Annotated in this window: 90 protein-coding genes, 7 pseudogenes and 1 riboswitch (1 of these 98 cut by a window edge); of the genes and pseudogenes, 26 read left to right on the forward strand and 71 right to left on the reverse strand. The window is 41.3% G+C overall.

Features of this window, described 5'->3' with window-relative positions; genetic code table 11:
* Positions 1-344, forward strand: partial view of an esterase-like activity of phytase family protein gene (locus tag JCM16418_RS06430; protein WP_036647041.1) — the final stretch only. 997 nt of this gene lie to the left of the window's left edge; the window shows 344 of its 1341 coding nt (coding positions 998-1341); the start codon falls outside the window, past its left edge; the stop codon is at positions 342-344.
* 176 nt (positions 345-520) lie between these two features.
* On the opposite strand, the gene JCM16418_RS06435 is transcribed toward JCM16418_RS06430, so the two are convergent.
* The 7 genes and pseudogenes from JCM16418_RS06435 to JCM16418_RS06465 all read right to left on the reverse strand — a co-directional run bounded on the left by JCM16418_RS06435 (position 521) and on the right by JCM16418_RS06465 (position 9683).
* Positions 521-2716 (reverse strand): DEAD/DEAH box helicase, encoded by a 2196-nt coding sequence (locus JCM16418_RS06435; protein ID WP_036647042.1) that lies wholly within the window; start codon positions 2714-2716, stop codon positions 521-523.
* Positions 2713-4032: an ATP-binding protein gene (locus JCM16418_RS06440; protein WP_036647043.1), complete on the reverse strand. Its 1320-nt coding sequence runs from the start codon at positions 4030-4032 to the stop codon at positions 2713-2715. The genes JCM16418_RS06435 and JCM16418_RS06440 overlap by 4 nt, the downstream gene beginning before the upstream one ends.
* Before the next feature lie 22 nt (positions 4033-4054).
* Positions 4055-5656 carry a TerB N-terminal domain-containing protein gene (locus JCM16418_RS06445; RefSeq protein ID WP_052020087.1) on the reverse strand — a complete coding sequence of 534 codons (1602 nt, stop codon included), beginning with the start codon at positions 5654-5656 and terminating at the stop codon, positions 4055-4057.
* 171 nt (positions 5657-5827) lie between these two features.
* Complete coding sequence (locus JCM16418_RS06450; protein ID WP_148298756.1) at positions 5828-6511, reverse strand: hypothetical protein; 684 nt, start codon at positions 6509-6511, stop codon at positions 5828-5830.
* Between the two features lie 121 nt (positions 6512-6632).
* On the reverse strand, positions 6633-6860 hold the full coding sequence (locus tag JCM16418_RS06455; RefSeq protein WP_036647045.1) for a hypothetical protein: 228 nt from the start codon (positions 6858-6860) through the stop codon (positions 6633-6635).
* Positions 6861-7267: 407 nt separating this feature from the next.
* Positions 7268-8739, reverse strand: a pseudogene (locus tag JCM16418_RS06460) (alpha-amylase).
* Between the two features lie 320 nt (positions 8740-9059).
* Complete coding sequence (locus JCM16418_RS06465) at positions 9060-9683, reverse strand: FMN-dependent NADH-azoreductase (RefSeq protein ID WP_036647046.1); 624 nt, start codon at positions 9681-9683, stop codon at positions 9060-9062.
* Positions 9684-10288: 605 nt separating this feature from the next.
* On the opposite strand from JCM16418_RS06465, the gene JCM16418_RS06470 reads away from it, so the two are divergent.
* Both JCM16418_RS06470 and JCM16418_RS06475 read left to right on the forward strand, forming a co-directional pair.
* On the forward strand, positions 10289-11665 hold the full coding sequence (locus JCM16418_RS06470; protein WP_036647047.1) for a lytic polysaccharide monooxygenase: 1377 nt from the start codon (positions 10289-10291) through the stop codon (positions 11663-11665).
* A gap of 72 nt (positions 11666-11737) precedes the next feature.
* On the forward strand, positions 11738-13114 hold the full coding sequence (locus JCM16418_RS06475; protein WP_052020088.1) for a lytic polysaccharide monooxygenase: 1377 nt from the start codon (positions 11738-11740) through the stop codon (positions 13112-13114).
* 79 nt (positions 13115-13193) lie between these two features.
* On the opposite strand, the gene JCM16418_RS06480 is transcribed toward JCM16418_RS06475, so the two are convergent.
* Together JCM16418_RS06480 and JCM16418_RS06485 are read right to left on the reverse strand one after the other, a co-directional pair.
* Positions 13194-13517 carry a 2Fe-2S iron-sulfur cluster-binding protein gene (locus JCM16418_RS06480; protein ID WP_036647048.1) on the reverse strand — a complete coding sequence of 108 codons (324 nt, stop codon included), beginning with the start codon at positions 13515-13517 and terminating at the stop codon, positions 13194-13196.
* A 126-nt stretch (positions 13518-13643) separates the two neighbouring features.
* Entirely contained in the window at positions 13644-15011 is a 1368-nt protein-coding gene (locus JCM16418_RS06485) for an MFS transporter (protein ID WP_036647049.1), read from the reverse strand.
* A 194-nt stretch (positions 15012-15205) separates the two neighbouring features.
* Between JCM16418_RS06485 and JCM16418_RS06490 the strand changes: the two genes are divergently transcribed.
* Positions 15206-16060, forward strand: coding sequence for an SDR family oxidoreductase (locus tag JCM16418_RS06490; RefSeq protein ID WP_036647050.1), 855 nt, complete (start codon positions 15206-15208; stop codon positions 16058-16060).
* A gap of 143 nt (positions 16061-16203) precedes the next feature.
* Here JCM16418_RS06490 and JCM16418_RS06495 read toward each other — a convergent pair whose 3' ends face one another.
* The 9 genes and pseudogenes from JCM16418_RS06495 to JCM16418_RS06525 all read right to left on the reverse strand — a co-directional run bounded on the left by JCM16418_RS06495 (position 16204) and on the right by JCM16418_RS06525 (position 26371).
* Positions 16204-16530 (reverse strand): SCP2 sterol-binding domain-containing protein, encoded by a 327-nt coding sequence (locus JCM16418_RS06495; protein ID WP_036647051.1) that lies wholly within the window; start codon positions 16528-16530, stop codon positions 16204-16206.
* Positions 16514-16987, reverse strand: coding sequence for a PaaI family thioesterase (locus tag JCM16418_RS06500; protein ID WP_052020089.1), 474 nt, complete (start codon positions 16985-16987; stop codon positions 16514-16516). The genes JCM16418_RS06495 and JCM16418_RS06500 overlap by 17 nt, the downstream gene beginning before the upstream one ends.
* Positions 16988-17027: 40 nt before the next feature.
* On the reverse strand, positions 17028-18722 hold the full coding sequence (locus JCM16418_RS06505; RefSeq protein ID WP_036647052.1) for an AMP-binding protein: 1695 nt from the start codon (positions 18720-18722) through the stop codon (positions 17028-17030).
* Between the two features lie 25 nt (positions 18723-18747).
* Positions 18748-19044, reverse strand: a complete 297-nt coding sequence (locus JCM16418_RS26305) for a hypothetical protein (protein WP_256203044.1) — start codon at positions 19042-19044, stop codon at positions 18748-18750.
* A 38-nt stretch (positions 19045-19082) separates the two neighbouring features.
* The gene (locus JCM16418_RS26310; RefSeq protein ID WP_506329601.1) at positions 19083-20156 is read right to left on the reverse strand and encodes an acyl-CoA dehydrogenase FadE; all 1074 of its coding nucleotides are present in this window, start codon (positions 20154-20156) and stop codon (positions 19083-19085) included.
* A complete protein-coding gene (locus JCM16418_RS26315; RefSeq protein WP_256203046.1) occupies positions 20044-20526 on the reverse strand; it encodes an acyl-CoA dehydrogenase family protein in 483 nt (160 codons plus the stop codon). Before JCM16418_RS26315 ends, JCM16418_RS26310 begins: the two co-directional genes overlap by 113 nt.
* Before the next feature lie 26 nt (positions 20527-20552).
* Positions 20553-21736 (reverse strand): annotated as a pseudogene (locus tag JCM16418_RS06515) (acetyl-CoA C-acetyltransferase).
* Between the two features lie 46 nt (positions 21737-21782).
* A complete protein-coding gene (locus JCM16418_RS06520; RefSeq protein WP_036647053.1) occupies positions 21783-24188 on the reverse strand; it encodes a 3-hydroxyacyl-CoA dehydrogenase/enoyl-CoA hydratase family protein in 2406 nt (801 codons plus the stop codon).
* On the reverse strand, positions 24185-26371 hold the full coding sequence (locus tag JCM16418_RS06525; RefSeq protein ID WP_036647054.1) for a (Fe-S)-binding protein: 2187 nt from the start codon (positions 26369-26371) through the stop codon (positions 24185-24187). The genes JCM16418_RS06520 and JCM16418_RS06525 overlap by 4 nt, the downstream gene beginning before the upstream one ends.
* 186 nt (positions 26372-26557) lie before the next feature.
* Between JCM16418_RS06525 and fadR the strand changes: the two genes are divergently transcribed.
* The 4 genes from fadR to JCM16418_RS06545 all read left to right on the forward strand — a co-directional run bounded on the left by fadR (position 26558) and on the right by JCM16418_RS06545 (position 29959).
* Positions 26558-27139 (forward strand): fatty acid metabolism transcriptional regulator FadR, encoded by a 582-nt coding sequence (fadR, locus tag JCM16418_RS06530; RefSeq protein WP_036647055.1) that lies wholly within the window; start codon positions 26558-26560, stop codon positions 27137-27139.
* A gap of 26 nt (positions 27140-27165) precedes the next feature.
* Positions 27166-27933 carry an electron transfer flavoprotein subunit beta/FixA family protein gene (locus JCM16418_RS06535; RefSeq protein ID WP_036647056.1) on the forward strand — a complete coding sequence of 256 codons (768 nt, stop codon included), beginning with the start codon at positions 27166-27168 and terminating at the stop codon, positions 27931-27933.
* Positions 27934-27964: 31 nt separating this feature from the next.
* Positions 27965-28939 carry an electron transfer flavoprotein subunit alpha/FixB family protein gene (locus JCM16418_RS06540; RefSeq protein ID WP_036647057.1) on the forward strand — a complete coding sequence of 325 codons (975 nt, stop codon included), beginning with the start codon at positions 27965-27967 and terminating at the stop codon, positions 28937-28939.
* Between the two features lie 165 nt (positions 28940-29104).
* The gene (locus tag JCM16418_RS06545) at positions 29105-29959 is read left to right on the forward strand and encodes a type 2 periplasmic-binding domain-containing protein (protein WP_036647058.1); all 855 of its coding nucleotides are present in this window, start codon (positions 29105-29107) and stop codon (positions 29957-29959) included.
* Positions 29960-30024: 65 nt separating this feature from the next.
* Here the strand turns inward: JCM16418_RS06545 and JCM16418_RS06550 are convergent, their stop codons facing one another.
* Both JCM16418_RS06550 and JCM16418_RS06555 read right to left on the reverse strand, forming a co-directional pair.
* Complete coding sequence (locus JCM16418_RS06550) at positions 30025-31032, reverse strand: aldose 1-epimerase (protein ID WP_036647059.1); 1008 nt, start codon at positions 31030-31032, stop codon at positions 30025-30027.
* 48 nt (positions 31033-31080) lie between these two features.
* On the reverse strand, positions 31081-33399 hold the full coding sequence (locus JCM16418_RS06555) for a histidine kinase (protein ID WP_036647060.1): 2319 nt from the start codon (positions 33397-33399) through the stop codon (positions 31081-31083).
* A gap of 316 nt (positions 33400-33715) precedes the next feature.
* On the opposite strand from JCM16418_RS06555, the gene JCM16418_RS06560 reads away from it, so the two are divergent.
* Both JCM16418_RS06560 and JCM16418_RS06565 read left to right on the forward strand, forming a co-directional pair.
* On the forward strand, positions 33716-34303 hold the full coding sequence (locus tag JCM16418_RS06560) for an RNA polymerase sigma factor (protein ID WP_036647061.1): 588 nt from the start codon (positions 33716-33718) through the stop codon (positions 34301-34303).
* Positions 34281-35090: a DUF4367 domain-containing protein gene (locus JCM16418_RS06565; protein WP_081765338.1), complete on the forward strand. Its 810-nt coding sequence runs from the start codon at positions 34281-34283 to the stop codon at positions 35088-35090. Before JCM16418_RS06560 ends, JCM16418_RS06565 begins: the two co-directional genes overlap by 23 nt.
* A 37-nt stretch (positions 35091-35127) precedes the next feature.
* Here JCM16418_RS06565 and JCM16418_RS06570 read toward each other — a convergent pair whose 3' ends face one another.
* From JCM16418_RS06570 to JCM16418_RS06585, 4 genes are all read right to left on the reverse strand, one after another.
* Positions 35128-35658: a hypothetical protein gene (locus tag JCM16418_RS06570; protein ID WP_036647063.1), complete on the reverse strand. Its 531-nt coding sequence runs from the start codon at positions 35656-35658 to the stop codon at positions 35128-35130.
* Positions 35659-35884: 226 nt separating this feature from the next.
* Positions 35885-37201 (reverse strand): hemolysin family protein, encoded by a 1317-nt coding sequence (locus JCM16418_RS06575; protein WP_036647064.1) that lies wholly within the window; start codon positions 37199-37201, stop codon positions 35885-35887.
* A gap of 319 nt (positions 37202-37520) precedes the next feature.
* A complete protein-coding gene (gene gerQ, locus JCM16418_RS06580) occupies positions 37521-37994 on the reverse strand; it encodes a spore coat protein GerQ (RefSeq protein WP_081765339.1) in 474 nt (157 codons plus the stop codon).
* A 50-nt stretch (positions 37995-38044) separates the two neighbouring features.
* Positions 38045-38467, reverse strand: coding sequence for a cell wall hydrolase (locus JCM16418_RS06585; RefSeq protein ID WP_036647065.1), 423 nt, complete (start codon positions 38465-38467; stop codon positions 38045-38047).
* Positions 38468-38700: 233 nt separating this feature from the next.
* Here JCM16418_RS06585 and JCM16418_RS06590 point away from each other — a divergent pair, with 233 nt between their 5' ends.
* The 3 genes and pseudogenes from JCM16418_RS06590 to JCM16418_RS06600 all read left to right on the forward strand — a co-directional run bounded on the left by JCM16418_RS06590 (position 38701) and on the right by JCM16418_RS06600 (position 41982).
* Positions 38701-39651 (forward strand): carbohydrate ABC transporter permease, encoded by a 951-nt coding sequence (locus JCM16418_RS06590; RefSeq protein WP_036647066.1) that lies wholly within the window; start codon positions 38701-38703, stop codon positions 39649-39651.
* A complete protein-coding gene (locus JCM16418_RS06595) occupies positions 39648-40472 on the forward strand; it encodes a carbohydrate ABC transporter permease (protein ID WP_036647067.1) in 825 nt (274 codons plus the stop codon). The genes JCM16418_RS06590 and JCM16418_RS06595 overlap by 4 nt, the downstream gene beginning before the upstream one ends.
* Before the next feature lie 128 nt (positions 40473-40600).
* Positions 40601-41982, forward strand: a pseudogene (locus JCM16418_RS06600) (ABC transporter substrate-binding protein).
* A gap of 203 nt (positions 41983-42185) precedes the next feature.
* Here JCM16418_RS06600 and JCM16418_RS06605 read toward each other — a convergent pair.
* The 13 genes and pseudogenes from JCM16418_RS06605 to JCM16418_RS06665 form a co-directional block, all read right to left on the reverse strand.
* A complete protein-coding gene (locus JCM16418_RS06605) occupies positions 42186-43292 on the reverse strand; it encodes a hypothetical protein (RefSeq protein ID WP_036647068.1) in 1107 nt (368 codons plus the stop codon).
* A gap of 105 nt (positions 43293-43397) precedes the next feature.
* Positions 43398-45227 carry a hypothetical protein gene (locus JCM16418_RS06610; RefSeq protein WP_036647069.1) on the reverse strand — a complete coding sequence of 610 codons (1830 nt, stop codon included), beginning with the start codon at positions 45225-45227 and terminating at the stop codon, positions 43398-43400.
* Positions 45228-45459: 232 nt separating this feature from the next.
* Positions 45460-46209 carry an SDR family NAD(P)-dependent oxidoreductase gene (locus JCM16418_RS06615; RefSeq protein WP_036647183.1) on the reverse strand — a complete coding sequence of 250 codons (750 nt, stop codon included), beginning with the start codon at positions 46207-46209 and terminating at the stop codon, positions 45460-45462.
* A gap of 114 nt (positions 46210-46323) precedes the next feature.
* Positions 46324-46746 carry a DUF2500 domain-containing protein gene (locus JCM16418_RS06620; RefSeq protein WP_036647070.1) on the reverse strand — a complete coding sequence of 141 codons (423 nt, stop codon included), beginning with the start codon at positions 46744-46746 and terminating at the stop codon, positions 46324-46326.
* Between the two features lie 211 nt (positions 46747-46957).
* Positions 46958-47143, reverse strand: a complete 186-nt coding sequence (locus JCM16418_RS06625) for a hypothetical protein (protein WP_036647071.1) — start codon at positions 47141-47143, stop codon at positions 46958-46960.
* Positions 47144-47277: 134 nt separating this feature from the next.
* On the reverse strand, positions 47278-48555 hold the full coding sequence (locus JCM16418_RS06630; protein WP_036647072.1) for a WD40/YVTN/BNR-like repeat-containing protein: 1278 nt from the start codon (positions 48553-48555) through the stop codon (positions 47278-47280).
* Positions 48556-48775: 220 nt separating this feature from the next.
* Complete coding sequence (gene bcaP / locus JCM16418_RS06635; protein ID WP_036647073.1) at positions 48776-50167, reverse strand: branched-chain amino acid transporter BcaP; 1392 nt, start codon at positions 50165-50167, stop codon at positions 48776-48778.
* Positions 50168-50347: 180 nt separating this feature from the next.
* Positions 50348-50953 (reverse strand): nitroreductase family protein, encoded by a 606-nt coding sequence (locus JCM16418_RS06640; protein WP_036647074.1) that lies wholly within the window; start codon positions 50951-50953, stop codon positions 50348-50350.
* A 30-nt stretch (positions 50954-50983) separates the two neighbouring features.
* On the reverse strand, positions 50984-51658 hold the full coding sequence (locus JCM16418_RS06645; RefSeq protein WP_036647075.1) for an SOS response-associated peptidase: 675 nt from the start codon (positions 51656-51658) through the stop codon (positions 50984-50986).
* A 72-nt stretch (positions 51659-51730) separates the two neighbouring features.
* Positions 51731-52818 (reverse strand): annotated as a pseudogene (locus JCM16418_RS06650) (DUF3900 domain-containing protein).
* Positions 52819-52920: 102 nt separating this feature from the next.
* On the reverse strand, positions 52921-53832 hold the full coding sequence (locus JCM16418_RS06655; RefSeq protein WP_052020090.1) for a tyrosine-type recombinase/integrase: 912 nt from the start codon (positions 53830-53832) through the stop codon (positions 52921-52923).
* Positions 53833-53975: 143 nt separating this feature from the next.
* Entirely contained in the window at positions 53976-55358 is a 1383-nt protein-coding gene (locus JCM16418_RS06660) for a DUF4179 domain-containing protein (protein WP_036647077.1), read from the reverse strand.
* Positions 55355-55891, reverse strand: a complete 537-nt coding sequence (locus JCM16418_RS06665) for an RNA polymerase sigma factor (protein ID WP_052020091.1) — start codon at positions 55889-55891, stop codon at positions 55355-55357. Before JCM16418_RS06665 ends, JCM16418_RS06660 begins: the two co-directional genes overlap by 4 nt.
* 229 nt (positions 55892-56120) lie before the next feature.
* Between JCM16418_RS06665 and JCM16418_RS06670 the strand changes: the two genes are divergently transcribed.
* Entirely contained in the window at positions 56121-57446 is a 1326-nt protein-coding gene (locus JCM16418_RS06670; protein ID WP_036647078.1) for an outer membrane protein assembly factor BamB, read from the forward strand.
* A gap of 380 nt (positions 57447-57826) precedes the next feature.
* Here JCM16418_RS06670 and metE read toward each other — a convergent pair whose 3' ends face one another.
* A complete protein-coding gene (gene metE / locus JCM16418_RS06675; RefSeq protein ID WP_036647079.1) occupies positions 57827-60115 on the reverse strand; it encodes a 5-methyltetrahydropteroyltriglutamate--homocysteine S-methyltransferase in 2289 nt (762 codons plus the stop codon).
* Between the two features lie 463 nt (positions 60116-60578).
* Entirely contained in the window at positions 60579-62222 is a 1644-nt protein-coding gene (locus JCM16418_RS06685) for an alkaline phosphatase (protein WP_052020092.1), read from the reverse strand.
* Between the two features lie 155 nt (positions 62223-62377).
* On the opposite strand from JCM16418_RS06685, the gene JCM16418_RS06690 reads away from it, so the two are divergent.
* On the forward strand, positions 62378-63229 hold the full coding sequence (locus JCM16418_RS06690) for an AraC family transcriptional regulator (RefSeq protein ID WP_036647081.1): 852 nt from the start codon (positions 62378-62380) through the stop codon (positions 63227-63229).
* A gap of 241 nt (positions 63230-63470) precedes the next feature.
* On the opposite strand, the gene JCM16418_RS06695 is transcribed toward JCM16418_RS06690, so the two are convergent.
* Together JCM16418_RS06695 and JCM16418_RS06700 are read right to left on the reverse strand one after the other, a co-directional pair.
* Entirely contained in the window at positions 63471-63929 is a 459-nt protein-coding gene (locus JCM16418_RS06695) for a hypothetical protein (RefSeq protein WP_036647082.1), read from the reverse strand.
* Positions 63930-64036: 107 nt separating this feature from the next.
* Positions 64037-64384, reverse strand: a complete 348-nt coding sequence (locus JCM16418_RS06700; protein ID WP_036647083.1) for a hypothetical protein — start codon at positions 64382-64384, stop codon at positions 64037-64039.
* Between the two features lie 603 nt (positions 64385-64987).
* On the opposite strand from JCM16418_RS06700, the gene JCM16418_RS06705 reads away from it, so the two are divergent.
* Positions 64988-69559: a S8 family serine peptidase gene (locus JCM16418_RS06705; RefSeq protein WP_052020093.1), complete on the forward strand. Its 4572-nt coding sequence runs from the start codon at positions 64988-64990 to the stop codon at positions 69557-69559.
* Positions 69560-69971: 412 nt separating this feature from the next.
* On the opposite strand, the gene JCM16418_RS06710 is transcribed toward JCM16418_RS06705, so the two are convergent.
* The 3 genes from JCM16418_RS06710 to JCM16418_RS06715 all read right to left on the reverse strand — a co-directional run bounded on the left by JCM16418_RS06710 (position 69972) and on the right by JCM16418_RS06715 (position 71787).
* Positions 69972-70760 carry a class I SAM-dependent methyltransferase gene (locus JCM16418_RS06710; protein ID WP_036647084.1) on the reverse strand — a complete coding sequence of 263 codons (789 nt, stop codon included), beginning with the start codon at positions 70758-70760 and terminating at the stop codon, positions 69972-69974.
* Positions 70761-70831: 71 nt separating this feature from the next.
* Positions 70832-71200, reverse strand: a complete 369-nt coding sequence (locus JCM16418_RS26595; protein WP_306304754.1) for an EamA family transporter — start codon at positions 71198-71200, stop codon at positions 70832-70834.
* The gene (locus JCM16418_RS06715; protein WP_306304755.1) at positions 71125-71787 is read right to left on the reverse strand and encodes a DMT family transporter; all 663 of its coding nucleotides are present in this window, start codon (positions 71785-71787) and stop codon (positions 71125-71127) included. The genes JCM16418_RS26595 and JCM16418_RS06715 overlap by 76 nt, the downstream gene beginning before the upstream one ends.
* 138 nt (positions 71788-71925) lie before the next feature.
* On the opposite strand from JCM16418_RS06715, the gene JCM16418_RS06720 reads away from it, so the two are divergent.
* The gene (locus tag JCM16418_RS06720; RefSeq protein ID WP_036647187.1) at positions 71926-73338 is read left to right on the forward strand and encodes an aminotransferase-like domain-containing protein; all 1413 of its coding nucleotides are present in this window, start codon (positions 71926-71928) and stop codon (positions 73336-73338) included.
* Here the strand turns inward: JCM16418_RS06720 and JCM16418_RS06725 are convergent.
* Positions 73335-74218, reverse strand: a pseudogene (locus JCM16418_RS06725) (LysR family transcriptional regulator). The gene JCM16418_RS06720 and the pseudogene JCM16418_RS06725 overlap by 4 nt on opposite strands.
* 122 nt (positions 74219-74340) lie before the next feature.
* Here JCM16418_RS06725 and JCM16418_RS06730 point away from each other — a divergent pair.
* Positions 74341-75081: an SDR family NAD(P)-dependent oxidoreductase gene (locus JCM16418_RS06730; protein ID WP_036647085.1), complete on the forward strand. Its 741-nt coding sequence runs from the start codon at positions 74341-74343 to the stop codon at positions 75079-75081.
* Positions 75082-75368: 287 nt separating this feature from the next.
* Here JCM16418_RS06730 and JCM16418_RS06735 read toward each other — a convergent pair whose 3' ends face one another.
* From JCM16418_RS06735 to JCM16418_RS06755, 5 genes are all read right to left on the reverse strand, one after another.
* The gene (locus JCM16418_RS06735; RefSeq protein WP_036647086.1) at positions 75369-75926 is read right to left on the reverse strand and encodes a DUF1697 domain-containing protein; all 558 of its coding nucleotides are present in this window, start codon (positions 75924-75926) and stop codon (positions 75369-75371) included.
* Between the two features lie 206 nt (positions 75927-76132).
* Positions 76133-77737: an amidohydrolase gene (locus JCM16418_RS06740; RefSeq protein WP_036647087.1), complete on the reverse strand. Its 1605-nt coding sequence runs from the start codon at positions 77735-77737 to the stop codon at positions 76133-76135.
* A 140-nt stretch (positions 77738-77877) separates the two neighbouring features.
* Positions 77878-78765: an aldo/keto reductase gene (locus JCM16418_RS06745; RefSeq protein WP_036647088.1), complete on the reverse strand. Its 888-nt coding sequence runs from the start codon at positions 78763-78765 to the stop codon at positions 77878-77880.
* 48 nt (positions 78766-78813) lie between these two features.
* Positions 78814-79587, reverse strand: a complete 774-nt coding sequence (locus JCM16418_RS06750) for an SDR family NAD(P)-dependent oxidoreductase (protein ID WP_036647089.1) — start codon at positions 79585-79587, stop codon at positions 78814-78816.
* Positions 79588-79641: 54 nt separating this feature from the next.
* Complete coding sequence (locus JCM16418_RS06755) at positions 79642-80136, reverse strand: GNAT family N-acetyltransferase (RefSeq protein WP_036647090.1); 495 nt, start codon at positions 80134-80136, stop codon at positions 79642-79644.
* 145 nt (positions 80137-80281) lie between these two features.
* Here JCM16418_RS06755 and xerS point away from each other — a divergent pair, with 145 nt between their 5' ends.
* Positions 80282-81364, forward strand: a complete 1083-nt coding sequence (gene xerS / locus JCM16418_RS06760; protein ID WP_036647091.1) for a tyrosine recombinase XerS — start codon at positions 80282-80284, stop codon at positions 81362-81364.
* A 58-nt stretch (positions 81365-81422) separates the two neighbouring features.
* Here the strand turns inward: xerS and mobB are convergent, their stop codons facing one another.
* The 7 genes and pseudogenes from mobB to JCM16418_RS06795 form a co-directional block, all read right to left on the reverse strand.
* Positions 81423-81998 carry a molybdopterin-guanine dinucleotide biosynthesis protein B gene (gene mobB, locus JCM16418_RS06765; RefSeq protein ID WP_052020094.1) on the reverse strand — a complete coding sequence of 192 codons (576 nt, stop codon included), beginning with the start codon at positions 81996-81998 and terminating at the stop codon, positions 81423-81425.
* Entirely contained in the window at positions 81998-83266 is a 1269-nt protein-coding gene (locus JCM16418_RS06770; protein WP_036647092.1) for a molybdopterin molybdotransferase MoeA, read from the reverse strand. The genes mobB and JCM16418_RS06770 overlap by 1 nt, the downstream gene beginning before the upstream one ends.
* 166 nt (positions 83267-83432) lie before the next feature.
* A pseudogene (locus JCM16418_RS06775) lies at positions 83433-84187 on the reverse strand (DUF4247 domain-containing protein).
* Positions 84188-84198: 11 nt separating this feature from the next.
* A complete protein-coding gene (locus JCM16418_RS06780; protein WP_036647093.1) occupies positions 84199-84705 on the reverse strand; it encodes a DUF4178 domain-containing protein in 507 nt (168 codons plus the stop codon).
* 54 nt (positions 84706-84759) lie between these two features.
* Positions 84760-85164: a DUF350 domain-containing protein gene (locus JCM16418_RS06785; RefSeq protein ID WP_036647094.1), complete on the reverse strand. Its 405-nt coding sequence runs from the start codon at positions 85162-85164 to the stop codon at positions 84760-84762.
* Between the two features lie 164 nt (positions 85165-85328).
* Positions 85329-85997 (reverse strand): PspA/IM30 family protein, encoded by a 669-nt coding sequence (locus tag JCM16418_RS06790; protein ID WP_036647095.1) that lies wholly within the window; start codon positions 85995-85997, stop codon positions 85329-85331.
* A 261-nt stretch (positions 85998-86258) separates the two neighbouring features.
* The gene (locus JCM16418_RS06795; protein ID WP_036647096.1) at positions 86259-87281 is read right to left on the reverse strand and encodes an NADH:flavin oxidoreductase/NADH oxidase; all 1023 of its coding nucleotides are present in this window, start codon (positions 87279-87281) and stop codon (positions 86259-86261) included.
* 178 nt (positions 87282-87459) lie between these two features.
* On the opposite strand from JCM16418_RS06795, the gene JCM16418_RS06800 reads away from it, so the two are divergent.
* A complete protein-coding gene (locus JCM16418_RS06800; RefSeq protein WP_052020095.1) occupies positions 87460-88311 on the forward strand; it encodes a polysaccharide deacetylase family protein in 852 nt (283 codons plus the stop codon).
* Between the two features lie 76 nt (positions 88312-88387).
* Here the strand turns inward: JCM16418_RS06800 and JCM16418_RS06805 are convergent, their stop codons facing one another.
* On the reverse strand, positions 88388-89044 hold the full coding sequence (locus JCM16418_RS06805) for a 3D domain-containing protein (protein WP_036647097.1): 657 nt from the start codon (positions 89042-89044) through the stop codon (positions 88388-88390).
* Positions 89045-89210: riboswitch (cyclic di-AMP (ydaO/yuaA leader) on the reverse strand. It abuts the gene before it with no gap.
* Positions 89211-89541: 331 nt separating this feature from the next.
* Here JCM16418_RS06805 and ppk1 point away from each other — a divergent pair.
* Positions 89542-91650, forward strand: a complete 2109-nt coding sequence (ppk1, locus tag JCM16418_RS06810) for a polyphosphate kinase 1 (RefSeq protein WP_052020096.1) — start codon at positions 89542-89544, stop codon at positions 91648-91650.
* On the opposite strand, the gene JCM16418_RS06815 is transcribed toward ppk1, so the two are convergent.
* The 4 genes from JCM16418_RS06815 to JCM16418_RS06830 all read right to left on the reverse strand — a co-directional run bounded on the left by JCM16418_RS06815 (position 91616) and on the right by JCM16418_RS06830 (position 95612).
* Positions 91616-93160 carry a Ppx/GppA phosphatase family protein gene (locus tag JCM16418_RS06815; protein ID WP_036647098.1) on the reverse strand — a complete coding sequence of 515 codons (1545 nt, stop codon included), beginning with the start codon at positions 93158-93160 and terminating at the stop codon, positions 91616-91618. The two genes, ppk1 and JCM16418_RS06815, sit on opposite strands and share 35 nt — an antisense overlap.
* 175 nt (positions 93161-93335) lie before the next feature.
* Complete coding sequence (locus JCM16418_RS06820; protein ID WP_036647099.1) at positions 93336-94058, reverse strand: amino acid ABC transporter ATP-binding protein; 723 nt, start codon at positions 94056-94058, stop codon at positions 93336-93338.
* The gene (locus JCM16418_RS06825; RefSeq protein WP_036647100.1) at positions 94045-94704 is read right to left on the reverse strand and encodes an amino acid ABC transporter permease; all 660 of its coding nucleotides are present in this window, start codon (positions 94702-94704) and stop codon (positions 94045-94047) included. Before JCM16418_RS06825 ends, JCM16418_RS06820 begins: the two co-directional genes overlap by 14 nt.
* Positions 94705-94823: 119 nt before the next feature.
* On the reverse strand, positions 94824-95612 hold the full coding sequence (locus tag JCM16418_RS06830; protein WP_036647101.1) for a transporter substrate-binding domain-containing protein: 789 nt from the start codon (positions 95610-95612) through the stop codon (positions 94824-94826).
* Between the two features lie 304 nt (positions 95613-95916).
* On the opposite strand from JCM16418_RS06830, the gene JCM16418_RS06835 reads away from it, so the two are divergent.
* A complete protein-coding gene (locus tag JCM16418_RS06835) occupies positions 95917-97668 on the forward strand; it encodes an alpha-glycosidase (RefSeq protein ID WP_036647102.1) in 1752 nt (583 codons plus the stop codon).
* A gap of 64 nt (positions 97669-97732) precedes the next feature.
* Here JCM16418_RS06835 and glgA read toward each other — a convergent pair whose 3' ends face one another.
* Complete coding sequence (gene glgA, locus JCM16418_RS06840; RefSeq protein ID WP_036647103.1) at positions 97733-99163, reverse strand: glycogen synthase GlgA; 1431 nt, start codon at positions 99161-99163, stop codon at positions 97733-97735.
* A gap of 2 nt (positions 99164-99165) precedes the next feature.
* Positions 99166-101075: pseudogene (gene glgB / locus JCM16418_RS06845) on the reverse strand (1,4-alpha-glucan branching protein GlgB).
* Positions 101076-101296: 221 nt separating this feature from the next.
* On the opposite strand from glgB, the gene JCM16418_RS06850 reads away from it, so the two are divergent.
* Complete coding sequence (locus JCM16418_RS06850; protein WP_036647104.1) at positions 101297-102514, forward strand: glucose-1-phosphate adenylyltransferase; 1218 nt, start codon at positions 101297-101299, stop codon at positions 102512-102514.
* A gap of 133 nt (positions 102515-102647) precedes the next feature.
* Here JCM16418_RS06850 and JCM16418_RS06855 read toward each other — a convergent pair whose 3' ends face one another.
* The 5 genes from JCM16418_RS06855 to JCM16418_RS06875 all read right to left on the reverse strand — a co-directional run bounded on the left by JCM16418_RS06855 (position 102648) and on the right by JCM16418_RS06875 (position 108089).
* Positions 102648-104066, reverse strand: a complete 1419-nt coding sequence (locus tag JCM16418_RS06855) for a sensor histidine kinase (RefSeq protein WP_036647105.1) — start codon at positions 104064-104066, stop codon at positions 102648-102650.
* Positions 104063-104761, reverse strand: coding sequence for a response regulator transcription factor (locus JCM16418_RS06860; RefSeq protein ID WP_036647106.1), 699 nt, complete (start codon positions 104759-104761; stop codon positions 104063-104065). Before JCM16418_RS06860 ends, JCM16418_RS06855 begins: the two co-directional genes overlap by 4 nt.
* The gene (locus JCM16418_RS06865) at positions 104754-106070 is read right to left on the reverse strand and encodes a hypothetical protein (RefSeq protein WP_052020097.1); all 1317 of its coding nucleotides are present in this window, start codon (positions 106068-106070) and stop codon (positions 104754-104756) included. The genes JCM16418_RS06860 and JCM16418_RS06865 overlap by 8 nt, the downstream gene beginning before the upstream one ends.
* 37 nt (positions 106071-106107) lie before the next feature.
* Positions 106108-106833 carry a phosphonate ABC transporter ATP-binding protein gene (locus tag JCM16418_RS06870; RefSeq protein WP_036647108.1) on the reverse strand — a complete coding sequence of 242 codons (726 nt, stop codon included), beginning with the start codon at positions 106831-106833 and terminating at the stop codon, positions 106108-106110.
* Between the two features lie 86 nt (positions 106834-106919).
* Positions 106920-108089, reverse strand: coding sequence for an MFS transporter (locus JCM16418_RS06875; RefSeq protein ID WP_242403736.1), 1170 nt, complete (start codon positions 108087-108089; stop codon positions 106920-106922).
* 120 nt (positions 108090-108209) lie between these two features.
* Here JCM16418_RS06875 and JCM16418_RS06880 point away from each other — a divergent pair, with 120 nt between their 5' ends.
* Both JCM16418_RS06880 and JCM16418_RS06885 read left to right on the forward strand, forming a co-directional pair.
* Positions 108210-109127, forward strand: coding sequence for an ArsR/SmtB family transcription factor (locus tag JCM16418_RS06880; protein WP_036647109.1), 918 nt, complete (start codon positions 108210-108212; stop codon positions 109125-109127).
* 13 nt (positions 109128-109140) lie between these two features.
* The gene (locus tag JCM16418_RS06885) at positions 109141-109905 is read left to right on the forward strand and encodes an HAD family hydrolase (RefSeq protein ID WP_036647110.1); all 765 of its coding nucleotides are present in this window, start codon (positions 109141-109143) and stop codon (positions 109903-109905) included.
* 26 nt (positions 109906-109931) lie between these two features.
* On the opposite strand, the gene JCM16418_RS06890 is transcribed toward JCM16418_RS06885, so the two are convergent.
* The gene (locus JCM16418_RS06890) at positions 109932-112184 is read right to left on the reverse strand and encodes a type IA DNA topoisomerase (RefSeq protein WP_036647111.1); all 2253 of its coding nucleotides are present in this window, start codon (positions 112182-112184) and stop codon (positions 109932-109934) included.
* Positions 112185-112720: 536 nt separating this feature from the next.
* Here JCM16418_RS06890 and JCM16418_RS06895 point away from each other — a divergent pair.
* Positions 112721-113539, forward strand: coding sequence for a PPK2 family polyphosphate kinase (locus JCM16418_RS06895; RefSeq protein WP_052020098.1), 819 nt, complete (start codon positions 112721-112723; stop codon positions 113537-113539).
* A gap of 108 nt (positions 113540-113647) precedes the next feature.
* On the opposite strand, the gene JCM16418_RS06900 is transcribed toward JCM16418_RS06895, so the two are convergent.
* A complete protein-coding gene (locus tag JCM16418_RS06900; RefSeq protein WP_036647112.1) occupies positions 113648-115135 on the reverse strand; it encodes a glutamate synthase subunit beta in 1488 nt (495 codons plus the stop codon).
* Positions 115136-115343: the final 208 nt, after the last annotated feature.

Here is a 115343-nt window from a genome sequence, read left to right on the forward strand (position 1 = left end):
ATAAATTCGCAGGTGATCAAGCGCAGTTAAAGCGCATTTACTCGATCGACCTATCCGATGCAACGAACATTCTTGGTAAGTACGATGATGCAACCGCTGCCGGTAAAACAATTGAGCAAATGTCAACTGCGGATCTGAAGAAAAATAACATCTTACCTCCAACTAAACGTACTGTACTTGATTCAGTAGAGTTTAAATATCCGTATGAGAAAATCGAAGGCGTATCGCTTATCAACGGTAATACGTTAGTTATCGTAAATGACAACGACTTCGGTATTGATAGCACATCTCCTGAGAACGGTACGGAGCTGTGGACCTTTAAATTGCCTTATTCAATTAAATAATAGCTATACGCAAAAGAAAAATTAACGCGTAAACTTTAATTTTTTCTAAAAATACACAAAGAGATCGCTCTATTTGGAAATGGAATTACTACTACCATTCCTAATGAAGCGATCTTTTTGATTTTTGCTCATACGTAGTGCGATCTCAGAGAAATAATTAATTGATTGTATCGTACTCACGGTTTCATCGTATTTATCAAACCCTTATACAACCCAGAAACATCTAAACCATCGATGGCAAAAGCATGTCTTACCAGCTCGGGCGCTACAAATTCATCGTATTTACCGATGTAAGGAGCTTCATCAGGATCAAGTAATGATCCCGAATCATGACAAGCAGCGATTTCGCGTAAAATTTGATTCATTAGCGTCTGATCGTCCGTCTTACCAGCGACAATGAAATAATACGGTTCCATCGGAACAACAGATCTAAGTGATAATCGATCCGTTAAATTATGCTTAAGCAATCGTTCCAGTGTTCTGAACTGCTTACTTCCCACCCAAGGAAGAATAAACAAGGAATCTCCACCCGCTGGTATCACAAACTGCTTCAACATTCCACTTTCCCGAGCGAGCCGTCTGGCTCTTTCCAGACGATTAACTGCTTGAGGAGATAAATAACTGTAAAGGCTACTCTCTTCAAGCACTTCGCGCATTTTGTGCAAAATAAGTGTATGAACATCCCCGCCTGCACCAAGCCAAAGTGTATCGACCTTCCCTAGCGCAGCTTTTACATAAACCGCCTTATGCTTTGTATCCACTTCGACGACCTTCCATAGCTTACCAGCTAGTGAAAAACAATAGCCTGGAGGTGGCACCGTTGTAATAGACCCAAGCTCCTCAGAACCGTTATATACTACATGTTCCTCATCATCTTTGAAAACGGCAAAGAAACGGAAATTATTCACGATTCTTTCTCCCATGAGACCAATCAATAGTGTCTTCTCATCCGTCCACTGGATATGATCCGTCTGAATTAGATAATTCAGAAATACCTTATACTTCTCTGCCCCAATCTTTCGGAATGAAGGCAGCGACAGAACCGCCTCGGCAAGTTCATGGGGCATGGCTTCCCCCATACTCTTCAGAATGCTCATCGTCTGGTGATACAGAAGACCAATTGGAAATTCTCTAATATCTAGAGGTTCTACCCATTTATGACGAACGTATAGCTCGATAACCGCGATTGCCCGCAGTAATGTCCAAGGCATACGAGCTGGAAGTGGCGCCTCCTCATCTTCTTCCTCCGGACATACGAATAGCATTTCAGATGCCATATCATCTCGTCTACCTGATCTACCGAGCCTTTGAACAAAACTGGATGCGCTATAAGGCGCGCCTAATTGCACGACACGCTCAAGCTCGCCGAGATCAATGCCCAGCTCCAGTGTCAGTGTAGCAGCAGCAACCGCTGGGCCCACACCACCCCGCAGGGCAGACTCCGCTTCTTCTCGGAGCATAGCGGAAATGCTCCCATGATGCACATAGAAAACATCAGGTTGATGCCGCTTAGCGGCTACCTTTCTCAGCTCTAAGGTGGTAAGTTCTGCATCCGAGCGACTATTGGTAAAGACCAATGCTTTCTTTAAATGTGTACTGTCATATATAAAATCGTAATATGCATTACGTGCATTCTGCAAATGCTCTGCTTGCTCTTCGTCTCTAGCATCTGGGAAGGAGAAATGCTCTACACGTAGCCGAAGCTTCCTTACGGCTGGAGATGATACAACCTCGACGGGATGCCTTGTTCCCGCCCCGAGCCAGTCTTGAGCAGCTTCATAATCACTTAACGTAGCAGATAGTCCAATTCGTCTAGGAGAGCATCCAGTCATTCGCTCGATTCTAGCCAGTTGACTTAGCACCTGAATACCACGATCTGCGCCCATAAAGGCATGAACTTCATCAATGATGATATATCGTAGATCCCTAAACAATGCTGGAATCGCATTGGGACGATTCATGAGCAGACCTTCAAGTGACTCAGGGGTGATCTGAAGAATACCAGAAGGCTTGCGCATGAGCTTACTTTTCTCCGTTTGCGAAACATCTCCATGCCAGTGCCATACAGGGATATGTGCTTCCTGAATGAGATCCTTCAGCCGCTCGAATTGATCATTGATCAATGCTTTGAGCGGACCAATATACAGTATGCCTACTGAACTTGAGGGCTTCTCATACAGCTCAGTAAGAGCTGGGAAAAATGCCGCTTCGGTTTTACCAGAAGCCGTAGCCGCTGCAATCAGCAAATGATTCGGTGTGTCGAAGCAGACTCGGCATGCCTCGACCTGTGTAGGCCGCAGGGAATCCCATTTTCTTTTGTACATAAATTCTTGGATAAATGGGGCTAGTCTATGAAAAGGACTATCGCTCATAGCTCAAACTCCGCCAGAAAGTCATCCATTTCATCTGAATCTGTATCCGCAGGTTTCACTTCTCTATCGCCAAGCACCTGATCGTATGAAGCTTCTGGATTCTGATGTAATGTGTGCATGACATCCATGAAATCTCGCACAACTTCTCTCGTGGTTAGCAGTTGATCTGCCCCTAAACGTCCAACCGCCGACTCCATAAAGCGAATCAGATCTGCATCGGTTAAAGTTGCTGTATATCCAAAATGAAGGGCATGAATATGCCGCAGCTTTTGTAAAAGAATTAAAATTTCTTCATGAGAGAGCATATTCAGCTTCAAAATCGGACCCGCATAGTTCTGGTATCCTTGCCCTGCATATCTACCCTCTACTAAACGTGAACGAAGCGCTTCATAACTGAATAAGCCACGGCGCTCGTCCTCCACAAACTGAGGCGTACCGCCAATGAATATACCAAGATGCTCCGCTTTGCCTTGCATTGTATCATTGAACATCGTAAGCAGCTTCTCATAATTACTTTGACGTGAGATGCTATTCGTTATTTTATATAAGTTAACACCTTCATCAATAAATAACAGTAAACCCTTATAACCGATTCGTGCCGTGAACTCCGACCACAGTTTAATATAGTCATACCAATTGTCGTCATCGATAATAACGCCAACGAGTAGATCCTTCTTCGCTTCTGTCTTTGTTGCATATTCTCCGCGTAACCAACGCAAAGCGGCCTGCTTCTGCTCTTCATCAGCAAGCTTGTACCCGCTCCAATAGGAGGCGAGCACACGCGCGAAATCGAAGCCATGCACTAAATTCTGCATCTCATTCGTAATGGTGTAAATCCGCTGCTCCACTTCCTCGTTAAGCGCTGGATCACTGGGGCGAAGCTGAAGCTCCTTCATGGCATCTTGCTGTATTGAAGAGATCCACTTCTGCAACATTGCCTCTAAAGCCCCTCCATCGGGTCTTGTCCGAGTCGACAAATGCATCATAAGCTCTCGGTATGTCGCAAGGCCCTGCCCTTTCGTACCGACAAGTCTCCGTTCAGGAGACAGATCTGCGTCAGCAACTACAAAATCTCGATCCATCGCGTAATTGCGTATCGTCTGGAGTAAGAAGCTTTTTCCACTACCATATCTGCCGGTAATCAGCTTAAGAGCGGCTCCCCCTTCCGAGATATTATCCATATCTCTAAGGATAGCCTCCACTTCCGCTTTGCGCCCAACAGCGATATGCTCAAGTCCTACCCGAGGAACAACACCCGCTGTAAGCGAGTTAACGAGCGCGGTTGTTAAACGCTTCGGAATTTTAACTTCTGTCAAGTGAGGTCACCTCTTTATCTGTTCACTTTAGATTTTTGAAATACGATATATATTCATCCATGATTTGTTCTCCATCGATAACGAGGTCACCAATCGTCTCCATCGATGCTTCGTTAATCTCATCAATGAGGAGCGCAGGCATCGTTCCATGAGCTTCGGCAACTTGAGATAGTCCATGATAAGGTCCTTTTTCCATTAAGGTTGCCAGAATGTCCAAATGGGATGTGCTTAGTAAACTTGCAAAAAGCTGCCACTCCTCATCCATTCCTTCTGTATTCCAAGAAATAATCTCATGTTCATTCCCTGAGTTAACTTGTAAGGGAGAAGATTCTAGCATATTTGGGACCTGAGTGTCTAGCTGCATGGGTTCATTATCTGTATACTCAATTTCCTTCGTGCTTAACTGTTCATTTTCTATTTCCGACTCGATGTCCATTTTAATTTCGATACCTGTTGGTTTCGCTGTTTCATTCTCATCTTCAATCGTTAGCATATTTCGCACCACCTCTGTATCCAGCTGTAAAGCGGTAAGCTTGGCTGAATCAATCGAAATACTTGGTGGAGTCTTTTTCGCTCGGGTGAATTCATTCGTTACATAACGTTTGATTAGTTTCTTGACTTCTGGTTCTAGTTCAATACCTCGCAGACGTCCCTTGAATCCGCGCAGCTCACGCAAAATATTTTCCGTATATTTGAATAGCTGTGTCACATAGACTCTTAATGGCAAATATTGCTGCAAGGGAACACAAGTCAACATAACCGTTCTGCCATACAAATTAGGGTCATACATAGCACTTCTAAATAAGTAGCGTTCAACCGTCTTTTCTTCACCGGGATGAAGCATATTAATGAGATTGACTTCATTCGTTTTGAGCATATATGAGTCTACCAGTGCAATAACCTTGGGGATATAGAGTTCAAGATCGAGCCGTCCGGTACTGTTATAGAATTTACTTCGAAACATATCATAATCCGATAAAGCTGATAACATCTCTAACGTTAAGCGAGAAGGTTCTTCTTTCAGCATCCTTAACAATTCAATATTGAGAAGCTCACCCTTCAGCGACGTCTGCGACTGGGCCAGAATATCAATTAATGGAATATCTAAACCATGGACAAGCACGAAATCAGACACCCAATCAGCAAGATATCCATTCAGTTGACGATAACGAGCACGATAAGATTCCCATATCTTGAGCAGTAGTGCATACCCTTCTTCAGGTTTGTCCCAACCAATGCCGTTGATCAGCTCATAAATGTACACAAAAACATAAGAGAGATCATTATCCAGGTATCTTTCCTTCCTTACCTCACTTCGCCAGTAAAAATACCATTTAAGCTGTGACTCCATCATCTCATCATAAGTGGGCCAATAGCTCATAAATGGAACAAAAGGCACTTCGTCCTCCACTCTTTCCGTCCATTCCGTTGCTTGCAATAAGAATTCATGCTCTTTTGTATAAAAAGGGAACTCCTCAACTGGCGATAAGTCCAACTCAATCTCTTCCTTAGGCGGAATGGATGAACTTCTTGGTGGAATAGGCGTACCCTGAGTCTCCACACTCTCTATCGTCTCCAAGATTTCAATCTCAGTAAATTCGATCATTCGATCATTCGATTTCATTTATTTATACATCACCATTCAATCAACTTATTTATAATTAATTATATTATATCAATATAAATAAAACATGCCGCCATCGAATTTAATCGACGCAGCATGTTGATACGTAGTCTGAATCTTATTTACCCACAAAAGGTAATATTTTAGACAAAAAAATAAAGCAGTAACCTGCTATTCGATCATTTTTCCGATATCACGTGAGAGAATACTCACATTCCAAGGATAAAAGTAAAAATTCATCCCGTCATCTTGAAGATTCTGTTTATATGCATAAGGTTTATCCGTATAAAAAATCATATCATAAAACGTTGGATCCCCTTTTGACATGTCCGGTTGATAATTTTGTGTAATCTTGCCTTCATCAAGCAGAGCGATAAACGATTTAACTTGTTTACCTTCAATTATTTTGGGCTCGCTATTCGGATTCTTGAAGGAATTCTTATAAATTTCAATCCTCGTTACTTGTTGCTTGGGAATATCTTTATAGTTGAGATTCAGCTTAACGGAGTCATCCTTAAACAGCTTGTATCCATGAAGACTTTGTTCGTCTTTTGCAGCAATCATAGAATGATCTGGAAACCCTTGGACTTCATATAACGGAGTACCGATTTCTAAAAAAGCTGCATCACCGTCTTTTGTTTGATAGTTTGAATTCGTCACCACATCATCTACTTTAAATTTAACCGTTCCTACTCGTTGTTGCGTCAATACAAAAGCAGGATCAGCTATCACAGCCTCGTGAACTCCTGTATAACTTTTGTTATTTAATTTCACAAAATCAACCCAATCAATGATTGTTGATGTAGTATTTAATGGATTCGTCACGCCAGTACATCCAACTAATGATAGTATCATGATTATGAACACCATAGTACCCATACACTTTTTTATAAGAATCCCTCCTCATGCTCCTAACGTTTCTCATACAACAATTGTTGCAATCGAATCGACTATAGAATCAGAGGTATCTAAAGCCTTAGTTATGTGGTGTTTGAGGCTCAATAGTGATATTAAATTCTGCCTCTTTCATTCTGCCGCATTCATTAAGCGCCTTAACTTTAATCGTAGTTTTTCCCGCTTGTACAGGTGTGATGACTAGATAATTCTCACAAATATTAACCATGGCAACATTCGTATTTGAAGAATTAGCTTCATACGTCAGTATACCTCCAACCTCATCCGTAAATATACTCTCTAAGTTCACGATTTTCCCCTTCCTCTTCCTATTAGGTTATATATCATTCTAGCAAGCGATTCTGAACAAATTCTAAACAAAAAGGTATACTTAATCGTTTGTATTTTAAAGGTAATAAATTAATAATATCCTATAAATTTCATATACTACTTGTTACCTTTATTGTAATGAATATACTCAATAAACAAAGGGGGATAATCTTATTTACGAGGGGTAATATATTCGGATATAAAAAACTCACAGACATTAAATACATGCTGTGAGTGAATTGGGAAAATCGATGCCATACTATTGTAGCGGTGCATCTTATTTTTGCATGATCAGAAGGTTTGCAAACGAATCTTAAATGTAAAAAAACAACGCTCATCCTATGAGCGTTGTCATCCTTATATCACTTGATATGCATTATCTAAAGCTTATTCCTCCGAGACATCTAATTCTGGTAAAGCCCATACCGACACACTACCTGCATTAACAGGAAAATCAGCACATCCGTCTTCCCCGATTGTCACATGTTCCTCACGTGTATTGGTTAAGTCTAACCAAACCTCACCAGCACGTTCTTCACCTACGCACATATGCTTGAATCCTTCTTCACCGTTGCATATGACTACAGCGCAGCCTGATCGATCAATTTCTGGAACGCCCATCCGAACCCAACCAATGGTATTAGGATGATCGAAATAATCTACTTGTTCTCCATATGCCTTATGATATCGAGCGTACAGAAGTGGATCAATGGCTATCTTTTTCCCTGGAATTGGGTTATCTCCACCTATCCCATAATAATCCCCATAGAACACTACCGGATATCCATCGATACGAAGAAGAATTAATGCATATGCACTCTGCTTAAACCAATCATCCACCCATGACTGAAGTGCTTCGCCTGGCTGGGTATCATGATTATCTACGATCGTTACTGCTTGAAGCGGACGCTCTTTCACAAGAGAACCGTCAAATATCGTCGTTAGATCGAATTCCTTTCCACCCTGCGCAGCCGCTTGAAGGCGGTAATGTAACGGTACATCAAAAATATCGATTGAGTTCTCTACTGCATCTAAATAGGCTAAACAATCCCCTAGATCTGCATTCCAGAATTCGCCGACAATATAAAATTTGTCACCTAGCTCCTCGTACATGGCCTGCGCAAATTCTTGTACAAAATTATGGTCAATATGTTTGATAGCATCTAAACGGAATCCATCACATGAAAGAGTGTTGACAAGCCACTTACCCCAACTTATCATTTCTTCTCGAACCAATGGATTATTATAGTCGATATTAGCAAACATCAAATAATCATAATTACCGAAACCGTCGTCGACATTTTCGTTCCAATGTTTATTCTCTCCGATAATACGATAGATTCCAGTGTCACCATCTTTAGCATTGTAATCAGTACCATTGAAATGAGTGAAGTTCCACTTAAATGAGGAATACTTGTCCCCTCGTCCGGCAAAGTTAAATTTTGTCCATCCTTCAATATCAAAAGGTTTCGAGATTTCTTCATTGCGATTATCTTCTTTTACCTCAATGACCTGAAACTTCTCTTTCTCATCGGCGCCAGCTTATGGTTCATTACCAAGTCAGCATATACTGAAATTCCTTGCTCTTTACATGCAGCGATGGCTGCTAAAAGTTGATCTTTCGTACCATATTTGGTGCGAACGGAGCCCTTTTGATCAAATTCGCCAAGATCGTATAAATCATAAATACTGTAGCCCGTGTCATCAGGGGAAGAACTTTTCGTTGCTGGAGGTATCCATACCGAATCAATTCCTATTGCCTTTAACTCCGAAGCGCTATCTTTTAGTCGATCCCAATGCTTACCATCTGGGTCTACATGCCATTCAAAAAACTGCATCATCGTATGGTTACGTTCCAAAACATTCACCCTCACTATTGGTATAATATATTATCATTACCCTTATCAGACTCCGAGCTAATCAGCTCATACCCATGAATTTATTATTATTGACGTGGTTCAAGAATTGATAAAAATCCTTGACCCCAAAATTTAATGAACAGTCGTCCATATATCAAAGAATGCATCCCAATACACGTTAGACACTTGGAAAAAAACTCCCCTGTTATGAGACTATTCATCGGCAAATTATGCCGTATGTATTCAGCAACTACTTATGCTTCAACGTAAAAAAAGAGCCCTTCCGTTTAAATCGGAAGGGCTCTCTATAAATAAAATGATTAGAACTTTGCAGCTGCAGCTGCTGTTTCTTGCAGACCATCTTCTATTAATGCAGATGAACGATCCGGGAAGGCGTTATGACTTTCAATAATAACTTCCTGCGGCGTTATTCCCCATAAATTCAAATTCGCTTTGATGAAACGAAGAGCTGATTCAAGAGAAGCCATTGGTTCAGACGAATACACTCCGCCACGCGCATTCAGTAACATTACCTTTTTATCTCCAACTAAACCAATTGGGCCCTCAGCCGTATATTTAAACATCACGCCAGCTTGAGCTAAATATGACAAATACGTCGTAAGTGGTGCTGGTGCAGTATAATTCCAAAGCGGGAACGCAAATACAATTTTGTCCGCAGCCAAGAACTGTGTAAGATAACCGTTGATTAAGTCAAAGATCGTTTTCTCTTCTGTTGTTATTTCAAGTCCTTGATTTTCCTTATATAAAGCGGTAATCGCTGTGTTACCGTAATATGGCAGGTTTTCCTTATATAAATCTAGTTCGGTAATGTGATCCTCTGGATGAAGCTCCGTGTAAGTTTTGACAAATGTTTCGTACATTTGAACACTGACTGCTTGTTCCACAGGACGATCGTTGACTTTGATGCATAGTATGTTAGACATGATGAACCCTCCGAATATGTTGTTTGTTATAGTTCTGATACTTGTTTATTTTACCGCGCATATTTATATTGTACAACCCGCTTGCAACTGGCATAAATTATACGTGTGCTCATCCTATAAGGTTTACCTTATCTTCATATCTTCTAGGTCGAATGTAGAAAATCGTATATTTTGATGTCATTCTAACCCTAATTATAATCCAGATGTCCCATAGACAGCTAAAATTCCGACTTAAGAATCTGTGAAATTACATAAAAAAAATGGAAATAGTTGTAATTTATCATTGAAGAATTCACCACATTACTATATCTTTAATATTATCAAGTACAAAATTTACATTTTATAGCAATAATTCTAAACATTATGTGAATATTTTTTTATTCCATATTGTAAGCGCTTTACAATATAGGTATGAACTCTTTTGAGTTTATATAGAGACATCATTAGACAAGGCCCGAGACGTTGTCGGCTTTAATTAAAGTACTGCATTCTATGAAATAAGGAGGTGTTACGTACAAACCATTGTAAATCTTATAATACAAAATTGTGAAATGATTTTGATTATTAGTGCATTTTTAAAAACCAAATATCTAGGAGGTAATTTTATGATAACTTATACTTTCTCGCGTCAATCCATGTTGTATAAATGGCTTATCGCTTCAGGCATGATTGTGGTGGTTATGCTTGGCATGATGCTCATCGCTGAACGTGCTTCCGCTCACGGATATGTTGATTCACCTGGAGGCCGTGCTTATCTCTGTAAAACTGGAGCCAATACCGATTGCGGTAATATCGTATATGAGCCACAAAGCTTAGAAGCACCTAAGGGCTTCCCTGCTGCTGGTCCCGCAGATGGTAAAATTGCTAGTGCTGGTGGAGCTTTCCCTAAATTGGACGAGCAATCCGCAACACGTTGGACCAAAGTGAGTATGACGCCAGGATCTCATACGTTTAACTGGACTTTAACGGCACGCCATGCAACAACAAGCTGGAAGTATTACATCACTAAACAAGGCTGGAATCCGAATGCACCTCTTTCTCGTGATTCCTTCGATCTGACTCCTTTCTGTAACGTAAACTACAATGGAGTACAACCAAACTCTCCTTATACAGACACTTGTAATGTACCAAGCAGAACAGGCTATCAAGTAATTCTCGCAGTTTGGGAAATCGCTGATACAGCGAATGCATTCTACAATGTCATTGATGTCGATTTCGGTGGTGGCGGTAGCACTCCTTCCGACACAGCAGCACCAACGGCTCCAGCAAATGCTGTCGTTTCCAACGTGGCTACAACCAGCGCATCACTTAGCTGGGGCGCTTCTACTGACAATGTCGGCGTTACAGCTTACAAAATTTACAATGGCTCCACATTAGTCGCTACAACATCTAATGGATCTACATTGAATTATAATGTTACAGGTCTAACAGCGAATACCGCTTACACCTTTACGGTTAAAGCAGTCGATGCAGCTGGTAATACATCGGCAGCGAGCAATGCGGTTACGTTCACTACAACTGCTGGAACAACAACAGACACTACAGCTCCTACTGCTCCATCCGGTTTGCAAGTGAATGGTACTCCCACTTCAACTTCTATTTCTCTAAAATGGAATGCTTCATCCGATAATGTAGGGGTGACAGGATACCGTGTATACCGCGGAACAACTCTGACTGGAACGGTTTCTGGAACAACGCTTACGTATTCAGCTACAGGTCTAACAGCGAATACAACTTACACATTCACAGTTCGCGCAATTGATGCCGCTGGTAATGAATCTGTAAACAGTAATGCTGTAAGTGCAACAACAGCAGCAGCAACGACAACGCCAGGCGGTGCATCAGCTTGGGCTCCAAACGTTGCCTATACAACAGGAACTTTGGTTACTTACAATGGTGTAACATATGAATGCCGTCAACCTCACACATCCATTGCAGGATGGGAACCATCTAATGTTCCTGCACTCTGGCTTCAAAAGTAAATGATGTTTGACTAGTTACTAATTGGTTATTATTGCTTGTTATCTATTTTAAAATAATGTGGAGGTTTACTTATGCTCATTGCACGACATTCCCATCATTCAATGATTAAATGGGTTGCCGCTACTGGCATGATGATCACGATGACTCTTTGTATGTTCTTAATTGCAGACAAAGTATCTGCACACGGATATATTGAGTCTCCAGGTAGCCGCGGGTACTTGTGCTCGACGGGTAAGAACAAAGACTGTGGAGCCATTATTTATGAGCCTCAAAGTCTTGAAGCTTACAAAGGATTCCCCGCTGCCGGACCGGCAGACGGAAAGATCGCTAGTGCTGGTGGAGCCTTCCCTAAGCTAGATGAGCAAACAGCTACTCGCTGGAGCAAGGTGAATATGTCTTCTGGGGTTAACACTTTCAAATGGACTATTGAAGCCAACCATGCTACAACGAGCTGGAAGTACTACATTACAAATCAAAATTGGAATCCGAATGCACCTTTAAGCCGGGCACAATTTGATTTGACTCCATTCTGTAACGTACCTTATAAAGGTAAACAACCTGGTTTTACTTATACGGATACATGTACTGTCCCGAGTAGAACAGGCTATCAAGTTATCTTAGCCGTTTGGGAAATCGCTGACACAGCCAATGCATTCTACAATGTCATTGATGCTGACTTCGGTGGTGGTGGCACTACGCCAACCCCAGACACTACTGCACCTACCGCTCCAACGAACTTAACTGCAACTAATGTTTCATCATCCGGCGCATCCTTAGCTTGGAATGCAGCAACGGATAATGTTGGTGTAACCGCTTATAAAGTGTATAACGGTTCGACGCTAGTAGCTACGACAGCTAACGGTTCTACCCTCAACTATAATGTTACAGGGTTATCTGCTAATACTTCCTATACTTTTACCGTTAAAGCAGTTGATGCTGCTGGCAATTCTTCCTCAGCTAGCAGTGCAGCAAACTTCACAACGGCAAATATCCCCGTACCATCTACAGACACAACCGCACCAACAGCTCCAACAGGGCTGCAGGTGTCTGGCGTACCCACTGCAAATTCCATTTCACTACTCTGGAATGCAGCAACGGATAACGTAGCAGTTACTACGTATAAAATTTTCCGTGGTACGATTCTAGCAGGAAGCGTCTCTGGAACAACATTAAACTATGTTGTCACTGGACTAACTGCAAACACACCTTACACATTCACCGTTCAAGCGGCGGATGCAGCGGGTAACCAATCCGTGGCGAGTAATGCAGTTAGTGCAACTACCGCAGCTGCAACGACTCCAACGGCATCCCCGTGGGCTGTTAACACAGCTTACACAACAGGAACGTTAGTGACTTATAATGGTGCGACATATGAGTGCCGTCAGCCTCATACGTCGATTGTTGGCTGGGAGCCTACCAATGTTCCCGCACTATGGGTACTAAAGTAAGATTGTAAAATAAAAGAGTCCGCTTCCGTTATTCGGAAGCGGACTCTTTGTATAATTTCTTAAAGTTGCAAACGTTATCTTATTCTTGAGGACGTTTGCCTGCATCCATTCCAGACTCGGTTACAGTCATAATAGGCTTAACGCTAAGATCCGAATTCACGCGAACTTGGCAAGACAGACGAATATTAGGTTCATTGAATCCTTTAGTTTCCAATATTGTAGCTTCAGCTTCTTCAATCGGACCTGCGTCCCCAGACAATACTTCAACTCGGCATGTCGTACATTTGGCATTTCCGCCACAGCGATGTAAAATATCTACGCCATTATCCTCAAGCACTAGTACTAACTTCTGACCTTCTTGAGCTTCAAATGAACCTCTTCCTTCAACCTGTACTGTTAGCAAATGAAATACCTTCTTTCTCAATTTTCTTTTAGAATTACCATCAATTTGTAAGATTTAAATAGCAACTCTTATTATGCGGCCAGCCTGCGTAAAGTTCAACTCTCTTGAACATCGATTCCAAAATCTTTATAGTTCCAAAGATTGCGGTTCTTGTTGAATAACTTGCTTAGGAAGCAACCTTTCAGATAATGCTACAGCAAGACATAAGATGCAGCAGATTCCAAAGAGTATCCGCATTGGGAAATCATAGGAAGCGACCGATGTAGCTACCATCCCCATATTGCCAACAAATAGCGTAGCCAACCCAATACCGATGATCTGTCCCAAATAACGTACTAATGCTAATAGACTTCCTGCCAAACTGCTCTTCGAGGCCGGGGCAGCGCTCATAACATCTGCATTATTCGTAGCAGCAAACAGGCCGATCCCAATACCAAATAATGCGAGCTGAATGGCCATGTACAACACATTAATCTCAGGTGCAAAAACAATAAACAACATCGAACATGCACACACATAGGCCCCAGCCTCTATCGGAAATTTACTTCCATAGCGGTCTCTGAATCCTCCGGCAAAAGGAGCAATTACACCCATGACTAGCGGCTGAATCATTAATAAAGCACCTGTGATACCCGCTGAATAGCCTAGTTCATTATGTAAATAAAAGGCTAATGGAATAAGCGTTGCGCTCTGAGCCAAATTGATAATTAAAGAACTCGTGTTGCCAAGCCATACTTTGCGATGTCTAAACAACTCACGATCTATGATCCCATATTGAATGCGACGTCCTTGTATCCACAAGATAACTAGAAGCAAGCAACCTAGTATCCCTTCAGACCATGTCCATGTAGAGATTGCTCCTTCCTTCTTCAGTGATTCTGCAGCTAGCATTAGTAAACATATACCCGATCCAAGTAGAGCAGTACCTACATAGTCAAAAGGTGTCCTAACACCGTTTCTTTGATTCGTTGGAAACCATTTAAATCCTAAACAGCAAGCAACAAATGCAATCGGAACGTTAATCCAAAATAGCCAAGTCCAGTCTGCTATTTCAAGTAAAAGGCCGCCTAGTGCCGGACCAGCTAAAGTACCGATTGATATAAAGATGGCGTTAATTCCAAGGGCTTTACCACGTTCATGGTCAGGGAAAATCTGTCTCACCATAGCTTGGCTATTTGCCATAATCATCGTTGCCCCGATGCCTTGTAAACAGCGAGAAATGAGAATCATAGCAAACCCATGAGATAGCGCGATACATAATGAACCGATCCCAAATACGAGAAATCCATAGCTGTATACCTTACGTCGTTCTAATCGATCTGAGAGCTTCCCCATCCATGGCAGTAAAATGACCATGGTGAGCAGATAAATTGTAACTACCCATTGAATATCGGCTAATGATACTGAAAATTGTTTAGCCATGATTGGCAAGGAAACGTTCACAATACCAACATCTAATGTAGAGATGAGCGTGCCCATATTTACAATTTGCATGATACCCCATCTATTTTTGTACGAAACAGACATGTATGAACGATCCTTTCTGATGCCCGAAGTTTAAAAAACTGTTCGTATAGGCTTATTATATTTAAGCTACATATACTATACTTTGAACCCTTTTTTATTCTATTATAAAGATAAGAAAATTTATATCTTTTTCCACAATAATCAACGAAAGAGGGTGAAATATGGGACCATTTTCGAATGAACTGCTGAAGGATAAAGTCGTTCTGATTACCGGTGGAGGCACAGGTCTTGGACGTTCGATGGGCGAACGATTTCTAGAACTTGGGGCGAGTCTAGCTATTACAGGTAGACGTGAAGAAGTGCTTAAGGAAACAGCAGACAAATGGATTGCAAGCGGTTACAATGTATTCTATAAAGCATGTGATGTACGTGATCCCGCGCAAATTCATGAACTAGTGGAAGCCGTTGAAGCTCATTTTGGACGTATCGACGTACTAGTCAATAATGCAGCAGGTAACTTCATAAGTCCAACTGAACGTTTGTCGCCTAGAGCCGTGGATGCCGTACTGAATATCGTTCTGCATGGCACGTTCTATATGACTCTTGAAGTTGGAAAAAGGTGGATCGAACAACAACACCAAGGTACGATGCTAAATATTGTGACAACGTATGCCTCAACAGGCTCAGGCTTTGTTACACCTTCAGCGGCGGCTAAGGCGGGAGTACTTGCATTAACAAGATCACTCGCTGTCGAGTGGGCACCCTATGGCATTCGGCAAGTTGCCATTGCCCCTGGACCTTTTCCAACCGAAGGAGCTTGGTCGCGCCTCGCTCCTACACCGGAGCTTGAGCAGCAAATGCTTGGTCGTGTTCCGCTGGGTAGAGTTGGGCAACCCGATGAACTCTCAAATTTAGCAGCCTACCTCATTTCTGATTATTCAGCTTATGTGAATGGCGAGGTTGTGACTATTGATGGCGGAGAATGGTTGCAAGGTGCTGGTCAATTTAATGACCTACGTGAGGTTACATCCGATCAATGGGACGTACTCGCTAAGATGACAAAACCGCAGAAATAGTCCTGTTAAGCGTGCAAGAAATCAACATAACACATGTGCTGATATTTTATATGATAAAAAAGATGACTGCTGGGTTCTCCAGCAGTCATCTTTACTTTCTTCCATGTACATTCATGCTCAACCACGTCCATAATTTCTTATAGCTATCTCGTATATTTTTTCAAAATTTCTTGTAACTTTAGAGCAAGCCCCATCTTGCCTTCCACTTTCAAAGAGCCTGTCATAAAAGCCATTGTCGCGTTTAACTCATCATTCAACAACTTCCTAAGATTGTTCTCATTCAAGATTAAGGTGCAGTCTGGTGGAACCACCACCCCTTCTGCCACTTCGACTACGCCCTCCTGAAATGAAACTTGATAGGCACAGTCATCCTTCACGTTAAACTGATATACCGCATTCAGTGTAGAGATAGGTTCTGGACTAGATTCCATGATGTTTGCAAGCTGCTGAAGCTCATCCTTTATGGCCATCGGGACTTCCTCCTTTTGAGAGATCATTTGATATTGATTTTTCTAGTACTCGGAACGTTCCAGTACCAAAGGCAAGCAAATCACCATTCTCTTTGCGGGCATAAGCCTGAGCCGTTATTAATTTACGAGTTGAATGAATGAGTTCAGCAGTGACAATCACTTTGCCTTCTCCCGTTGGAGCGACATAATTCATATTCAAATGAATGGTGACCACATTGACTTCAGGTCTAGCGAGCATGACTAAGAGTCCCATAGCGGAGTCTACGACTGAAGCATGGACCCCTCCGTGTAAGATACCAATTAAGTTGAGATGATGAGGCTTAATGTCAACTGAAATGGTAACCTGCTTGTCATTCAGCTCATCGATTTGACACCCCAGGTAGTCCCAAAAGGTATCTTTCGCAGCTTGTTCCAACCGATCCAAGCTTGGGAAACGATTTGTTTGTTCCGATTCCATATTTAGGCCCTCCCTTGTGATGATATACAATTGAGCTGCGCTATATGTCGACTTTGGCTTGATCTACCAACTTCTCTGCTTCCTCATCAATAAGCTTACGGCGTAGAACTTTACCAACAAGCGTTTTTGGAAGCGTTTCCCTAAATTCATATACTTTAGGTACCTTATAAACAGCAAGACGTTCCTTACAAAAGCTTTTCAAATCGGCCTCCGTCGTAGTGCAGCCCTTCTTAAGCACGATGTAAGCCTTTACGCTTTCACCACGATATGGATCTACAATACCAGCCACAACAGCCTCTTCAACGTTGGGATGCTCGAAAAGCACTTCTTCTACCTCACGAGGATAAATATTGTAGCCCCCGGCAATAATCAAATCCTTACGACGGTCGAGGATAAAGAAGAATCCATCCTCATCCATACGTGCTAAATCACCAGTAAAGAGCCATCCATCGCGCAAAGATGCTGCTGTATCTTCCGGACGATTCCAGTAGCCTTTCATGACCTGTGGACCCCTCACGACCAGCTCGCCGATCTCACCAAGCGGCAGTTCCTCCCCTGTTAAAGCATTAACTATTCTAGCTTCGGTGTCAGGAACAGGAATGCCAACGGAGCCACTCTTTCGCTTCTCCCAAATGTTGTTTACATGAGTGACTGGCGAGGCTTCAGTAAGACCATATCCTTCGATTAATTTCCCGCCTGAAATGCTCTCGAATTTCTCCTGCACTTCGATAGGCAGAGGCGCAGCTCCGCTCACACATATTTCAATCGAAGATAAATCATATTTTTGTACTTCAGCATGATTAATGATGGCAATATACATGGTAGGAGCACCTGGGAATATGGTTGGCTTCTGCTCGTCTATTGTCTTCAGTACCTGATTAATTTCAAATCTAGGCAATAAAATAAGTTTACCTGCAATATAGATGGCCTGATTTAAGAGTACCGTTAGCCCAAATACATGAAAGAAGGGTAACGCGGCTAGGTAACTTTCCTCACCAATCTTCGCTTTGTAGAACCAGAGCTGCGCCTGGATGGTGTTCGATATTAGATTCATGTGCGTAAGCATTACACCTTTGGCAAAACCTGTCGTGCCTCCAGTGTATTGGATAAGTGCGATATCCTCTAACGCATTAATCTTAACTTCACACGGTTCTTCAGATGATTGAGCAATCATCTTTTTGAAAGAGAGTACCTTATGGCTATATATGACTTTTGCACTCATACCATCTTTCTTGGCTTTGATCGGATAGAGTAAATTTTTGGGAAAAGGAAGATAATCTTGCATTCCAGTTACAATCGTATACTCAAGCGGGTGTTTCTCCATCGCTTTGTTGACCCGGTTAACCAGTGCATCCATTGTAATAATCATACGAACGCCTGCATCGGTCAATTGATGCTCAATTTCCCTAGGTACATACAGCGGATTCGTCATCACAACCACACCACCCGCGAGTAGCGTCCCATAATAAGCAATGATGCCCTGAGGACAATTAGGAAGCATGATGGCAACCCGCTCACCCTTGCGAATACCCAGCCGAAGCAGGGCATTCGCAAAACGGTAAACGGATTTTAACAACGAGCTGTACGATATTTCCTTACCCATAAAGTCTAGTACCGTATGATCTGGATAGGCTGCGGCTGAATCGACGAGGAACTTCGCCAGATTCTGATTCGGATAATCGTACGTATGTGGGACCTCATGAGGATAATCATTTAACCAAGGTTTGTTCGGCATCAAGACACCCCAATCTAACGAATAATTACAGTACGTATTTCTCCGCTTCGATGACCTTCAATGCAATGTTTCGTTTTAATGCCAGCGTATTGATTGTAGATCGCTTCGTTAATTTCTTGAGTATAGATAATTGAGTACGCAGTGTATCGCCAGCTTCCATCGCTGCGAGCACTTCTTTAGTCCAGTTCTCAATCTGAACGAATGCTTCTTGCACGAAGATCGTTGTCATTTCAATTGCCAATTGAGCTTTCGTTTCCCCTGACCGTTCAATCATCTTACGTGTACGTAGTAGTGCACTCTCCATCGCAAATATGTTAATCATAATATCCGCCAGATGGCTGAGAATTTCTTGTTCTTCATCTACTTCATCTGGTACTTCTGTACAGCTTGCGCGCCTGCCATAAGGAAAATTTTCTTCGACATTGCTAGCAAATGTGTCTCTTGATCCAATACACCTTCAAATGTTTGGCTTGGCATAGGCTCCATTAGCTCAGCTTGCAGTGCCATAGCTTTCTGCATAAGTGGAAGCTCACCCTTCATTGCTCGTTTAATAAGCGTACCCGGAATGAGTAACCGGTTAATTTCATTGGTACCTTCGAAAATACGGTTAATGCGAGAATCGCGGTAGTTCCGTTCCACCCGATATTCTTGAATAAATCCATATCCGCCATGGATTTGTACGCCCTCATCGACAACAAAATCCAACGTTTCTGATCCAAAAACTTTATTAATAGAGCATTCAAGCTGGTACTCTGCAATCGCTTTAGCCGATTGATAACCTACATTTTCACTGGAATGATCCACTTCCTCCAAACCTACATCGAACAGACCCGCTGTACGGTAAACCATGCTTTCAAGGACAAACGTTTTCGTGTTCATTTCCGCTAATTTCTTCCCGATCAATGGGAAGGAAGAAATGGTTTTGCCAAATTGAGTACGTTCATTACTGTATTCAGCGGCGAGAGCAATCGTATCTTTTGAAGCTCCTACACAACCTGCGGCTAATTTGAAACGTCCAATGTTTAGAATATTAAAAGCAATAAGATGTCCTTTGCCGACTTCCCATAGCAAGTTCTCAGCCGGAACCTTTACATCTTCCAGAATGAGTGGACAAGTCGATGATCCTTTGATTCCCATCTTCTTCTCTTCCGGTGCGATGCTGACTCCTTCCATCGTCCGTTCAACGATGAATGTACTGAAATCTTTCCCGTTCACTTTAGCATATACGATGAATATATCTGCAAAGCCCGCGTTCGTAATAAACTGCTTGCTACCATTAATCGTGTAATAAGTACCATCTTCACTAAGTGTCGCTGTGGTCTTAGCACCCAAAGCGTCTGAACCCGAGGAAGGCTCTGTTAAACAATAAGCAGCAATCTTTTCCCCTGTAACGAGATGGTAGATATTTCTGTTTCTGTGCTTCAGTCCCGAAATAAACGATCGGTAACGTACCAATACCTACATGTGCTCCGACAGACAGTGCGAATGCAGAAGCTTTGGTTAAACGCTCGTTTATGAGTGTTGAGCTGACTTTGTCGAGTCCGAGTCCACCATAAGCTTCAGGAACCTCTGCTCCCAAAAGCCCGAGTTCCCCAGCCTTGCGCATCAAATCAACCGTTAATTCATAATTTAGTTTCTCAATTTCTTCGTCATGCGGAGCAATTTCACCTGCCACGAAGTCTTCAGTCGTCTCGGCAATCATGCGGTGCTCTTCCGTAAAATCCTCTGGTGTTGCGATGCTATTGAAATCGACATCTTCGATCATAAAGCTTCCGCCAATGACTTTATTCATCGTAGTACTCATATTATTCGCTCCTTTGATCAATCATGTTATTGAGGATAAACTTCAAACACGCCTGCTGCGCCCATACCGCCACCGATACACATCGATACAACCCCGTATCCACCGCCGCGTCGTCCCAGTTCACTAATCAAAGTAGTCGTAAGCTTCGTACCTGTGCAGCCCAGAGGATGACCTAAAGCAATCGCTCCTCCATTTACATTTACTTTCTCTTCATCAATGCCTAATTCTCTGATGACCTGAATACACTGCGAGGCAAAAGCTTCATTAATTTCAAAAAGACTTACATCTTCAAGTGAAATATTAGCCATACTTAGTGCTTTCGGAATCGCTTTTATAGGGCCGACACCCATAATTTCGGGTTCCACACCACTTAATGCGAAAGAACGGAAGGATGCTAGTGGTTTGAGTCCTAACTGATCGGCTTTTTCCCGACTCATGATGGCCACCGCTGCAGCTCCGTCACTCATTTGTGAGGCATTACCTGCCGTTACAGAACCATTAATTTTAAAAGCGGGTCTCAGCTTACTGAGCCCTTCCGCTGTGGTATCCATTCTAACGCCCTCATCTGTATCAAACGTAAACCGTTTGCTGATCACTTTACCTTTAGCATCGACGCTTTTTAGCTCAGCTTCAAAAGGTACTATTTCATCTTTGAACTTACCTTCCGTGATCGCTCGTGCTGCTTTCTCATGAGACCGAGCTGCGAATGCATCTTGGTCTGCACGTGAAACATGAAAGCGTTCAGCCACCTGCTCAGCGGTATGTCCCATACCGATATATACTTCAGGCATTTCATCAACCAATTTTGGGTTCGGTGAAATTTTAAAGCCTGTCATCGGTACATGGCTCATACTCTCTACCCCACCAGCTATGATCACATCTGCATTACCGAGCATAATCCGCTCAGCCGCAAATGCTATGGACTGTAAACCGGATGAACAGAATCGATTAATTGTCAGTGCTGGGACTGTGTTTGGGTACCCAGCGTAGAGCGACATGATGCGTGCGAAGTTAAGACCTTGCTCGCCTTCAGGCATTGCGCATCCGATGATCACATCCTCAACATCTTCTTTATTCAGTCCAGGTGCCCGATCAATAACGGCTTCTAGCACGATTTTACCGAGATCATCAGCCTCGTCTGCACTAGACTACCTTTCTTTGCTTTACCAATGGCAGTTCGTGCCATCGATACAATTACAGCTTCCTTCATTACATTTCACACTCCTTGGGATGTTAGGGTAGAAGAATGTAAGCCGTTAGTTTCTAAGCGCTTTACCTTTCGTGAGCATATGCTGCATACGCTGCTGCGTCTTAGGCTCTCCGCATAAACTTAGGAAAGCTTCACGTTCCAAATCGAGCATATATTGTTCGCTAACCAGCGTACCTGCGGGGACATCACCGCCAGCAAGAACATGCGCAAGCTTCTTGGCTATGAAAAGATCATGATCGCTAATATAGCCACTTTGCTTCATACCCAGCGCCCCAAGCTGAAGTATTGCTTTGCCCTCAGATCCAACGACACGAATCTTCTCTTCTGGTATCGGCTCATAGCCACCTCTTGCTAGTCCAAGCACCGCTTGTTTAGCCTCATATATTGAATGGTCTTGATTGGCAACCACTCGGTCGAATGGACGAAGATAGCCGAGACGTTTAGCATCATGTCCACTTGTGGAGACAGTCGCCATGCCTACGGTTTCAAAGATTTGCGTAATATACGGCTGTAGATCCGCATCCGCGAGGCGAACATGTTGACTTGCCCGAAGCGTCAGCTCTTTACATCCTCCACCAGCAGGTATCAAACCCACACCAACTTCTACAAGTCCATAATAGGTTTCTGCGGATGCAATAACCTGATCGGCAGGCATACAAGCTTCTACCCCGCCTCCAAGACACATCCGATGTGGAGCGGCAATGACCGGCTTCTCGAAACGCTTCACTTTGTACATCGTGCTCTGGAACATATGAATAATGTCGTTAATTTCATCCCATTCTTCGTCCTGCGCTTCCATTAGGAGTAGCATAATATTAGCCCCTACACAGAAGTTTCTACCTTGGTTTGCGATGACCATGCCTTCGAAGTTACTACGAACTTCGTCCACACTCTGATGGATCATGGATAAAATATCTTCGCCAATCGCATTATTCGGAGAGTGAAACTCTAGGCATGCTACGCCATCTCCAAGGTCGATGAGGCTGGCACCCGAATTGCCTTTGACCACTTTGTTCTGTTCTTTGAGATTCCGTAGATTGATTACCTCAGGCGCTTGTTCCACCTGCTTAAATTGCTGGGAGCCAATATGAATGGAGTACAGGCTACCTTGATCATTTTTATAGAAAGAAGTGTTACCTGCGGCAATCCATTCTTTCACCCAATTCGGAACACTTAAGCCTTCGGCTTCCATACGCTCGACTGAACGTACTAAACCGATGGCATCCCATGTCTCAAACGGCCCCAAGTCCCATGAAAATCCCCATTTCATGGCTTCATCAATTTCTTGTATGGAATCGGAAATTTCACCGACTTTGTTCGCGGAATAGATTAGTACTTGCTTCAAAATATTCCAAGCGAGCTGAGAATACCGGTCCTTTCCTGAAATAATGGCTTTGGTTTTCTCCTTTGTTCCTTTAACCGCCTTCGCTGCTTCAAGAGAAGCGCCTTTGGGCTTCTGCTGAGGAAGATACTCCATCGTCGCTAAATTCAAGGAAAGGATTTCGCTACCCTTCTCACCCTTTTTCTTCAAATAAAAGCCCTGTCCGCTCTTCTCTCCGAGCCATTTGCGCTCCACCATTCCCTTAAGTACATCAGGAGTAGCAAATACAGCCTTCTCGTCTTCATCACTTACATGACCGAATACATTCTCAGCGACATGCACAAATGTATCGAGTCCAACCAAGTCTAGCGTACGGAAGGTAGCACTCTTCGGGCGTCCCATCGCGGGTCCAGTAACCGCATCTACTTCTTCCACGGTATACCCACCGTTCATCTGCATTTCTTGAAGGGTTACAAGCAGGCCATAAGTGCCAATACGGTTACCGATAAAGTTAGGTGTATCTTTGGCGATCACAACACCCTTACCCAGCACGTTTTCGCAGAATATTTTCATCGCTGGAATCAGCTCTGGGTCCGTATGCTTACCTGGAATGATCTCAAGCAGCTTCATATAGCGTGGCGGGTTGAAGAAATGGGTACCCAAGAAATGCTTTTGAAAATCGTTACTGCAACCTTCAGCCATCGCATTAATGGAAATTCCAGACGTATTGGACGTTACGATTGTTCCTGGCTTACGATAAGCTTCAATTTGCTTCAATAAGCGCTTCTTCACATCCAAATTCTCAACCACAACTTCGATAATCCAGTCCACACTTGCAACCTGAGCAAGATGGTCTTCTAAATTACCTGGCGTTATGCGGGACGCAAAGGACTCATCGTATAGTGGAGCAGGTTTAATTTTACTGAGCCTCGCTATCGCGGATGTGGCACATCGATTACGAACTGCTGGATGATCAAGTGTCAGTCCTTTGGCTGTTTCTTCCTGAGTTAATTCCTTCGGTACGATATCAAGTAATAAGGTTGCAATGCCAACATTGGCTAGTTGGGCAGCAATTTGCGACCCCATAATGCCTGAGCCGATGACTGCTGCCTTACGAATGGAACATTTCATGATTTGCTTGCCTCCATTTCAAGTTCATGATCTTTGTGTTTGAGATGATCTCCGAATACGGACATTTCCAAAACCTCCGCAATATCCTTTGTTTTGACTTCATCTTCAACTTCCTTCACTTTGGTACCATCTTCAAGCATCGTAAGGCAGTATGGACAGGCACTGCTGATGAGGGTTGGATGTACCTCTAGTGCTTGCTCGGTGCGGGCTAAGTTCACTCTTTTACCTGAGGATTCTTCCATCCACATCATGCCTCCGCCTGCACCGCAGCACATTCCGTTCTCACGAGAACGCGCCATTTCAGCAAGCTCCACGCCTGGTATAGCCTTCAGTACATTGCGTGGTTCATCATACACATTGTTGTACCTACCTAAATAACAGGAATCATGGTACGTAATACGCTCTTTCACTTCATAAGTGGGTGTAAGCTTACCCTGGTGAATAAGCTGATCAAGTAGCTGCGTATGATGAAATACTTCAACTCCCTCAAGCCCGAATTCTGGATATTCATTTTTGAGTGTATTAAACGTATGAGGGCACGCGGTGACGATTTTGCGGACCCCATATTTGTTAAAAATCTCAATGTTCTCCATACATAACTGTTGAAATAACATTTCATTGCCCATTCGGCGCGGCGTATCGCCTGAGTTCTTCTCCTCGTTACCAAGAATAGCGAAGCTCACACCAGATTCATTCAAGAGTCTGGCAAAGGCACGTGAAATTTTGCGGCTGCGCAGATCATACGATCCCATCGAGCCTACAAAGAATAAATATTCAAATTCGGGTTGATCTTTGACCGCTGGCACTTGAATGCCTTCCACTTCCCCGCTCCACTGTGCACGGTCATTACGGTTAAGGCCCCAAGGATTGCCTTGTCTTTCGATATTCTGCAATGCACGTTGACCTTCTTGCGGCATATTGCCTTCCATCAGAACAAGATGTCTGCGTAAATCGATGATTTTATCAACATGTTCATTCGCAACGGGGCATTGATCCTCACAATTTCGGCAGGTTGTGCATGCCCAGATTTCTTCTTCCGTCATGACATCACCAATAAGGTTCATTTCCTGCGGCGTTTTTTCATCAGGTCCCCACATGGCCTTCTGCCAAGCTATCGTTGGACGAATATTGGTAATACCATCGCTGCTCCATTCAATTGATTGATCTACTGAATCTGCGAGCGCATGAGCCCCATGCGTTGAAAACGCAAACTCCGGCACATAAGGTGATTTGTTAGTAATCGCAGTACCCTTCTCTGTTAAATGATCGCGTAATTTCGTAATTAAATGCATTGGAGATAGCGTTTTACCCGTGTTAGATGCTGGACATACATTAGTACATCTTCCACACTCTACACATGCATAGAAATCAAGCATTTGCTTCTGGGTGAAATCTTCAATTTTACCGACGCCGAATGATTCAGCTTCTTCATCCTCTAAGTCTAGTTTGCTTAGGCGTCCAACCGGCTCGGAGCGGCGAAACCATATATTCAAAGGTGCTGTAAGCAGATGAAAATGCTTTGACTGAGGTACGTAGACTAAGAAGGACAACAGAATGATTAGATGCGCCCACCAGAAAATATAGAACAGTACACCTGCAGCTGTTATAGGTATCGAACCGAACAGATAAGCAATAGCCGATGAAATTGGTGAATATAAGCTCAATTCCATCCCCATCCAAACTCTCTCGAAGGCCAAGGATAATAGTACAGACAGCATTAATGAGTATATGAAGAACACAACAATGCTTGGTTTCAAGCCTCTCTTCAATCTGGCAAGTTTCTCACCGTAACGACGATAAGCGGCGTAAGCCATAGCAACCAGAATGAGGAACACCGTGATTTCTTGCAACAATCCGAACACATCATAGGCTGGAAGTGGAAGATGATGATTCCCATTGGTTAAGCCTTTAATGATCAAATCCAGCGCGCCAAACTGAAGAATAATGAAGCCATAAAAAATCACAATGTGCATAACGCCACTCTTGCGGTCCTTAAGTAACTTCTTCTGCCCAAACACCTGCGCTATAAAGTCAGCCCACCTTCCTTGGCTTCGTTTACGGAAGTCGGTTGGCTTGCCGAGCTTTACATACAGATAACGGTGATACACGGCTTCATAGAACAAATAAATTCCGTATCCTGTCACCGCCAAAAAGAACAATAAATTAACGATTTGCCATACCATCCTTCATCCGTCCTTTCTGCATAGTAAATAAAGATTATGACGGCAAGATATAAGAAAGCGGTTTCATTCATTATTCAAAATAAAATCTTATCCCTGAAACATTGACATCTGGCATTGTTTCCCATAAGATTAAGAAAATGAATGAATATTCATTCAGTAACCAAATTCTAACACTGGGGTGGCATAATGGCAAGTAGAAAATTGGAAAAATATGAGATGATTCTGGAAGCTGCGCTAAAAGTCATTGCTGAGAACGGCTTTCATGGTTCTCAAATTTCCAAAATCGCAAAGGAGGCTGGTGTAGCCGACGGTACGATTTATTTATATTTTAAAAACAAGGAAGATATCCTTATTTCTCTATTTCAAGAACGCTTGGGTAGCCTAGTCGCCCTCTTTAATGAAAGTGTGAAGGATACAAATACAGCAGATGAGGCACTTCGTAAAGTATGTGAAATCCATTTCAATGAGTTGGAACAAAACGTTAACTTAGCTTATGTAACACAAATTGAGCTGCGGCAAAGTTCCTTAGAACTACGCGTTGCAATTGGGCTTGTCGTGAAGCCCTATATTCAGCTTATTGAGCATATCCTTGAACAAGGCGTTGAGCAGCAACTGTATCGCAAGGATCTAGACATTAAACTGACTAGACTTCTGATCTTCGGAGCATTAGATGAAGTCGTTACCTCATGGTTGATCTCGGGCAGAAAGTATTCTCTCTCCGCTCAGGTTGACAAGACTGTGGAATTCTTCTTAAAAGGCCTTAAATAAATTGGATTTAGAGAGGAGCTTGGCAGATGAATATCTTTGTAATGATGAAGCAAACGTTTGATACAGAGGAACGGATTGTCATTCAAAACGGGGACGTCTCAGACGACAGCGTGAAATATGTCATGAACCCTTATGATGAATATGCTGTTGAAGAAGCAATCCGTCAGAAAGATCAACATGGCGGTACCATTACGGTACTCTCTGTTGGACCTGTACGAACTGGCGAAGCACTGCGTACTGCACTTGCAATGGGAGCTGATGAAGCGGTTCTTATCCAAGATGAGCTTATTCCTAGTGACGAGTTCAGTGTTTCTAAGGTATTGGCTGCCTACTTAAGTAAGCAGTCCTATGATCTGATTATTGGAGGTAACTTCTCCGTCGATAGCGGTGGGGGGCAAGTCGCTATTCGGGTCTCGCAGCTGCTAAGCATTCCTCATACTTCTTCCATAACGAAGCTGAATATCAGTGGCACACAAGCAACCGTGCAACGTGATTCCGAAGGCGACACAGAGACTGTTGAAATCTCCCTTCCAGCCTTATTTACGGCGCAGCAAGGTCTTAATGATCCGCGTTACCCTTCCCTACCAGGAATCATGAAGGCTAAGAAGAAACCTTTTCAAACCTTAACTCTAGCAGATATAGGATTAAGCACTTCTGATATTGCAGCCAAAACACAGCGCCAGTCCCTCACCCTCCCTCCCGCTCGTAAAGCGGGTCAGCTGCTTAAGGGTGACGCTCAGCAGCAAGCTGTAGAGCTCGTTCATTTGCTTCGTACAGAGGCAAAATTAATCTAATGCATCCTAACCATTTAAAGGAGGATTCCGTATGAGTCATACGTATGTTGTCGTAGCAGAGGTTCGGGGTGGGGGTTTACGTCAGGTATCATTGGAAGCGCTTCAAGCGGTATCTTTGATCAAAGAAGAAGGGGATTCTGTAGCGGCAGTCATCATAGGATCTCAAATAACACCGCTTGCAGATGAATTAGCCCGCTATGTTCTTGGTCAAGTATATTCTGTTGATCATCCCGATCTTGAGAACTATAATCCAGAAACATACTTTAGCGTGCTATCTTCTATACTTAGCAAGCTAAATCCGAGTGCAGTTATATTCGGTCATACAGCCGTCGGGCGTGATCTTGCTCCAATGGTTGCCGCTCATTTGGATGCAGGACAAATTTCAGATGTGACCGCCATCGATTCTGAAGGAAACGATCTGTTATTTATGCGTCCCTTGTATGCGGGCAAGGCTTTTGAACAAAAGAAATTTGTAAATACGCCGCAAGTAATCACCATTCGTCCTAATAATATCTCACCTGCTGAAGTCGCTAGTACGCCAGCAGACATTATTGAAATAGATTACTCACCCACCTCGAATCTTCGTTCTATCGTCAAAGATGTGATTCGTAAAACATCTGGAAAAGTTGACCTAACGGAAGCCAAGATTATTGTCTCAGGTGGTAGAGGCGTGAAGAGTACGGAAGGATTTAAACCGCTAGAGGAACTTGCTGAAGTTCTTCATGGAGCTGTTGGAGCCTCTCGCGCAGCATGTGACGCAGGGTATTGCGATTACTCCATGCAAATCGGTCAAACCGGTAAAGTTGTCACACCAGAAATTTATATTGCCTGCGGGATCAGCGGTGCGATTCAGCATATGGCTGGGATGAGCCAATCTCACGTCATTATCGCAATTAATAAGGATCCTGAAGCACCAATATTTAAAGTAGCTGATTACGGGATTGTTGGGGATTTATTCGAAGTGGTTCCTCTTTTGACGGAGGAATTTAGAAAGGTACTGGTATAATGGTGTGAACTGGCATAATTGGTTAGCTTATAATATTTTAAAGTAGAATTATAACCCACCTTGAGGAATAAACTCGTGGTGGGTTTATTTATATATACAATTTGACCAATTATTGATATTTTTGTATCATATGTGTAAATATTTGTAATAAAAGGAGGTTATTCTTTGTGGAGTCAACTTGAAATTGAAGATCCTGTCGAAGTAGACTCGTTAGTTAATATGCTCAAAATGGCCTTTTCCTTCGATAACTGGACTAAAGTACTCTCTTTATCTAAAAATCTACATATCCTTGCTAGTCAAATTCACAATGAACATATACAACATGAATTATTCGGTACTCCAATATCCAAGAAAAAGATGAACCGATCTATCGTTTTCTATTTTGGATATAGCTATCTGATGAAGGGTGTAGCTCATCAAAAATTAAAACAGTATCCAGAAGCTATGAAATGCGTAAACTACTATTCTGATCTGAGTTGGATCAATGATTCGAGTGAGATTGGTTTGAAAACGGTTAATGATTTTAAATTGTATGCTAAAGCCAATTCACTCACACTGGAGCTTCTTAATGGCAATATTGACTTTCTAGCAGAATATATACATTTACTTAAAACGAATCAGCAAGAAACTCTCCCCGGTCTTTTAACACTCCTTGAGAGTGCTTTAAATAACAATTTCAATATAGATAACGAATTGAATCTATTTCTAGATCATATAAAGGTTGATGGTCTGTATGAAGATCGAATAAGTTCCATATATTATATTCATTTAATACAAATGTTAGCTATATATGAGTTTAAGAATGATAGATATATTGAAGCTATAGATTATGCATTACAACTTTTAACCTATTCCGATCACGTTGGTGATGATAGTACATTCAAGAAGTCGATCGCTTTATTCGAATCATTTAGACCTTACGCTTCAAGAGCACAATTAGATGGGTATATGACGATTCTTGCTAACATTTTCAAATTGACGAATGAGTATGAGGAAAGTATTCATTTAACTTTAAAATGAATGAGAAGTGCATGTAGCAAATTAAAACAACCAGTCCCCGATTGAATATCGAGAACTGGTTGCTTTTAGTTAACTTTCAGAGCATAAAAGCGACTTGTTTCCTGCCATACTTCTCCCGGATTGAGACCAATAAGTCCGATTTCCTCCGCTGGTTCGCCCGTTATATTAGGAGCATTCACTAGGTTCATCTGTGGCTCAGGACAAAAATACTTCCCACAAGCTCCATTATTCCAAATCATCCAGTGTTTATAAGAAGTACCTACATCATATACAAGCACATCCCCTGTACGTGTATCTGTAAGCTCCATGCGGTTTCTCCCATCCTGTGGACAGGCCGTATAATGGTTATCTAAACTTTCAAAGTATGGATTTACCCCTTCCCCTTTCAGTAGTTCCTCCTCCAAAGACAAGGGTTGGAACGCGCCTGTAGGAAGCATTCTTTCATTTAATTCACGACGTTTACCAATTGTAAACTTCACCTTGTAATCATCACTTACACTTCCAGGGACGAATGGGGCATTGATTGTGGTATGAAAGGCAAGTAGATTTGGCATACGTTCTTGTCCATCATTCGTAACCGTTACTTGCTGTTGTAGACCTGCGATGCTAAGCGTATATCTTAATTGAATTGTAAAATCGAAAGGGAAGTACTGCTTGTATACGTGCCCTTCTCGCACTCGCTGCGTCATAACGACAACACTTTCATATTCATCTGCATGAATGTAATCCACAACCCAGGCAAGATGATGCATATATCCATGAAGATGATTTCCAGTAGCCTCTTCATTGACTGGTAGATGATATACTTTGCCATCCCACGAGAAATTCCCGCCATCATAACGATTCGGTGGGAAAAGGATAGGTATACCAAACACCCCAGGGCTCTCCCGGAATATATCCATTTCATCAGCCGCAGGCTCACGTAAATAACGGAATCCCTTCTCCGTATCCCTGAATAGAATTAAATTGCCTCCACGCTGCGGTAAAGCTGCCGCTTCATAAGGTCCATGTTTAAGCCATATGGCTGTCTCTCCTTGAAAATCTCCCTGATATGCTGCGAATTGTGTCTCCATAGTATCCCTCCTACATCGAGTTCAGATATGTTCATCATGATATGCTAATTATAACATGCTATCAGGATTAGAAACGAGGAGAACATCCAGATTCCTAGCCCCTCGAATGATCTCTTTGATAGCTTGTCGTCGCATCCAATTTTTCGATTGTGCGGCCACTGCTTGCCCGATGATTACCTGCGTTGCCTGAACCTGCTCAGCCTGTTCTATCACTTTGGTAGGGATTTTCTTCCAGCCATCCGCTACTAGGACTTCAAACATCCCACCAAAGCTTTCAGCTAGCTTACGCCATGATTCTATTCGAATCAGTTCCTCCGCACTTGGGATTGCATGTTTCTGAATATACGTAACATACAAGGATGCTTTCAGACGGTATGCAATTCGAAATCCACGACGTATCAATCGATCTGCATGGGAATCTGGTAAAATACATACGTAAATAACCTCTTCCCTTCTCCATGGGCCGCGCAGTGAGAACTTACGCTCCCACGACTCAAGACGTTCGTCCACATCATCTGCAATTTCTCTTAATGCAAGTTCACGAAGAGCAATGAGATTACCTGTTTTGAAAAATGAATCTAATGCCTGTTCAACTTTGTTCTCAGCATAAATTTTGCCCTCACGCATTCGCTGCTGGAGTGATCGGGGAGTTACATCAATAAGTTCGACCTCATCAGCCATGGATAGAATATAATCGGGAACAGTCTCCCTGACCCGAATGCCCGTAATTTGCTCAACTGAATCATTTAAACTCTCCAAATGTTGTACATTTACCGTCGTAATAACCGATATACCATGTTCTAAGATCGTCGTGATATCTTCATACCTTTTCTTATTCTGACTTCCAGGTATATTACTGTGCGGTAGTTCATCCACTAACACGAGTTCTGGATTTCGAGCAAGAATGCCCTCTAAATCCGTTTCACGTAGCGTAGTACCTTTGTATTGAACCTCTTTTGGCGGGATGATGGGCAGATTATCCACTTGTGCCGCTGTTTCTGCACGTCCATGAGTTTCCAGCCAACCGATAACGACATCTATTCCTTTATTTAAGCTTTCATTCCCTTCACGCAACATGGTGTACGTTTTACCAACACCAGGCGCAGCACCGATGTATATTTTGAAGCGACCTCGCTTAATACGCTCAACCTTCTCGATCATCTCTTCACTGCTTAGTCGGTGATATATATCTGACTTTTCCGTATGTAAACGGCGAGTAGGTAAAATACGTGGGCCACCGTGTTCTGTTCGATCTGCGACCCAAAATATATCAATGCCTTTCGCCCGCTTCAATATACCGTCTGTGATCGATCCCTGCCGTATTTCTTGCCACCTGCTCTTCTTAGAGTGTCCCAGTACGATCCGCGTTACTTTCTTCTCTACTGCATAGTTAATCAAAGCTTTGGCAAAATGACGAGAATTTTGTAAAGGAAGCTCCTCAATGTCCGCATCTGTTTTTTTAGCCATTTTATGCAAAGAACGCTTAAATGCAGTCGCTTCTTTGGAAAGAGGTTTGTTTTTAAGTAAGAAAATAACGACCAGTAAATCCCCGTTCAGACGCTTGGCAATTTGCTGACCTCTACGAATATAGATCGAGCCGTTCCAGTGATACTGAGCAGATACCAATATGCGTTCGGAAGCCCCAGAAGCGCCTTGTAGACCCATTTCCTCTCGGTGACGTTCAAGTGACATATTGACATCTTCCGCCACTAGCCGAAGGGATAGTTCTCTCAGTACTGCCAAATCCTTACGTGTAAATAATCCAGTGTCACGACTATTATCCAGATGACCTTCCTTAAGGCGTGAGATGAGCGTCTCGGGTGAAACATCAATTAGCCTGACTTCATCAGCCATTTCCAGCGTTTCCAGTGGAACTGTAATTCGAGCTTCCATGCCAGTCCACTTACGAGCCATCTCATGGACACCTTCAATTTCATACACGTTTAATGTTGTAATAACACTGATCCCGCGCTGGAGCAAGAATAAGATATCCTCAAGCCGAGTTGGGAACTGTGCATCTTTTCGGTTACGATGCGCTAGTCCGTCGACTAGGACTACCTCTGGATTTCTCGTGATAAGTCCGTCGATGTTAAGATCCTTGGACTCCCCATTGTGATCTGTCCAGTGAATACTTGGTACGCGCTCTAAATCTCCGAGTTGTTTGACGGTTTCTGAACGTTGTAAGGTTGAGACTGCGCATATCACGACATCAATCCCTTGTGATTTCAGATGTTGTCCCTCACGCAGCATATGATATGTCTTACCTGATCCGCTCACAGCACCGATTAATATTTTTAAATTCCCTCGCTGTAACTTTTGGATATTGGCCAAAATTTCGTCTGGCGATTTCCTTCTATATGTCTCCATCCATCCCGACCACCTTTACTTGAACATATATGCACAGAATCTTACATTGCAGTTCAGTTAAAGTAAATGTTCTATTCGTTCTAATTAAGCCTTAGATCACTAGAAACGGAATAATCAGTGATTTATCTCCATATAATTCATATGTTTGTGCCATTTACTCGGTTAAACTCCATTTCTCTTAAACCTATTTCCCTACTTAATATATTAATATCTTTATTTATTAACATGAAAGAATAGGATAACCTGCATAAATATTGTAAACTAGTAAAAGAAGATATTTCCAGAAGATGTTACGATGTATAGAGAGGGGAATACCATGTCTAATGTTCTCAGACTTCTTGTAACCGCCGATTTCAATGGCTTAAGCAAGGAAATACAAGAAGAAATATATTATGAATACTATGATTTCGCATATGGCATGATTCTGTATATCGTCAAAGATCACGCAGCCGCGGAAGATATTATCCAAGATTCTTTTATTAAAGTGATTAAGAATAAACCCATCTTTGAGAATGAAGTCAAGCTTAGGGCCTGGTTAAAAGTAGTTACCCGGAATACAACCATTAATTATTTGCGTAAAAATAAAAAATACCGTAACCAACTGGATGTTGAAGGTGTTTTTATGTATAAAGAGGAAATTTCCCAGTCTCCTATTTCCGTGGAGAACACGGTGGAAACTAAACTGATGGAGGAATCCATTATTCATTATTTAGATGAATTAAGACCGGAATACCGTATTCTAATTGAATACCGTTGGAAAAGCGGGCTATCCTATAAAGAGATTGCCAGTTTGTTGGATCTTAGTGAGGAAGTGATTAAACAGCGGCTATTCCGTGCTCGGGACAGTGTTAAAAAAATGCTTTTCAAAGATTGGGGGATCCATGATGAGAAACGAAAAATTTGAAGAATGGTTTGACGTTGCTTTTGAACGCGCCGTTTCTTCAACATCTATAACCTCCGAAGACAGCAAGAAAGCTTCTTGGAACCAGCTTCAATCCCGTATCCAAGAAGTACAACGTGTTCGCAAGCGTAGACGCCATATGCAGATGGCATCCGTCGTTGCAGCATCTTTTATAGCAGGAGCCATATTTTTTAGTCCCCCTACGGTAACGAATGCAATCTCTCCATTTTATCAAAAGATTGTTTCTTGGGGAGATGGGGTTGTGAATATTTTCTTTGGTACGAGAGACCTTGATATTGATATAAATAAAGCTAAAACATCCCCTCCACCTCTAGGTTTTCTTGATAATAATAATGAAACAATGTCAGATATTGGTTTTGAGAGTTTGATTAACGAAGAGAACATTGTTGGGAGTTTAGATAACATAAATAATAAAATTTCTTTTACGTTACCTACTTTATCTGGAATTCCATTAGAGTATCAGTTTAAAGACTTGTACCTTTCAGAACCTGATTCAGATCGTATATCTAACCGAATATCCCTCGTATATACGAATTCTTATAAACAATTTTTAACGATAACCATAATAAAATTAACTACTACAACTAATTTTTCTTCAATGGGAACAGATCAAACAGAAACTATACTTCTTAAAAATGGTAACGAAGCATATTATACTGCTGGAGCTACAAATGAAATTATTTTTTTGAATAATAATTTGAGTATACGTATATTAGGAATAATAAGTAAGGAAGAAATGCTTAAATTAGTTGAAAGTTTTCTAAATTAATAAAAGAAGCCTATCCATTATGGATAGGCTTCTTTTATTAATTTACAATAAGGGCACTGCTTGAATAAGCAATAGTTTGTTCATAATAACCACCTTTTGAAGCCCAATGAGTACACTGATTGCGATAGTAATATCCAGGAGCGACATTGTATATAACCGAAGAAGACTGATAGCTTACATTCTGTTTGTTCACTGAAGTGCTTCCTGAGTCGATCCATGCTGAACCCGTCCATCTTTGGATTACAAAATCTAGACCTAATGAATTTACTGTTGTATTAGCTACATTATCTCCAAACATCTCTACTTTGTTATTTCCTAAATCATTAATTGTGGTTGAACCACCAACCAAATATTTCATATTTGAAAATGCAAATAAACTAATAGGCTCCGGCGGCTTACTCGTTAAAGCCCCAGGCTCTCTTACAGCCGCTTTAAATTCAAAAGAGACAGCATCTGTTGATACATTAGAAGTTGCAGCTTCAGCCCCTGCTCCTCCAACAAGCATAATGCTTGCTAGCATTGCTGTAGTTGTCATAGTCATTACTTTTCGATTAAACCGTCTCTTCATAAGATCTCACCCTTCATAAATGGTTATATTTGGAACACATCTTATTAACACATTTAAAATAGACAAGTTACGACATATTTTATTTATTTTTGAAAAAATTTGTTTATACGCAAAGTTAATCTATTAATTTCGATATTTTCTAATCCATAGCTATGTTCTTTCTATTAAATCTTACTGATAAACAAAAAGACACAGCGCATATGCTGTGTCTTTTATTCTTAATTAATTATGCCCCTGCTTCCTCAACAAACATCTGAGGTTTCAGCAGTTTAATCCTTGAAATACGTTTATTATCTGTTTCTTCAACAACGAAAATATGTCCATCTATCTCAGCAGATTGTCCTTGCTGAGGAGGAATAGCCTCAATTCTAGAATATAACCATCCACCAATTGTATCATAATCTGTGGCATCCATATCAAGTCCAAAGCGATCGTTAATTTCTTCAATTAACGTTAAACCATCTACAGAATATTCATCTTCACGAATTTCTTCAATTTCAGGACGTTCCTCATCAAACTCATCTTGAATTTCACCGACGATTTCTTCCATGATATCTTCGAGTGTAACAAGACCTGAAGTACCGCCGTATTCATCGATCAGTATTGCAATCTGTGTCTTACCACGCTGCATCAACTTAAGAAGTGCACTGATTTGTATGGACTCAGGCACTGCAAGAATCGGACGAACAAGATTACTATAATCAGGAGCATGCCACCGCATCAAATCTTTGATATGGATAAATCCGGTAATATGGTCTTTATCACCTTCACAAATCGGATAGCGTGTGCGCATTCCTTCATAGGCGATTTCCAGATTCTCTTCTCTACTTAAATGAGTGTATAAGCAGATCATTTCAGTTCTTGGAATCATAATTTCGCGACCGGTTGTTTCAGCAAAATCAAATATATTATCAACAAGCGCCAATTCAGTATTATTAATTAGTCCGCTTTTGTTACTTTCTTTCATCAGTATGCGGATCTCATCCTCCGTATGTGCAGAATCAAATTCTGAAGCGGGTGATATTCGAAAAAGCCGCAGTAAGGCATTGGAAAGCCCATTTAGTATCCAGATGAACGGATACATTACTTTATTAAAATAGATCATTGGAGCGGCTGACAACAATGCCACCGATTCCGATTTGTGAATCGCCATCGTTTTGGGCGCTACTTCTCCAAGCACGATATGCAGTATCGTAATGAGTATAAATGCGATTGCTATAGCAATACCATGTATTGCCGTTTCACCAAATCCAATTCCTTGAATTAAGGGTCTGATTAACCGGGCTACGGCTGGTTCGCCGAGCCAACCAAGTCCCAAAGAAGCCAATGTGATGCCAAGCTGGCATGCTGATAAATAAGCATCTAAATTGTTAACAATTTTACGGGCTAATTCTGCACCCTTACGTCCTTCATCGACCAAAGTCTCGATACGACTGCTACGAATTTTAACCATTGCGAATTCCGCAGACACAAAAAAACCATTCAATAATACTAAACCTACAACCCAAATCAAATTGATCCAGCTCGGTAAGGGGTCACTCAAGTTTGGTCCTATCTACCGTAATGCTTAGTCGGCAAATAGGTACACCTCCTTCGTATTTTAAAATTACTCGCGATTGTCATGACAGAGAAACTGTAACGAACCGTCAACTTCCCAATGGACCCATCTTCTTTCACAATAAATTTTGTTATTAACTTTAATTATATAGTTATACAATACACAGTCAAACTGCAACGTATGACTGAATATTACAGGGACAGTCTGTTTTTTTGAGTAAACCAGCGATTACGATGCAAAAAGAGCCGACCCTTGTCATTTAAGACAAGAAATCAGCTCTTTTCGGTCATTTTATGTTTTAATTTTAAAAATTTATAGGTCTTGCATTTTGGCCAGGATTGCCTGTAACACCTGGGTATTGGTAGATTAAAGGTTCATCGAATGTAATGTAATCTAAATTCAGGGTAAGCAAGATGATACGTTTACCTGTACTTCTTTCACTAATAATAATATGATCTCGACCTGCAGCTTCAACTACACCTGTGAATACTTTGGCATTCCACTGCGAGTTATTCTCGTATGTCATATAGAAAGTTCCGACTTTGCCTAGATTCAGGCGCAAAATGTTTTCAATGTACGATTGCTCATAGACTGGAGCTTGTTGTTGCACTACCGCTCCAGATGGCGTCATCGGGCTACCGCTAGGAACTTGTGGTGGAACTGATCCACCGACCTGCCCTTGCATACCTTGCATACCTTGCATACCCTGCATACCTTGCATGCCGGGATACCCGCCTCCCATTGGATATCCAGCAGGACGGTAAGGTTGAAACATCATAATTTTATCCTCCTTGTAATGGAAATTGATAATAAACTTTATATATTCTTCTAATAAACCGTTGGGCAATCTTGACCTGATGGGCTAAAGAAGCAATGAGCTTTAAACCGTCCCGTGTTTTGCTGGTTATACCACGTTGAAGGACAATTGCCTTCTGGACGAAAGAACCAAAGTGCGTTGGAAGCTGGCCACTGCCGCTCACCATTAATCGCACGTTCAGCTAATCTAATATCCTTGTCACGAGCTTTTTGATAAAAGTAACTTTTTTGTGGGGCTTCGAAACCTCCAGGACTTTGATATACCATATCCTGAATGCTTCGAATGTTGTTGAAATCGAGACAATTACCTAGAACCCGGTTTACACCAACGTTGCCAACCATCAGCATACCCAAATCGCCTTCACCTTCGGCTTCAGCTCGCATCAACCGCGCAAGCAGCTTCGTTTGTTCCGAATTTGTCTTAATGACAGCCAAGATTCCTCCTCCTTACTTCGTCGATTTCCATATTTCTGTTCCATATTATTGTATGTGCGTTTGCCCAGATGGTGACCACAAATGTAGAAAAAAGTCTAAAAGCTTGTTTACATGCTTATTACAATTTCTTGAATTTATATATTCTGTTTACAACTTTCTGAAGCTCTCTTAATAAGCCTCTCCTATACTGATGTAGGAATGTCCTATATTCAGAAAGTGAGGTTAATCATCACATGGAGAAAGATATCGTCATAGCTCCTCCTTTGTCACGTAAGCCATCTAGAGTAAGATCGACCACTTCGCTTCGTGCTAAGAAATGGAATGAACGTTTTCTTGCTTATGTATTTCTCGCTCCGTCGCTTGTTTTATTTGGCATATTTTTATTTTATCCGCTCATTAAATCGATTTACCTTAGTATGTTTCTTACCGATCCGCAGGGACGGGTTGCGGAATTTATCGGATTCGATAACTTTACCAATGTTTTAACTTCTTCTGTGTTCTACAACAGTCTTTGGGTGACCCTATTGTTCATTCTGTTCACTGTCCCTACAGGCGTTGTATTGGCACTAATCCTCGCGGCATTGTCACATCAGAAACTACGTGGAATGAAGCTGTTCCAATTCTTCTTTTCTCTTCCTATGGCCGTATCTGTAGGTACTGGATCGATCATCTGGATGGTCCTGTATCACCCAACACTCAGCGTGCTAAATTATTTACTTAGCTTCGTGGGTATTCCTGCTATTCAATGGTTGACGGATCCAAGCTGGGCATTGATCTCCATTGCTCTTATGACGGTATGGCTCAACTTAGGTTTCAACTATATTGTGATGCTAAGCGGTATTCAGAGTGTTGGTGAAGATCTGTATGAGAGCGCCAAAATAGATGGTTCCGGTGCATTCCGAACTTTTTTCCGGATTACATTGCCCCTCATTTCTCCTTCACTCTTCTTTGTAAGTGTCGTATCCATAATTAGTGCATTCCAGTCCTTCGCTCAGGTTAACATCTTAACAAAAGGTGGCCCGATGAACAGTACCGACCTATTGGTATATAACATTTATCAGGATGCATTTGTTAATTACCGTTTTGGTATTGGTAGCGCTCAGGCATTAATTCTGTTTGTGGTTATTACACTGCTGACAGTTGTTCAGTTCAAATTCGGTGAAAAGAAGGTGCATTACCAATGAGCATACGCATTTCCCATCAGAGTGTTCTTTACTTGCTGCTATCCATTGCAGCCTTGGTTATTCTGTTTCCTTTACTATTCACACTGTCTTCATCATTTATGACGAGTGCAGAATCAGCTGCCTACCCGCCACGAATCCTTCCTTCTGGTATGGATTGGAGTAATTTCACAAAGATGTTTGATACCATTCCAGTCATCCGCTTTATCACCAACAGCTTCATCGTTTCCACTGCTATTATGGTGGGACAGCTAATCACTTCTGCTATGGCTGCGTATGCGTTCGCCTTTCTCCGCTTTCCGGGTAAGGTACTATTGTTCTCACTATTCCTGTCCACGATGATGATCCCTTGGGAAGTTACCATGATCCCCAACTACATCACCGTTCGCAGCTGGAATTGGATTGATTCTTATCAAGGTCTAATTGTTCCTTTCGTTGCGTCGGCTTTTGGTACGTTTCTATTACGACAATATTTCCTACAGCTTCCACGTGAATTATTTGAAGCTGCCAAAGTAGATGGCTGTGGACATATTCGGATTTGGCTGCGGTTGGTGCTTCCATTATCGACGCCAGCACTCGCGACACTTGCGGTGTACTCTTTTCTAACAAGCTGGAGCAACTATCTCTGGCCACTTCTCATCACGAATAAAGAAAGCATGCGTACGGTTCAAATTGGAATCGGGATGCTTCAGTTTGAAGAAGTGACGGCATGGAATGTCGTTCTTGCAGGCATTGTCACCCTTCTGCTCCCTTCACTGATACTTCTAATTGTGGGACTCAAGCCGCTGGTACGCGGCATTACAGCTGGAGCATTGAAAGGCTAACAATAGCTTATTAATCAAGTTAAATAGGTAAGTTAACCGTGGTCGTAATTATAAATAACTTGGATGCTCAACTATTTATAATTTCTGATAAATAAGAGATGAACACAAAAAGGGAGAGATTGTTGAAGATGAAACCATTCGGCAAGAAATCACTGAGTATGCTGCTTCTGTCCTGTATGATGCTGCTAACAGCAGCATGTGGATCAGAATCCAAAACCACTACAAAAGAGGAAGCAGCTGCGCCAACCACAGATACTGCAAAGGCTACAAGCAGTGAACCGGTAAAGGTTGTATGGTGGCATTCGATGAGTGGAGATTTGGGCAAAGTAGCAGACAAGCTGGTAGCAGATTTCAATTCGACTCATAAGGATATTGTCGTTCAAGGTGAATATCAAGGGAAATATGATGAGAGTTTGAACAAATTGAAAGCCTCACTCGGCTCCCAGAGTGGTCCATCACTCATTCAGGTGTATGAAATCGGAAGCCGCTTCATGATTGATACGAAGGCAATTACTCCAGCGCAAGAATTTATTGATGCTGAGAAATATGATACATCAGGACTTGAACCTAACATCCTTAACTACTACACTTTCGATAAAAAACAATATTCAATGCCTTTTAATACATCCAATCCAATTCTTTACTACAACAAGGATGCCTTTAAAGCTGCTGGACTTGATCCTGAAAAACCACCTACGACATATGCCGAAGTTGCTGAGTATGCTAAAAAGCTTACTACGAAATCCCAAGCAGGTGGATCATTCGCAATTTATGGCTGGTTTATGGAACAATTCTTGGCGAATCAAGGTGCTGAGTTACTGAATAATGGAAACGGTCGTACAAGTCTAGCAACAGCTTCTCAGTTAAATGACGAAGCAGGTGTGAAAACGCTAGACTGGTGGAACCAGATGGTGAAAGACAAAACGATGCTCAATCTTGGTCGTAAAACAGATGATACGGCTAAAGCCTTTGCAGCAGGCCAAATCGCCATGACCCTCGACTCTACTGCTTCATTGCGTAGTATTGTTAGTTCAGCAGAAGGTAAATTTGAAGTTGGTACAGGCTTCCTACCTAAGCCGGAAGCGAACGCTAAAGGTGGAGTTATCATTGGCGGAGCAGCAATTGGATTATGAACAACCGCTCTGAAGCAGAGCAAAAGGCAGCTTGGGAATTTGTTAAATATCTAGCTGAACCTAAGACCCAAGCCGAATGGCATATCAATACAGGTTACTTCCCAATTACGACAAAAGCGTATGACGAGCAAATTGTGAAAGATAACCTTAAGAAATATCCTCAATTCCAAACAGCTGTAGATCAGCTTCATAAGTCTGAGCCGATGCTTGCAACACAAGGCGCTGTAATGGGAGTATTCCCAGAAGCTCGCCAATTGACGGAAACAGCTATTGAAGAAGTACTTAACAATAAAAAGAATTCTAAACAAGCCTTAGATGACGCAGCAAAAACAATTACAAGCAAAATTGAAGAGTATAACAAAACGGTAAGCCATTAAAATCGTTTGCATGAGAATTACCCACCCCTTCGTATCTCGCTACGGGGTGGGTTTTCATTTTGAAAAGATCAATTTGTTATTAGTTTACATAATTTAAATTATGTAAACTAATAACGTTGGACATATATTTATTTTCAAATTTAGCTCCATGAAAAAAGGTGATTATCTAGCAGTCATTCTGCTAAACAATCACCTTACTATATTTATTTATCTTTTAATGCAGAAATTTGAGTCTGTTCATTCACTTCTTGAATGATATTCTGTGCTAGAAGCTCTATGGCCGATGAATCCAATGCATTCTCGTATGCAGCAAAGATATTTCCTCGTACTTCCTTAATCTGAGCCAATAATCCCGTTGCCCACTTCATGGAAGCCGTATATCTTGATCTGATTTCTGCGATCTCATCAGCGAATTTCTCATCTGTACCCGCAGCAATAGCCAGTTCATATACATCAAGGATAACGTCACCTTCACGGCTTGGGAAATACTCATGAGGAGCTGTACTATCGAAGATCGCAATGCTAAGCTCCGGGAAAATGAGCATATCCAAACTGTTTGGATCAAAACCACAGTGATAGATTTCCGTGTTGATTCCTCTAGTTTCTGCCGCTGCAGCTAACTTTTTGAAAAGTGTAGATTTACCGGAACCAGGGCGTCCTTTTACAAGTATGCGAGTATTTAATCCTTCTGTCAGATTTGGAACAAAATCCACTGATCCACTAGATGTAGCCGCACCTAGAAAACGATGAACTCCTCTTCTGGACTCGGTTTGGTAGGGAATTAAATTCTCGTCAATCCATTCCTCTGCAATCCGATCTGCTTCTCCACGGTCCAAATGATCAATGTAGAACTTCTCCCATTCATCATGGATGCGGAGGGTTGTCAAGAATGTCGAGTAAGCTTCTTTATATAAAGACCTAATCTGCTGATCCCATGCAGCAATTGCCTCGGAATCTGCTTCATTTAATGTAGTATTTAAAATACCCTCTGTCTGGATAAAATGGATTTCGGTGCCCTCTAGAATAGGATCAGAGCTCCAAGCATTTCCGTCTACTACAGCGATCCGGGCATCTACTAAGATGATTGCATCTAGTAATTCACTGTCGAGTGGTTCATGTATACAATGGATTCCGCCATCCTTTGTTCTCCAGGCTTCAGCCAGTTCTTGAAGAACTTTAGCATTTCCCGCTCCCGTCCGTCCATTTAGTACAAAGACCGTATCCAACCCGGTCAACACTGAATCGAACAGTGTATATGAACCTGCAGCCGTATTACCGCGTGCAAAATAATGCTTAACTTGATCCGCCATGTCAAACACTCCTTTTCATTCCGAAAAATGATTACACGTTATGTTATGCATGGCGGCAAATCTGTGTGAATGCCTATAGATAAAATGTATTCTATTTACTCTTCTTTAAGGCTTAGCGTTTTTCCAGTAATCATAAGCATGTACGACGTTTCCACTGTATGTCGTATATTCTTGCAGCAAATCTGGAAGCTTAGCTAATTCCTGCTCCATGTATGCCGAGCCTTCCTCGTAGAAGGTAATATGATTACCTTCATGACTTTCCTTCATTTCAACACTAATCAGGATCGGTTTACCTAGTTCGCTTGCAAAGGCTAGCTCCTCCTTCGATATCTTGGCAATACCATTCGATCCTGCTGCCGTGTCACGAAATGCCATTAACGATACATGATCCATTTGGTTAATCATCCACTTGCTTACTGACATCGCTTTATCATCTGGCATCGTGTATTTATCAAGCCACACCGCTAAATCCATACTGGATTGCAGATTTGAATCCTTCTTAAGTTCATTCGTAAACGCAGCTAAATTATCGGTCCATTCACCAATGAGTTCTTGATTATTATCTCTCCATTCCGGTAGTACGTAGGGCTCAATATCAAGATGTATGCCATGGAACCTTTCGTCACCCGCAGCTAAACGATTATATTCCTTCACATAATTCAAGAGCTTCATCATTTTGGGACGATTTTCTTTCAATGCCCAGATTGGATGTCCCCCCATAGCATGCACTTCAATTCCTGCTGCCGATGCCTGCTTCATAAATGAACGATATACCTCATAGGGCTGTTGTAAGTCTAGTCTAATATAGAGCCAATTTAGATTTTTTTCTTTGGCAAAATCCAGAATAGCTTGTCCGTTCTGCAGTACTTCGCCAGCTTCCCAAATGTACGTCCCTCTTACCGTTTCACTACGGACTACAGGATCTGGATCAGGTACGGATGTCCCTGGATCTGGTGTCGGCTGAGGATCAGGATCTGGGTTCGGGTCTGGAGTCGGATCTGGTTTAGGCTCGGGTTCAGGGTCGGTTCCCGTACCCGGGTCTTCTCCGCCGCTATTTACAGGCATGTTCTCCCAATGCCTGAAGTCATGAATTGCCACACCACCGAATGAAGAATACGAATGTAGTAGATCCGATAACTGCTCAAGTGAAGTGCTTAATTGTTGCCTATCTTTTCCGTAAAAAGAAGTGTGACTTTGTCCAGGCATTTCCTTCGTATTCACAGCGATAAGTATCTGCTTACCTAAGCGATCTGCGAGTTCAAGCTCATCCTTCGCTAAATAAACGATGCCATGCTCCGAATCTATGGTATTACGGTAAGCCATAATGGTTACTCGGTCAAATGACTTCATAAACCACTCATTTAGCTTTATGTCTGGATTATCAGGCATTTTATACGAATCGAACCAGAAAGGTAAGTCAATCCCTAGTTCCAGTCCGGAGGATGAAGCAGCGCTAAGATAGGCTTGCATATTATCAATCCAAGAAGATAAGATACGATTCGGATCTTCTTCCCATTGGTCTAGCACATACGGTTCGATATCGAGATGAATACCATCAAATTTGCTTTTTGATGCCGCCGAATTATTATAATTCTGGACCCAATTCACTAGACCCAGTAAACGTTCCCTATGTACTTTGAGAGCCCAGCCTGGGTCACCTCCTAATGCATGAACTGCCACGCCAGCAGCATGTGCATTTTTAATAAAAGGTTCGTAGGCTTCATAAGGTAAATCCCGATTAATTTGTACATAAATCAGGTTAACCCTTTGTTCAGTAGCAAAATGAAGCAGTTGCTCTCCGCCATCCTCAATCAGCTCTGTCTGCCACACCCAAGTTGCTTTGACTGGCTGCTGTGATGGACTCGAAAATCCCATCAATAACGAAGCTGTCAAAGTTAGCAGGATCGCAATCAGCCGAGAGTGAGTGCTCCTCATAAATTCCCTCCATTCCTATGGTTTTATTGCATAACCGCTGTAAATTATAACATTCTTCAAAACAAAAAAGATGAGCCCAAGTCCTTATAACTAGGCTCACCCTCTATATTTCAAGTTATTTCCATGTGCCCAACTGTATAAAAGGAACTATGTCCCTTTTGGAAAACATATCCTTATCCAGTCTCAAAACCCACTACGCACAGGCTTAAGTACCTGTTACATAGGAAAAAAGTTATGGTTCATAAATCATTTTACGGGTCATACCTCCGTCAATAACGAGATGAGTCCCAGTTACAAAGGTATTATTGGGATCAGCCAAATAGAGGCAGGCTCTAGCAATATCATCGGGTGTGCCTACTCGGCCAGCAGGATGCTGGGAATGATCCGCGTTACTAAGCGAACTATAATCCTTAGTTTCTATCCAGCCCGGACTAATACAGTTCACCCGAATCCCTGCTTCCCCAAAGGATATAGCCATCGCATGGGTCAACGCGAGAATTGCTCCCTTGGACGCTGCATAGGCTTCCGTTTCAGGTTCGGACATCATCGATCGAGTGGATGACATATTCACGACAGACCCACCGGTCTTGTTATTTTTCATATACTTAGCCGCCTCCCGAGTAGCTAGAAAACAGCTTCTGGCATTCGTATTCATGACATCATCCCACTCCTCAATCGTCAAATCATAGGGGGATTTCCAGCGAGCCACACCTGCATTATTAATCAGAATATCAATCGTTCCGTATTCTTCAGCAGCCACCTTCATGAAATGCTGAATATCTTGTTCTTGCCTGACATCACATGATATATAGATCGCTTGTCCACCAGTATTTCGGATTGCAGCAGCCACAGCAGCCCCTTTCTCATCATCATGATCAGCAATAGCTACAAGTGCACCCCTAGAAGCAAATACTTCAGCTACGCCTTGCCCTATTCCTTGGGCGCCTCCAGTAATCAAGACAACTTTATTTTCAAATGACATCTCTACTCCTCCTTTATTTAAAATCATTAAGTTCCTCCATTATATCGAAAGCTGCCTTCAGATAACAAAAACCGACCCTTCCGAGTCGGTCTAAAATCTGAAAAAGTATTCAGTCTAATACTCTGAACTCCTTTTGTGGAGATCATCCTGAGCCGCTACGCGCATGTACCGCTGAAATCCCATATAACGCGTCCCCTGAAAAGTCAGGCGTCCGGAATCTCCTTCTGCACATAAGCCATATTGGTTGCCACTCACTGCGAATTCCATCCGATCACCACTCTCCACTTCAAAGGTTAGATAATAATGGGTTCGAGAGTAGCTGGACATTTGATCATTTGCATCATGATGGTGAGTGACTTTATTTCTCTTGCTGACAATTCGGGAGTCGACGGTTAGCAAGGGCTCCTTATTATTTCGGTTCCACTGTAGAACTGCCCTCCCGGCAGACAGCAGAATAATCGCAACGATGATCACGAAAAAAATCGGCATGACTTTACCAAAAAAGTCGAACATCCAAAAAGATGAATCTCCTCCCATGCTTCTCCCCCTTCCATCATGTCCCTTATATCCATGCCCTGCCTGTCATTTACATGTATATGCGGTACTCATCAGAACTTGATAATTCCGGGTAAAGTTATATGCGAGAAAACGGGTTTATATTTAATAAACATGCAAAAAGCCTCTATGCCCAATATAACTGGCTTCAGAGGCTTATCCATCACATGCAACAGGTTTCCAGCAATGCATCTTACGCATGCATCATCTGTAGATACAACGTTGTTTCATCCAGATCCTTAACCGCTTCAGCGAGCATACCCTTCTCTGCCCAACATGCCTTACATTTTTCTTCCGTGTCACATAAAGCGGCACCTTCACAGGTATAACAGTAATGCAGTAAATTGTGGGTTGTCATTTCCATTTCGTTGGTTGTCATTGTTCTCACTCCTATCTAACTTCATCATCCCTTCTACACTTTTAAGATACCACCTCATTTCATAATATAATGTGATTTATTTCACAAAATACGGAGAAAGACGGTGTTTTCTCCGTCTTCCTCCGTATTTTTTTCTAAAGACCATTCCAAGTAATCCCGCCGTCCTTTGTTTGCATCAATAAGGAACGTCTTTCGTCACTCTTCTCAATCAGCATCCAACCTACATTAGAGGATTGGAACTGTATCTTTACAACCTCAGGGTATCGCACCAGATTTTTCTTTAGAATGTCACTCTCTGGCAATGCCGTCCATGTCTTGCCCTGATTTAGCGTATGATATAACGTACTTCCATGAAGCGACCAACCTTCTTTATTATTCAAAAAAGTAGGTCTGATGAGTTTATTGACACCCGTATTCCAGTTCATATTGAATAGAGTAAAAGTCCATGTTTTTCCGCCATCGCTAGTAAAATACCCATTATATTTCGTATTCTTACCCAGGTTACAACCGATAGGAATCCAAGCTTCCTTATTATCCGCACTTAATAATTGTGGAGCGGCCGTATTATAGGAGGTACACACTCCCAATTTCTCACGATTAAAGAATTTAGGTACGATAGTCCAGTTACTTCCCGCATCATTGGTTGTATACAGCTTAGGCTCACCAAGATCCTGAACCATCACAAAACCTTGTGTTGCATTAAAAAAAGACATGCCTATTGTATATCCATTCTGAGATATTACCTTGTTAACTTGCCCCTGCGACTGAACGGAATTATTCTTGCTTAACATTTGTACTTTCCATAAAGATCCCCCGTCATCCGTACGATAAAGGGTTTTGTCTTCCTTACCTGCTGACATATTAGAAGATGTCAGTAACCATCCACGCTTCGAGGAGTTGAAAAAGAGAGCAGATACATCACTCGTCTGTGGAATAGAAGTGATATTCCAATTCTCTCCACCATCCGTTGTATGGAGTACGATCGTCTCACTCGTACCAGATGCGCTACGAACAATCCAGCCATTCATTTTATCTTTAAAAAAGATATCCTTGCCATATCTCGGATTAGCTGAAAATAGAATATTAGCCGCAGGTGATATATTAGACCATGTCTTACCATTATCTTGTGTAAGATACATCCTCATAGAATTTCGCGTAAGACCCCAAGCGATTCCTGAGGTTTCGGTAATAAGCTGGAAATCTGTTAATCTCGTCTGAATTTGATATTTGGATTTCGCATCTGTATTCTTCTTTGTTGTATCTGGTGTAACAACGTTTAACGTCTGTCCCTGCTCAGTTGGCTCTGTTAATACGGGAGCTGATGCCTCTTCTATTGTAGATGATGAAGAGCATCCTGTTAGCAGCAGACTAATGATAATGCTTGATCCAATTAATTTATGCCATATTGTCAAAAGATGTCCTCCTTCCCCTTGGGAAGCTACTACAATATTAACTTCTAAGTAAAATAGTATATCATAATTACGACTTATGCCATAAGATATCGAAAAAAGGGAATAAGTAGCATGGTTAAACAGATTAATTTTTAATTATATTAATTAACATAAAATTTATTATGTAAACTAATATAATTAAATCAAGACCCTGCAATTGGCAAGGTCTTGATTCTGTTTTCTATTTATTCAATTTACTGCGTCGGTATCCGTATAAGAAATATACGAATAGCCCCACTACCATCCATATGATAAAGCCAATCCATGTGAAAAGCTGTAAGTTGATCATCAAATATAAACAAGCAGCGGCACTTAACAGCGGAATAAGGGGTACCCACGGTACACGGAAACCTCTACGAATGTTAGGACTTGTTTTACGCATGGCTATTACCCCTAAAGACACCACTCCAAAAGCGAACAATGTACCAATGCTTGTCAAATTAGCAAGCTTGTCGAGTGGAACAAAACCGGTTAATAATGCAATTAATATTCCTGTAATCCATGTACTTGCAATGGGAGTCTGCGTTTTCGAGTTAACACTGGATAATAAGTTAGGTAATAGTCCATCACGCGAGATGGCAAACAATAGCCGTGTCATTCCGAATAACATAACAAGCAGTACGGTTGTCATACCCGCGATAGCCCCCACGGAGATTAGACCTGCAAGCAAATTCTGATCCACGAAACGTAGTGCAAAAGCTACGGGATCGCTAACGTTTAGCAATGTATATGGAACGATACCTGTTAATACCAATGATACCGCTATGTACAAAACCGTACAGATCGCAAGCGAAGAAATAATCCCAATCGGAAGATCACGCTGCGGACGTTTCACTTCTTCAGCAGCCGTCGCAAGTGCATCAAAACCAATGTAAGCAAAAAATACGGTGGCCGCCCCATTCACGACTCCACTCATTCCAAAGGGTAAGAATGGGGTCCAATTGGACGGTTTAACATAGAATGCACCGACAATTAGAAATAAAAAAACGACAGCCAGTTTCACAACGACCATCACTCCGTTAAATCGTGCCGTTTCTTTCATACCGCGAGTTAGTAACGCTGTGATCAACAAAATAATAATGATGGCCGGAAGATCTACAAATGTTCCTTTTGAAGCATTATATGCACCCGTTAATACCATAGGTAAATGCAATCCAAATCCGTCCAAGAGTCCTGTAAAATAGGCTGACCAGCCGCTCGCCACCGCTGCTCCAGCTACACCATACTCCAGAATTAAATCCCAACCCAGAATCCAAGCAAGCAGCTCTCCAAAAGCCACATAACTATAAGCGTAGGCACTCCCTGAAACCGGGATACTTGATGCAAATTCCGAGTAGCAAAGCGCTGATAATACACATGCAATTGCGGCCAAAACGAATGACAATACGAGTCCAGGGCCCGCATGTTCTGCAGCTGCTACGCCAGTTAGTACAAAAATTCCTGTACCAATAATGGCACCTACACCTAATGTAGTTAAATCGAAAGCTCCAAGTGTCCTTTTTAAATTACCACCCGAAGAAGATGCTCCATCTTCTGAGAATGGAAAAACTGGTTTTTTGCGAAATAAATCCATTTCGTTCTCCCCTTAAGTATGCTTATCTAGGTGTATGTAATAATCATTGCCCTTTAGAGACAACGTTAAAACATTATGTTCTTTTGACATTTATTTGTCAATGATAATAAAGAAGAAACGCTTATCCGTTCTCAATCACGGGTAAGCGTCCTCTTATTAGGTGATTACATACATTAGGAGTTAATGGAGTATTTTCACTCGCTCTTCAATCGGCTGGAACTCTTTCTCGCCTGCTTCTGCTGTTGGTTTGCCAAAAGGCATCTGCGCAATCAGCTTCCATGTAGCAGGAATATCAAATTCGGAATGCACCTGATCATCAATAAGCGGATTGTAATGCTGGAGCGAAGCCCCTAGCCCCTCTAATTCAAGTGATGTCCAGATCACTAGCTGAAGCATACCTGATGTTTGATCAGACCAGATCGGAAAGTTATCTTTGTAGAGCGCAAACTGGTTCTGCAATTGTTTGACAATATCGGTATCCTCAAAAAATAAAATGGTTCCATAGCCACTTAAAAAAGAAGTTATTTTTTCTTCTGTTGCTTTAAAGGCTTCATCATTATTTACCACTTTACGCAAGGTATCTTTCGTAATGATTTCCCAAAGCTTATGATGATGCTCTCCAAATAAAACGACGACCCTTGATGTCTGCGAATTGAAAGCAGAGGGTGTATATTTAACAGCATCACCGACGATTTCTTCAATTTTAGACTCCGGAACAATTACATCACTACTAATTGAATATATCGAACGTCTTTTCTTTAAACCTTCAATAAATGGTGTAGACATCGCGGGCTGTACCTCCATGTTGTGAGATGATTAATGTTTGACCCAGGCCATCTGTAAGTCCATTTCCTGAATGCAGTCCAGACTGTCATGTGAGTTATTATTGATCAATGGTGAGACTGGATAAGCGCGCATCTCATCAGCTTCATAGGTGCGTAAGATCGGATAAAGCTCCCTTATATCCGTCGTTTTTTCATCAAGCCATTGATCCATATCATCCCGTGACAAGATGGCTGGCATCCTATTATCATAATCCCCAATTAACGGATTTGCATCCGTCATCACGAGTGTACAGGTACGAAGCGGTTCTCCGCGCGTATCCCGCCAAACTTCATATAACCCGGCAACTCCAAACATACTTTGATCATTCATGACCACTCGAATTGGATATGCTTTCTTGCCTTCGATCTTCCAATAATAAAATCCATTACAAGGAATAACACATCGCTGTCTGTCAATCATTTTGCGGTATGAAGGATTCTCATGTACTGTTCGTATATCAGCATTGACAGCATCCTTCCCCCAATAAGGAATAAAGCCCCAGCGAAATTCATCAAGAATTCGCTCACCATTCTGCTGAAGAATGACAGGGGCATGTTGAGTAGGGCTAATATTATACCGATTTCGATAATAATACATCACCCGATTCACTTGAAAATGCTCTTGCACGACAGGCAAATCAGCTGCTACCGAATAACGTTGGCACATACGCCACTCACCTCCATTTTAAACCTAGTGTTTGCTATAGGAGGTAAATTATTCATGACTGAAAAGCTATTATTATTCCACTTCTTCTTCGCCCTCGAGAGGTTTGGCTTGTAATAGCCGTTCTGCTACAACGCGGAAGCTCTCTGGTTGAAGTAATTCTACGGGAGAGTACCCTTTATCAAAAATAAAACCGTCTCCTTCAATAATGACCGCGTAGCCATCACGAAGTTTAGTCAGATGAATTTTATCACCATAATCGGCTAAGAGTCCCTTAATGAAGGTCTCACCAAGCTTAAATTTGATTTCAATTTCCGGTTTAATTTCCACAATGCGACTCGCTGCCTCAGCAACTTGAATGGGTTCCCATTTCTCCTGTAAATCACGCTTATCCCCAGCCGCCCATAGTTCGAGCGATTTCTCTTCCTTTTGGCGATCTTCATGAGTTGCATCTGGCCACTTATTCTCAACATAGGTCTGTACAAACTCCATCACATGCTCATTTACAATTTCGGGGATGGACTGCTCGTACGTCACAAATTTCAAGAAATCTTCAAAATAACGAGCATGAGAGGACTGGTGAATCTTAAGTTCCCATTCTTCAAACATGCCTTCTTCAGGCATATAAGGATATTGGATGGACTTCATATTACGTGCACTAATAGCCATCTCAACTTCTTTGACTAGATTCTTCTCCGAGATTCGGGCAATTTTACTTTCAAAATCACATTTTAGTACAAAAATAAAAGGATCATCTGGATGTGTTGTTAGAGCAGCTTGGACAACGATTAGGGCGCCACCTCGTACCGACTGGTATCCAAATAAATTCTCAATAGATCATCACAAGCATTCTTATAATCTTCCTTGTCGTCCACTGTACGAAGTCGAACGAGCATATTAAAGTTCGGGTTACTAGTGAGTTCATGTCCAGGTTCAACGATAAAACGTCCTATTTTCGTTGGAGCTTGTTCTGTATTTGGGTATTTCTCAACCTTACGCTTACTAATCCTCGTAAACTCACCATCGAGAAACTTTTTAATATCACTATCTAAATATTCATAACCATCCATTGTTTGATAATGCTTGTACGATTTATCAGTTTGTCCTTCCTTACCGTCCACTTTAATTACAAAAAAAGATAAATATTGCACATCAAATTTCATCTAAATGCTCCTTTATATTTCTTCAATGTCAACGACGTATAGCTCCATAGCATATATAAATTAATTAACATAATTAAGTTTACATAATATTTTTACTGTTAACTAAAAATTAGGTAGCTCTAAATCTAACTTAGCCATAGCCTCTTCCTTTTCTCGACTCGTAATATGTGTATATACCGTAGTCGTTTGAATGGAGGAATGACCAAGTAATTCCTGCACTGTGCGCAGGTCAGCACCTTTACGCAGAAGCATAGTTGCAAAAGAGTGCCGAAGTTTATGGCTAGAATAAGGTATTTTTTGATATTGAGGTATTCCGCTCTGGAACTGATCGAAGGAATCCGCAGCAATTTGCTGGATATTTCGTATGGACAGTCTCCGTCCTTTTTGTGAGATGAACATCGCATCTTCTTTTGCTCTCCATGGGTCTAATCGCTCTGCTAGAGCTTGTTGCAATATATGATTTACGGATTCTGGAACTGGAAGTGTGCGCCACTTACGTCCTTTACCAAACACATCTAGTGTACTTCGATCCGGATTAAAATCGCCAACATTTAAGGTATTTACTTCCCCTACACGTAGCCCCATATAACCCATTAATAAGAAAATAGCTGTATTTCTAAGTTTATATTTACCTTCAATGGAACGCATAAATTTACCTAAATCACTCTCAGCGAGAAATACAGGGGCACGGTTTTTATCCGTTTTGGACTTCTTAATTCCTTCCGCTGGGTTCGCAGTATGGATTTCGAGTTCGATCAAGGCTTTGAAGAAACAGTTCACTGAAGCATGTTTACGGTTACGCGTACTGTCGCTAACTCCTCGTTCACGAACAGATGAAAGATAAGAAACAACATGCATTTTTTTAACAGCCTCAAGCTTCTTATCCTTCAGACTTTGTAAAAACTGCCGAACATCCGCTAAATAGGACTTCTGAGTATAGGGGGTGTATCCAGCATCCTTCATCCATATTAGAAAGGCTTCCAGCTCTTCTTCGTACTCTTCGTTTACATCCATTAAACCTTTCCCCCCTTGTTTATGACAATCTATTGTACCATAGAATAGGGAAAAACCGCACTTGATCCTTAAATAGCAAGGGTTTGCGCGGCATTGTATTAATTGACGTGATTTATTCCATTGTCATAAGAACTAGACTGTTTCTATTTCCAAATCAGTGGAATTTTAATTCTAAGCATTTCTCGATCTGGGGGATATGAAAATTGTTGTGTAATAATTTCAGCCACATCATGCTCATTCATCTTGGGGAATATCAATTTAAAGTAGAGGGAGTCCTTGGAAATTCGAATAGGGCGTTCCTTAGCAAAGATCATTCCTCCTTTATTATCTTCAAACATTAGACTCGTACTCTGGCTCGCCGATTGATTGACTTTATAATAAACCACGGTTTGTTTCTCCTGAAATTCAATATATGTTAACGTTATTTCCCCTCCTTGATCCCCTTTTAGTACCAATGGAAATGTATTATTAAACGGTGCTCGATCTTGATACTGTTCAATATCTTTAGTGATACGAATGACTTCACCTATGATTAGCGTGACGTATTTCGGCCTTGGGTTCAGTTCAGATAGAGGAGAGAAATTATTCTGCATATGTTTCCGACTACTCCCGCTCCCTCCTTGCATATTTATAAGGGTTCCAAGATCATCTTCAATGATAACATATACATCATTCGGAACGTCGAATCCCCCCTTAATCAATAACTGAGTATTGGCCGGACCAAACACTAGCTTTTCAACCAAATATTTTTTATTCATAAAAACAAATTCCTTATTAGGATGAAAAGTAGTTGTCAAAGCATCGCTTTTTTCTTTACTCAAAGGCACAGTAACATCCCATTTTCCATTAATCCTTCCGATTTTGCTGATAGACATATGCAGTTGTACCTTATCTGGTAAATCAGAATCCCCAAAGCTCATGAGCGTAGTACCCACAAAGCTATGATCACCTGTAATGGTAAATTGATGTGTTCCTATTGTCGAAGGTTGAATTCCTACAAAGTTAGTATCGTAATATACAGAGGCGTCTTTTTCAGTAATCTTAGGTGAGGACTCAGGATAATTCACCTCATAATTCAACACGACTTGCATCCCATCGTAAAAAATATCAACCATTGTAAACTTGATTTTCTGATCTATAATAGTAGCATTTGCCTGTGTACTTAGATTCTTTTTTTCGATTTGCTGAAGTCCACCTGGATATCCACCCTTGGCATATAAATAATCGAAAAAAGGTATCTGGCGCAATGCTTCAGCGACCTGAGGATACATAAATCCACTACCTATTAATATGCTGAAGCAAATGAGTGCTGCCGTTGCAATGCCCAGACTCCATTTGACAAAAGGTGAACATATATACTTCTTATTTGTTCCCTCTTGCGTATTTATATGTAGTGTCCATACATCATCAAATGGTACAGAAAACTTCTGTTTTTCTAGGAATTCTCTAGCTTCTTGTTGAAGACTTGCACTTAAATTTGTATACATTACGCTACGATCAAGCTCCGGCTTCTTGTCCAATTTCATTTCAATCCCTCCCTTAGTTCCCATAATTCAGACTCTAGTTCGTTAAATAGTCTTAGTTTCTCTAACGCCGCATGTAAGCGGGATTTACAGGTTCCAAGCGGAATACCAAGGATTGAAGCCCTCTCGGGTAGGGCTAATTCAGCATAGTAATGAAGTGTAACTACCTCTCTTTGCTTTTGTGATAAGCGAATAACTAAAGACCATAATTGTAGATGCATGGCGTTTTGCATAACAATACTTTCTGCGGATAACTCACGTTTACTGTCTGGTACAACAGATAACAGCCTCATCCAAGTCTTCTTACGAAGTGTATTTCTCGCCATGTTCACCGTAATTCGGTACAGCCACGGTCTAATTGGCTTGGACTCATCGTACAGATGATATTTAGCATACGTTCGCAAAAATGTATCTTGAGTGATATCATCCGCTAACGTCGGTGACTTTGTAATCATCAGTGCTATACCATATACATAGGTAGAATGCTCTTCGAACATTTCTCTAGCTTGTAACTCCGTAATGAGATACTCCTTCAACTTCTATTCCACCATCCCTTTCTTCTTTAATATCTATACACATTGAACAACACAAAGCGTTCGGGTTCAGTAGCTATAATTTTTAAAGATTACGATTTACATTCTTGATTAACGCATTATTTAGTTTACATAATAATAATTATGGTAACTAGATAAATAATCTTTAAATTTTCAAAACTTTCCAAGTATTGTAACGTCAATAAGAATGATACTCTATAAGGAGCTGATCATGTTGAAACATTCAAAGTTAGTTCTACAAACCATTATAGCGAGCACCCTTCTCTCTCTGGGAGCAGGTCTATTATTAACGAACAACACCTGCATAAACGCTGCCCCGCTAACCTCAATCACCTCAGCAACTAAAATAAATGAATCTATTCCTGTACTGAAACCAGTTTGGCAAGCTAAAACGGACGGAAGCGGGATATATGACACTCTGCCCAAAATTAGCAATGGACTGATCTATTATTCTTCGAACGGGAAGATAATTGCCGCAAATCTCACCACAGGCAAAATGAAATGGTCTTATAACAAGAGTGCAGATCCGCAAATTATAACGAATAATTCCGTTTTTTTCGTTAATTTCGAAGGTTATTTAGTAAAAGTAAATTCTTTGACAGGAAAGTTGATTTGGAAGGTCAAGGTAGCCAAGGCTCCTGTAGAAATTGGCGCACACGCCACTCTAAGGAACGGAGTTATATACCTGCGAAATGAGAGTGGCGGCATTAGTACGTACAACCCGGTCTCAGGAAAGATGATATGGGAAAATAAAGGTATTCCTATGTATGCTGGCAGCATTGTCGGTGAATATAACGGTGTGCTTGTTGTGTCTAGCACAGTCAATAATATTCGCACACAATACTTCGGCCTCGATCCTTCTACTGGAAAAACACTTTGGAGAGCAGAAGGTATGTATTCATTTGTCTCCTACCAGCAAGGGCAGCTCATTCTGAGGGAGCAAGTTAACGTACCTTTTATTGCTTCAAGCGCACCGATCAAAGGCTATTTAATGACTCTAACGTATCTAGATGTAACAACCGGGAAGATTACGAGAAAAGAAAATTATAATTCATTAGACAATGTTCTCAGACTAGGTAACTTCTACACTTCGATTCAAGGCTCGTATATTTACACGGCTGATGGCAATTTAGACAAAGACGAAGCTTCGCTCAATCGATTTCAATTGGGCCAAACTTCCGAAGTAGAACCAAAAGGCTATTCAACGTTCGGGAAATGGGTTGCCGGTCCGATCAACGGATTTGCCTTTTTTCAAAAAGATAAAGAAATCATTAGCGTTAATATGTCACAAGATACCGTCATGAAATTCGATGGCTTTGTAAGTCAGGTCCAAAAGATTCAGATCATCAGTCAAGGTATCTATGCAGGAATTGAGAACGGAGAAGTGTACCTCCTGAATTCCACAACAGGAAAAACACTGGGTAAAGTTAAAACCGGTGAAGCACAATTTGGAAATATATTTATTAGTAATGGATATTTAATTATTCTAACCGAACACAAAATTGTCGTGGTTAAGGTACCGAAGGAATTAATATGATGTCACCCCACCCCAATGACTATTTTTTATCTTCGAAACATCAATTGTAATAAATAGGTTTATAACCATAATAAGTAATAAAAATCCTTCTATTTCTATGAATAACTAGTCATTATCCACAAATAAAATCGTTTACAGACGAAACAGCGTATAATATATGTTATACGCTGTTTTTTTAGAGCCGTTTTCACCTTATTAAGTTATATAAATTAAGCCATGATTAATTTCTGTGAATACTCATTCCGTATTTCAAATACGCTTTCTTACGCTATCGGCAGCTTCTGCTAAAATGAAGAAGTAGCATGATAAGCACTCATTATTAAATTGAACACAGAAAAAGTCGCGATCATTGTCGCGACTTTTTCTGTGTTCTAGGCTATTTAATTTACCGTCAGTGAATGCTTAGCACGAGCAATCTGTGTCGCATCGACCATGTTACGCAAGGATTCAACAGTTTCTTCAAAGCCTCGAGTTTTTAGACCACAATCTGGATTAATCCAGAAAAGTTTAGGATCTAAAACTCGTAACGCGCGTTCGATCATACTTGTCATTTCCTCTACTCGCGGTACACGCGGACTGTGAATATCATATACGCCTAAGCCAATACCCAGTTTATACGTATTCACTTCAAAGCTATGAATCAATTCACCATGACTACGAGAAGTCTCAATTGAAATGACATCTGCATCCATCGCTTCAATGGAATCAATCATGTCGTGGAACTCACAATAGCACATATGTGTATGGATTTGTGTCGTGTCTTGAACCGTGCATGTGGTCATACGGAACGCCTTAACTGCCCATGCCAGATATTCTGCTTGATCCTGCTCCTTAAGCGGCAATCCTTCACGAACAGCAGGCTCATCGACTTGAATCATTCCAATGCCTGCATTTTCAAGGGCCTCTACCTCTTGTCTAAGAGCATAAGCCAGTTGGTAAGCAATTTGTTCTCGAGTGATATCCTCACGAACAAAGGACCAGTTCATAATTGTAATCGGGCCGGTCAACATTCCTTTAACAGGATGTTTGGTCTTCGACTGTGCATACTTCGTTTCTTCAACCGTCATTGCTTCTTCGAATGCTACATCTCCAAAGATAATTGGTGGTTTCACACAACGAGATCCGTAAGACTGTACCCATCCATACTGTGTAAATGCAAAGCCACCTAGCTTTTCACCAAAAAATTCAACCATGTCTGTCCGTTCAAATTCACCATGTACTAGAACATCCAGCCCAATCTCTTCCTGCAGCTTAATCCAGATATCAATTTGATCTCGAATAAAGCTAGCATATTGTTCGTTCGTCCAAACTCCCTTGCGCCAAGATTGACGTGCCTTACGCACCTCTACCGATTGCGGAAAGCTACCAATGGTTGTCGTCGGAAAAATAGGTAATTGCCATTTATTCTGTTGAGCAATATGTCGTTCTGAGAAAGGTAGATTACGTTTAGGCTGCTCTTCGCTAATAATAGCTACCGCATGCTGAATGTCATTGCGATTACGCTCACCAGATAGCTTAAGTGCCTGAATTGCAAGATCGCATTTTTCAAGTTCAGCTTCGATCGAGGCCTTATCAGAGCATGCTTTCGCTAGCAGAACAAGCTCGTCTAGCTTCTCATCAGCAAATGCGAGAGCATTCTTTAAATCAGGTATTAGCTTGACCTCATTTTGTACCGTAACAGGTACATGAAGTAAACTACAGGATGACTGCACAATAAGATGATCCGGAGTAACGAACCCACTCAATTCTTCTATAAGTACCAGTTTGTCACGTAGTGAGGCCTTCCAGATACCACGGCCATCGACAACGCCTGCACCCAGCACCTTATCAGAAGGAAAGCCCAATTTCTTAATGGACGCTATATTCCCAGTTAAACCGTGCACAAAATCTAGTCCAATTCCTTTGACAGGTAACGTTACGATATCACTGTAATTCTCTACCGATTCAAAATAGGTTTGTAGCATAATATTCAGATTAGGAACCTTCGCTGCAAAAGTATCGTAGATCGATTTCAGTCTTTGTACATCTTCCGCATCTAATTTCGTTACAAGAATAGGTTCATCAATTTGTACCCACTGAACTCCCTCATGCTCAAGTTCTTGTAAAATCTGTACATAAAGTGGCACCAAGCGTTCCAGCCAAGCATCCGTCTCTGATTGATGATATCCCTTGGATAGCTTCAGGAAGGTTAAAGGCCCTACAATCACAGGCTTACCTTCGATTCCTAGCTTTTCTTTGGCTTCTCGATATGCAATTAATGGTCTATTTTCAGTGACTGACGGATTTGCACCATCCAATTCAGGCACGATGTAGTGATAGTTGGTATTAAACCATTTCGTCATTTCGCTGGCTGTTGCATCCTTCGTCCCACGAGCAATACCATAATAAATAGATAAAGGAACAGCCCCGCCCTCATAAGCAAAGCGTTTTGGAATAATGCCGAACATCGTAGCCGTATCAAGTATATGATCATAATAGCTGAAGTCATTTACCGCTATAAAATCAATGCCCTTCTCTTGCTGCTTACGCAAATGATTCAAGCGGATTGCCTGAAGCTGACTGTGAAACTCCGATTCTTCAAGCTTACCGGACCAGAACGCTTCGAGAGCTTTCTTCCATTCGCGGTCTGCACCAATCCGTGGGTATCCCAATACACTACTTTTCGCCATTATAAACCTCTCCTATACAAATCAAATTGTTATATGAAAGATATCATGTATTCGGAGATATAGTGTAACTGAAATAAACTATATCTAGTTATAGTCTAAAGCTATATCTAAAAAGAAGAGGCTGTCTGACAATCCCAAATATTATAGAGGTGAAACCATTATTACTCAAAAAATATGGTAAGACCTCTGAGACTGTCACACTTGCAAAGAAAGATGCCAAAGCTAATAAAGTATAAAACAATGCGTTTTTCTTATGCATATACTTTATTGAAGATACTAAGAAAAAAACAAATAGTCCCGAACTAGCAGCAGCGAAGATGTCCATAATAACCTCCAATAAAATAATAGAAGTAGGTAACCCACTTCTATTATTTTACAAAATTATATAAAATTTAACATCATTGAGTCCAGATTAAAACCTTAGCTGATAGATAAACCCCTTCTTCTATTCGAGCTATTTAGGCTAGTTAATCAAATCAACTGCATCTTGAGAAACCCATACTTTATCTTTGATCATCACTGTCAAAGCGCTTAGCTTTAATGCTTTACCATCCATCATTGCGATATTTTTATCCATTGGCAGCTTCAATAATTGACCACCTTTTTTCACAACAATCACAGGATTCGTTTTATCTGTCTTGTCGAGCGTCACAGTAGCCCCCTTAGCTCTGAACTTATCAGCGGTTACGAATAAAGTGTCTTCAAGAGCAGTTAGGTTAAGTCCAGTAACCTCTTGGATGTACCTGTTAACATCGGTATTCTGAATAACGCCGCTCTTCGCGAAATCGGTAGGTTTGAAATTAGTTGGATGATAGGCGAACAATCCAATTTCTTCGGATGTATGATCGTCCGTGGAGAATGTCACACCGATTTTAGCTCCCAGAATTTTTCCGATTACTGGTGACAGATTATCCTTCAACCCTTCACGAACAGCATCTGCTTCTTCTTTTGTTAAATTCGTCAGTCCATAGTTGTCAGCAAGCACTTGCTTAAAATTCTTCTCATTAATGTTGCCTTCAAAGCCATAGCTTGTATGTTTTGCTTTTTTTAGCACAGAAACTAATTCTTTGTTTGCATCATAGTTCGTCATATTCAGTCCGCCTGTCGCATGGTCAGAAACGGATACAACCGCCGTATTCCCATCTTTTTCAGCGAAATCAATGGCTGCTTTGAACGCTCTGTCAAAAGCTAATGTTTCAGACACAATACCCACAGGGTCGTTATCATGACCATACCAGTCAATTTGACTCGCTTCAACCATCAGGACAAATCCTTTGTCATTTTGAGAAAGCTTCTCTGCTGCAATTTTAGTCATTTCAGCTAGACTTGGTTGCTTTTGTGGATTTAAATCAAGGTCTGCGTCCAATGCTTCCTTATTGAACATCCCCCACACTTTATTCGTTTTCGTATTCATCAATCCAGCTTTGTCTGTTACGTATTCATATCCACTGGATTTGATGACTTTGGTTAAATCCTCTCCGTCTTTACGGTTGATATCTTCTTTACCAGGGACCAAATAACCCGCTCCACCTCCGAGCAGAATATCTACTCCGCTATATACCATTTGCTCAGCGATTGAACCCGCGTTATCACGTGTATAAGCATGACTGAGGAATGTAGCTGGCGTTGCATCTGTTAATTCACATGTAAACACGGTACCCGTGCTTTTCCCAGCTAGTCTAGCAGCATCCATGATCGTAGGCAGCGGTTTGTTCATATCCTCTTTCTTCACAGTATCCAGTAGCGGCATTGTACTTTTATCAGGTAGAATCGAAACCGTTTCGGTCTTCACCTTATGGCCCGTAGCATATGCTGTAGCCCCTGCCGCAGAATCAGTAGTCAACGAATCCGTTGCATATGTTCTCACTAGACCACTGAAATATTTATCAATTGTGAGTGGTTGTCCTCCTCCATACCATCTAGCTAAGTTAACGTCAGATAAACTCATCCCATCTGTGATGAACAAGATTACGTTCTTAACAGGCTTGTTTGATGGCACCTCAGCCGCCGTAGTAGCTCCACTCGCATATGTAGTTCCACTAGATCCAATAAGTAAACTGCATGAAAGAACGGTACTGCAAATTCCTGCAATAACTCTGTTGCGCATGATAATCCTCCTCTAAGTATGTGTGTAAATACGACTTTAGTGTAACGTATGAATGTTTGAAGAATCAGCACGTATTCTCTTGTTTATATTAAATTTTTATACATATATTGCTTTGAGTTACGGTGGAGCATACAATCCCTTATAGGAGGTGCTGTATGAAACCGGATTTTTATAAATGCGAATTGTTAGAAGTAAGCCGCAAGAAACTGGTGTATACCAGCATGCCTTCAAGGCATTATCACGATGCATATGAAATATTGTATCTCGTATCCGGGGATATCTATTATTTTATAGGAGACAAAACCTATCAGGTTGTAGGTGGCGTCCTCTTGTTCATAAATGAGAATGAGCTACATAAATTGGTGAACTCCAGTTACAGCACCTTTGAACGCATAACCCTGATTTTCAAAAAGGAATATCTACAGCAATTCTTCACTAGTGTTCAAATTAGCGATCTGCTCGCATTTTTTGAAAGTGGATATAGTGCCCTGAAGATGAGTGGCCAAGATCAGCATTTTATAGAAAACCTTTTCCAGAAAATGATTCGTGAGGGTGAGAAAAAAGCTCGTGGATATGAGCAATACCAACAAATACTACTATTAGAGCTTCTTCTATTTTTGAACCGTAAAGTATTTGATAATGAGCAGGAACAGATTGTAGATTCTAATCGCACACATAAGAAGATCTTTGATATTGTTAACTATGTAAATGAACATTATATGCATAAGATCAAGCTAACCGATATTTCACAGCATTTCGATATTAGTCCCTCCTATCTCAGCCGTACCTTCAAAGAAGTTACCGGCTTCACATTCATTGAGTACATCAATAATATTCGGATCAAAGAAGCACGGGGTCTCCTGAATAACTCCACCTATAATGTAGCTGAGATTGCGGATAAAGTTGGATTTGATAATACCTCACACTTTGGGCGAACCTTTAAAATCATTATGGGCGTATCTCCCCTTAGTTTTCGGAAGCGGGTGAAGTCGGAAATGGTTACATAAAAAAACTGCATAAAGAATAGACATAAGACCGTCCGTTACGCTGCCGGATTATTCTTACGATCGCTGTTGTCTCCAAATTTCTTGAATGATCACTTGGCAGTGAAAATTTGGAGACAAAGGCGAACGCTTTGCTTCTTCAGAATAATTCCGTCCTCTTCACTGGGTTGGGTTACAGTGCTTCTAGTAATGTTACAATCTTTTCCCTTTACATATAAAATCGTAGAGACAACTTATTTATATATTAATTACGAGTAAAATTAGTCGTCACTTCTACATGATCCCATTCCACCTGTATGCTATAAGTCCCAGGCTCTAAATTCTTAAATGTCTTTTCATCTGTATAGCTCTGCCCATATTGCAAATCAATATAATCTTTTATTGGAACCGAACCCTTTTCGATTTCATTGTTATCTTTTATTAATATATATCGTGCTCCTCCAATTACAGTTATTTGTTTTTTACTTTGATTACTGAATGTATATCTAGCTATTGTATCAGATCCCACTTGTTTTACATTTACACTACCTACTAATCCCTTTTGAATAGCAGTATTGTTCGAATCTGATGGTTGCGTAGCATTCGAATTGTTAATTGCAGAATTTTCAGTGCTTATAACTTTTACAGATTCCTTCTTCTCTGAACATCCTGTAAAAACTAAAGAAACCCCTATTATAAATATTAAGATATATATCTTTTTCATCGTCTATTTCATCCCCTCGTCATCATTTAACGTTCACTATGATCAACGAGTTTTTTATGAAATATGTTTCATTCATTTCAAAGGCTGTCACGATGACAGCCTCCCCTTTATTTCTTATCAACATGTAAGAGAGTTACCTGCTTCAACGAATACGTATCTTTGATTCGTTCTTCTGGGATCACCTTCAACTGAATAAGGCTAGTGACTTTAGAAGAATCTACTTTAGACAATAAGCGCCACACATCTGGATCAGGTAACGCATCATAGAGCTTCGCATCATCATATTCTTTACGATATTGGTGCACCAGCTTCACACGATAGGCTCCAACCTCAACTTCCTTTTCTCCCTGTGATTCACAAAAAGTCGTAATTTGATCACGCAGCTCCTTGATTGATTGTTCGATCTCCTTCTGCTGCTGTTTCAATTTATAATACCGTTTTACCTGCTCGTCCATAAGTCCACTCTCCTTCAGCAAATTACTCTATTTCTATTTATATGCAGAGTAGAATCGGATAAGAAGCACAACCATAATAATCTGATAGAGCGAAAAAGCCATTAACTCGGCTTTATGCAAAGTTACTGGCCACCCTGATGTGGAATGAATTATACTATTCTTCGATCTCACCCTCATTTTCGATTAAAATGTAAACATTTCACATCATTTCTTTTTCTTGAATTCCCCTCTTTATTCTAATCAACATCGAATGAAGGGGCTATTTGTCGTATTCATTTAGCATAATTCAAGCACATATCCCCTCTCAAAGACCTAGATGTACAAGCCACTCTCGTAATTATTTGCTATTTACTACAATAGATCCCTTTCATTCAGCATTTACATGCAAATTAATTACAATTCTATCTTCTCTAATCGACAGCATTCGTATCACAATTCCCGTGATATATATCCTCCTCATGTCCCATCCCAATAAAATGTAAAAATTGTAAAATAAAGATGCATTTTACCATTGTTTAATTAATTTTAATAAGGAGGATAGATGGCGAATCGTATTATTTTCATAAAATAATCTTTAACCTATTTCAAGAGGAGGCTGCAAATTTGATTAGAAAATCTCATCCTTTCCGTACTTCTTCGATCTTGCTGTTCAGTTCTATATTTGCGTTGGGCGTTGCTTTTCCAAGTACCTCTTCGGCTTCTTCATTCAAGGTGAATGATCACCAATCAACCGTCGATATTTCCAAACTGAAAATTCCATCTTCCTTGAAACTACCTAAATCGGCTTTAAAAGCACCTCTGACTTTGAACAGTGATACCATATCAGATCAGCCTGAAAATTATGTAGGTAACACGGACAGCAGCAATCCAATAACCGTAATCGTTGAACTCAGGAATCAACCTTTGAAAGTATTTCAGTCCAGCTCTTCTTCGAAAGCCAAATCTTCAGTTACAAATTACAGTAATATTTTAAAACAAGAGCATTCAATCTTTGCTCGATCTGCAATACAAGCTAATGCACAAATACGCCGAGAATACTCGGAAGTATTTAATGGATATTCGGTTACATTGCCTGCTAATCAAGTCGATACACTGCTGCGTTTGCCCGGTGTGAAAGCAGTCTATCCCAACGAAGAATTTGAAGCGTTACCTGTGCCCGTAAGTCACGATATTAAACCTAACATGGATGAGAGTGCTCCTTTCATTGGTGCTGAACAATTATGGAATAATGGCTTGTATGGTAAAGGGATTAAAGTAGGCGTCATTGATACAGGGATCGATTATAATCACCCCAGCTTAAAGGGTGCGTACAAAGGTGGATACGATTTCGTAGATAATGACTCCGATCCAATGGAAACTTTGCCCGATGCCACGAAACCAAAGAAAGATGGTAAACCATACGATACGCAGCATGGTACGCATGTATCGGGAACTATTGTTGGACAAGGCAATCCCGATCATCCAGAAGCGGGTAAAGGCTGGGTTCGTGGTGTAGCTCCACAAGCAGAGCTGCATGTGTATCGTGTGCTAGGTCCTTACGGTAGCGGCTCTAGTGAGAATGTCATTGCTGGTATCGAACGGGCAGTTCAAGATCATATGGATGTGATCAACCTCTCACTCGGTTCTAAGCTGAATAATCAATTTTCACCAGATGCCATTGCAGCAGATAATGCCTCACTTGCGGGAGTAACCGTCGTATTATCCAATGGTAATGAAGGGCCGAAGGAAAGCACCACGGGAACTCCTGCCGCTTCGCAGCTTTCGATCTCTGTTGGCGCTTCAACTCCACCTCAACAAACTCCCATTTTCACAACGGATAATGGCGATGTTGCTTATGCTTCACTAGCAGCCTTATCTCCTAAACTTGAAAATGCAAGCGATGATTTAGAACTTGTATTTGCCAATTTAGGTGAAGAAGCCGACTACAACGGTCTCGATGTTGAAGGTAAAACCGTCCTGATCTCTCGTGGCAAAATATCCTTTGGTGATAAATCAAAAAACGCTTTAGCCCACAAGGCCAAAGCCGTCATCGTCTACAACAATGTTCCAGGCGAAATTGGAGGAGCCACTTTAGGTGAACCTGGACAATTTGCTCCTACCTACACCATAAGTCAGGAAAGTGGATTGAAATTAAAGAAGGCATTAGAAGATGGAAAAAACCATGTGACTTTCTCTTATAAGAAAGAACAGGATTTATTAGCAGATTTAAGTTCAAGAGGACCTGCTCTTCCTTCCTATGCCATTAAGCCAGATATCACGGCTCCGGGTGTTGGTATCCGTTCATCTATTCCGGCTTTTGACGGTAATTATGATGATGCTTATGAAGACTTGCAAGGTACGAGTATGGCAGCACCACATGTTGCAGGTTCAGCTGTACTGATGCTAGAAAAAACTCGAGAAGAAGGAGTAAATCTCGGACCTGATCAAATTAAAGCTCTTCTCACAAATAATGCTTCACTGATTCGAAATCGCGACGGTAAGACTTATGCCGTTAATGAACAAGGTGCTGGACGCGTAGATTTGAAGAATGCCTTTGGAGCAGAGGCTATTGTAAAAGTTATAGATACTGTGTACGGCGTCGGTAAAGATGATACGGGGATCGATTATTTTACAGGTAGCCTGTCCTTTGGTCAACAAGCAGCAGGTAGTCATTCTTCGAAACAATTAACGTTAGATAACATTGGTCATAAAGACCAAACATATAACGTTTCTATTGACTGGAATAATGCAGCCTCACTAGAGTTGACTCCTAGTGATACAACGGTAAGTATTCAAGCTGAACAAACATCGGTTGATTTTTCAGTCAACTTGAATATTCCAGCGGGAACCACAGATGGTATCTATGAAGGACAATTGTTCCTCACTGAAGTTACAACGGGTCATCAGCTTCATGTTCCGTTTAGTGTCTATGTAGGTGCTAAATACAACTTGGACTCTATTAGTAATCTAGAAATAGATCCTTCTTATCTCTCACCGAATGGTGATCAGGTTAAAGATACAACAACTCTATATTACGCGGTAAATAAGAAACTTAATGATTACCTCTTCTTTGTTTATGACGAAGCGGGCGATGCAATAGGTTATATTTATGACGAAAAATGGCCTCTTGAACAAAATTATTATACGTATACTTGGGACGGAACAATACATGATCTTAATGATAAAAAAGTAACATTAACAGATGGGTATTATACGCTCGTCCCTTATGCTGTAGGGGATGATGCACTCCTTACTAAATCAGCTGCGGGTGTCGTTGTTGATACAACTGCTCCTGAATTTAAACTTGATCCAGAACATATTGTTCTAAATCCGGAACAGCCGGGTACGGGAACCATTTCCGGTGAAATTATGGCTGATCTCCTTATTGATCATTTCTATGACGGCACTAATTTAAACGAACTGATCCATGTTAAAGCTGGTACTCAAACCGATGAGGGATATAAAGAATATACAGGTAAGCTTGATGAAGATGGTCTCTTCACCATTGATGTTCCCTTAAAAGCTACAGGTAGCAACTCTTATGATCTATTCGTTTATGATGAAGCGGGCAACGGACTCGCAAAACCTGCAAGAACGGTTATTGATAATGCTCAGCAGCCTAATGAAGGCAACAAACTAAATCTATCGGCACCTAAGAAAGATGTAAAAACAGGAGAGGCATTTGATGTAAATGTTGATTTCTCGGTACAAGATGCCGTCTATTCAGCAGAATTTGATGTAACGTATAACAGTAATCTGACTTTATCCAAGATCACTCCAGGTATTCCAGGTGAAGTTATTCCTTCTTCACAAGATGCTAATAACCCTGATACCGGTACAAAAGTAGTACATTACTCACTCAAACTGACGGATCCTGTACGTGTAGGTACACTTGCACATTTGAACTTTACTGCTGCCACAGCAGGATCATACACATTTAACATCAGTAATGTTAACTTACTAAATGAAAAGAACGAATCCATTCCAGTTACGGGTTTAGCCGCTACAACGGTAAAAGTGACTAAGGAAGCCGATCCGAATCCTGAGCCGAACCCAGGATCTGGAGGCGGAAATGTTTACTATCCACCTACTCCAAGTTATGCACCAAGTACGACTCCAGTCGCCACTTTGCCAGAAGCGAAAAAATTCAAGTCTGGATCCATAACAGAGACCGGCAAAGATGACACACTCACAGGCGTGCTGAATGTTGACAGTACGTACGTCAATGAACAGTTGAATCTTAAAGATTCTAAGACAGTTACTTTCGACATTAGTGATATTGATTTAAGTTCATACCACCCATTGAATATACAGTTAAGCTCCAGCCTAACCAAACTACTTCAGGATTCCAAAAAGGATTTGATTATCAAAGGTAAAGGATTCGAGTTAACGATTCCTGCCGGAGATATCGCCAGCTTCGTTTCAAATGGTATTCTCAAAATCACACTACAATTCAGTGACACTCCAACCGGGAATATTCAAACTCCTACTGGAGGAACTGGCGTATTTACTTCCGGTTCATTGAATATTAAGGAGACAACTGTCCCACTTGCTGCTCCAATCAAAATCACTTTAGATCTGTCTTCCTCCAAAGTAAAAGACCGTCAAAAGGTAGGTGTTTTCACTCTTGGTAAGGATGGGACTTGGAGTTATGCGGGAACAGGAAATAATCATGCAAATTCCCTTTTCTTTAACGCTGATCATCTTGGTTCATTTACGACAGTAGAAATCTCAAAGAGTTTTGCAGATATCAAGGCGCATTGGGCAAAGAATGAGATTGAAGTCATTGCTTCTCACTTTTTAGCCACAGGTAAGAATACTGCAGATACGTTTAAACCTAGTGATCGTCTAAGCCAAGCTGAATTTTTAACATTACTTGATCGACTTCTCTCTACAGGAAAGACATGGAATGATCGAGCAGCTGAAGCAGGATCGACACATGAGTTAACTCGTGAAGAAGTAGCTGTTCTCATTGCACAATCTTTTAAGGTCGATCTTACTTCTTCAGCTATTTCGCTGACATTTAAGGATCAAGGGAAAATATCTAGCAGCTCCAAGACAGCTGTCTCCTATGCAGTTGGTAAAGGCTATCTCAAAGGAAATCCAGATAACTCCTTTAATCCTGCAGGCAAGTTAACACGTGCCGAAGCAGCAGTTATCTTATTCCGTTTATTGCAAGACGTTCAAGCTAAATAATAGTAAAGCAGGAGTAACAAAAAGGCCATGAATGGGATGATCCACTTCATGGCCTTTTATGATATCAATGATGTTATTTCTTCCAAAAAGACATTTCATTACCCGTAATAAGAAACTACCATTCAATCATTCGAAAAATAATATAATAATTTATAAAAAACCATGTTCCGGCGGGTATATAGCAAACTTACTTTAGTCAAAATTGTAGATACGTGAGGATGATGGATATGTGCAAATGATATAGATATGGAATGATATTTCTATTGTGAATTTTTCATATGTTGAAATACCATAATTTCATTATAAATTAGAGCAAAGAAAGCTCAAAAGCGCAATTCAATATCCGCTTGCACGAAGTTTCTAATATCCATGTTGTCTCTTCCTCGCAGCAACCGTTCATTCTACTCCGCAACTAAACCATAGCACGAACAACATAATTCTCTAAGGTGGTTAGTAAGCCTTGTTCATTTGCATGATGTTCAAATATTCTTTCGATTTCTGACATGCTCTGTTGAATAACCATCTCATGAACGGATGGACTTTGTCCAAAACAACGTAATTTAACCACGTCCATGGGTTCATGTAGATACTGAATATGGTCCACCTTTTCGATATCAAAATGTGTAAACATCGCTTGTTCTAGGCGGCTTTTAATTGTATTTAGTACCGGCGTACCTTTAGTAAGAGCTTCAAATAAGTTAGGAAACCATTGTGACAATTCTGATGATAACCGATCTCCGGGGTGGAGACTACGTATCATACCTCCCTTTTTAACAACCCTTGTTAATTCACTGTAAACTGAGGTAGGACCTTTACGGTTGTAAGCACAATCAAATTCATCAGTTTCAAATGGGAGTCTATCTCTAGTATTAGCCGTAACAAATAACACACTACTCAGATTACGATTATTTCCAGCTACGACGAATTCATTGGTAACATCTATTCCTACAATTTGCTTAACTATTGAACTCCATTGGATGGTAAAGTCACCATGACCACAACCAACATCAAGCACTTTTTTCCCTTCAACAATCTGTGAGACTTCTTCTGTAAACATGTTTTCCCCATTTGGCTCCGTCTGTGTACAATGCCATGGATAAGAATATTCTCCAGTCGATTTTGCTAGCTGTGCATACCATCCATAGGAATGGGGAGATACCCAGTCCTCATGCATTTTAGGGTTGGCTAGTTTAGAATACATTGTTACAAACGCCTCCTGTTTATTTAAGTCAGGAAACAGATTATATATTAAAATTTAACAATTGAACATCCCTATTTGGTTACTTTCCATCTGGTATTTCCCTCTTCTAACACAGAGGATCGTTGCATTTTCTTAGATCTCCGAATGTACTGATTGAAACTATCTAAGTTTGCGATCAGTGTACCAACGATGATAGTAATCATGCCTGCCATAGAAATTCCTGATACTTTTTCATGATAGAACAAATATCCTACACCCATAGCAATCATTGGAGATACATAAAGCCAGGTTGTCGGGAACATCGGATTTGTCTTAGCAACAAGCCAGTAGAAAAGACTGTGTCCAACCATGGATCCTATGACGATTAAGTAAAGAAGCGATCCAAGCGCATTTCGATTAAGAAGGCTACCCATTTGCACATCCTCTGTAAATATAGACAATATGATAAGGAGAACCCCCCATAGATCATTTGAGCCGCATTAAGTGCAACTGGTGATGCTTTTGGCATATTTTGAATAACCCTTTTCGAGTATAGTGCACCTGATGCGTATCCAATTTCACCGATTAATATGGCACCCATACCCAGCATCCACCATACATCCGTCGATATGTTAATACTCGATAATAACATAAGCACAACGCCGATAAAACCGACAATACAACCTAAAATGGAGCGTAATGTAACCTTTTGTCGCAAAAAGATTATCTGAATAAGCAGCATCATCAGAGGTCCTGTAGCAGACAATACTGCCGCTATACCAGATGATACATGCTGCTCAGCCCAGTACAACATCGCGAACGTTCCAAAAGTCAAACACAAACCTGAAATTAGCATTTCTTTCTGTAGTAATAGAGAAAACCTGGCTTTACCCTTCCACACCATCCATAAGAACAACACCAAACCAGCAATAAAAAACCTTATTCCTGCTGAGAAAAAAGGTGGTGTGGATGCATCAATCCCTACCTTGATCGCTAAAAAAGTCGTTCCAAAAATTAAACACATCAATACATAATTGAAAATAATCATGTCCATTCCCCTTCCTGCCTGCCCTGTACCTAGCATACAAGTCGAAGAATAGAACAGATTAAGTTTAGTAGAACAGATGAGCAAAAATGTAGTGTACAATGTTAATAGAGAGGGTGATGTAAATTGAAGAATACAGCTATGGGGGCAAATAAACAATTATTCATCCAAATATATGATCATATCGTTTCGAGGATGCAGCGGGGTGAGTGGCAAGCACATGACAAACTCCCTTCCATTCGCCAACTTGCGAACGAATTTCAAATCCACCGGCTCACCGTATTTCGTGCGTATCAGCTCCTTAAACAAAACGGTAAAGCTTATGTAAAGGAAAAATCCGGTTACTACGTAAGTCCGCTCTCATCCGAACAACAAAATGATGCATTTACAGTTGATGCGTCTATTTTTACACATATTCATTTTAAAAATGATATGTCCAAAATTCATAGGGTTCCTGCGACGTATCAATTCTCACAAGCTTTGATTGATCCTAATTTATTACCGAATCTATTTCTTTCTGATTACGTGAAGAAGGTATTCGATATCTATCCCAAAATGATGGGAACGTATTCCTCTGCCCAAGGCGATCTGGAATTACGTGAAGTGCTTTGTCAATATATGATGGAGCAGCATCCGGTAGATCTAGATCCAGACGAAGTACTCATTACGACAGGCGCTCAGCAGGCCATTGATTTACTAGCGCGCTTATTCATTAGACCACTCGACAACATCATCGTAGAACGGCCGACATACAGCGTTGCACTCGATGTTTTCCGGGCGCAAGGGGCACGGTTTCTACCCGTAGATATTACTCCAGATGGCTATGATTTGCAGCAAGTTGAACATTTTATGAGAGAGTCTCGCCCACGTTTTTTCTATATGAATCCAACGTTTCATAATCCTACTGGTTATACGATTCCTGCCGCTCAGCGAAAGAGACTTGTCGAGCTTGCGGAACAATACCAATGTCTATTAATTGAAGATGATGCGTTTCACGATATGTATTTTAATGAGATTCCTACGCAGCCGATATTTACCTACGATACAGATGGATGGGTCATTTACCTGAAAAGTTTTAGTAAGTATATCGCACCTGGTCTAAGAGTTTGTGCTGTTTTGGGTAGGCGCTCCTTGATCGATTCGCTAATAACTTTGAAATCTCTTGCAGATAACGGATCTCCTTTAGTTAATCAGAAGTTATTTCTTCATTACTTTAAGTCAGAACGAATGCAACAGCATGTAGACAAACTACGCACCGCGCTACAGATTAGAAAAGAGATCATGGAACAGGAATTAGCCCAGACTGGGTGGGAATGGGTTAGTCCACAAGGCGGTCTCAACTTATGGGTCAAGTTACCCGCTGAAATTTCTGTAACCGAGTTATGGGATCAGTGTATTCGCCAATCTGTCTCATTTGTCCCTGGCACGATCTTCGATCCCTCGCGTGAATTAAACTCATCGATTCGCTTAAGCTATTCCTTTGTGAATGAAACGCAAATTAAACAAGGTATGCGTAGATTAGTGGATGCAGCTAATCACATCCGAAGCCATTAACCTCTAAGCTCTTGTCGTAGATACTGGTATAGCTTTGAACTTGCTTGGTTCTGAGGATAGTCGGATGATCTTGAAAGAATGCCGAATGTCATATCGATAAGACTCTCTTCATTTATTGTTCGAATCGTTGTTCCCTTGGGCGCAGGATTCAATATAATATTGGGCAAAAGAGCGATCCCTAGCCACATTCTACATAATATTGTAAAGCCGTTATACTACCGATCTCCATCGTTTCGAGGGGCATTTTTCCAGTTCCATGTAGTACCATCTCAAGCTTTCGACGATATGGGCAAGTTGCTGACGTAATAAGGAGTCGGTAGTCTCTTAAATCAACTGGTGCAATAAATTCTTGCAAGGTAAGTGGATGATGTTCCGGTAAAAGAACGACAAATTCTTCCTTAAACAATGGATCATAGTACAAATCCGAACCTAAATCAGGTGCTGAACAAAGTGCGAGATCAATCTCACATTCGAGAAGACGCTCAGTTAACGTTGGTGTATTTGCTACAACTAATGAAATTTTAATTTTTGGATATTGTGCCATAAACCTCTGTATGATACTCGGCAATCGATAACTTGCTGACGGTTCTGTCACTCCTACACGTACATGCCCCGCTTCACCCCGTTGTAAATCCGCTAAATCTGTTTCTAATTTCTCCATACGCTTAACAATTTGAATACTCTCTTCGTGAAACAGCCGGCCTGCTTCGGATAATTGCATCGTTTTCCCACGTTCGATTAACTTCATTCCAAGTTCGGTTTCAAGCTTCTGCATTTGCATCGTAACGGTGGATTGAACATAATTCATTTCCTCGGCTGCGCGGTTAAAACTACCGTATTTCACGATCATCAAAAAAGTTTTAAGTGTTCTAAAATCCATGATTCTCCCCTCAATGTTATTCAATATTTTTGAATGTATTATTCATTTAATTCAATTATACAAATATATAAGAAAGTCATACAATTATGGATATATCAAGCTTCAAAAAGGAGATGTTCATCATGGATTTAAAAAACAAAGTGGCATTGATCACGGGTGGAGGTACAGGAATAGGTAGGGCTACTAGTTTAGCGCTTGCTAAACGGGGCGCAATCGTAGTCGTGAACTACTCGCGTTCTACATTAGATGCCGAAGAAACTGTTCAAATTATTAATAAAGAAGGTGGAGAGGCGATCGCCATGCGAGTCGATGTCTCACAAGATATAGAAGTTAGAACCATGGTTGAGCGTATTGCACTCCAGTTCGGGACGATTGATGTACTTGTAAATAACGCGAGCATAACCCATCATATTCCGATTTGTAATCTAGAAGCAGCTACAGATGAGGTATGGGACGAACTATATAATGTCAATGTTAAAGGTATGTATCACTGCGCACGAGCCGTAGTTCCTTTTATGAAGAAAAATAAGGAAGGCGCAATCGTCAATCTCGGCAGCATTGCGGGACTAACCGGCGTTGGTTCTTCTCTGCCCTATGCTGTTTCCAAAGCAGCCATTCATGGTCTTACGAAGTCCTTAGCACATGCCTTAGCACCAGAAATTAGAGTGAACTGCGTTGCACCTGGAGCCGTATCTACTAGATGGTGGCTTGGGAGAGAAGAACAAATGAAACAGTTGGCTCCCAATTTGCTGCTGCAACGCATTCCAACTCCTAAGGATGTCGCCACTCTTATATGTAATACGTTAGAACAAGAATCCATGACAGGTCAAATCATAACCATAGATAGTGGACAAATATTATAATTGTATTATGCTACTTCGTCATCATTGAGATGAAGAACTACTTATAAATTGAATGATCCCTACAAATATCATAAATAATATAAATGATATGAAGATCCATATGAAAACCTTTTGTAATTTAGAAGATTGTGTCTTATGTTGGTTGATTCTCTAATCTAGCCAAACGGTTCTTAAGTTCTTGTATTTCTTCATCACGTTCCATGAACTCACATCCTCTTATTCAGAAATTGTATATATTCCAAAAAGATGACTCTATATTGAATTCTCTAGGATTAAAACGTCTACGATTACTCCATCGCATCCACTAATGTAACTAACTTACGGATTGTCTTCCAATTACGCACTGTTGCTGGGACGTCAAGCTTATGCATATGGGTAGCCAGCTTGGAATTACGCACACTATTACGAAACAAAAAATAGATTTCTCGCCCATTGTTCCGATAATTTTCGTTTTCGTTTCGATAAACAGCTAATCGCTCAATCTTATCCAAAGTAGGCTCTTCAAGCATGATAGAAACGTATAGGCTCTCTGTTTCAGATGCTGCCTCAGCTTCAGAGATTTCTTGCTGTGTGAATGGACAGCTCGCAGCAATACTTCTCAACTCGTCTGCCGTTCTTAAAATAACCGGTACTGGAAAACCAAAGTTTACCTCAATCTCACGTTCGATCCGAATACGCAGTTGTTCCTCATCTTCGTTTGATTCAAACAAAACATTTCCACTCTGAATATAGGTTTGGACTCTATTTAATCCCATTTCTCCTAAAATGCGTTTTAACTCAACCATCTTGATCATGTTCTTACCACCTACATTAATGCCACGTAACAATGCGATATATATTGTCATTCATCTCAATCCACCAATCTATTTAATCCTATATCCAATATTTTACTATACAGAGCTTGAAATCGCTACCTAGCTTTATTCAAAATGTAGGTACGTCTTAATGATGAATATAAGAAAAAAGAACTAGAAAACTGTGAATTTATTATTGTGAATTTTTCATATGGTGAAATTTTAAAATAAATACATATTAATAATCATTTATTTCTTTAATCCGTTAGCTCGTACATGATTTCACCGTTAATTACGGTCATAACAACCGAATTATGAAGCATTTCATCTGCATCTGCTAATTGAAAGGGATCATTTTCTAGCACCGTAAAGTCAGCCAAATATCCTGATTTAATCATTCCCCGATCTTGTTCATGTCCTATTGCATATGCACTGCCTAATGTATACAGAGATATCGCTTGAAACATGCTCAGACACTCTTCAGGACCATAAATCGTCTTATCCTGTTTTTGTGGACGAGTCCGGGTTACTGCTGCATGGATTGCCTCTATTGGAGATACCTTCTCAATCGGCGCATCGGACCCGCCAGCACAGTGAATCCCTTCATTGAATAGAGTTTTCCATGCATACAGATACAAACCCTTAAGATTTCCTACCCTTTCAAGCACCCAAGGAAAATCTGATGTTACGAAGCTAGGCTGAATATCGACAATGAGCGGAAGCTCTTTCATATTTTCAATCAGAGCTTTACGCAGGATTTGACCGTGAATGAGGCGATCTCTTTTATCTGAAGGACAAGGATGATTTACGATGGCATTCAAAAACATTTCAGCAGCCTTGTCCCCTATGGTATGTGCGGATACAGACATTCCATAATCCCTTGCCTGTTTCACCCATTGATTTAAATCTGCTTGCGAGTGCACAGCAACTCCACATGTAGATGGATCATCTGCATAAGGTTGACTTAATAGAGCCGTTCTTCCCCCAAGTGCACCATCCACAAAAATCTTCATTGCACCATACTCTAGATAAGGAGATTCAGCTATCTGCTTACGCCCCAGTTCATACCACTCTTGCATAACTAAATGATGCACAAGGAGATGCGCTCTAAAAGGTTTACCCTCATCATGAAGTACAGAATGGAAAGCTTGTAATACACGGATAGAACCTCCATAATAACTTAAATCCTCGGTGTGGCAACCTGTCAAACCTTGTGACCAGCAATCCTCAATAGCCGCATGAAGCGCCGTTTTTAAATATAATTCTGTAACTCCAGGTATCACCTCAAGGATCAAATCCTGAGCTTTTTCCTTCAGAATGCCAGTCAGCTTTCCTTCTGGATCCTTCTCAATAACACCTCCAGATGGGGCCGTCACATGCTCGGTCACCTGTGCCTTTGCAAGAGCCATAGAATTAACCGCCATGACATGTCGACAGACCCTCCGCAGCATGACTGGATGCCGCGGCGCAACCGTGTCGAGTTCCTTCTTACTGAGCATCCCGCATTCTTCCCATTCATTTTCATTCCATCCTTCGCCAATAATCCATTCCCCTTCAGGAATGACTCTTGTCTGTTCTCCAATTCGATCCAACAATTGTTGTCTGCTAAGGAGTCCTGCCAACTGGAGTTTGAGAAATGTCTCCCCGTGTCCAATGAGATGGATATGACTATCTACAAATCCAGGAAACATCGTCTTTCCTTGCAAATCGACATATTTCACAATTTGATCTGCGTACTTCCTCTTTATCTTTTCGAGTGCTCCGGACTCTAAAATGGTTCCATCTTGGGTATAGACCGCTTCAACTTTGTCATGTTCAAATTCCATCGTGTAGATATTGCCGTTCCACCAGCAGATGCCCATAGCTCTACTCCTTCTATTCAATAATCTATTGTGAATTTTTCATATGATGAAATTATATTATTACAAAATTAAAAAGATCGGCTCTATTCGAGCCAATCTTCTATCCTCTCATTCATGTTCATGTGAAGCTTTTATTATTGCTATCTTTTGCCGACCCAATCATCGCCAGCTACTTCGCGCCACCGTGCTCTGATTTCTTTATATACATCCTTGGCCAATGCTCCTTGCTGAAGCAGTTCAGCATTTTGTGCCCAGCGCCCCGGCTTATTCGTACCCACAATCGCGCTATCTACACCCGGTGTACTTAAGGCAAACTGCAGCGCAATTTCAATCGCTTGAGGACTTTTCAAAAAATCATAATCTAGTTCAAGTAGCCGCTTCCAATATTCATAAGGGTATGACGTTTCAGGTAATGTATCAAACGTCCACGCCACGTTTGCAATCGGACGTTTGATAACAACTCCCATACCGCGTTTCTTCGCTTCTGGTAACGTAAGATCTATGGATTCCTGATCCGCGATGTTAAGTGAGGTCATGAGACTATCAAACATCCCCGTTTGTACAGCATAAAGTGCTTCTATACTGTCACCACTATAGCCGATATAACGAGTCTTCCCTTGCTGTTTTGCACGCTGAAGAACTTCAATAGCATCCCCTTGGCGCAAAACCTCTTCTGTACAGGTGTGTAGATGGATGACATCGACATAATCCACGTTTAGTCGCTTCAAGCTGCGTTCAATACTCTTTTCTAACATCGCAGGATCCCAATCCTGCCCTTCCAACCCAGCAGTATGCCCGCATTTCGTGAACAGGAAATAGTCATCTCGGCGTCCAGGCAATGCTTTTCCGATCAATTCCTCGCTCTCACCATAACATTCAGCGGTATCAATGAGGTTTAAACCAGCATCAAGGGCACTGTGGAGCAGCTTCTCCACTTGCTTAACATCCTGATCACGGCCAATCTCCGCACCGCCAAATCCTAGTATACTTACGTCCATTCCTGTATTCCCAAACATACGCTTCTCCATCTACTCATCCCCCATGATATGATTTATTAGTAGCTGTAATGCAAGTGACTAGAATCCGTAAATACTCATTCCGCCATCCACCAATAGAGTTTGTCCCGTAACATAGTTAGATGCATCCGATGCTAGAAAAATAACGGGTCCTACAACTTCTTCTAATTGACCAATTCGGCGAAGCGGTGTACGATCTACGATTTCCTTCATATACTGCTCATCGCTTAGTAGCTTCTCCGTAAGTGGGGTGCGGAAGTACCATGGGCCTACACTATTCACACGGATGTCGTATTGCCCCCACTCCAAAGCTAAAATTTTGGTCATTTGTATAAGCGCCGCTTTGGTTGAGCCATAGACCACGCCTGTTCGAAGAGCAACATGCCCACCAACCGATGAAATGTTAATAATACGTCCACCGCCGTGCTCCTTCATGTATTGCCCAGCCTGTTGTGAGGCCATAAAGGCCGATTTCAAATTGGTCTGTACAATCGTATCCCATTGATCCTCCGTAACTTCTAACGCGGGCGTACGAATATTCATCCCTGCATTGTTTACCAATATGTCGAGGTTACCAGCATCTCTAGTCACTTTTGCAAAAACATGCGCAATTTCTTCCTTAGATGTAATGTCAGCAGGTATTATGTAGGTTTGAGCCTTTGTACAGCTGCGAATGAGCTCCGCAGTCTCCTCTAGATCCGCTGATGTACGTGATACAAGAGCAACGTCACATCCTGCTTCCGCAAGCCCAACGGCTATCGCTCTTCCGATCCCTCGGCCCGCTCCTGTCACGATCGCAGTTCTTCCTTGAAGTGAAAATGATGGTAAATACATATGTTTACTCCTCTGCTTTGATTCATGCTATGCAGTAAATATGCTAGCAATCTGCTATTGTCTGCTCGTTATGAAATATTGACTGATATTACCGTTCTCCTGAACTATATTCTCTGTGTACTCTCCAAACGTATAACTATCAATAACACGCCGCCAAAAAGCCTGCGCTGCCGTATTCGATCTCACCTGTGTCACTTTCCATCTTCCTTGAAATCGGTCAAATAGTGTATGTGCCGCCCATGTACCCAATCCATTACGGCGATATTTATTCATAATAAAAAATTCAGTCATATAATAATCACCCTCAGAATCCGCTATCAGTCTGTCGACTAATGCAAACCCTGCCGGCTTCGATCCGTGAGTAATGAGATATACATGTTTTCCTAGTCCACTCGTCCAATAATCCTCAATGTCGGGGTATTCAGGATACAATCCATCTTCATTTACATCAATATCTAAATACCGCGTGAAATCATAAAAATACAGCTGCATTAGTGCATTAATGACATGCTTGCGCTGTGGTGGAACGAGTTCCAATCGAAAATCCATGTACCACCCTTGGTCCGAAGTTATGCACTGATATCCACTATATAACTTTGTCTTACCTCGGGCAAGGTTATACACTACTTCTCACTACTAAATGACACAATATGATACTATAATAATAAATCTAATTAACCCTGAGGTGATGCCCATGAATGTACAAAAGGAAATGGACCGCAAGAAGCTTGATGACAAAGTGCTGGGCATGCCCTGGTTTGTACAGCAATTTATTGATTATAAATTGCCCGATCTTTCACCGTCTACCTTGCTGGAATATATACGCGACTATGAGACATTATTCAATTGGTTACGGGCTGAGGGACTTTCCGAGGCCTCAGATAACCGACAGGTAACGCTCAAAGAACTTGAAATGCTACGCATTGAGAATATCGTAAGCTACCGTCTCTATCTGACAACCCGCCGCGAAGGTGCCAACTCTAAAATTACGGTGTCGCGTAAAATATCATCTGCCCGTTCGCTCTTTCATTATTTAAGCCAGATTGCCGAAGATGAAGAATTTTACCCACTACTGAAGCGTAATGTCATGGCCAAAATTGAAATCAAACGAATTCATAAACCCAAAGATACAGCGGCAAAGTTAAAAGGGAAAATTCTTGAAGAAGATGAGCTTCTGGAGTTCATTGGTTATATTCTTGAGGGCTATGCTGCGGACGTAGCTAACAATAAGCAAGCCTTATATGCTCATGAATTAAATAAGGAACGGGATGCTAGCATCACAAGCCTTATTCTCAATTCCGGGCTTCGCGTATCCGAAGTAGTCAACTTGAATTTAGATGACGTCGATGTTGGTAATAAGATGCTTTACGTTTATCGAAAAGGTAATAACGATGAAACGTTCAAAGCCCCGGTCTATTTCCGGGAACAAGCGAAGGATGAATTATCGACATATTTACAGCTCAGACAAAGCCGATATAAAGCACCGAAGAAGGAAAAAGGCCTATTTCTTGCGATACCTAATGGACAACAGGAAGGTAAACGGATGACGAAACGAGCCATTCAAGCGATGATTATTAAATACGCTACCCGCTTCGGCAAGCCTTACTTAACGGTACATAAGCTGCGACATTCTTTTGCCACCGACTATTATTTACAAAATGATATTTATAAAACCAAAGAACAGCTAGGTCATGCTTCTACAGAAACGACTGAAGTTTATGCTCATCTTACGGACAAAACCATGTCTGATGCGATCGAACGACGTGTCGAATCTTAAATGGAAAAACCCAGTTCCCCTTTACAGGAGACCGGTTTATTTGTATTCATACTATTAACTATTCATGTTGTTTATATAATAATTTCAACCAAGTACCCACTTCTTCGATCTGTTCTTTGCTAAATACAGGTATCGCTTCCTTTTGTTCTATAGAAAGATGCGCAGAAACATCACGCTTGTCTAACCATGTTACAATGGCTCGGAGCGCTGTTAGCTCCTGAATTAATGGTAGTTGATCCAGCTCACGAACCATGACGATTTTCGGGTATGATTCCATTTTAAAACCTTCAATTAAAATGAAATCATAATCTTCAAATCCATTAATTAATTCAGTAAGAGGTGTTTGCCGCTCAACCATTACTGCTGTTCGACGTGAAGATACCAATGCTACACCCTGTGCACCCGCTGCACGCTGACGGTACGAATCGGTGCCCGGATGATCCACATCGAAGCTGTGTGCATCATGTTTAATAACCGCGACTCGAAACCCACTGGATGTAAGCCATTCAATTAATGAACAGGTAAGTGTCGTTTTTCCGCTATTTTTATACCCAACCACTTGGCATATGACAGGTCCTGCATGTTTACCTTGCTTGGTTCGGAGACCGCTCCCATGTAATGTTGATCTGTCCATTAAACATTCTCTTTCAGCAGGACAATCTTCACCTTGGTTCCCGCTGGTGTCGTTTGTTTAGCTGGTGGGATTACGATTAGACACTCACTATCTTTAATCGTGACCATCACACTGGATTCATCAATCGCGGCTGGAACTGCATAAACCAAGCCTTCACGAACTTCAATCCGTCCACGTACATAACGGGTAAAACCATTTACCTTCGTATAATCCTGGTCTAATATTGCCGTCCACTCTTTGAGATAAGGCTCAGGACTTTCCATCATGCCTTGTATCGATGGACGAACAAAAAGTTCAAAACCTACGAAACATGCTCCCGGATTTCCAGATAAGGCGAACAATAACTTGCCATTCTTAACAGCTGCAGTGGTTACGCTACCCGGACGCATTGCAATTTTATTATATAGCATATCTACATTCTCACTACGAACAAGATCGCCCATAATATCATAATCACCCACCGATACTCCGCCACTTGTTACGACAGCATCATATTCTTCAAGTGCTTTCTCGACCTTAATCCTTGCAAGCTCAAGATCATCCATGACAGCTTCAAGGATGAAAGGCTCTCCGCCTGCCTTGATTACCTGAGACGCCACCATATACGTATTACTGTTACGGATTTTACCCGGTTCAAGGGGTGCATCAATCGCTAATAGCTCAGAGCCTGTAGAGAAAATAGCAATTCGTGGTTTAGCATATACCTTCACCTGATGAACTCCAAATGTCGCCAGAACTGATATTTCACCCGCATCGATACGTGAACCTTTACGAAGAATGGAGTCACCCTCCTGCAATTCTAGACCAATCGGAGTCACATTTTTCCCGTCCTCAATCGGCCGTTTTAAACCAACTAGATCTTTTCCTCCCTCGCTTCGTACTTCTACGACTTCGAGCATCACCACGGCGTCTGCCCCATCAGGCACTGCTGCACCCGTCATAATTCGAGCCGCCGTTCCCGAAATAATTGATTTGTGAGAAACACTACCGCAAGGAACCTCATCTATAACCTCAAGCCATACCATATGGCTTGAACTACAGTCTACAGTATCTGCTGACTTCACTGCATAACCATCCATACCTGAACGGCGGAACCGAGGAAAAGGATGCGGAGCACTCACATCTTCAGCTAGATAACGTCCATGACTATCTTGAAGTTTTATCAATTCTATCGTACCTGGTTTTATATAGTTAGCTATTAGTCGCTGCGCATCGGCAACCTGTAGCGCTTTACGATGAAATTTATGATGTTGATCTGAAGCATTCATGATGATACACCTTCCCTTAATCACTTGATGGCACCCATATACCCTATTAGTTATAGCGTTAAAACCTTATGATAGCAAGCCTAAGCCCCCTGCTAGCAAGGCCGTAAGCACAAATAAAACGCACGAGCATATCCGCTCGTGCGTCGAGATCATAGCGATAAGCTTGTTATCGCCTAGATCTTCTTGTTATTTTACCCGAACCTACACGGCTCTTAGGCTTCGTATAGGACCTTTTCGGAGAATCAAAGATTCCCCCCGACCCTTTGTTTCTAGAGATACTGCCTTTACTCTTATTCGTGCTGTCTGAGTTACGGTTAAAGATGCTGCCACCCGATCCCACGCTATCGCTGCTTTTACCACGGCGGGTTAAGGAACCCTTGCGATCAACAGTTAACGGTGGTGCGATTTTCTTATCAGTTGCAGTTGGTTGTTTATAGGTTCCTTGCTTAGCTGATAGACATCCCGGCTCGAATAACCACGATATTTACCTACGCCACCACCTAAAGAATCAAACAAATGACCGATAATGGTTGCTGTGATATATCCTTTGAGAAAACTGGAATCATAATTTCGTTGAACATATTCTTGTGAATCAATTTCAATCAATGTATCGGTAGGTTTAGCCTGATCCTTCTGCAGATGGTACCATTCTTTGCTATAAACCAGAAACATCCGCTCATTATCCACTTTGGATATTTGATCAGGTGTATTTGCATTCTCCAGCTCCTGAGCAACTTCAGGGACTGTTTTGTTTGCCGCACGGTACACATAAGAAGTGGCATTACCATCACGATTCACCGATTCCAGTGGGTACGTATCTTTGATGTTCGGTGCTCCGCATCCGCTCAGCAGCGACACTAGTAAGCTAAGTATCAATACTATTTTTATGCTGAGCAGGGAATTAACCTTCAGTCCCTTCATACGATTCACTCCTAATTGGCCCGGATGACTTTCACATCGGCAGGAATTACTTTTTCGCCCTCATATAACATAAAGCGTCCGTTCTGCCATTCAATGCGTACTAATCTATAATCATCGGACTGATATTGCCATACATGCTGTTCTCCACCCTGTGTAAAAGGAGTCTTCCCTTGAATCAGCACCAACCCTTCATACTCTTCTTCCATATAAAAAGTTCGGTCATCTAGTTCAAGTTCTGTCGGTACCTCACTGGGGTCATCCAGTCGCCCGTCAAGCGGTGAATACAGACTGTATTGCACTGTTTCACGCTCTTCAATATGCAGATATGCAATCGTATTGCCATCTTGCAAAGTCAGTACTACTGCGTTGCGCCCCCTGTTATGCACTCTACCCACCACTTGATAGGTGACTAATGATACTTCACATATATCATCAGGCATCAAATCAAGCATACTTTTCTCAACTTTCGGTGATTCTGGCTTCGCAAATAAATTCCCGATTCGTTTAAAAACACTCATGTTATCAGACTCCTCGTGTTATAGCTATCATCCTGTGTCTATCCTATATGGTTCTTATAAACAGGCCGTAATAACCAATGCTCCAACAATATGCAATGTTCCTGCGAATAAGCCGTATCCAACTTTGCCCTGCTGTGTGCCTGCATCCAGATCTAGCTTGGCCCAGACTCTAAGCAAAATACGTACGAGTGCTTCGAGAATCAGCAGAATGAGGAAGGAAACGATAGATACGACTAACGCTTCAATAAGTTTATTGGATGTGCCAATCGATACAGAGAGAATATACCCTTGAGCGAGCAGTTTGAGAACCAGTCTCGTCGTAACAGCCATGTTCCCTGCCTTGACCTCTTCGAAATCCTTGTATTTTGTAAATAATGAATCCACGAACATGAGAATCGTAAGCAGTACTGCTCCCGCTCCCGTCCATACAAGTATGCCTATCAAAATATTTAAATCCATGAACAGCCCTCCTTATAAAGTAAATAACCATTTACAATTTGTAAATTCCACCATCTCCAGCACGATACTTTATACATAATAAAAGCGAAGGAGAAAAATGACAAGATGTCCCCTTCGCTGCTAAAGAAAGATATGCTGTTGTTTCGAAGCGATGGTAATACCGCTTATTTATTCTCGTATTGTTTCATTAATGCGGCAAGCTCATCATCAACTTGTTTGTCCTTGCCCAATTGTTCAAATTCATCGTCTAGAGATTTGCCTTTGGAGGACATTTCATTACTAGCTTCCGCTTGAGCCTCCATTTGTAACATCTTCTCTTCCATTCTCTTCATGCCGCCTGTAGCGGAGTCGGAGTTAAACCCGTTCATTGCTTTATTAATTTCGGTTTGCGCTTTCGCTGCATTAAAGCGAGCTACCAGCGTTTCACGTTTGTTCTTCATTTCTGTAAGCTGTTTACGCATTTCATCTAGCTTACTTCGCAGGTTGTCTGCGGATGCTTTATTCTGATCATAGCTCGACTTGTATTCCGTCATTTTCTGTTCAGCAGCTTTCTTCTCTTCTAGAGCGCGACGTGCGAGCTCTACATTCTGGGCTTGAGCAGCCGTATGAGCTTGCTGGGTACGTTTCTCTACAAGTGCCTGCTGTTCTTCGTATAACTGTTTGAATTTCTTCTCAATTGCAATCTGAGCAGCTACCGCTTTCTCAGCATCCTCCAAATCCTCGGACATATCACGGATATATTGGTCTGTCATTTTCACCGGATCTTCTGCTTTGTCAATAATAGAGTTAATGTTAGACATTGTTAAGTCACGTAATCTCTTGAAAATAGCCATGGTTTGTTTTCCTCCCAAAATTGTAATTGATCTTTATCAAAAATGATCCAATTGATACAGTAATACGCATTTCGAGTCGACTCGTTTCACAATTTATGCAAAATATTAAGCCAGTCTTTTTATACCCAAAACCAAACATATATTTACCAATAATATCATATCCACCCTATACCTATGGAATCACACTTATGCCATAACAATTTGATGGGACAAAAAAACGTATGAACCACAGTATACCATGGTCCATACGCTTATTATCATTTAAAAACCACGCTCATACTGCGTAGGCACGGTTACATCCCCACTTAATGCCTTAGAAGCGTGCAAAGCCCAGTATGGATCTCTTAGCATTCCTCGTCCTACTGCTACTAGGTCTGCCTTCCCTTCCGTTATGACGCTCTGCGCTACTTCATAAGACTCTAGGAGACCTACGGCAATCACAGGTACATTTAATTCGGCCTTGATATGTTCAGCTAAGTCCACTTGATATCCTGGTACAGCTTTAGGTCCGCCATTGGAACCAACATGTCCTTCTCCACCAGAAGAAATATGGAATATGTCCACACCCGCATCCTGATAACGACGGCAGAGGTCAGATGCGTAATTCACATCATAACCACCTTCGACATATTCCTTCGCAGAGACCCTCATTAGAATAGGCATATCCGCTGGTATAACTTCTTTGATAGCTCGAATGATCTGTACTCCGAACAAAGACAAATCTTTGCCGTATTCATCTTCACGTTGATTGGTGAGCGGTGAATGAAACTGATGTATGAGATAGCCATGAGCACCGTGGATTTCGATCGTATCGAATCCAGCCTCTACAGCTCGGCGTGCTGCTTCTTTATGCGCCTGCACCATATCCTGAACTTCGTCATGAGTCAGTGCATGGGGAACCTTATATTTCTCGTCGAATCGAATCGCGGATGGAGCGACTGGTGGATTAGCATCCTGCGCTTTACGTCCGGCATGACCGAGTTGAATTCCTATTTTAGAGCCATACGAATGGACTTGATCCACTATTTTACGATAAGCAGGAATTTGTTTATCATCCCAGATCCCCGTATCTTGATTAGTAATACGCCCATCAGGATGAACACCTGTCATCTCTACAATGATGAGTCCAGTTCCTCCAACCGCACGGCTTATATAATGCACATCATGCCAAGCGTTAGGGATACCATCTTCAGCTACAACAGAATATTGGCACATTGGCGGCATAACAATGCGGTTCATAAGCTTAAGTCCTTTTAATGCAAAGGGAGTAAATAAATTCGTCATTCGTTTCATTTCTCCTTTCATTTCTATCTGTATAATATACTCTTATCCAAACTGTACTCATTTAGTATACACTTTTCAGTAGTAAAAGAAAAATACATTCATAATTAATAAATTTTTATAAATTGAAGGGATTTCGGGTATAGCTATGAACATTGGAGAAAAGGAGGGAACGATAACAATGGCTCGATTTTGCTGGAAGTTGACCCTTCTGCTTCTCGCTTTTTCCTTGTTCATGCCACAAGTTCTGTTTAACCGTGTCGAGGCAAACCATTTACAATTAGTTGAACCAGAAATTGATCAGAAATTCTCGGTTCCTGTTCATAAGAATGACCAAACAGACCAAAGATCTTCCAAGAAGCTTAGAGAAAAGCAGATCGTTAGTCTTGGACAATTAAACCGAAAGTATCCTGAAACCTTCATCATTCACGGACCAAGGCTGATGCAGGTTGCCCTTACTTTTGACGATGTACCTGATCCGAGGTTTACACCACAAATTCTAGATGTGCTGGCGAACGAGAAGGTGAAAGCTACATTTTTTGTGATCGGGAGCAGGGCACAACAACATCCACGTATGGTGTCGAGGATCGCAAGAGAAGGCCACATCATTGGCAACCATTCGTATAATCATCCACAGTTTCATAAAGTTCCGCTATCCGCTTATCAGCAGCAAATCAACCGAACCGAACAGATTATTGATGGAATTATTGGTTATAAACCTGCGCTTATTAGACCTCCATATGGCGACATTACGGAGCCACAGCTGCGGTGGGCTAAACAAACAGGGTATACCGTTGTGAATTGGAATGTGGATTCCTTAGATTGGAAAGGACTCAATAAGGAAGCCGTTAAGAAAAATATAATGAATACAGCGGGACAAGGCTCCATTATTCTGCAGCATGGCGGTGGCGGCACTGGATCTGATTTGAGTGGAACAATTGCTGCACTTCCAGATATCATTCGACAGCTTAAGAAAAAGGGATATACCTTCGTTACCCTTCCAGAAATGCTGAATATAAAAAAGAACAAGTAATAAAAAAACACCTCAGAAACAGGATTTTCTCCTATTTCCGAGGTGCTTCTCTCATTCAAAATATTATGTTTGTATGTTATTTAATGAAATAGAGCTCAATATTTTGGAATCCAAAGTTGCTTACAGATTGCGCACTACCTGGAACAAAAATATCTATGCGTTTACCTTTAATTGCTCCGCCCGTATCTCTAGCTGTGGCAACAAAAGCTTTTTTAGGCAGTCCATTGAAACTATGACCCGTAACAAGAACCTTTGTACCTAATGGAATGACTTTTGGATCGACTGCAATCGTTCCTAGTTCAAGTGGATTACCGAAATAATCAACCGCTCCCCATTTACCATTCTCACTAGCAGCTGAAGAATATGCCGTAGCTTTTACATCTAACGTTTTACTGTAATTAAAGGTTTTACCCCATGCTTCAACGGTCTTGTCGCCCGAGTTTATATTTAATGAAGCTGTAATTACTTCCGGCTCGCTACTTTCGGCAGCGACTACACCCGTGTTTTTCCCCGGAATATTAAGCTCAAGTCCTGCATAAATGTTAGTTGCTTTTACATTTGAATTCGCTTTTTGTAGTTGATCAATATTCACGCCATATTGCTTAGATAGGGCATAGAACGTATCCCCTTCTTTCGTAACGTGAACGCTATCCGCATGTACCGGAACAGCTTGTACTGCGAGTGTAATACCAATTGCCATTGCTAACGTCTTTAACATTCTGTGTTTTTGCATAATTCCTCCTAAATTTGTGCCTGCGAGGTTAGCTGTCGGATTCGGATTGAGGAGACAACCCTTTGCGCACAATGCGCAATTCACCCCAAGAGTACAATCTATTCCGATTGCACTGCAGATTACATCCCCCACACTTTACTCTGGAAAGTTTCGGCTCAACAAATATATCACAATTTTGTAACCTATGCGCAAGAAAATGTTACCATTTTGTTTCCGTGTTACTAGATGTTTGAGCATAACATGCGCTGAAGGGGGCTTTAAGAAACTATATTCTGACCTAAAAAGTTACAATTCCTTTATATTCATCCCATGGTTTTTTTGGGTAATAATATGGTTTGGAACTTATATTCATAGGAAATGAAGATAGGTTTGCATCTAAATCGCTCTATTTTACATTGCGATTACAAACTTTTACCTTCCTGTTTACATTCTTTCACTCCTTTCATAGTAGAATAAAAGAATATAAGAACCGCGATTATTTAGAGACGGAGGCATTTATGTTAACTAAAGATAAGGAACACATTCATATGAAGCATTCGCCTACGACCACCAGCTATTTAAATCGAGATTTAAGTTGGATTGAATTCAATTGGCGTGTCATGCAAGAAGCGCAAGATGCAGACACTCCACTACTAGAAAAAGCACGCTTCTTGTCCATCGTGACAAGTAATTTAGACGAGTTTATCAGTGTACGTGTAGCTGGAATTCAAGACCAGATTAGGGCAGGGTTTACCAGACGAGATTTCTCCGGATACTCTCCATCTGGCTTGCACAAGCGTCTTTCCAAACGAGTCGATAAAATGGTAACTGAACAATATCGTACATACCGTGATTTAACTCGCCAGCTACATAAAGAAGGAATCGTATTTGTCGAGTATGAAGATTTAAATATGAGTCAGAAGGAACTGATGGAAGCTTATTATCAAAACATCATTTTTCCAGTTCTAACGCCAATGGCTGTCGATCAGAGCCGTCCTTTCCCTCTTGTCCATAGCCAATATGTCTATCTTGCCGTGCTACTGGATAAAGAAGAACAAAATGATGAAGAAGAACCTTTCTTTGCGATCTTGCAGATCCCTTCAAATCTATCGCGGTTTATCCCGCTTCCTCAGCGCTCTAACAGTAAAAAGCGCCAGTTTATTATGATCGAGGAGCTTATTAAACATCATATTCATACGTTGTTCACTGGCTACGCACCGGTGGCTGTGCATGAATTCCGCATTACCCGAAACTCTGATCTAATGATTAATGAAGAAGGTGCGGAGGATCTGATCGAGGAAATTGAGAAGGAACTGCGCAAACGTAGACGCGGGGTACCTGTAAGACTGGAAATCGAGAAGGGATTTCATCCAACCGCGCTTGCCTTACTTCAAGAGGAATTTGAAATTTCAGATTTCGTCTTTGAAATCGAAGGTCCGCTCGATTTAAGCTTTCTTAGAAACTTTGCGAATAGTTTAAAAGGTTACTCTCATCTTAACTATCCACCAATTGAGCCTGCATACCCTGCTGAATTTTTAGATCATGATGACTTTTTCGCCGTTTTGCGGGAAAAAGATGTACTTGTCTATCATCCATACGAATCATTTGAAGCTGTGAATGATTTCATCGTCCAGTCAGCTGAGGATCCTGATGTGATGGCAATTAAAATGACTCTATACAGAGTGAGTGGTAACTCACCTCTAATCCAGTCACTTGCTTATGCTGCAGAATCAGGCAAGCAGGTGACGGTCGTGGTCGAGCTAAAGGCTCGTTTTGATGAAGAGCGTAATATAGCTTGGGCTCGTACACTTGAAAAGGCAGGTTGCCATGTTGTTTATGGATTGCTTGGTCTAAAAACACATGCCAAAATAACGCTTGTGGTCCGCCAGGAAGAGAGCAGCCTCAAACGTTATGTTCATGTAGGTACGGGTAACTATAATGGCAACACGGCTAAAGCCTATACAGATCTAAGTCTATTTACAGCCGATCCAGTCATTGGATCAGATGCATCGGAATTGTTCAACCAGATTACTGGATACTCTGATATTAGGGAATGGCAGGCTTTCACCGTTGCACCGACAGGTATGAGAAGTACCTTATTCGAACTGTTTCAGAGGGAAGCGAAGCATGCTGAGGCAGGAAGACCCGCTCGCATTATAGCCAAAATGAACTCCTTATCCAATCAAGAGATGATTGATGAACTTTATGAATCCTCTCGTTCTGGTGTGCAAATTGATCTCATCATTCGAGGGGTTTGTTGTTTAAGGCCAGGCATTACTGGACTCAGTGAAAATATAACCGTACGCAGTATTGTTGATCGTTTTCTAGAACATTCACGGATTTATTACTTTGAGAATGGTGGACATCCGGAAGTCTGGCTGTCCAGTGCAGACTGGATGACTCGTAACTTGACACGCAGAATTGAATTAATGTGTCCTGTTTATGATGACGGACTTAAACATACCATTGTACGTATTCTCAAACTTTCGCTACATGATAATGTCAAAGCCCGCTATCTATTGCCTAACGGAAACTACGAACGTGTGCAGGATGGCGATACAGCGCTACGAAGCCAGTTCGAAGCCATTCAGGTCAGCACGTGGAAGAATAATGAATCTGCAACTTAACATCCCATGATTTAGTAAATACTTTAGCGGCAGATTCAATCTCACGCTTTTCAAGAATAGCTTCTCCACTGCTGTGCAGGTTAAGTGTTAAGATTCCTTGATCATATTCGGCCGTGGCATGATCAATAATCTGTGTTTCGCTTTGGTCCATCGCGGTACATAATTTTAATAATGAGCCTAAGCGGTGAATTAAGTCCTCGTCGGAAGCCAGTAAAATGTCCTTGTAAGGTATGGACAATTTCTGCTTCCGGCTTTTTGTGTTGTAAGAAGAAATCAGCGAGCTGAGCACAATTTCACGATGCGAGAATCCACGAAGTGGAGCATTCAAGAGCCAATACATCGTGTGTGTCTCGAACTGATAGTAGTTGATCCGAGTTCCTATTTTATAGAGCATGGAGGAAACATAAAGTAATTTCTTGTGACTTACTTCATCTTCATCCTCATACTCATAGTTATTCTCTAGCTTCTTATAGAGCATTGTAGCCATCTTGTACACATGTTCTAAATGTGGACGAAGAAGATTTGATTCGAAGCCCAGAATGGATTCAACCGTGCTTACAGCGAGATTCTCCTCAACAGGTTGCTCTGGTCTAAGCCAGTGATGAAGCATGCCTTCACGAAGTCCTGCGCCACTGATCATACATTCCTTTGCTTGTGCAAATTTAAATACAGTGTGAAAAATGATCAACCCCGGCACGATTAAATCAGTACGCTGCTTAGACAGTCCAGGAATTCTTTTTCTCTGCTCAAGTGGTATCAAGGGAAGTGTTTTATAATAATCAACAATCGTTTCCTTGCCCATTGCATAATGGTGGGTAGACGGTAGCGAGTATTTACGGTTTTTTTGATCCATTTTGCCTAGTGCACGAATCGTTCCACCAAGTCCAATCATGGTTAAGTTCGGCTTAGACGCAATCCAAGGATGGTTCTCAAGCGCATTCTGCACATACGATACTAACGCTTCCATCTGATCTTCCTGCCAATCGCCACTCTTCTTCCCAAATTTGAGATTGGTGTTCACAGCTCCAAATGGGAGTGAGATGCTATGCAGCAACTTTCGATTCTCGAATAGTGTAATTTCCGTGCTCCCGCCGCCGATATCAATGAGCAGTCCATCTTCGACATCTAACGAATTAATGACTCCTAGGAAACCGAAATATGCTTCCTCCTCTCCACTTAATACGTCAATCTTCAAACCTGTTTTTGTATGTAACAATGCAGCAATTGCTTCGGAATTTGTCGCGTTTCGAATAGCAGCTGTAGCACCTACACGGATGTCATGTACCTGATAGGTTTCACAAATTCGATGATATTGAATGAGAATCGAAGCCACAGACTCCATTGCTTTGGTGCTAAGTGTTCCATCCTCTTGTATGTGTTCACTAAGTCTAGCTGACTCCTTGCTCTCATGTAATGCTCTATATCCACCGTTTTTGTTCGTTTCAAATATAACGAGTCGAATTGAGTTTGAGCCAATATCCATAATTCCAATACGTTTATTGTCTTTCATCTTTATACTCCTTGTCATTCATTTCCATGATGTTTTAAAAAGCAATATCCACAGCATATTCATCTTCTCACCATTAATCAAGCTAGTGAAGCATTTATTCATATAAAAAAAGAGCCCGGCTCGCAAATTCGCGTCCTGACTCCTTATATTAGAATATCCCCTTCATCCCTTCAACCTATAACACTTTACTGAGAAAATCTCGTGTACGGCTGTTCTGCGGATTACCAAACAGTTCAGCAGGCGTTCCCTGCTCTATAATTTGACCGCCGTCCATGAATACAATTCGGTCTCCTACTTCACGCGCAAAGCCCATCTCATGAGTGACAATAACCATTGTCATTCCGCCTTCAGCAAGCTTCTTCATGACTTCTAATACCTCGCCGACCATTTCTGGGTCAAGAGCCGACGTCGGCTCATCAAACAGCATGACATGTGGCTGCATCGCAAGTGCGCGTGCAATGGCAATACGCTGCTTCTGCCCACCAGATAGCTGAGAAGGATAGGCATCCTGCTTATGAGCTAGTCCTACGGTTTGAAGTAAGTCTAAGCCGATAACTTCGGCTTCTGAAGGCGATTGCTTCTTCACCTTAATGGGCGCTAACGTTATATTTTGAAGCACGGTTTTATGAGGAAATAAATTAAATTGCTGAAATACCATGCCCATCTTCTCACGTGTTTCATTAATATCATGTCTCTTATCCGTAATTACTTGTTCTTCAAACGTTATTTCTCCACTTGTTGGAGTCTCCAGCAGGTTCATGCAGCGAAGTAAAGTACTCTTACCTGATCCACTTGGACCGATGACGACGACAACTTCACCTTTAAAAATATCTAGGTCAATACCTTTTAATATTTCAAGCTTACCAAATGACTTATACAGATTCTTAACGGTTATCACTTGCGTTCAACCTCCGTTCGTACAAACCAAGCAGCTTGGATAATGAGAAAGTGATAATTAAGTAAATTAAGGCAATAATGAGTAGCGGTGTTAAGAAGTCATACGTAATGCCACTTACCTTTTGAGCCCCATACATCAAATCAGCTACACCGATGATAGAAACGATAGAAGATTCCTTAATTACCGTTATGAACTCGTTACCAATCGCCGGAAGAACACTTTTTAACGCCTGCGGAAGTATAATATGTCTCATGGTCATTCCGGAGCCCATTCCGAGTGATCTAGCAGCCTCAGCTTGTCCACGGTCAACTCCTTGAATACCTGCACGGAATATTTCTGCTAGGTACGCTGAACTGTTTATAATCAGTGTAACAGCCCCAGATTCAACGGGTGTGAATTTGATTCCAAAACTTACAAGACCATAGTGAATAATAAATAACTGAACGAGCATAGGTGTACCTCGTATGCATTCAACCCATATTGTACCTAAAAAACGTAGCAACCAGAACCGGGACATCCGCATAAGGGATATGACGATCCCCAGCATAAATCCGAATATGACACCTATTACAGCGAGCAATAGTGTATATTGTATCCCTGTAAGGAAATAGGAGCGATACTCATATATCATTGTAAATATATTCATAATTTCCCTAGAACCTCCCTCAAATAAATTGTGTTAAAACTAACAGAAAAATGGCTATTAATCGAAAAAATAGCGAATCCTTTTCGCTATTCTCTCACGTGATGATGAATATGCTTATGTTATTTTGTAGATAATTCACTTGCTTCAGAAACAAACTGTTCGATTTTATTTTCTGATTTCAAACGATCTAACGTCGTATTAATTTGTTTCACAAGTTCTTTATTCCCTTTTTTAACTCCGATCGCATAACCATCTTCTTCGTTGACTGGCACAGCATCCGTAATCACAAGTCCCTTAACGTTCTTAATATAGGCTTCCGCAACTGGTTTTTCCATGATACTTACATCAACACGACCTGAGTTTAGTTGCATGATAATATCCGAAATTTTACTAAGCCCTGTAATTTTAGCGCCCGGAATCGTTTTAGCGATATCCTCTTGAATGGAGCTATTCTGAATACCAAAGCTCGCTCCTTCAAGTGCCTTCATCGTATTGTATTTCTCTTTATCAGCTTCACGTACAACCACAGCTTGCTCTGCTTTATAGTAATTGTTTGAGAAATCCACTTGAAGCTTCCGTTCTTCTTTAGGAGTCATGCCCGAAATAACCATATCAATACGTCCCGTGGACAACTCACCGAGAAGTGATTCAAAGTTCATATCCTTAATTTCTAAATTTGCATCCATATCGGCAGCAATTTGCTTCGCAATTTCGATATCGAATCCTACAACCTGATCCTTACCATCTACTACTTTATGAAATTCATATGGAGGAAAATCAGCACTTGTTCCCATTACGATTGTTTTACGCTTCGAGTCACCTTCACTCTTATTGTCACCACATGCACTAAGAACCGTAACTGCTAGCATCAAACATAATACCATTTTCATCGTACCCATTTTCTTCATTATCTATCTCTCCCATCATCTAATGTAATCTTATAATTTTTCGTCCATTCATTTTCAGAAACAGAATGAAAAGACTGAATCATTATAAGACTAAGCTGCATCTTTATGCAATGTAATAATTATACAATTTAACTACTATTCAATAATTTGACGTATTTACAAATGCATACGCTCGATAAACATTGCTGTTATTTGACAAATCATTTTATTCTTCACATGGTTCAGCCTAAATCTATTCGTGTATTGAATACAATGTTATATCGATACATCTGGTTTAATTTACACTTCCGGGAGGGAACTAAACATGCTGTTAGAAGCTTTTTATCATGTTCCAAGAGACAAATGGGCCTATGCATATGACGATCATACGATTCACTTACGTGTCCGAACAAAGAGAAATGATGTCGATAGCATTGTCGTATTAGCAGGAGATAAATATGACTGGGATCAGAGCTACTGTGAAATTGCGATGGAAAAGGCAGCCTGTGATGAAATGTTTGATTTTTGGGAGGCTGCTGTAACACCGAAATATAAACGCTTGAGTTACGCTTTCCGAATCACTGCGGGCACTGAAACCTTATATATGCTAGAAACAAGCATCTCTCACCATTTCCCATTCCCAACAAACGGTTATTTTGAATTTTCTTACATACATGAAATCGATGTGTTTAAAGTACCTGAATGGGCCAAGTCAGCCATATTCTATCAAATTTTTCCTGAACGTTTCGCTAAAGGCGATCCTTCTATTGATCCTGAGGGTACTGAACTTTGGGGTGGTAAACCTACCCGTGAGAACTTTTTCGGCGGTGATTTACAAGGAGTTCTAGATCATTTAGATCACTTAATAGATCTAGGGATTAATGCCATTTATTTCACACCATTGTTTCGTTCTCCATCAAACCATAAATATGATACGGTGGACTATAAACAAGTGGATCCTCAATTTGGTGATAATGCCTTGTTAAAGCGTGTGGTTGAAGTCTGTCATGAAAAAGGAATACGCGTCATGCTTGATGCAGTGTTTAATCATTGTAGTGAGCAATTCCCTCCATTTCAAGATGTGCTTACAAATGGAAAGGAATCAAAGTATGCTGATTGGTTTCATGTAAATGAGTTTCCAGCAAGAGTTCAGAATGGTATTGCTACTTATGATACCTTTGGTTTCTTTGGAAATATGCCCAAATTTAACACTGCCAATCCTGAGGTGAAACAATATCTACTCGATGTCGCTCAATATTGGATTAAAGAAATTAAGTTGGATGGCTGGCGCTTGGATGTGGCAAATGAAGTCGATCATCACTTCTGGCGCGATTTCCGTAAGGTTGTTAAACAGGCTAACCCGGAAGCTTATATAGTGGGTGAGGTATGGAGCGACTCACTTAACTGGCTAAATGGTGATCAGTTTGACTCCGTCATGAATTATCCTTTTGCTGACAAAGTGCTTGAATTCTTTAACGGTAGAATGGATGGACTGACTTTTGCCAATCGAACGGGTGCGATCCTGATGCGATATCCTCAACAAACAAATGAAGTTGTCTTTAACATGCTTTGCAGTCACGATACACCTCGCCTATTGACTCGAGTAGGAAATGACAAACGCCGACTTAAATTGGCAGTCGTGTTCTTGTTCACCTTCATGGGGACGCCATGTATCTTTTATGGTGATGAAATTGGTCTGACGGGCGATGGCGATCCGGATTGCCGCAAGTGCATGATTTGGGATCCATCCAAGCAAGATCGAGAACTGTATGATTTCTATAAGATCATGATTAAATTACGTAAGGATCACAAAACTCTGAATGAAAGTGGTCGTTTCCGATTCTTAAAAGCAGATGCCAATGATTCCTGCATCGTGTATGAACGTATGGATGACCAATTCCACTTCATCATTTGGATGAATAACACAGACAAACACCAGACGCTGTCTCATCCGATTGTAATCACCGATTGGAAAGATGCTCTATCGAGCGAACCTGTAGTTCCGATTAATGGTATGATGCATATTGGACTTGATCCATACGGATATCGAATCATATATCGTAAACTAAATAATTAGCATAGAAAAACCGCCGCGTCGATGTTGACACGGCGGTTTTTTCGGACCAAACGATTGAATCTCATCATTCAGAAATCTGATTATAAATTTCCATATATTCTTTGGCTGATACGTTCCAGCTATAGTCTCCGTTAAATGCTGTCTTCACAATTTGATTCCATCGTTCAGGTTGATTGTAGAACGAAGTTGCACGGCGGATCGTATGCATCATATCATGGGCATTATAATCAGTGAAGGTAAAACCATTACCTTCTCCCGTAAACTCGTTATACGCGTGTACAGTGTCGTTCAGCCCACCTGTTTCTCTAACAATAGGGATGCTCCCGTATCGCAGTGCGAGTAATTGACTAATACCGCATGGCTCAAATTTCGAAGGCATCAGAAACAGATCACTTGCCGCATAAATTTTACGCGACATCGCTTCGTTAAAGCTGAGCTGCGCAGACATTTTACTTGGAAACCGGTTTGCCGCTTCTCGGAACCAGTCCTCATAGACCCGATCACCTGTACCTAAGATAACAAATTGAACATCATCAAAATACAATAATTCATCCAGCACGCGCATGACCAAATCAAGACCTTTTGAATCCACAAGCCGAGTCACCATACCAATTAAAGGCACCGTTGGCGATACAGGGAGATTAATCTCCTGTTGTAACTGAAGTTTATTCTCACGCTTTTTAACCAAATTAGAACGATACTTTGTATAAATCGTGGGATCTGTTGCTGGGTTATAGCTTTTGGTATCAATACCATTCACAATCCCGCTGAGTCGTCCTCCTAAGGATTGTAGTAAGCCCTCTAACCCATATCCATAATGACTTGTCTTAATTTCCTGAGAATATGTAGGACTGACAGTCGTTACATGATCCGAATAAATAAGACCGCCCTTCATATAATTAACATTCCCATAATATTCAAGGCCTTCTGAGGTGAAGTACCCATTATGCAGCCCAAGCAATTCATGCAACACTTCATAAGGGAAAATACCTTGATAGAGCAAGTTATGTATCGTAAATACCGTCCTAATATCATAATAGAACGGATTGTGCCTATAATGAGCCTGTAGCAGTACAGGAATTAATGCAGTATGCCAATCATGGCAATGAATGACATCCGGTTGAAAGCCGAGGACAGGCAGTACTTCAAGTACAGCCCGGTTAAAAAAAGCAAACCGTTCCCCGTCATCACCATAACCATACACACCATCACGGCCAAAATAAAACTCGTTATCGATAAAATAATACGTGATTTGATCATGTACTAACTTCTCGATACCACAGTATTGGCTTCTCCAGCCCACAGGAACCTGCACTTCCGCTATATGCTGCATTTCTTGTTTATATTTATCAGGTATCCCCCTGTATTTTGGAAGAATAACCTGTACCTCTGCCCCACCCCGTTGCAAAGCCTGTGGTAATGCTCCGATTACATCTGCTAGTCCTCCTGTCTTAATAAACGGAGTCGATTCCGCAGCAGCAAATAAAACTTTCATGCCTAATTTCCTCCTTCAGTTCGTTTTGTTCTTTTCGTTTCTTTTTTGAATATAACCATACTAAGACCAGGCAGCGTGAATTCGATACTTTGTTTCTGGTCATGCCAAGGAATTTTGTTCGTCGATTGCGCTGTTACGATATTTTCCGTTTCATTGGACCCGGAATATACTGGATCTGCACTGTTAAAGACAGGTACATACGTGCCCGCACGAGGCACACCGATTCGGTAATTCTCACGAGTTACAGGCAGAAAATTAATTACAACGATTAACGTATCCCCAGTTTTCTTGCCTCTTCTTATATAAGAAATAATACTTTGCAAATAATCATTTGGACAAATCCATTGATAACCCTCTATCTCATGATCCAGCTCCCATAGTGCTTTTTCCTCGAGATACAATTGGTTAAGATCAGCTGTATATTTTTGCATGGTGCGATGGCTTTCATAATCCAGCAACATCCAATCCAACTGTTCTTGATCCTTCCACTCGATAAACTGCCCAAACTCGCCTCCCATAAATAACAGCTTTTTGCCTGGATGCGTCATCTGGTAACCAAGTAAAATACGGAGTCCAGCAAATTTCTGTTCATAAGTCCCGGGCATCTTATCTAACAATGACTTCTTGCCATGTACGACTTCATCATGTGACAACGGGAGCGCATAATTGGCAGAATAAGCATAGGCGATGGGAAACGTTAGCAAGTTATGAAGAGAAGGTCTTTCCTCAAACGAGCTTTCGAAGTAATCCAGCGTGTCGTTCATCCAGCCATATTCCACTTATAATTGAAACCAAGCCCACCCTCATGCACAGGTGAGGTGATGCCCGCCCAAGCACTTGATTCTTCTGCCATCATAAGTGCGTTTGGAAAATATCGAAAAACTGCAGTATTTAGCTTTTGGATAAAATCGATAGCCTCGGTGTTCTCATTACTTCCATGATCATTAAGCTGGTACTGACCTTCTTTTTTCTCAAAATCTAATTTAAGCATACTTGTTACCGCATCTACTCGAAGTCCATCAATATGGAATTGATCTAGCCAGAATAACGCATTAGAAATCAGAAAGGAGTGGACTTCTTTCTTGCCGTAATCAAATGTAAGGGTTCCCCATCCAGGCTTCTCTGCTTTGTATGGGTCACTGTATTCAAACAAAGGGGTTCCATCGAATAAACGAAGTCCATGCGCATCCTTTGCAAAATGGGAAGGTACCCAGTCCAGAATTACACCGAGATCTGCTTGATGACAGCAATCCACTAAGTACATAAAGTCATGTGGTGTACCAAATCTGCTAGTTACGGCATAATATCCCGTGCCTTGGTATCCCCATGATAAGTCATAAGGGTGCTCTGCCATCGGCATAAATTCCACATGTGTATAATTCATTTCCTTCAAATATGGAATGAGTATGTCGGCCATTTCTCGGTAAGAATAATAGGTGCCATCCTCTTTTTGCTTCCATGTACCAAAATGAATTTCATAAATATTAATTGCTTTATGGTATGGGGACTTTCTCTTCCTACGCCAAGCTGCATCCTTCCATACATACCCCTCAAGCGATGTGACGACTGAAGCTGTTGCAGGTCTTAATTCCGCTTGAAACGCATATGGGTCTGCCTTCAAAAATCGCTCACCGCTGGGTCCCGTAATATCATATTTGTAAAAAGTGCCGGGTTCAATCCCAGCTACAAAACGACTCCAAAAACCCGAATCGGGTATCTTATCTAATGGATCTGTATCACCATTCCAATTATTCCAGTCCGATGCTAACCCTACCTTTAGGGCATGAGGAGCCCATACGGTAAATCTTATGCCTTCGAGCCCATTCTCAATCGCACGATGCGCACCGAGATATTGGTAGCTGTGATATGAGGTCCCTTCATGGAACAAATATATATTATCTGATGAAATCATTGTTTCTTTTACTTTTGCCTCATTGACCAATATAATCACCCTCTTTATAAATATAGTGCACACCATTCTTTACCCTATTTTAGGGGAAATGAATTATGAAAATAATGTTTGAAAAATAAAGTTGTAATTTTTCAGGAATTTTTCAATATACTCGTTTCATGTGGTCATTTATCCGTTTAAGTATATATCACATGGATAAAACAATTTTGGAGGGAAAAGACATGAAGAGGAAAGAATGCATCGCCATGTTACTAGCCGGAGGTGAGGGTCGCAGATTATCACCGTTGACGTCTAAACAGGCAAAACCCGCCGTACCGTTTGGCGGTCGTTACCGTATTATCGATTTTCCTCTCAGTAACTGTGTGAATTCAGGCATCGATACGATTGGTGTTCTAACACAGTATGAAGCAGAATCATTACACCAACATATCGGTGAAGGTGAACCGTGGGGTATCCACACAAGTGGTGATGACGGAATATCCTTACTACCTTCTTACAATACAGGATCCGCAGAATATTCAGGAACAGCTGATGCAATTTATAAAAATATTGATTATATCGATCGTCAAAATCCAGAAAATGTATTAATTCTTTCGGGTGATCACATCTACCATATGAACTACAGTGAAATGCTGGAATTCCATCAGAAAAATAATGCTGCAGCCACTATCTCTGTTATGGAAGTACCTTGGGAAGAAGCTAGTCGTTTTGGTGTGCTGAGCGTTAATGATGAGCTCCGCATTTCTGATTTTGCTGAGAAGCCTGCTCAACCAGAGAGCAATTTGGCTTCAATGGGAATTTACATCTTCAAATGGTCATATTTACGTGAACATCTGATCAGGGATGCAGCTAATGACCAATCATCACATGACTTTGGTAAGGACTTAATCCCTACGATGCTACAAAACCAAGATGAATTGTTCGCATTCCGTTTTAAAGGCTACTGGAGAGACGTTGGTACTGTAGAGAGCCTGTGGGAAGCGCATATGGACCTTCTTTCCAATGATGTTGATTGGAAGCTACATGATAGCGAATGGCCTATGTATACCCGCCCTTGGCGTACTAAACTTAGTGCTCATAAAATAAAGAGTGGCACATCTACTAACAGTCTTTTATCAGAAACCTGCTATCTTGACGGTTCTGCACAAAAGTCGGTTATGTTCTGTGGTGTAGAAGTTGGTAAATCTTCTGAGATCAAGAATAGTGTAGTTATGCCAAATGTTAAAATTGGCCGCAATGTTATTATTGACCGGGCTATTATCGGTGAAGGTGCTGTAATTAAGGATGGCGCTGTAATTAAAGGCTCAGAAGGCCATGTTGTTGTCATTGGACCTTATGAGACCGTGCTAGCCAAACCATCTGTACGTACCCAGCCTTCCCGCCTCATTCAAGATGTATACGAAAAGGGACGCTTGCGTGCTGAAGGACTTTCTTCTTAATTCACATTTGAGTTAGGAACATCCATTTGAATATGATGACTTATCCGAATATAAAAAGAGCGGTGTCCTTTAGGGACCCGCTCTTTTGTCATGATTCAACAGATGTCTGCATGCATTCTGTATCCCTGCATTATTAAATTAACTCACCTGGGATATCTTCTTTCTTAGGTAGTGGTAATGTAACAATGACCGTCGTACCCTCTTCTAGTTTACTCTGCATAATCATGTTACCATGATGTAGCTCAACGATTTGCTGTGTAATCGCAAGACCAAGGCCTGTACCACCGTTCAGCGGATTAACCTGAAAGAATCGGTCTTTAACACGAATCAGATGTTCCTCATCAATACCAATTCCAGTATCACATACTTGTGTAATGATTTTACCATTCTCTTCATGAACGATGAGATCAATCGCTGAATCCTCGTGTGAAAATTTAATCGCATTATCAATAAGATTCAGGAATACTTGTTTTAATCGGTTTGCATCGCCAATTACAATTGGACGATCCTCTGAATTTAACCTAAGCTCAATGTTTCGTTTCTCAGCCTTGGTCCATAAATTGAGCATAATTTCCTGAAGTAACTCTTTAAGATTGACCCTGCCCATAATGATTTTCATTTCGTTCTGCTGCAATTTGGAGAAGTCCAAAATCTCTTCAACCAGTCCGATTAGGCGATCCGTTTCCTTCGTTATGATCTCCATCCCAATCCTTGTCTCTTCAGGATCATAACCTCCAGAATTAATGGTCTCCCCCCAACCTTTAATACTCGTCAGCGGCGTCCGTAGCTCATGTGAAATCGATGAAATAAAGTCATCCTTCACCTGATTACTACGGATAATTTCCTCTGCCATATAATTGAGTGTAGCTGCTAGCTCCCCAAGTTCATACCTATAATCACCTTTTACTCTGGCGCTAAACTTACCTTGCGCCATTTGAGCGGAAACCGCAGTAATATTATTTAGTGGTCTGACAATGGAATTAGCAAGCCCCATGCTGAAACCAAGCACAAGTGCGAGAACCGCCGCTCCGACACTAACAGCCAACAAAGTAACATTAAGGAGCTTATCATTAACGTATTCGAGCGAAGTAATATACCGTATAATATACGCATCCTGCCCATTGATTTGTTCCAGCTTGGATACTGCCATTACATCTTCCTTCGTTCCGATCTGGCGGCCTACCCAGCGCCCCGTATTACCAGAAAGCGCTTGGGAAATGTCACTGGTCTTAATCGCTACGTCGGGCTGAAATTCCGACAGATTGATTAGAACCTCCCCTTGCGTATTAAGTATCTGTAGCTCGGTTCCTTTTAGTTCAAAACTAGACAACATATAAGAGAGATCATCCGAACCCAAATCATCACTAACTGGCTTAAACTTTTGATAAATATCTTCGACATTACGGATGTTTTGAGATATATGGCTGTAAATACTATCATAGTAATACGTGCGAATAGCTAATAAAAAAATGACTTCCGCCAGCAGAAGCGCCGAGAATACAACAATAAAATAATGCATGACGATCTGCTTGCGTATGCCTTTCTTAATCATTGTCCTTGGCCCTTCCACTTATACCCATGGCCCCAAACGGTCTGAAGATATTCTGGCTCTGACGGATTCTCTTCAATTTTTTGACGTAAACGGCGGATGTTCACATCAACAATTTTAGGATCACCCATATATTCCTTGCCCCATACGTGATCTAGTAACACGTCTCTGCTAAGAGGTGTGTTCTCCTTCTCCAGAAAAAATTGAATAAGTGAGAATTCCGTAGGTGTAAGTTCAATCCCCTGCCCATCCTTCTTAAACTGCTTAGATATCAAATCAAGACTGAACGCCCCTGACTGAAAGCTAACTTTAGCAGAAGTTTCCCGGTGCACATGGACACGACGTAACAGTGATTGAATCCGTGCTATCAACTCTGTAGGACTGAATGGCTTACTAACATGATCATCGGCCCCTACTGAGAGGGCATATACCTTGTCCTGTTCCTGAACTTTAGCAGTCAGAAATATAATACCTATCCGTTCATTCGTTTCACGTACTCGGCGACATACCTCAAATCCATCAATACCTGGAACCATGACATCTAGAAGCGCAATATCAATATCAGGCACAGTCATTAATTTCTCCAATGCCTCATTACCATTCGAAGCTTCAAGTACATCAAAGCCATTCCGTTTCAAATTAATCACAATAAAACTACGGATTGAGTCCTCGTCTTCCAAAATTAGAACTTTACTCACCTGTTTTTTCCTTCCTTTCTATCGGAGGTACTTCATTATTCAACCGTTTATTATTTGCATTAACTTCCCAATCACCATAGGTTTTGTACCCAATTACCTTTTCATTTTTGCGAACGAGATATTTCCAATCTTCATGTTGCTTTTCCCACTGGGATAACGTAAAAAATTTAATCTCAGCAACGGTTTTTCCCGTGTCCTTGCCGTTATCGAGTAAAATAAATCGCAAATATTCATCAATAACAGATTTCGTATCAATCGTTAAGTTCCCATACCAACTTTTAGGAAAGAACCCTAAATGGAAACGATTAATGTAATCTCGGTACTCCTGTGCTTTAAATATAAGATCATCTTTACCATCCCACTGGCTATAAATCGTAAGCAATGGAATATCTGTGGTCTTATAAAAGCTCCATCCTTTAGGCGGTTCAACACTGCCTATTTCGAGGATCCCATCGTTATCCACGTCTTGACTGGCAATTGGCCATTCTTTATAGGTCTTCTTAGAATCAAGAGCTACAACCAGTTTATCATCCTTCATAATGATGACTTGAGACTTCGAGCTTTTCTCGCCAATTAAAGTGTCGACAATAATACCTTCTTGATCCTTCAATACTTTACCTGCGACAATATTGTAATAACCCGAAACAAAAGGTTCCATTTCAATTTTGTCTAGCTCTATAAAACTATCTTTGTATTGATATGTCGTCATATATGCGTATTCGTTTTTCACAAGCTGTAAAACGGATAAGTCTTTGATATGATCACCGTTTAAATCATCAATAATAAATTTCGTATACGGTAGTTCCAAGATCTTCTCCACACTACTGCCTGTATAATTATAGACGACTAGACCCTGCAAAACGTCATTATCATCCCGACGTGAGTAACCCGCAATAATATTCTTAATGCCGTTATTCGTCAGATCTTCGAATTGTAATGACTCAAGCCTTGTACCTTCACCAGTAAACGTAACCTGCTTTACCCATGTGTTCTTCACATTCTTAAAAATCATCCCTTGGATATTAGCAGGCTGTTCGGATGAAGTATCATAGAAAACGATCGCTTCATTAATTTTGTCACCATCGAGGTCTTCAAAGTGGATCTGATTTGTGTCTTGCTCATCCCGTGATCTAACGATTGTCGCCCCTTCTGGCAACTGCGAATGAATAATCGTTTTTAGATCTTCTTTTTCAGCCGTCAATTGTGGAGCTCGCATTAACGATACGGGATAAATTAGAAATGTACAGCCGCTAAGAAGAAACATCATGAGGATGGCGCCGCAGAAACGAAAATATTTCAATTTAAGCAAGTACACCCCTCTTTTCCATATAATAAACGTTTCCAGATTACATAAGGTTGCGTTCTTGAGACGTTAATCTTCTTCCGGAAATATCGAATATGATTTTACCTTCTGACATTCCGACAATACGAGTAGCATATTTTTCAGCTAGTTCAAGTGGCAATACGGAAATTACCGTTACTCGCTCTTCAAGACAAAGGTTACGTAGTGTTTGCATTACACTTTCTGCTGATTTAGGATCAAGTCCGATGACAGGCTCATCTGCTACAATCACCTTTGCTCCGTGCACCAAAGCACGTGCAATAGCAATCCGCTGGCGTTCACCGCCACTTAATGTGTCACTCTTCTGATGTGCCTTCTCTAGCAGTCCCAGCTGCTCAATAACATCCATTGCTCCCATATAATCATCCGAACGTACCATACCTGTTGCCATACGCCAAATCGGTGTCTGACTGGCTTGTCCAATGAGTACATTCTTAAGCGCAGTACGATTCAAATTAAGATGCGGATTCTGTTCTAAGTATGCCCATTCTCGTTTAATTTTTCTTTTACCTAAGAACGAGTTTTTCTGTATATCTTCTCCGTCAATGACGAAGCTACCTTTATCCCATTTTTCTTTAAGAGCTAAGCACCTTAAGAATACGCTCTTGCCGCTCCCACTCGGTCCAACCAAAGCAATCATTTCACCACGCTGTATTTCTAAAGACACATCTTTCAAAATCTGTATTTTATCCACACCGACGGACTTCGTTAAACCTTTGATGTTGATCATGACATATCTCCCATCGTCTCTAGTTCTCTATATAAATAGTGTATTGGAAAAAGCGGTGGAATTCCATGCGAACAATTGTTCTAATTTTATTTAGGTTCTTTTCGTATGAGCAGTCCCGTGCATGCAAACACAATAAATCCAAGTCCAAGTACCGTAAACATGCCGCCCTTCCATCCATATCCCATAAGAAGGCCGCCAATATTGGGGCCTGCAATACTGCCTATATTAAAATGAAACGATGCAACCACGTTGGCAGCAGGCAACATCATCTTGGGTAAAATATCTGCCGCATATGCAAGTCCAAGCGAAAAGAAAGACCCTACCATACCGCCTGCAATACTAAGCAGGATAATCATCCATGCCATATGAGTGCCTGCATAAGGTACAAGCATGAAAGCTGCACCACCAATGATTCCGCAAATCATCAGCAGCTTTTTACGTCCAAAACGATCACTCAGCATCCCGAGAGGAAGCTGAAATACAAGACCTCCAAGTCCAATGAAAGGTAGTAAAAAGGCAATTTGTGATTCGCTAAATCCAGTGCGCAGACCATATACAGGGAAATTACTATTAATTCCTGCTTCCATATAACCGTAGAGTAAAGCTGGGAGTAATGCAAACCAAGCCAGATGATAGCTTCGGCGGAATCTGTTCGGCATCTGAGTTGAACCCTCCAGCTTCTCAGGTCGGAAGTCCGGGAGCTTCACCAGTACGAGCAGAAGTACGAGCAGAATCAATACAGCAAGAACCATAAATGGAATTGCCAGTCCATAAGGAAGTAAACGAATACCTAACGGCCCTAAACTGAACCCCAGACCATAGGACATTCCGTACAAAGAAATATTTCTACCGCGTTGCTCTGAGGGTGTAACCAATAACACCCATAATTGTGCTGCATAATGCACAGCGCTATCGCCTATACCTACAAGTAACCGAAGTACAAACCATACTTTGACGAAAGGAAGCATTGGAAATAAAATAACTGAAATGAGCACGATCATAAGACCAATTGTAACGAGCTTCTTAAATCCTAATGCGTTAAGAGCCTTTTCAGCCACTAAAGTCATGGCAAACGAACCCAAATATAGTGCCGCAGCATTCAATCCATTAACAGAAGATGATACCCCTTTTTGTTCTAAAACAATGGATAGAATCGGGAGCAGTAGACCTTGACTAAGACCAGCAGCGACAATAACTGCAATTAATATGAAGAAATGAAACGACTGTGTGTTATTCTTGATGTTTAATTGTGACAACTTAAATCCTCCTCTGATGCATTCCGGGGCAAACTACTTGAACATTATAGTGGACAACCCCCGTCTCAACAAGCCATAATGAAAGAAGTGCATTGATTTTCATAGGAGGTTAAAGGTTTCATGAACTATGAAGTGAAAATTGACGTTTCACCGATCTATGAATTACTTGGAAGTTTTATGGTATATACCTCTAAAAAGTGGGTCCGCAATCTGGATATTGGACCAGAGTGGATTAGTGAAGTAGCTGAGCGGCTCGAACCTGAAGTCTCTCAAGCAATTGCGCAGACAGCCTCTTGGCCATTTGACGATTATGATGTGCTATATGCCTGGGCTATTCATCGTAATAATGGCGATAGCGTATTGACTTACTTAGAATGTCTGTTGCATACCCCGGAAGAAGTGCTGCTTGAAGTCGCTTCACCTTATCTTCCTTCTTTGACTATTGAGAACACTCGGCGCATTCGTGACCAATATACGCCACTTCTTGAGCTGTGGTATGAGCATTATTTTAAGAACGTAGAGTCATCGATTATTCCGCTAATTGAAGAAGATGCTCTGGAGAAAAAAATGTTGCTCACAAAGATGGATCCGCAAGCTCTTGTGGAATATGCTTCTGGCGGCCTTGTTGTGGAAGACATTCCTGGACTAGAAACGATCGTGCTTTTCCCAACGGTTCATAATCGTCCGATTAATACGTACTGCTTCTATCAAAAAATGATGCTGATTCAGTATCCAGTTGACGTACCTGAAGAGAATGAGGATGAGCCACCGACTGTTCTTTTACGGATGACTCACGCGCTCTCCGAACCTAAACGGCTGCGTCTACTTCGCTATTTGGCTGATCAGCCGCGTTCGCTCGATGATATGCAGCGTGATTTGGTTCAAACAGAAGAGATGTTAATGCATCACATGATGATTCTCCGAGTTGCTGGATTACTGCGTATTCATTTGGAAGTTGACAATCAAGAGAAATTCAGCATAAGACCAGACGGTGCCTCTGAACTCCAGATGTTTCTGGAATCATACATTCGTCTATAAGGAGTGAACATACTTGAACACATTAAGACAAGATATATTGTTTGATTTGGATGATACCCTCATCCACTGTAATAAATATTTCGGAATGATATTAGATCAGTTCGCTGAACTTGTACACCAATGGTTTAACGGTGAACAAATTACGACCGAAGAGATCCGTCAGAAGCAAGTTGAAATTGATGTGGCCTCTGTTCATCAAAAGGGTTTCAGCAGCGGTAATTTTCCTAGATCATTAATTGAAACCTACCGTTTCTTCAGTCAGAAATTCAACCGCCAGCCCCATCCTTTGGCTGAACAACAGTTGTCAAAACTAGGCATGAGTGTGTATGACCAGGAAATTGAGCCATATCCGGGAATGGTGGAAACTTTAGAAACCCTCTCTTCTGCCGGGCACAAGCTTTACTTATATACCGGTGGTGAAACTGCCATCCAGCAGCGTAAGATTGATCGAATGAAGCTCAGTATGTACTTCGACGATCGTATATTTATTACGCAGCATAAGAATGAAAAGACCCTTGAACATATTATTCAGCAAGGGAAATTCAACCGTAGCGCGACCTGGATGATTGGAAACTCACTACGTACAGATGTAAGACCGGCACTGACGGCAGGTCTGCATAGCATCTATGTTAAACAATCTAATGAATGGATCTTTAATATGGTCGATTTGCAAAATGAGCCAAATAGCTCATTGTATACGGTCACTTCTATAGATGAGATCCCAGATGTTATTGCTGAAAAAATTGCAAAAGAAACAAGAGAAAGGACCCTTAGCTAAGGGTCCTTTCTTTTGACCGTATTTAATTACGATTTCTGCCGCTCTATTCCAAGTGTTCCTTGCTCAGCATTACTGAGTATGATTTTAGCCTTGAAGGCTTCTCCTCGACTGTCCTGGAAAGTGAGCAGCTGCGTCTTTCCAGAAGACAATAAAGATTTGAGCATAGCTTCACTGATTTTTTTACCCTCATATTCCTTCCAAATTACAAAGGTGCAGCCCTCACGAAAGCCCGTGCAACCGTATCCCTTTTTACCCTCAATAATATGTCCTGAGCAACTCTCGCGAGGACAAGCTCCATACGATACTCTCTCCGCAGGCGATGATGACTTACTCTTGTCAGAGGATGAAGAAGCAACCTTTTTGCGAGTAGCCGAAGCTGAGATGTTCTTTTTCGCTTCAGGTTTGACACGATCCTTGTTCTTATTGTCCTCTATTCCGAACCTAGAAGAGGGCGCTGAACGCTGGGTGGATACCTTCTGAATAATAGAAACCGTAAATTTTTGCACATTATCCATAAATTTCTCGGAAGCCGCTTCACCCTTAGATATCTGATACAATCTACGTTCCCACTGACCCGTCATTTCAGGAGAAGTCAAAAGCTCAATTCCAGCATGGCGGATAAGTTCGACGGCTGTTCTACCCTTTTGAGAAATGATGATTTTCTTGCCCTGCATCACAATATATCCGACTTTTTTCAATCGCTCAATGGTTGCTGCACGTGTTGCTGGTGTGCCAAGTCCACTATCTTTCATTGCATCACGAAGCTCATCATTTTCGATGCTCTTGCCTGCGCTCTCCATCGCCTTAAGTAAGGTTCCCTCGGTGTAGCTCTTCGGGGGTTGTGTAGCCTTTTCTTTTGCTTCACTCTTGAAACAATTCACAGGCTTATCCGCGTCAAGATCAAAGGAACGATCATTCCACTCTAAATTCTCCTCTTCCTCATCATTCTTGTTTTTACTCGATTTAGAGGTCTTATCAGCACTAGGAATCAACACTTTCCAGCCTAAAGAAAGCAGTTCCTTAATGTTGGTCTTGAATTCTTCCTTCTCCACCTCAGTAAGCACCGTGTGCTGCTTATAAACAGCAGGTAAATAGAAGTGAGACAAGAAACGAATCACAATGAGATCATATAGTTGCTGCTCTTCTTTGCTAAGCTGTCCCGCTCTTTTTAACGTTGGTAAAATCGCATGGTGATCTTCGACTTTCTCAGGGTTACACACCGATTTATTATTCACATGTACAAGTATCGGGTTAGCTCCCTCAGCCTGTTCCTTAAATGAAGTAGACTTCAGCATATTCAGTGCCTTGTGCATGCCTTCAATATTTTGTTCATTTACATAGTTTGAGTTCGTACGCGGATAGGAAATCACCTTATGCTTTTCATACAATGCTTGAGCGATATCTAGTGTTTTTTTTGCGGAAAAACTGAATTTAGCATTCGCTTCACGCTGCAATAACGTAAGATCATATAGCTTCAAAGGATAATCCTTCGTTTCCTTTACCTCATATTTGGTAATTGTCCCCTCTTTACCTTGTACCTTAGCTGCAATGGTCTCCGCCTTTTCCTTTGAAGTAATCCGATCTCCCTGCCATGAACCTATATATTCCAGTGCATCCTGACGAAAGCTGGCTTTCACATCAAAATAGGTAAGCGAGTCAAAGGCTTCAATTTCCTTCTGCCTATCATAGATAAGTGCCAAAACAGGGGTTTGAACTCGGCCAACGGACAGTAAGGTGTTGTGTTTAGTCGTAAAAGCCCTTGTTGCGTTCATGCCAATAAGCCAATCTGCTTCGCTTCGCGCCCTAGCGGCTTGAGTCAAATGCTCAAATTCCTCAGCTCCATGCAGTTCTCTAAATCCTTTAGCAATACTCTCAGCCGTTAGATCTGAGATCCAGAGACGCTTAACGGGCTGCATTAGCTTAAGCTGCTGTTGAATTAATGCAAATATGTATTGTCCTTCTCGTCCGGCATCGCAGGCGTTTACGATCTGATTACAGCGCTTCGCAAGTTCACCAATCGTAGTCAGCTGATCTTTGGTTTTCGGATGTGCAACAATTTTAAAAGACTCTGGAAGTATCGGTAAATCCCGAAAATTCCAACGTTTGTACTTCGTGTCATAGGCATCGGGTTCTGCAAGACCTACCAGATGTCCGATAGCCCAAGTAATAATATAATTCTCACCCTCCAAGTAGGTGCGCGAATTTTTGGCTTTCGGTTCAATCACGGCTGCTATATTACGTCCCATATCCGGTTTCTCTGCAATCACTAGTGTTTTCAAAAATTCGGCAACTCCTTATATGAAATCTAAAGGACTGATTCTTAGTAGATTCATACTTGACGCATCTAATAATTATAGGATCAGATCACAAAAAACATCGTTGTAATGATAAAAAAAGGCCGGGAATGGCAGGTCTCCCGACGTTCACGTCTTCAATTGATTTAAAGTTTATGATAGCACACACCCACACTTGTTTCAACGAATCATCAAGTTCAATTATAGGTTCCTATACTTATTTAGAAGCACGCTAACACCCTTTCAAGAGATATAAAGTCACCCATAATAATTCGAAATAAAAAGGCGCTCTATGCTACAGCAAACCACTCTCCTAATGTATTCATACGGTTAGGGAAGCAATGGAATCAATAAGAACAACAGCTTTATCCGGAAAAACCCTAATATTTTATCTACAACCTTACAGCTGCTCATTCGTGCATGTCTAAAGTATGATTGAAATACAGTTCAGGACGTGTAATGATATATACCAATTCATCATATGAATTCTTAATCATCTAAATACAAGGGAGGAAATGAACATGCTCAAACATTACCGCCTGGATAATAAACACAGTAAGGCGCTAAAGGATTTTGATCCAAATGATACGGCTGGTTTCAAAGATAAGGAGAAGATCCTAGCAGAATTTGAAGAATTAAAGGAACAGCTTCAAGAGGAACAAGAGAAGCTATTCGCTAGTAAATCTCATGGGGTACTCATCATATTTCAGGGGATGGATTGCAGTGGTAAAGATGGGGTTGTGAAAAAGGTTCTTTCTGGCTTGAATCCGCAAGGCTTTCGTGCAGAGAGTTTCAAACAACCTACGAGTGATGAAGCCTTGCATGATTTTCTTTGGCGCACGCACAAAGTAACGCCGGCGAAAGGCTATATCACTTCCTTTAACAGATCCTATTATGAAGATGTGCTCATTACGAGAGTCCATGGTAACATCGATGGCAAAGAGGCAGGTAAGCGTTTAAAGCATATCCAACATTTCGAGAAACTTCTGACGGAGAGTGGTACCCAGATCATCAAAATCTTTTTACATATCTCTCAAGACTTTCAATTGCAGAAAATCCAAGAGCGTATGGAGAACCCGGAGAAATTATGGAAATTTGATCCGAGTGATCTGGAAGAGAGAAGATATTGGGATGATTATGTCAAAGCTTATGAAAATGTATTCTCGTCTACCGGTACTAAAAATAACCCGTGGTATATCGTGCCATCAAACCATCGCTGGTTCCGAGATTATCTGGTACTCAAAATCATAGTCTCAGCTTTCAAGCAGCTTAACCTGGCTTATCCAAAAATAGACACAACACAATTTAATTCCCTTCGTCCTGTCCCTGTAGAATCTTAAATTACTTATTAGAACTTTTACAGCCAAGCTGCATATGAAAAAGAGGCCTTCCACAATCAAGTGGAAGGCCTCTGAATGAATTAAGATATAAGTTCAGGTCAAGTAATACTATACGAGCACTGTGGAGCCCATCAAATACTTGTCAACTTCTCGAGCTGCCTCGCGCCCTTCATTAATTGCCCATACCACCAAACTTTGTCCACGTCGCATGTCGCCAGCTGCAAACACTTTATCCACATTCGTCTTATATTGGCCTTTTACAGCTTTTACATTGGAACGGCGATCGGATTCTAGTCCCAGTTGCTGCGTTATCGTCTGTTCAGGACCATCAAAACCGATAGCAATAAGAGCCATTTGTGCTGGGAATACACGTTCAGTGCCAGGAAGTGGTTGATAAATCTTACGACCCGTTTCATCCACGATCCGTTGAATCTGCACTGTGTGCAGTTCCTTCAAATTTCCTTCTTCATCTCCAACGAATTTAGTCGTCATAATGGAGAACTCCCGAGGATCATGACCATACAAAGCTTTAGCTTCTTCATGCGCATAATCTAATGTGTAGACATTTGGGAACTGTGGCCAAGGATTTTGAATTGGATCACGCTCAAGAGGAGCTTTAGTATGAGTACCAAACTGAGTAATACTATTACAGCCATGACGAAGTGCAGTTGCCACGCAGTCCGATCCGGTATCTCCACCGCCGATAACAATAACATCCTGACCTTCGGCTGAAATGTATTGACCGTCTTCCAAACCAGAATCAAGAAAGCTCTTTATGGTTCCATTGAGGTATGTCATCGCATAATGAACACCCTTCAGAGTACTTCCTTCAATCTCAAATGCACGTGGCTTTGTTGATCCTCCGCATAACACAACTGCATCATAATCATCTACCAGTTGCTGCGAAGAAATGTCTTTACCGATTTCAGTGTTTGTTACAAATGTAATACCTTCTGCTTCAAGTAAATCGACTCTACGCTGCACGACACCTTTATCCAGTTTCATAGCCGGAATACCATACATAAGCAGCCCACCAATGCGGTCTGCTCGTTCATAGACTGTGACACTATGACCAGCTTTATTCAGCTGGGCTGCCGCAGCAAGTCCTGCGGGTCCAGAGCCAACAACAGCAACACGTTTCCCCGTACGGTTCAGCGGTGGGTTCGGAACCACCCAGCCTTCCTCGAACCCTTTATCGATAATAGCTTGTTCAATCGTCTTAATTGTAACGGGCTCACCAATCAGCCCAACCGTGCATGAACCTTCACAAGGTGCCGGACAAATGCGCCCTGTAAACTCTGGGAAATTGTTCGTTTTGTGTAGACGTTCTAGCGCTTCTCTCCATAAGCCGCGGTAAATCAGATTGTTCCATTCCGGAATGAGATTGTTAACTGGACAGCCTGACGTACCTCCATCCATATCAATACCGGTATGACAGTAAGGCGTGCCGCAGTCCATACAGCGTGATCCTTGTGTCCGAAGCTCTTCTTCAGACATATGTTTATGGAATTCTTCCCAGTCTTTAAGTCGCTCTGTAGGATCACGATCCACAGGAAGCTGACGACTATACTCCATAAAACCAGTTGGTGTTGACATGACGCTTTTCCCCCATCCGTTCTTTTCGTGTTGCCTTCTATTGTATATGAAATCATACCTAGTATCGTCCATAAGGTCAGGACTATCAAAAGTATGTGAGACCGCTCCGATTTACCGCTAACTTCTTGCAATATTTCAACTATTTTAGCACTTCATTCTTAAAATACTAAATGGATTATCCGCATACTTATTTGTACTATTTAACATT

Source organism: Paenibacillus pini JCM 16418 (genome assembly GCF_000576305.1).
In the GTDB taxonomy this organism is placed as follows: Bacteria; Bacillota; Bacilli; order Paenibacillales; family Paenibacillaceae; genus Paenibacillus_AQ; species Paenibacillus_AQ pini.

Bases quoted from the DNA above. Each gene is read 5' to 3' on its own strand.
- JCM16418_RS06835 (WP_036647102.1), top strand. From the start codon at position 95,917: ATGCTGTTAGAAGCTTTTTATCATGTTCCAAGAGACAAATGGGCCTAT.
- JCM16418_RS06570 (WP_036647063.1), bottom strand. From the start codon at position 35,658: ATGAAGAGACGGTTTAATCGAAAAGTAATGACTATGACAACTACAGCA.
- JCM16418_RS06880 (WP_036647109.1), top strand. From the start codon at position 108,210: ATGAACTATGAAGTGAAAATTGACGTTTCACCGATCTATGAATTACTT.
- JCM16418_RS06655 (WP_052020090.1), bottom strand. From the start codon at position 53,832: ATGGATGTAAACGAAGAGTACGAAGAAGAGCTGGAAGCCTTTCTAATA.
- JCM16418_RS06830 (WP_036647101.1), bottom strand. From the start codon at position 95,612: ATGAAGAAAATGGGTACGATGAAAATGGTATTATGTTTGATGCTAGCA.
- JCM16418_RS06560 (WP_036647061.1), top strand. From the start codon at position 33,716: ATGTCTAATGTTCTCAGACTTCTTGTAACCGCCGATTTCAATGGCTTA.
- JCM16418_RS06780 (WP_036647093.1), bottom strand. From the start codon at position 84,705: ATGAGTGTTTTTAAACGAATCGGGAATTTATTTGCGAAGCCAGAATCA.
- JCM16418_RS06500 (WP_052020089.1), bottom strand. From the start codon at position 16,987: ATGGAATCGGAACAAACAAATCGTTTCCCAAGCTTGGATCGGTTGGAA.
- JCM16418_RS06490 (WP_036647050.1), top strand. From the start codon at position 15,206: ATGGGACCATTTTCGAATGAACTGCTGAAGGATAAAGTCGTTCTGATT.
- JCM16418_RS26305 (WP_256203044.1), bottom strand. From the start codon at position 19,044: ATGATTAACATATTTGCGATGGAGAGTGCACTACTACGTACACGTAAG.
- JCM16418_RS06475 (WP_052020088.1), top strand. From the start codon at position 11,738: ATGCTCATTGCACGACATTCCCATCATTCAATGATTAAATGGGTTGCC.
- JCM16418_RS06505 (WP_036647052.1), bottom strand. From the start codon at position 18,722: ATGCCGAACAAACCTTGGTTAAATGATTATCCTCATGAGGTCCCACAT.
- JCM16418_RS06640 (WP_036647074.1), bottom strand. From the start codon at position 50,953: ATGTCTACACCATTTATTGAAGGTTTAAAGAAAAGACGTTCGATATAT.
- JCM16418_RS06565 (WP_081765338.1), top strand. From the start codon at position 34,281: ATGATGAGAAACGAAAAATTTGAAGAATGGTTTGACGTTGCTTTTGAA.
- JCM16418_RS06785 (WP_036647094.1), bottom strand. From the start codon at position 85,164: ATGGATTTAAATATTTTGATAGGCATACTTGTATGGACGGGAGCGGGA.
- JCM16418_RS06470 (WP_036647047.1), top strand. From the start codon at position 10,289: ATGATAACTTATACTTTCTCGCGTCAATCCATGTTGTATAAATGGCTT.
- ppk1 (WP_052020096.1), top strand. From the start codon at position 89,542: ATGTTAACTAAAGATAAGGAACACATTCATATGAAGCATTCGCCTACG.
- JCM16418_RS06730 (WP_036647085.1), top strand. From the start codon at position 74,341: ATGGATTTAAAAAACAAAGTGGCATTGATCACGGGTGGAGGTACAGGA.
- JCM16418_RS06610 (WP_036647069.1), bottom strand. From the start codon at position 45,227: ATGAGGAGCACTCACTCTCGGCTGATTGCGATCCTGCTAACTTTGACA.
- JCM16418_RS06535 (WP_036647056.1), top strand. From the start codon at position 27,166: ATGAATATCTTTGTAATGATGAAGCAAACGTTTGATACAGAGGAACGG.
- JCM16418_RS06620 (WP_036647070.1), bottom strand. From the start codon at position 46,746: ATGGGAGGAGATTCATCTTTTTGGATGTTCGACTTTTTTGGTAAAGTC.
- JCM16418_RS06895 (WP_052020098.1), top strand. From the start codon at position 112,721: ATGCTCAAACATTACCGCCTGGATAATAAACACAGTAAGGCGCTAAAG.
- JCM16418_RS06590 (WP_036647066.1), top strand. From the start codon at position 38,701: ATGGAGAAAGATATCGTCATAGCTCCTCCTTTGTCACGTAAGCCATCT.
- JCM16418_RS06715 (WP_306304755.1), bottom strand. From the start codon at position 71,787: ATGATTATTTTCAATTATGTATTGATGTGTTTAATTTTTGGAACGACT.
- JCM16418_RS06740 (WP_036647087.1), bottom strand. From the start codon at position 77,737: ATGGGCATCTGCTGGTGGAACGGCAATATCTACACGATGGAATTTGAA.
- JCM16418_RS06625 (WP_036647071.1), bottom strand. From the start codon at position 47,143: ATGACAACCAACGAAATGGAAATGACAACCCACAATTTACTGCATTAC.
- JCM16418_RS06710 (WP_036647084.1), bottom strand. From the start codon at position 70,760: ATGTATTCTAAACTAGCCAACCCTAAAATGCATGAGGACTGGGTATCT.
- metE (WP_036647079.1), bottom strand. From the start codon at position 60,115: ATGGCGAAAAGTAGTGTATTGGGATACCCACGGATTGGTGCAGACCGC.
- JCM16418_RS06850 (WP_036647104.1), top strand. From the start codon at position 101,297: ATGAAGAGGAAAGAATGCATCGCCATGTTACTAGCCGGAGGTGAGGGT.
- JCM16418_RS06495 (WP_036647051.1), bottom strand. From the start codon at position 16,530: ATGGCCATAAAGGATGAGCTTCAGCAGCTTGCAAACATCATGGAATCT.
- JCM16418_RS06685 (WP_052020092.1), bottom strand. From the start codon at position 62,222: ATGCGCAACAGAGTTATTGCAGGAATTTGCAGTACCGTTCTTTCATGC.
- JCM16418_RS06755 (WP_036647090.1), bottom strand. From the start codon at position 80,136: ATGGATTTTCGATTGGAACTCGTTCCACCACAGCGCAAGCATGTCATT.
- JCM16418_RS06520 (WP_036647053.1), bottom strand. From the start codon at position 24,188: ATGAAATGTTCCATTCGTAAGGCAGCAGTCATCGGCTCAGGCATTATG.
- JCM16418_RS06720 (WP_036647187.1), top strand. From the start codon at position 71,926: ATGGGGGCAAATAAACAATTATTCATCCAAATATATGATCATATCGTT.
- JCM16418_RS06855 (WP_036647105.1), bottom strand. From the start codon at position 104,066: ATGATTAAGAAAGGCATACGCAAGCAGATCGTCATGCATTATTTTATT.
- JCM16418_RS06815 (WP_036647098.1), bottom strand. From the start codon at position 93,160: ATGAAAGACAATAAACGTATTGGAATTATGGATATTGGCTCAAACTCA.
- JCM16418_RS06645 (WP_036647075.1), bottom strand. From the start codon at position 51,658: ATGTGCCAACGTTATTCGGTAGCAGCTGATTTGCCTGTCGTGCAAGAG.
- JCM16418_RS06605 (WP_036647068.1), bottom strand. From the start codon at position 43,292: ATGGCGGATCAAGTTAAGCATTATTTTGCACGCGGTAATACGGCTGCA.
- JCM16418_RS06525 (WP_036647054.1), bottom strand. From the start codon at position 26,371: ATGGTATGGCAAATCGTTAATTTATTGTTCTTTTTGGCGGTGACAGGA.
- JCM16418_RS06540 (WP_036647057.1), top strand. From the start codon at position 27,965: ATGAGTCATACGTATGTTGTCGTAGCAGAGGTTCGGGGTGGGGGTTTA.
- JCM16418_RS06690 (WP_036647081.1), top strand. From the start codon at position 62,378: ATGAAACCGGATTTTTATAAATGCGAATTGTTAGAAGTAAGCCGCAAG.
- JCM16418_RS06450 (WP_148298756.1), bottom strand. From the start codon at position 6,511: ATGATACTATCATTAGTTGGATGTACTGGCGTGACGAATCCATTAAAT.
- JCM16418_RS06900 (WP_036647112.1), bottom strand. From the start codon at position 115,135: ATGTCAACACCAACTGGTTTTATGGAGTATAGTCGTCAGCTTCCTGTG.
- fadR (WP_036647055.1), top strand. From the start codon at position 26,558: ATGGCAAGTAGAAAATTGGAAAAATATGAGATGATTCTGGAAGCTGCG.
- JCM16418_RS06770 (WP_036647092.1), bottom strand. From the start codon at position 83,266: ATGAATGCTTCAGATCAACATCATAAATTTCATCGTAAAGCGCTACAG.
- JCM16418_RS06790 (WP_036647095.1), bottom strand. From the start codon at position 85,997: ATGGCTATTTTCAAGAGATTACGTGACTTAACAATGTCTAACATTAAC.
- JCM16418_RS06670 (WP_036647078.1), top strand. From the start codon at position 56,121: ATGTTGAAACATTCAAAGTTAGTTCTACAAACCATTATAGCGAGCACC.
- JCM16418_RS06485 (WP_036647049.1), bottom strand. From the start codon at position 15,011: ATGCAAATTGTAAATATGGGCACGCTCATCTCTACATTAGATGTTGGT.
- mobB (WP_052020094.1), bottom strand. From the start codon at position 81,998: ATGGACAGATCAACATTACATGGGAGCGGTCTCCGAACCAAGCAAGGT.
- JCM16418_RS26315 (WP_256203046.1), bottom strand. From the start codon at position 20,526: ATGAGTACTACGATGAATAAAGTCATTGGCGGAAGCTTTATGATCGAA.
- JCM16418_RS06825 (WP_036647100.1), bottom strand. From the start codon at position 94,704: ATGAATATATTTACAATGATATATGAGTATCGCTCCTATTTCCTTACA.
- JCM16418_RS06805 (WP_036647097.1), bottom strand. From the start codon at position 89,044: ATGCAAAAACACAGAATGTTAAAGACGTTAGCAATGGCAATTGGTATT.
- JCM16418_RS06465 (WP_036647046.1), bottom strand. From the start codon at position 9,683: ATGTCTAACATACTATGCATCAAAGTCAACGATCGTCCTGTGGAACAA.
- JCM16418_RS06695 (WP_036647082.1), bottom strand. From the start codon at position 63,929: ATGAAAAAGATATATATCTTAATATTTATAATAGGGGTTTCTTTAGTT.
- JCM16418_RS06615 (WP_036647183.1), bottom strand. From the start codon at position 46,209: ATGTCATTTGAAAATAAAGTTGTCTTGATTACTGGAGGCGCCCAAGGA.
- JCM16418_RS06745 (WP_036647088.1), bottom strand. From the start codon at position 78,765: ATGGAGAAGCGTATGTTTGGGAATACAGGAATGGACGTAAGTATACTA.
- glgA (WP_036647103.1), bottom strand. From the start codon at position 99,163: ATGAAAGTTTTATTTGCTGCTGCGGAATCGACTCCGTTTATTAAGACA.
- JCM16418_RS06435 (WP_036647042.1), bottom strand. From the start codon at position 2,716: ATGAGCGATAGTCCTTTTCATAGACTAGCCCCATTTATCCAAGAATTT.
- JCM16418_RS06555 (WP_036647060.1), bottom strand. From the start codon at position 33,399: ATGGAGACATATAGAAGGAAATCGCCAGACGAAATTTTGGCCAATATC.
- xerS (WP_036647091.1), top strand. From the start codon at position 80,282: ATGAATGTACAAAAGGAAATGGACCGCAAGAAGCTTGATGACAAAGTG.
- JCM16418_RS06550 (WP_036647059.1), bottom strand. From the start codon at position 31,032: ATGGAGACACAATTCGCAGCATATCAGGGAGATTTTCAAGGAGAGACA.
- JCM16418_RS06800 (WP_052020095.1), top strand. From the start codon at position 87,460: ATGGCTCGATTTTGCTGGAAGTTGACCCTTCTGCTTCTCGCTTTTTCC.
- JCM16418_RS06445 (WP_052020087.1), bottom strand. From the start codon at position 5,656: ATGAAATCGAATGATCGAATGATCGAATTTACTGAGATTGAAATCTTG.
- bcaP (WP_036647073.1), bottom strand. From the start codon at position 50,167: ATGGATTTATTTCGCAAAAAACCAGTTTTTCCATTCTCAGAAGATGGA.
- JCM16418_RS06700 (WP_036647083.1), bottom strand. From the start codon at position 64,384: ATGGACGAGCAGGTAAAACGGTATTATAAATTGAAACAGCAGCAGAAG.
- gerQ (WP_081765339.1), bottom strand. From the start codon at position 37,994: ATGATGTTTCAACCTTACCGTCCTGCTGGATATCCAATGGGAGGCGGG.
- JCM16418_RS06795 (WP_036647096.1), bottom strand. From the start codon at position 87,281: ATGACGAATTTATTTACTCCCTTTGCATTAAAAGGACTTAAGCTTATG.
- JCM16418_RS06660 (WP_036647077.1), bottom strand. From the start codon at position 55,358: ATGAAATTGGACAAGAAGCCGGAGCTTGATCGTAGCGTAATGTATACA.
- JCM16418_RS06735 (WP_036647086.1), bottom strand. From the start codon at position 75,926: ATGACAATATATATCGCATTGTTACGTGGCATTAATGTAGGTGGTAAG.
- JCM16418_RS06750 (WP_036647089.1), bottom strand. From the start codon at position 79,587: ATGTATTTACCATCATTTTCACTTCAAGGAAGAACTGCGATCGTGACA.
- JCM16418_RS06870 (WP_036647108.1), bottom strand. From the start codon at position 106,833: ATGATCAACATCAAAGGTTTAACGAAGTCCGTCGGTGTGGATAAAATA.
- JCM16418_RS06595 (WP_036647067.1), top strand. From the start codon at position 39,648: ATGAGCATACGCATTTCCCATCAGAGTGTTCTTTACTTGCTGCTATCC.